Origin of the sequence: Deinococcus aetherius, from assembly GCF_025997855.1 — a bacterium.
Taxonomy (GTDB): domain Bacteria; phylum Deinococcota; class Deinococci; order Deinococcales; family Deinococcaceae; genus Deinococcus; species Deinococcus aetherius.
In genome coordinates this window covers 1,616,226-1,726,671 of sequence record NZ_AP026560.1, presented here as the reverse complement: position 1 = coordinate 1,726,671, position 110,446 = coordinate 1,616,226, and the positions used below count along the sequence as shown (strand labels likewise).

Genomic DNA, 110,446 nt, shown 5'->3' with positions numbered 1-110,446 from the left:
CGCCGCCGCGCGGGTCCCCGCAAGCGGCTCAAGCCTCACCCCTCAACGCCCACGCACCTCCCGCACCCCCTCCGGCGAGGCGACGAAGGCCAATTCCGCCATCCCCAGGAAAAAGCCCGTCTCCACCACACCCAGTGTCCCCTTGACCTGCCGCTCCAGCGTGGCGGGGTCGAAAGCTTGCGGGAGCGCCGCGTCGAAGATGTAGTTGCCGTTGTCGGTCACAAAAGGCTGGGCCCCGGGTTGCCGCAGCCGCCCGCCCAGCCCCAGGGCCCGCAGCCGCTCGATGGTCGAGAGGAAGCCGAAGCGCGCGATCTCGACGGGCAGGGGCGCCTTCTCCCCCAGCCGCGAGACGACCTTGGTGTGGTCGGCAATGATGACCAGCCGCCGCGCCTGCACCTCGGTCAGCTTCTCACGCAGCAGGGCGCCGCCCAGCCCCTTGATCAGGTTGAGGCCCGGGTCGATCTCGTCCGCCCCGTCGATGGCGAGGTCGAGGGGCCGGGGGTCGAGGGGCTCGACCGGGATGCCGAGGTCGCGGGCCAGCGCCTCCGAGGCGTCGCTCGTCGCCACGCCCACGACGCCCCGCACCTCTCCCGCCGCGAGCCGCCGCCCGAGTTCGAGGATCGCGTACTTCGCGGTGCTGCCCGTGCCCAGGCCCACCCGCATCCCGCTCTCGACGAGCAGGGCGGCGGGGACGGCGGCCTGCTCCTTCAGCGCCTCCAGATCAGGCATCGCGCCCCTGCCGGTCGGCGTCGATGGCGGCGGCAACCGCGTCGGCGTGGCCCTCGACCTGCACGGCGGGCCAGACCTGCACCACGCGCCCGTCCGGGCCGATCAGGAAGGTGGCCCGCCGCACGCCCTCGGTCACCTTCCCGAAGCTGTTTTTCGGGCCGTAGGCGCCCACCAGCTTCAGAAAGGCGGCGTCCTCGTCGGTCAGCAGGGGGAAGGGCAGGCCGTACTTCTCCCCGAAGGCGCGGTGGCTCCCCGCGTCGTCGCGGCTCACGCCCAGGATGACGGCCCCGTGGGCTTTGAGCAGGGCGCTGTCGCGGAAGTCGCACGCCTCCTTCGTGCAGCCTGGAGTGTCGTCCTTGGGATAGGCGTAGAGCACCACGTAACGGCCCGCGTAGTCGCCGAGGCGGTGGGTGCGCCCGTCGGCGTCGGGCAGGACGAAGCTGGGGAAGAGCTCGCCGGGGGTGAGGGGGGGAGCAGCCTGGGTCATATCCAGAGGGTAGCGGAAGGTCGGGCCGGGCCGTTCAGGTTGAGCTTGCCGTGTGAAGTCTCGTTTACGTTTCTTAGCCCCCAGCGCGTATTCTGAGCGCGTGAAGCTCGCCCCCTACATCGACCACACGCTTCTCAAGGCGACCGCCACACCCGCCGACATCCGCCTCCTGTGCGCCGAGGCGCGCGAGCATGGGTTCTACGCCGTGTGCGTGAACCCGGTCTACGTCCCCCTCGCCGCCGCCGAGCTGGAGGGCTCCGGCGTGAAGGTGGCGACCGTGTGCGGTTTTCCCCTGGGCGCGACCCTCAGCGAACAGAAGGCGGTGGAGGCGCGGCTCAGCGTGGAGGCGGGCGCGGACGAGGTGGACATGGTGATCCACATCGGCGCGGCGCTGGAAGGCGACTGGGACGCGGTGGAGGCCGACGTGCGGGCGGTGCGGCGGGCGATTCCCGACTCGGTGCTCAAGGTCATCATCGAGACCTGCTACCTCGACGACGAGCAGAAGCGCGCGGCGACCGAGGCGGCGGTCCTGGGCGGGGCCGACCTCGTGAAGACCTCGACGGGCTTCGGGACGGGGGGCGCGACCGTGGAGGACGTGCGGCTGATGGCCGAGGTGATCGCGGGGCGGGCGGGCATCAAGGCGGCGGGCGGCGTCCGCACCCCCGAGGACGCGCGCTTGATGATCGAGGCGGGCGCGACCCGGCTGGGCACCTCGGGCGGCGTGGCCCTGGTGGCAGGCGAGCGGACGGGGGCGGGGTACTAGCGTGACACCCGACGTGATCCTCGCCTCGGGCAGCCCCCGGCGGCGCGAACTCCTCTCGAACCTCGGCGTGCCGTTCCGGGTCGTCGTGAGCGGCGCGGACGAGAGCAGCCCAGAGACGGACCCGGCGCGGCTGGCGGGGGACCTCGCGGCCCTCAAGGCGGCCTCCGTCGCGCGGGAGTATCCCGGCTCGGTGATCATCGCCGCCGACACCGTCGTCGCGGCAGACGGCGCCCTGCTCGGAAAGCCTGTGGACGAGGCGGAGAACCGGGCCTTCCTCCGTCACCTCTCGGGCCGCACCCATCAGGTCTACACCGGAGTTACGGTCGTTTCCCCCAGCGGAACGGCGGGCGGGGTCGAGCGCACGGACGTGACCTTCCGCGAACTCACCGACGCCGAAATCAATCACTACGCCCGCACCGGGGAGGGGCTCGACAAGGCGGGCGGGTACGGCATCCAGGGACTCGGGATGGCGCTCGTGGCCCGGATCGAGGGGGACTACTCGAACGTGGTGGGCTTTCCGCTGGGGCTGGTGATCCGCCTCCTGCGCGGGGTGGGCGTGACGGTGTGGGGGGAGGCCGCAGGGGTGAGAGAGGTGCGCGGGGCGCTGTGAGGGGATTCAGGGAACTGCTGCTGCTGTACGCGGCGCTCCTGCTCGTGAGCATGGTCGCCACCCGCTTCCAGGTCGTCGCGCCCACGGCGCTGAGTGCGGCGACGGCGCCGATCACCCGGGTCGTGCTCGCCGTCACCGACAACGTGCGCCGCGCCTACACGAACGTGGTGCAGGAACGGAACCTGGCGGGCGAGGTCCAGTCGCTCCGGCGCCAGAACGACGCCCTCACCCAGCGCAACGAACTCCTCGCCCGCGAGGTGGCCCGGCTGCGGCAGGTCGTGCAGATTCGCTCGACTCTGGCGCCCAACGCAGTCGGCCTCGCGCAGGTCGTGGCGGTGGACCCCAGCCCGCTGCTCGCCCGCCTGACCCTCAACCGGGGCAGCGGGGACGGGGTGCGGGTGCGGATGCCCGTGATCGTCCCCGCCGGGCTCGTCGGGCAGGTCGTCGGCGTGAGCGGGAACCGGGCGACGGTGATCGGCCTCGTGGACCCCGAGAGCAGCGTCGGCGTGACGCTGGAGGGAAGCCGGGGCGGGCGGGGCCTCGCCGTGGGATTGCCGCCCGACCGCCTGCGCGCCCAGTTCTCGCGCAGCGTGCCCGTGAAGCCGGGGGACGTGCTCGTCACGAGCAGCCTGGGCGGCGTGTACCCGGTGGGCATCCGGGTGGGCACCGTCGAGCGGGTGCTGCCCCTGGGGCCCAACGACGTGAACCGCACGGTGATCGTCAGGCCCGCCGTGGATGTGGGCGCGGTCGAGGACGTGACCCTGCTGGAGGGGCTGTGACCCGCGCCCGTCTGCCCTCCGTCTCCGTCGGCCGCCCGGGCCGCCCGGTGCTGTACGTCCTCTACGCGCTCCTCCTGGTCGTCGTGCAGGGCGCCCTCTCCCGGCTGCTGGGCGGTTCGCCCGTGCCGCCCCCCAACCTCTTCCTGCTGACGGGCGTGGCGCTGGTGTGGCGGCTGCGTCCCCAGGCGGCGCTCCTGGCCGCCTACGGGGTGGGGCTCGCCCAGGACGTGCTCGGCGGGGGAGCCCTCGGCCTGCACGCGGCGGGGGTGGCGGGCGGGGTGCTCCTCGTGCTGGCGGTCCGGCGCCTCGTCGCGGGCTCGGGGGCGATTCAGGCGGCGGTGACGGTGCTCGCCGCCACGGTGGGGCAGTGGCTCGCCTTCCTGATCCTGACCTACTGGCTGCGGTCCAATCTCGTGACGGTGGAAACCCTGATTCGCACGGTGCCCCTCGCCTTCCTGACGACCTTGATCGCCTATCCCCTGTGGGAGCGCGTGGTGAGCTGGGGGCTGGGACCGCGCGCGGGGTCACAGCGGGGGCTCGGATGAGCCGCGCCGGGAACGCCCTCGACCGCCGCTCGCGGCTGCGGCGCCGGGCGGGGGGACGCCGCCGGACGGGCGAGCCCTCGGCCGCCGGGGCTCTGCCCGTCCGGCTGATGGCGCTGGGCTTCAGCCTGGGGCTGGCGGTGCTCGGCGGGCGGCTCTTCCAGCTTCAGGTCTTGCAGCACGACCAGTACGCGGTCCAGTCGGCGAGCAACTTCCAGCGCGACGAGGTGGTGCGGGCCCTGCGCGGCGAGATTCGCACGCGGGACGGGGTGCTCCTCGCCACCAACCGCCTCGCGGTCGATCTGGTGTACACGGGGCGCCGCCACCCGGAGGATTCGAAGGAGGCTATTCCCGCCTGGGACCGGATTCAGGCCATCGCCGGAGTCAAGCCGGGCGACCTCGTGAACGGTCAGCCGCGCGAGCCCGACCCGGAAAAGGAAACCGAGACGGTCCTCGCCCGCAACATCCCGCAGGACCGACTCGCCGCCCTGTACGAGTACACGGTCCTCGTGCCCAGCCTGGAACTGCGCGAGCGGGTGGAACGCGTCTACCCCGAGGGCAAGATGGCCGCGCACCTCCTGGGGTACGTGCTGGAGGCGAACAAACGCCAGGTCGAGGAGGAGGGCTACACGGTCGGGGACATGGTGGGCGTCTCCGGGCTGGAGTACAGCCAGCAGCGGGTGCTGGCGGGCGTGAACGGCCTGCGCCGCCGCGAGGTGACGGCGAACGGGCGGCCCCTCACCGAGCGGGTGATCGACCCCGGGCGCCAGGGGCAGGACGTGACCCTCACCATCGACAGCACCCTCCAGCAGGCCGCCGAATCCGTGCTGCGCGAGGGGCTGGCCGACGTGAACCGGGGCCGCTCGCTGCACGGGGGCCGCCCCGACCCCTACGCGCGGGGGGCCGTCATCGCCATCGACCCCCGCACGAACGAGGTGCTGGCGATGGCGAGCAGCCCCACCTTCGACCCCAACTGGTTCTCGCGGGTGCCCGGCCCCGACCCGGCGGCCAAACGCTGGGCGGTGGACCCGGGCCGCAAGGACGCGGCGCTCGATGCCGTGACGAGCAACCGGGTGGTCCAGGCGTACAACCCCGGGAGCGTGTTCAAGCTCGCCTCGACCATCGCCTTCGTCGAGAAGTGGGGCAACTTCACCACGAACTGCGCCCCGGTGTACTACTTCGGGCGGGCGGCCTTCCGCAACTGGGCCTCGTACAGCCTGGGGCCGGTGGACGGGCGCAAGGCCATCGCTTTCTCGTGCAACCCGTGGTTTTACACCTCGGCGGTGAAGGCGGGCCCGACCGCGTACTCCCGGCAGCTCAAGGCCCGCGCCACCGAACTCGGCTTCCGCTCGCCCACCGGCCTCGAACTCGTGGGCGAGAAGCTGGGCGACGTGCCCGACCGGGACGACTACACCACGACCGAGCACCCCTGGTACGAGGGCTCGGGCCTGAACATGAGCATCGGCCAGGGGGACGTGCTCGTCACGCCCGCCCAGCTCATCTCGGTGATGTCCACGATCATCAACGACGGGATGAAGCGTCCGCTCACGGTCCTCAAGGCCGTGGGAGACGAGCCGGTGCCCCGCAAGCCCGCCGTCAGCGTGGTGAGAGGCGGCAACACCGAAATTTTCAAATTCGTCAAGGAGGGCATGTCCTGGGTGACGAGCATCCGCACCGGCACCGCCCGCCACGAGGTCGGCCCGCTGCTCTTCCCCGTCCGCACGGGCGGCAAGACGGGCACGGCGGAAAACGGCCTGTCCCGGCGCTACAACTACGCCTACACCCACGCCTGGTACGAGGGCTACGGGCCGCTGAATAACCCCAACTTCGCCGTCGTCACCTTCTTCCAGAACGGGGGAGAGGGGTCGGGCCCGGCCCTCAAGGCCGCCAAGAAGATGTTCGCCGCGCGCTGGTGCATCAAGCTCGACGAGCGGGGGAGCGCGCTGCCGTTGAGCGCCCAGCAGCCGTGCACGGGCGAGCTGGACCAGATGCACAAGGTCTACAAGATTCGGGCCCAGCGGGAGGCGGCGCAGAAGGCGAAGGCGGCACAGGAGGAGGAATAGGGCGGTTGGGGGCGCTGGGGGGCGGTTGCGTTTATTCCCCCCTCCCAACCTCCCCCACAAGGGGGGAGGAGTTAAAAACATAGGGCCGTGTGAGGAATAGCTCGCCTCTACGCTGAGAAAACGCCCTCTGCCGTGACCCGGAAGAGGCGAGCTTCCCTGTCTTTAACAACGCACAGATGCCGCCGGGGTCTTCTTATTGCCCCTCCCCCCTTGTGGGGGAGGTTGGGAGGGGGGCAAACCGGCCACTCCCCACCCCACCCACGGGGGACAACAACCCTCCTTCTCCTACTCCACCCGCGTCTCCAGCGTGATCTCGCTGTTCAGGGTCGCCGCCACCGAGCAGTATTTCTCGTGGCTGAGGTGCGCGGCTTTGCTGAGCGCGTCCTCGGTCAGGCCCTCGCCGCTGGCGACGTGGCGCACGGTGATGCGGGTGTACCGCTTCGGCGCCGTCTCGGCGCGCTCGCCCTCGACCTCGATGCGGTAGGCGGTCAGGGGCGTGCGGCGCTTTTTCATGATCTCGACGATGTCGTAGGCGGTGCAGGTCGCCAGTGCCCCGAGCAGCGCCTCCATCGGGGAGACGCCCACCTTGACGGGGCTGTTGTCGATCAGAAGCTGGTGCCCGCTCTCGCTGACGCCGACGTAGCGTTGCTCGCCGAGCCAGGTGACGTGCATGGTCTTTTTCAGGGAGTCGGCCATGCGGACAGGCTAGCGCGAGTGCGGAAGGTGCGCGGCCCGCCCCCTCACGCTCCCAGGTCGTCCGCCCCCACCGCCTGGAAGTCGCCCAGGTCGTCCTCGTCCTCGTCCTCGTCGGGAAGGGGCAGGTTGACGCGGAAGGTGGCGCCGCCGCCCGGCGTGTCGAGCACGTCGATGGTGCCGCCGTGGGCGTGGGTGACCTGCTGGGCGATGGTGAGGCCCAGCCCCGCCGAGCCCGCCTCCTTGCCCCGGTAGAACTTGTCGAAGATGCGCGGCTTGATGTGGTCGGGAATGCCGGGCCCGTGGTCCACCACGCAGATCTGGACGTGGTCCCCCCGGCGGTCCGCCTCGATGTGGACGAGCCCCGGGCTGCCGCAGACCCGGATCGCGTTGCTGACGAGGTTCACGAAGACCTGGGTGAGCCGCCCCGGGTCGCCCACGATCTCCGCGTCGGGCGCCGTGGCCTTGACCCCGTAGTCGCGCCCGACCTGACGGACGATGTTGCCCACGTTGATGAAGTGCATCTCGATCCCCTGCACCAGTTCGCCGCGCGAGAGTTGCAGCAGGTCGTTGACCAATCGGGTCATGTTCTCGGCGACCCGCTGGGCGTCACTCAGGGTCTGAGAGCCGCCCGCCTCGCGCTCGGCGCGGCGCAGGTAGCCCAGCAGCGCGGTGAGGGGCGTGCGCAGCTCGTGGCTCGTCTCGGCGAGGAAGGTCTTCTGGAGGTTGAGCGCCTCCTCCAGTTGCCGGGCCTGGGTTTCCAGGCGCTGGCGCTGGCCCTCGGCTATACGGCGCAGCCGCTCGACCTCCTCCAGGCGGGCTTGCAGCGAGAGGTTGAGTTCGCGAACCTCCTGCTCGGCGCGCTCCCGGCGCTCGCGGGCGTCGGCTTCGGCGATGGCGCGCTTGACACTGGGGGCCAGCCGCTCCAGCCGCTGCTTGAGGATGTAGTCGGTGACCCCCTGGCGCAGGGTGTCCACCGCGACCTCCTCGCCCATCGCGCCCGTCACGATGATGAAGGGCAGGTGGGGGTCGAAGGCGTACGCGGCGTGGAAGGCGCTCAGGCCGTCGTAGCTCGGCAGGGCGTAGTCGCTGAGCACCAGGTGCGGGCGGTGAGTCCTGAGCGCCGCCAGGAAGCCCGGCTCGTCCTCGACCCGCTCGACCTCCACGGGCCAGGGGAGGTCGCCCTCCAGGTGCAGGATCACGAGTTCATGGTCGAGTTCGTTGTCCTCCAGGTGGAGGAGTCTGAGCGGCTGGCCGGGAACGGGCAGCGAGCGGTCGGTGGCGGAACCGGTCATGGCGCGCGGTCCAGTTCGGGGGCCGGGGCGGGGGCCTCCAGCGGCAGGGTGACGTGGAAGGCTGCGCCCTCGCCGGGCATCCCTTCGGCGTGGACCCGGCCCCCGTGGCGGGTGACGATGCGGCGGACGTTGGCGAGGCCGATCCCGGTCCCCTCGAACTCCTCGGCGCGGTGCAGGCGTTGGAACACGCCGAACAGTTTATCCGTGTAGCGGGGATCGAAGCCCACCCCGTTGTCCCGCACCGTGAGGGTGAGTTCCTGGCCCTGCACCTCGCTCAAAACCTCGATCTCCGCCCGCTCGCGGGTCCGGGTGTACTTCAGCGCGTTGCCGAGCAGGTTGGAGAACACCTGCGCGAGCAGCCCCGCGTCCCCCTGCACGGTGGGCAGCGGCGCGAAGCGGGTGACGATCTCGCGGCCCGAGCGGTCGGGCTCCAGCCCCGCCCACACCTCGGCGAGGAGGGCGTTCAGGTCCACCGGCCCCCGGCGCAGCTCCTGACGCCCCATCCGCGAGAAGGCGAGCAGGTCGTCGATGAGTCGGCTCATGCGGGCCGCCGCGTCGGTGATCACGCCGAGGTACCGCTCCCCCTTGGGCGAGAGGCCGTCTCCCACCTCCTTGCGCAGCAGGTCGCCGAAGCCCACGATGTGCCGCAGCGGGGTGCGCAGGTCGTGCGAGACGGAGTACGAAAAGGCCTCCAGTTCGCGGTTGGCCTCCTGCAACTCCATCGTGCGCTGCCGCACCCGTTCCTCCAGCGACAGGTTGAGGGCCTCCAGGTCGGCGCGGGCGGCCTCCGCCTGGGCGCGCAGCGCGTCGTTGTCGAGGGCGGTGGCAAATCTCTTGGCGAGTTCGAGGGCGAGGTCGTGGTCGCGCTCGGTGGGCTCCTGCCGGAAGGTCAGCCCCAGCACCCCGCGCACCGAGCCGTCGCGCCCGGTCAGGGGGTAGAGGCCCGCCCCGCTCGCCCCGACCTCGTGCAACAGGGCGTGAGACCGCAGCAGGCGCTCCTCGCCCTCGCGCGCCACGTCCGCCACCAGGCCGCCCAAGGCGTCTTGCACCTCCGCCGCCGACCAGCTTTGCCCCACCCGCGAGGTGGCGAGCGGCCGGGCCCCCGGCGGCGCCCCCCACAGGGCCGCGCTCTCCGCGAGTTGCAGGGTGATGCGGTCGAGCGCGGCGCGGTAGTGCTCGCTCCGGGCCGCCAGCGGGTCCTCCGCCCGCGCCGAGAGGCGCTCGGACACGTCGGCGAGGAGCCGGGCGGCGGCCTCGGCGTGAACCTGATCGTCCACGTCGGTACTTGTGCCCACCCACTCGATGACCGTTCCCCCCGCGTCGCGAACCGGCAGGCCGCGCGTGACGAAGGTGCGGTAGCGGCCCCCGTGCCCCAGCAGGCGGTGCTCGGCCTCGAAGGGGCGCCCGGCCCGCACCGCCGCCGCCCAGCGCGCCCTGTACTCGGCGCGGTCCCCCGGGTGCAGCAGGGTGAGGAAGCTGTCCCCGGCCCGCTCGGGCCCCACGTACTCGGCCCAGCGGCGGTTGAAGTAGGTGGGCTGGCCCCCCGGGTCGGTGAGCCACACGATCTGCGGCAACCCCTCCAGGACGCCCCGCGAGCGTTCCTCGTTGCGCTGGGCGAGCCGCTCGGCAGTCACGCGGTCGTGGATGTCGGTGGCCGAGGCCACCCACTCGGTCACCTCGCCCCGCCCGCCCTGCACCGGGGAGACCCGCAGCACGAACCAGCGGGAGGCGCCGGGGAGTTCGAGCCGCACCTCCGCCTGGGCGCGTGTCTCGCCCGCCTCGGCCTCCTCCCACAGGCGGGCGTAGGCGGGCCGGTCCCCCGGGTGGACGCGCGAGCGCACCGGGTCGCCCCCCAGCCGCTCGCGGTGCTGGGCGTTCACGTACGTCGTCTCGCCCCGGGGGTCACTCACCCACAGGATGTGGGGAATCGCGTCGAGCACGCCCCGGTAGCGCCGCTCCCCGGCCTGGAGGGCCCGCTCGGCCTCCACCCGCTCGGTCACGTCGCGCACGACCTCCAGCAGGCCCAGCACCTCGCCCCCGGGCCCGACGACCTCGCTGCGCCCGGTCTCGCCGGAAAAGACGCTGCCGTCCGACCTCCGGTAGGGGGTGGTGATCCCCTGGAAGGTCTTTCTCTCTTCCAGCCGGGGGTCGAGGTGCAGCCGGGCGAGGGGCTGCCCGGCGAGGTCGCCCGGCCCGTACCCGAACTGCCGCGCGAGCGCCGGGTTGACGAGCCGGATGTTTCCCCCGGGGTCCGTGAAGGCCGCCGCGTCCTGCATCGCCTGGAAGATCGCCTCGAACTCGGCGCGCGATCTCTCCAGCCGCGCCTGCGACTGGGCGAGGCGGCGGCTCGCCACCTCGGCCCGCTCGCGGGCGTGGACCTGCGCCTGGGTGAGGAGGAAGGCCAGCCCCGCCACGAGCAGCCCCGCCACGAGCACCCCCACCGGCGCGCCCGCCGCCACGTCCCGCCCGAAGCTGAAGGGGGCGGCGAAGCGCAGTTCCCACGTCGCGCCCGCCTCCTCCAGCCGCGAGACGTCCCGGAAGCCCACCGGACTCGCCAGGGGAAGGGGCATGCCGCGCAGGGGCTCGCCGTTCAGCAGCGGGCGCACGCTCAGGCCCCCCGCCCTGTCGGCGGGGATCAGCCCTTGCAAGAACTCGTCGGTGCGCACCGCGAGGTACACGAAGCCGCGCAGGTCGCCGCCCCGCTCCACCGGCAGCAGCAGCAGCAGCCCGGGCAGGGGACGCCCCGCCTCGTCCGTCTGCACGAGTTCGAGGGGGCGGGTGACCTGCACCGCGCCCCGCTCGCGCGCCCGCAAGATGGCCTCGCGCCGCCGGGGCTCAGTCATCATGTCGAAGCCCAGCGCCCGGCGGTTCATCGCGTTCAGGGGGGAGATCAGCGTGATGGGGCTCGCCACGGCCCCGCTCTGGCCCACCGTCCAGCGGACGAAGCCCACCGCCTGCACCCCCGGGTAACGGCCCCCCAGCCCCAGGCTCCCCACGTACGCTGCGAAGTCGGCCTGGCCGGGTCCCTCCGGGCCTTCCACCCGCCAGAAGGACCGTGTGGCGCGCAGCAGGTTCTCGTAGTCGCTCAGGCGGTCGCGCAACCCGAAGGTGTAGGCCCCCGCCTCCCGCTCGAAGCGCGCCTGCTGCTGGTCGAGCACGAAACGGTTGAGCAGCGCCGACGCCGCCACCGTGAGCAGCAGCACGAGCACGAGCACCGCGAGCGGAATGCTGCGGTGGCGCGGCAGCTCCCGCCCGGCCCGAAGCAACCGCGTCAACGGGCGACCTCCAGCGCCTCCAGAAACACCCCCGTCGGCACGTCCACGCCCGTCCAGGCGAGGAAGGCGAGCCGCGCCTGGTGGGCCAGCATGGAAAGGCCATTTTCCGCGCGCACCCCGGCGGCGCGGGCCTCCCGCATCAGGCGGGTCTCGCGCGGCCTGTACACCATGTCGTAGACGAGGGCCCCCGGCGCGAGGGCCGTGAAGTCGAAGCCGGGCAGCGGCGTCTCGTCGGGGGCGTCCAGGCCCGCGCTGGAGGCGTTGACGATCAGGCGGACCTCGGGCCAGGGAAGCTCGTGGGGGTCGGCGGCCCGCGCCTTGGCCTCCCCGAAACCGGGCATCCTCGCAAGTTCCTCGGCCCGTTCTCGGGTCCGGTTCACGATGTAGACGTTCCGCTCCAGCCCGAGCAGGGTATAGACGGCGGCCCGGGCCGCACCTCCGGCTCCCAGCACGACCACAGGGTCATTCGTGGGGTGAGTCTCGTTTCTGCCGAACACGACTCCCAGTTCCCCCAACGCGGCGCTCAAGCCCGGCGCGTCCGTGTTCTCCCCGGTCAGGTGACCCTGCCGGTTCACCACCGTATTGACCGCCCCAATCGCCCGCGCCGCTTCCGAGAGGTCGTCGAGGTGCGCCAGGGCCGCCTCCTTGTGCGGCAGGCTCAGGTTGGCGCCCAGGACGCCGGGCTCGCGCAAGCGGGCCACCGCCTCTCCCAGTTCCCCGGCGGACACGCGCAGCGCCGTGTACTCCCCCCGCAAGCCCGCGTGCCGGAAGGCGGCGCGGTGCATGGCGGGGGATAAGGAATGCGCCGCCGGGTCGGCGTACAGGAAGGCGCGGGGGACGTCGGGGGAACTCACGCCCGCCAGTCTAGCGCCCGGCTTCCGGGCCGGACCACGCCGTGGGGGGAACGGGGGAACTTTGAGCCTTCGCTTAGGTCGCGGGCGGATTGTGGGTCGCCACACGTCACCCCCAGGCCCTGCGCCGGACAATGCGGGCGTCCGAAATGATCCCACGTTCCCCGACTCCCCCCGACCAAGACGCTGGGGGGAGAGTGCGCTTTGCCGCACGCGAATGAACAGGAGCCACGTTGACCGACCGCACCCCAGGCCAGCCCACCCCCGCCCAAGGCGGCGCCCCGGCCGAGAACGCCGGAAGCGCGTCCGCGACCCTGCAACTCGCTAACCAGCGTGAGGCCTTCGCGCTGCTCGGCGCGGGCGACGCGAACCTGCGCCGGATGCGTGAACTCACTCCCGCCAAGATCATCGCGCGGGGGGAGACCGTCACCATCACCGGGGAACAGACCGATGTGCAGGCCGCCGAGCGCATGGTGCGCGACGCCCTCGACGTCGTGAGATCGGGCGGCGAACTCACCCCCGAGAGCCTGCTCCGCTCCGCACGGCTGAGCAGCGAGGGCCGCAGCCTCGCCCAGGAGACGCAGGTGTCCGGCCTGAACCTGCCGCGCGGTCTCAAGCCCAAGACGCCCGGCCAGAAGGTCTACGTCGACAAGATCGAGCGCAGCGACATCACCTTCGGCGTCGGCCCCGCCGGAACGGGCAAGACCTACCTCGCCGTGGCGATGGCCGTCCAGGCGCTCAAGGGCAAGAAGGTCAAGCGCATCATCCTGACCCGCCCGGCGGTCGAGGCGGGCGAGCGTCTGGGCTTCTTGCCCGGCGACCTCCAGGCCAAGATCGACCCCTACCTGCGCCCCCTCTACGACGCCCTGTACGACATGCTCGACCAGGAAAAGTTCGAGTCGTACCTGACGAGCGGAGTGATCGAGGTGGCGCCGCTGGCCTTTATGAGGGGCCGAACTCTTAACGACGCCTTCATCATCCTCGACGAGGCACAGAACACCACCGGCGAGCAGATGAAGATGTTCCTCACCCGCATGGGCTTTTCCTCCAAGGTCGTGGTGACGGGTGACGTGACCCAGATCGACCTGCCGCGACACGTCACGAGCGGGCTGGCGGTCGCCAAGCGGGTCCTGGGCAACATCGAGGGCATCGCCTGGCACGAGTTCACCGACGTGGACGTGGTGCGTCACCCCCTGGTGGGCAAGATCATCAAGGCCTACGAGAAGGTGGAGGAGGCCGAGCAGGACAAGCGGGCGGCCCGCCGGGGCGAACTCGCCAGCGTGCCCGAGGAGATCATCGACGCGCGGGAGTGAGGGCGCGGTGGCCTTCTGGCACAACCGGGGAAAGGCGGGCACGCCGAGGGCGTGCCCGCCTCCCTTTTTGAAGCTCGCCGTGTTCTCCTCCCCTCACCTCGCCTTCCAGCGCGTCAGGCCCAAGAACCCGCCCCCCAGCACCAGGCCCCACACCGCGCTTCCCACGCCCAGGAAACTCACGCCGCTGGCAGTTACGGCCAGGGTGAGGAAGGCGGCCTCCCGCTCGCCCTCCGTGCCCAGGGCGGCGGCCGTGCTGCTCAGCGTGGTCGAGACGAGGGCGAGCCCGGCGAGCGCCGCGACCACCGGGGCGGGGACGGCCCCCACCGCACCCACCACCCAGCCCGCGAACACGCCCAGCAACAGGTAGAAGAAGGCGGCACTCAGCCCCGCGACCCAGCGCCGCCCCGGGTCGGGGTGCGCCTCCTCGCCCGCCGCAATGGCCGCCGTGATCGCCGCGAGGTTGGTCGTGTGCGCTCCGAAGGGGGCCGACAGCACGCTCGCCACCCCCGACCACGTGATCAGGGGCGAGGTCGGCACCCGTCCGAAGCCGCACGCCCGCAGCACCGCCACCCCCGGCAATTGCTGGGAGGCGAGCGTGAGGACCGTCATCGGCAGGGCGAGGGTGAGGACGCCGCGCAGGCTGAACTCGGGTGTGGTCCAGACCAGCGTGCCGAGGCCGCCCCCCGTGACCGGCCCCACGGCCCCCGAGGCGAACGACAGCCCCGCCCCGGCCAGCAGCGCCGCCGGAACCGCCCAGCGCGCGAACCATACCCGGCCCAGCAGGAAGACGGCGATCATTCCCCCCACCGGCAGGGGCGCGGCGGGAAGCGCCCGGAAGGCCCCCAGCACGAAGGGCAGCAGCACACCCGCCAGCAGCGCGTTCGCCAGCGCGGGCGGGATGCGGCGGGTCACGCTCTCGAAGGCGCCCGTCACCCCCAGCCCGGTCATGATCAGGGCGCTCAGGACATAGGCGCCGAGCACCTCGGGGTAGCTCAGGCCCCGGGCGGCGGCGAGCGAGGCGACGAGGGCCAGCCCCGGCGTCGTCCAGGCCATCTTGACGGGCGCGCGGTGGCGCCAGGTCAGCACCGCGCCCGTCACGCTGATCGCCAGGTAGCAGGCGAGCACCCAGCTCACCGTCTGCCCGTGGGTCAGCCCGAAGTCACGCGCCGCCCCCACCAGCAGGCCGATGCTGCTCGCCGCCCCGACCACCACGGCCACGAAGCCCGCCGTGACCGCCGACCCCGAGCCGTCGCGCCGCAGGTCCGCCAGCGCCGTCAAAGCGGTGACCGCTCCGCCCGTCCGCCCACCCACACGTCCGCCGCGCCGTCCGGGGCGGACGTGAACTGCGCCGTCAGCCGCGAGGGCGCCCCCGGCATCCGCTGTGCCCCCCGGATCATGTTCGTCGTCGTGGGCAGGCGGCCCAGGACCCCCAGCACCCCGACCAGGCAGGCGAACATGTTGCTGCTCGCCGCGTCCTCCAGAAAGCCCCTCGGCGGCCCGAACGCCCGGAAGCTCGCGTCCGCCCGGTTCGGCCCGCCCATCGTGAAGAGCACCAGGCCGGTCGTGTCCGTCGCCCGGTTGAGGGCCGAGATGGCATTTACGTCCGGCATGAAGCCTTCGAGCGCCGCCATGTCCGCGACCTCCACGACCAGATTCGGGCGGCCCGCCGAGGCGACCCAGGCGGTTCTCCCGGTCACGCCGAAGGGGGAGAGGTCCGCCTCCACCTCCCGCACCGTCACGTCCCCCTGCCGCAGCAACCACTCGCCGCCGCACAGTTGCGCTGGAAAGACCTCGCCGCCCATCGTCACGTCCACCACATCGAGCAGAGTCCCCTGGGATTGCAGGAAGGCGAGGGCCGCGAGTGCCCCTGAGTCCGAACTGCCCTTCTCCCTGGTCGGGGTAAAGACCCGCAGCGCCACGCCCGACACGTCCGCCGACTCGATGAAGACGGAGAGGGGGGCACCGGACTGGGCGGCCCGCGTTTGGAGGTCGCCGGAGGTCGTGGGGAAGACGGCAACCGTTTTGCCCCCCTCGGAACCGGGCGGGGAGAGGACGCGGTAAAGGGCGGAGATCTCGGTCGAGGTCATCTCCGGGCTATTTCAGCACGTCACTGGAGGGGGGAGCCGTCCTTGCCCTGAAGTCCTCTATGTCCCTCCGCACAGGTTCAGACGGCTCGGCTTCCAGAAGCGCCCAACCCGTAACGGCCTGGGTGCTGAGAAGCAGGTCGGGTGAACCGCTTCAGAACTCGGCTGTCTGATGGAGCATGACTCTCAGATCACCCGGCTCGAACTCCCGCAGAGGGGTGACCGGAAGGCGTTCGCAGCGGCTGATCAACCCTGAACGGAAGCTCGAAGGCTTCAACGGGAGAAGGTGATGGAGTTGGGCGAGGGACTGTTCCCTGTCAATTTCCGGGTCATCGTTTTCCAGCCTAAGCACTCACCCACTCCCTGAGCACCTGCTCCAGATGCGCGTCGTCCAGTTCTCCATGCTCGGCCAGCGACTTGATGTGGTCGGTGACCTGCCGCAGCGCCTCGTCGCCGTAGTGCAGGCCCAGTTCGCGCGCCTTGTGGAGAATCGCGTGCTTGCCCGTCACCTTGCTCGCGGCCTGGATGCGGCGGCCCACGCCGAAGACGCCGGGCGGGATGGCCTCGTACGCGCCGGGGTTGAGGTAGATCGCCTTGAGGTGCATCCCCGCCTTGTGGTTGTAGGCGAATTCGCCCGTCAGGTAGTTGTTCCAGGGGATCGGCAACCCCACCATCCGGGCGATCATGCGGTCGAGTTCGGGCAGCAGGTCGAGGTTGTATTTGTCGATCAGCCCCTGCGGGTCGAAGGTGAACATCCGTGCCAGGAAGCCCCCCAGCGGCGTGATGCCGTTGCGCTCGCCGATCCCCAGGATGGTCGTGTCGATGTGCGTGGCCCCCGCCTCGATGGCCTCGTAGGCGTTCGACACCGCGCAGCCCGTGTCGTTGTGCCCGTGAAACTCGATGCCGCACTCCGCGTGGATGACCTTGCGCACCTCGCGCACGAGCGTGTACACCTGCCGGGGCGTGGCGACCCCCACCGTATCCGCCAGCCCGACCCGGTGCACCCCCAGATCGGAGACGGCCCGGTACACGGCCATCAGGTCGGCCTCCTGGGAGCGGAAGGTGTCCTCCGCGCTGAAGCGAATCTGGAGGTCCGGGTGGTTGGTCTTGATCCACCCGATGACCTCCGAGGCCGTGTCGATGATCTGCCCGATGCTCTTGCCGTGGCTGAATTCCCGCAGGAAGGAACTCGTGCCGAAGAGCAGGTCAAGCCCGTCCACCCCGAGGTCCACCGCCCGCCGCACGTCCTCCATGTGACAGCGCACGTGCGTCAGAATCTTCGACCTCAGCCCCAGCCCGGTCAGCACGCGGATGTCTTGGGCCGTCCGCGCGCTCACCATCGGTGTCGTGACCTCCAGAAATTCCGCCCCGAAGGCGTCGAGCGCCCGCGCGATCTCGATCTTGTCGCCCTGCCCAAAATTCCCGCGCGCGAACTGCTCGCCCTCCCGCAGCGTGGAGTCGATGATGGCCCAGGACCGGGCGGGGATGGGGGGAGCCGGGGAGTCTGTCGTCATAGGAGGCCTCTCGTCCGGGCATTCTGCCCTGGGACCTGATGAGTGTCAACAAAAGACGGCCTTCTGATTATCGTTTGAAAAGAAACTGCTCCTCCTTGTCCAACCGGAGCGGTACGGTCCTGGCAGCCTGACGAGCGTCCGCGAGTGAGCGGTGGAGGTCCCCCGGCGGCAGGAGGAGGCGCTGGCGACGCTGCGCAACGAGACCGGTCGTGCGAGGGGTCGTTCCACGTCATCGAAGCCTCCCATCAGGAGTTCGGGCGGGACACCCGGGACTCGGGCGGGAGGCTGAACCTGCTCGTGGAGTGGAATGACATCGGCGAGAAGCATGGAGACGGAGGCCCGGCGTTTCTGAACCCTTGCTTCACGCCGCCCACGCTCTCGGCGGCGTAGGGTGCGCGGTATGACGATGCACAAGCGTTCGCTGGGCCGCACGGGCCTGCAAGTCACGGAGATCGGGTACGGCGCGTGGGGGATCAGCGGCGTGCAGTGGATCGGCGCGCAGGACGACGAGAGCCTGGGCGCCCTGCGCCGTTACCTCGACCTGGGGGGCAACTTCATCGACACGGCGCTCGCCTACGGGGAGGGGCACAGCGAGAAACTGGTGGGCCAGGTCGCCCGCGAGCGGGAGGGCGTGATCGTCGCCACCAAGATTCCCCCGAAAAACCGCCAGTGGCCCGCCCGCCCGCAGACCACCGCCGACGAGGCGTTTCCCGGCGACTACGTGATCGAATGCACCGAGCGCAGCCTGTCGAACCTCGGCATGGACGGGGTGGACGTGCAGCAGTTCCACGTCTGGAACGACTCGTGGCTGGGGCAGGGCGACTGGCAGGACGCGGTGGCCCAGCTCAAGCGCGACGGCAAGATCAAGCATTTCGGCATCTCCATCAACGACCACCAGCCGGAAAACGCCATCCGCGCCGTCGAGGAGGGCGTGGCCGAGACCGTGCAGGTGATTTACAACGTCTTCGACCAGTCGCCGCAGGACCGCCTGCTCGACGCCTGCCGGGCGAATGGGGTGGGCGTGATCGTCCGCGTCGCGCTCGACGAGGGCGGCCTGACGGGGACGATCACGCCCGGCACCACCTTCCCGGAGGACGACTGGCGCAACAACTACTTCGGCGGTGACCGCAAGGTCGAGTTGCAGTCTCACCTGCGCGCCATCGAGGAGGACCTGGGGATCACGGCGAATCAGCTTCCCGAGACGGCGTTGCGCTTCGTGCTGAGCCACCCCGCCGTCAGCACGGTCATCGTGGGGATGCGGAGCGTGCGCAACGTGGAGCGCAACGCCGCCCTCGCCGACGGGCGCGGCCTGCCCGCCGAGCAGGTGGCGCGGCTGTACGGGCACCGCTGGGACCGCAACTGGTACAACCCGGCGGATTGATCGGTCGTGAGGGGTGGGGGGCCGCGAGCACCCGTCGCTCAACCCTCACCGCTCCAGCGGCAACTCCACTGGCTGCCCGCCCTCCCGCGACGACTGCTGCATCGCCAGCACGATCTCCTGGTCGAGCCGCGCCTGCTCCCCGCCGTAGGTCGGCTCGCCCCCGGTGTGCACCGCGTCCACCAGGCTCATCAGGCAGCTCGCCACCGCGATCTCGTCGTCGTGCCATTGGGGGTTGTGGCCCTTGCGGGCGCTGGCGAAGGGGTTGTCCCAGACGACGGTGGGGTGCCCTGGGTCCCCGGTGTGGGCGACGATGGAGCGCAGGGCGCCGCCGTCGTTGCGTTCCAGGCGGCGCTCCAGCGTGATGAACTGCGGCGCCTCGCCGTCGGGGGTGAGGAGGGTCAGGCGCTCGTCCTGGCTGTGGGCCATGCCCACCGTCACGCCCATGCCCTTTTCGGCGAGGAAGCGGCTGCTCCGCCACCAGCGCAGGGGCGAGTCGTAGCCCACGCTCGTCCAGTGGAAGACGCCCAGCCGCCCGTCCTCGAACTCGACGAGGGCGTGTTCCTGTGTCTCCGTGCGCTCGCCGCGCGTGTCCGCCAGGAAGGACCAGTGGGGAGTAAGGCGGTAGTCCCGCACCATCCCGACCACGCGCACGGGCCGGGCGCCGAAGCCCAGGTAACTGCGCATCACGCTGACCCCGTGGTAGCCGTGCCCCGCGAAGTCGCTGAAGGAGGAGTAGACCCGCCCGAACACCCCGGACTCGATCAGCCGCAGCTTGATCTGCTCGGGCGGGCGGCGGTGGAACTGCTCGGCCACCTCGACCTTGAGGCCCCGGCTCCTCGCCGCCCCGATGATCGCGTCCGCCTCCCGCAGGTCGTGCGCGATAGGGGTCTCCAGCAGGACGTGCAGACCATGCTCCACGGCCATCAGCCCCACCTCCCCGTTCGCCGCGTAGGCGACGGAGACGATGCCGACCTGCGCCCCCGTCTCCCGGATCAGGCGGCCGAGGTCGGTGAAATGGGGCACGCCCAGGCTTTCGCCCAACCGCCGCGCCGACTCCTCGCCCCGCCCCCACACGCCGACGAGGGTGACGTGCTCGGGCAGCGCCTGCACGATGGGCCCGTACAGGTAGTCGGAGCGGGCGGCGGTGCCCACGATGGCGACGCGCAGGGGTTCAGGCATAACCCAGGAGATACACCCTGGGCGGCGCGGAGGGGCTGGCCTTCCCTTCAGGTTTCGCTGCCCGTCGCCTCGTCCCCTGTGGCTGGCCCTGTGGCTGGCCCTGTGGCTGGACGGCGCGACTGAGCCTTGGGTCTCCGGCAGCGACACGCGCGGGGTATTGCTGGGCGACGCGGTGGGCGCCTTCGCGGTCGGCCTGCCACTGGCGTGGGGACTGGCCTTCGGGCTGGGCCTCGGGGTGTGGGGCGTGCTCCTCGCGCGGGTGGCGGAGGAGGTCGTCAAGGTGCTCATCTTCGCGTGGCGCGCGAGGAAGCTGGCCTGGCCGCGCGTCATCGCCGAGCAGGCGGGGCTGACGGCTGCGGCGGCCTCGGACTGAGAGGGGACGACGACGGGGTTCAGGTCGAGCCCAAGAGTCGCCGGAACTCCGCCCACGCCCGCTCCACGAACTCCCCGCCCAGTGAAATGTGGAAGTCGACCGTCGTGGGCAACGTCACCGCCCCGACGCGGGTGGACGACGTGAAGCGCCCGTGCAGGGCAAGGTCGGCCGTCCCGCCCACCGCGAAGAACTCCAGCACGTGTGGGCTCATGAACCGGAGGCTCGCGCGGCCCGAGCGGGCGTGGGCCAGGGCCCCGAACTCGGCCAGGAACGCGGCGACCGCCTCCCGCCCGACCCAGAGGTGGTCCTCCCGGAAGTGAAAGTTCGTGCCCGTCACCCGGAGCGCCAGGGCGAGGTCCCCCTGCCCCGGTCCCTCTGGAAGAAGCTCGACGACCCGGAGTTCCAGTTCGGCCGGGGAGAGTCCGGGCAGGCGCAAGGATCGGCTCAGGGCCTGCGCTGCATCAGAGCCGTCCGTTTGCACCGCGCCACCACCTCGCCCCGCTGGTTGATCGCCCGGTGCTCGACGGTCACGATCCCGGCGTCCGGGCGGCTACGGCTCTCCCGGGCGTCCAGCACCTCCGACTCCGCGCGCAGGGTGTCGCCGTGGAAGACGGGCTTCGGGAACACCACGTCACTCAGCCCCAGGTTGGCGACCAGGGTTCCCAGGGTCAGCTCGTGGACGCTCAGGCCGACGAGCAGGCTCAGGGTGAGCAGGCTGTTCACCAGCGGGCGCCCGAACTCGGTGGCGGCGGCGTACTCGTGGTCGAGGTGCAGCGGCTGCGGGTTCATGGTGAGGGTGGTGAAGAAGACGTTGTCGGCCTCCGTCACCGTCCGCGTGACCCGGTGCCTGATCACGGTGCCGACCAGAAGCTCCTCGAAGTAGCGGCCCTGGGGGCGGTTCAGGTCGTCGTTCATGTCTGCTCCCCCCGCGCGTGCAGGATCGCCCGCGCCCGCGCGAGCATGGGCTCGTCCACCATCTGCCCCTCGAAGGAGAAGGCGCCGCGCCCCGACTGCGCGGCCTCGTGCGCGGCGGCCAGGAGGCGGCGGGCCCGCCCGGCCTCGGCGTCGGTGGGGCCGAAATACTCGTGCGCCAGGGGAACCTGCGCCGGGTGGATGCACAGCTTCCCCGCGTAGCCCAGCGCCCGGCCCTGTGCGGCGTCCTCACGGAAGGTGGCCTCGTCCCCCAGCCGCGTGACCACGATGTCGAGGGCCGGGACTCCCGCGAGCCGGGCGGCGAGGGCCACCCGCGAGCGGGCGTACAGCACTTCCAGGTTGGGAACGGGCACATTGCCCGGTGTCCGCTGCCCCCCCAGGTCGGTCACGTAGTCCTCCGCCCCGAAGTACGCCCACCGGACGGGCGGCACCAGAATCTCCCGCGCGTTCCACACCCCCGCGCCCGTCTCCAGCCCCGCCATGACGGGCAGGCTCAGGCCCCGCCCGGCCAGCGCCTCCGCCACCAGCCGCACGTCCGCCGCCGATTCCAGCTTGGGCAGGACGACGCCCGCCAGCTCGGGGGTGAGCACGCCGAGGTCGTCCTCGAAGAAGGGCGAGTGCGGCGCGTTCACCCGCACGAACACCGCGAGGTGGGGATGAGCGGCGATCAGGTCGCGCGCCGCGTCCCGCGTGACCGTCCGGGCCGCCGCCTTCGCCTCCGGGCCACTGGGCACGGCGTCCTCCAGGTCGAGGACGACGGCGTCCGGGCCGCTGCGGGGCAGCTTGGCGATCAGGTCGGCGCGGTTGCCCGGCGCGAAGAGCACGCTGCGGGGGCGCGGGGTGGGGGAGGGGGTCATACGGCTCCCTCCCCGGCTCGGGCGGTGGGTTGTGGGCTTGACACGCCGCTCAGCATAGTCGCCCACCGGGGCGTGGGCGTCGGTCCTCAGACGGACAACTCGTACCGGACGACGTGAAAGCCCCTGACATGCTGCTCGTCCACTGCCCGGAAGCCCGCCGCCTCGTACAGGGCGCGAAGTTTGGGGCGGCCAGCGGCGGTGTCGAGGCGCAGGAAGGGGGCCCCGGCGACCCGCGTCTCGCGCCGGGCTTCCTCCAGCAGAAGGGAGGCGAGCCTCCGGCCCTGCGCGTCCGGGTGGACGCCGAGCTTGTGCAGGTAGCGGGCCTCCCCGGGTGCCGCCTCCGGCCAGAAGAGCGGGTCCTCGGGGATCAGGGCGAAGGCGCCCACGGGCCTGTCCCCCAGCCACGCGACCCGCCAGCTTTCGGCCGGGTAGTGCCTCTCCAGCCGCTCCGGGGTCAGGCTGGGCACCGGCCAGAGCGGCCTTCCCAGGGCGGCGAGGTTGGCGGCGGTTGCCGTCAGCACGCGGGAGGCGGCCCTTATATCCCCGGATGTGAAGGTTAGTTCGGTCATGGCCGCCCGCGCGTCCTGATCTGACGGTACGGATGACAGTCGGCGATGAGGTCGTTGAAAGAGGACCCTGGCGAGGAGGCGCCCCGCAGACCGTCGAAGACGGCCTTCTCCACCCCGCTGTCCTCGTACCGCTTGCCGCTCTGGAACAGGATCGTCAGGGTCTGGGTGGCCTCATCATAGCCGACGTGGCTCATCATGCTGGAGTCGACGGGATACAGGGTCACGCCCATACCCGCAGCATAGCCGGGCGGTTTAACCCCCCAGCGCCGGGGCGGGCTCGATGCCGGTCGCGTACAGGTCGCCGCCGCGCGCCTCCAGCCGCACCCGTGGCAGCGGGCCGTTCGCCTTGCCGAAGACGGCCTCCCCGGCCTTCAGCGGGTCGAACACGCTGTAGTGGCAGGGGCAGCCCAGTTGCGGGTGTCTATCCTCCAGGGGTGGGCGGTAGTTGTACGCGAAGGCGAGAACCTCCAGGTCGCGCACGAGGTTCACCGCGCAGCCCAGGTGGGTGCAGACCCGGGAGTACGCCGCGTAGTGCGTCCCGTCCACGCTCAGGCCGCCGGGCACGGGCTCGGGCACCCGCAGCAGGGTGCAGGGGTGCCCGGCGTAGGTGAAGTTCACCTGGGCCCACTCGCCCTCCAGTTGGGCGCGGGAGGCGACGCGCACCGCCTCCCCCGGCTGAAAGTCCGGCTCGCCCACCCGCTCCTTCCCGAAGGTCACCCGTGAGGCGTACCAGCCCATGTACCCGAACGCACCCAGCGTGCCCGCCACCGGCACCAGCCACCAGCGTTCGAGCAGGTCGCGCCGGGTGAGTTTTTTGGGGCCGGGCTTCACTGGCCTTCTTTCTGCCACCGCTCCAGCACGTCGAGCAGGGCGTTCAGCTCGTCGGGCTTCAGGTTCGGGTAGGCGGGCATGGCGCCCTTGCCGTTCACGATCACGCCCCGCAACGCCTCGCGCGACAGGGTGGAAGCCCGCAGGTTGGGGCCCAGGCCGCCCTGACCGTTCGGGCCGTGGCAGCTCGCGCAGTTGGCCGCGTAGACCCCCAGCCCGGGGTCGGTTTCGTTCTGCCGGGCGCGGATGGCGGTGATCAGCTCGTCGGCGTCGCGCCCCCTGGGGTCGAGGGTCCGGTAGCGTTCGAGCGCCGTCAGCGCGCCCTGGTCCTGCCCGAAGCGGGCGAGCGCGAAGCCCAGGAGGAGTTGCGACTCGGGCTCGTTGGGGGCGAGCCCCGCCGCCGCCTGAATCAGGCGGAAGGCCTGCCGCGCCTCCTCGGGCGAGGGTTGTTGCGCCCCCTGCCCCTGCGCGTCGGGCCGGGTGAGGAGCAGGATGCCCAGCCGCCGCAGGGCCTCGGGCTGCCGGGGGTCGAGCTTCAGGGCGTTGCCGTAGGCGATCACCGCCTGCGCGTACCGCGCCGAGTCGAAGGCGGCCCGGCCCCAGGCGAGGTACGCGCCCTTGTCCCCGGTCGCCTCCGCCTTCCTGCGCAGCCCCGGCAGCGCGAGCACGTCGCGCACGTCCTGCGCCTCGCCCGCCCCGAGGGAGGCGAGCTGCCAGCGCGGCACGAGGGTCACCGCCCCGGCAGCGGTCACGAGCGCGGCCAGGGCGAGTCCCGTCAGCGCGAGCGTGCGGGTCCGTCCGCCCCGTTCCCGGGGGGGCGGGGCGGGCGGCAGGGCGTCGAGGGAGCGCAGGGTCAGCGCCGCGCGGCGCTCAAAGTCGGGGCGCCGCGCCTCGTCGGGCAGGTTCGACAGTTCCGCGTACAGCCGGTCACGCTCGGCGGTCAGCCGGGCACGCTCCGGGGCGTCCGGGTCGGCGGGCACACTGCCCCGCAGCGGCTGCACGACGAGCCACAGCGCCGCCAGGACGACGAGGACGAAGAGGGTGAGCCCGAAGATCACGCCCCACCTCCCGCCTGGTCGTCGCGCCGGGTCTCGCGCCGCACCTGGGCGAGGAAGGGGTCGAAGGGCTCCTCGGTCACTGCTTCCGGGGCAGACACGGCGGCGTTCCGCTTCCGCAGAAAGCCCCACAGCACCGCGCCACCTCCCGCCAGCGCGAGCAGGGGAGCGCCCCACAGCAAGAGGTTGCTCCCCTCCTTGGGCGGGTCGAGGAGCACGAAGTTCCCGTACCGCGCCGCGAAGTAGCCGTAAATCTCCCGGTCGCTGCGCCCCGCCGCCACCTGCTCGCGCACGTCGCGCAGCATCTCGCGGCTGATGTCGTTCGTGCTCTCCGTGATCGGCACCCCGGTGCAGATCGGGCAGCGCAGGTTCGACCCGACGTAACGCGCCCGCGCCTCCTGATCCGGCGTCAGGGCGAGCGAGACGGACAGCAGCAGACCCAGGACGAGGGCGAGAAGCCCCCGCACCACTGACCACTGACCACTGACCACTGACCGCGTCACAGCCCCTCCACCCCGATCTTCGCCAGCCCAGCGTTCAGCCGCTCGTGGGTGAGCCCCCCCGACGCCTTGTCGCGGATCACGCCTTCACGGTCGATGAAGAACGTCTCGGGGATGCCCGACACGCCGTAGTTGATGCCCGTCTTGATGCCGGGGTCGCGCAGGGAGGGGTAGGCCAGGGCGTACTCCCGGATGAAGTCCCGCGCGTTCCCCTCGTTCGTCTCCTGGAACAGCACCCCGACGACCGCCAGCCCCTGCCCCGCCGACTGCCGCCCGCTGAGTTCCCGGAAAAGGGGCGCCTCCTCCCGGCACGGCCCACACCACGACGCCCAGAAGTTCAGGACGACCGGGCGGCCCTTCAGGGAGGCGAGGCTGACCTGGGTGCCGTCCAGGCTCTCCAGGGTGAAGGCGGGGGCGGGTTTATTGATCAAGGGCCCGCCGTCCGGGGTGTTGCGCGCCGGACTCAGCAGCGCCGCGCCGAGCACCCCGACGAGGCCAGCGGCGAGCACGGGCGGCAGCAGCCGCCGCCACAGGGGAGCGGGCGCCTGAGTGGTCGAATTTGTCTTCGTGGACAGTTCAGTCACAAGTACCATCCCGTTCCTTTGAGAGCGTGGGTGGTCAAAAGGCTGAGCGCACCGACGCATTAGGTTCCTTTTACTCCTCCCCCTTGAGGGGGGAGGTTGGGAGGGGGTGAGCGGGCCGGGCAACCAAGGAAACGCAGCCTTCAACTCCCCGCCTCAGTCCGTCGCCGGGGCCGCCCGCGTCACCGGCACCCGCACCGCCACGCGCCGGGGCGTCACGAGCGTCAACCCGGCCCCCAGCACCACGACCAGCGTGCCCCACCAGATCCACGACACGAGCGGGCTCTCGATCAGCCGTACGCTCGCCCACTTCCCCTGAGCGTCGAAGGCCGTCACCACGAGGTACGTGTCGCCCAGCAGCCCGTACCGCACGGCGGGCGCGGCAAAGGCGGAGTCGCCGCCCTGCACGTAGGTGTTCAGCCGCGCCTCGAAGGGCTGCCCGTCGATCAGCACCCGGGCGACCTGCGAGCGTCCGTAGGGTTTGGTGTCCACCCGCGTCCCCTGGAGCGCCAGCGTCTCGTGCAGCAGCGTGGTCGGTGCCGCGCCGACATTCAGCGTGGCCTGCGCGTCCTGCCGGTACGCCCCCGAGAAGGCGATCCCGAGCGCGATGACGACGAGCCCGACGTGGGCGAGGTAGGCGCCGTACCGCCGGGGCTGCTCGCGCACCAGGCCCGCGAAGTTGCCGCCCCGTTGCCGCAGGGCGCGGGCCGTCAGCAGGCCCAGCCCGACGAGGTTGTACGCCCCGAGCGCGACGGTTCCCAGCACACCCGGGCTCCGCACCCCCAGCACGAAGGCGATGACCGCCGCCCCGATTCCTGCCAGCAGCAGGGGACGCAACGCCCGCCACAGGCCCTGCCCCTCGGCCCGCCGCCAGGGGAGGAGCGGCCCCACGCCCATCAGGAGCAGCAGGCCCAACCCCAGCGGAATGGCGAAGGCGTTGTAGAAGGTGGGCCCCACCGAGGCGTCCCGCCGCCCCTGCACCGCCTCGACGAAGGTGGGGAAGAGGGTGCCGACGAGGACCATCACCGCGAAGACCAGGAAGAGCCAGTTCCCCGCCAGGAACGCCCCCTCACGGCTGAGCGGAGCGGGAGCCTCCCCCTCGTCCCGCAGGTGGGGAGCACGCCACGCCGCCAGCCCGATCCCCGCGACGAGCAGGAAGGCGAGAAAGCCCAGGAACACCGGTCCCACCGGCCCGCCCGCGAAGGCGTGGACGCTCTGCACAATGCCGGAGCGGTTGAGGAAGGTCCCCAGCACCGTGCTCGCGTACGCCAGCACGATCAGCCAGACGTTCCACGACCGCATCAGCCCGCGCCGCTCCTGAATCTGGACGCTGTGCAAGAAGGCTGTGGCGAGCAGCCAGGGGATGAACGACGCGTTCTCCACCGGGTCCCACGCCCAGTAGCCGCCCCACCCCAGCGTCTCGTAGCTCCACCAGCCGCCCGCGACGATGGCGGCGGTCAGGAAGGCCCAGGCGGTCAGCGTCCAGCGCCGGGTGGTCACGACCCAGTGGTCGGAGAGCCGCCCGGTCACGAGCGCGGCGACCGCGTACGCGAAGGGCACGGACAGGCCGACAAAACCCAGGTACAGCAGCACCGGGTGGACGGCCATCATCCAGTGGTTTTGCAGGGCGGGGTTGGGTCCGCGCCCGTCGGCGACCATCTGCGAGACCGGCGTGAAGGGGCTGGCGACCGTGGCGCACACGCCCACGAAGAAGAGCAGATTGACGAACATCGCGCCGAGGGCCCAGGGCCGCAGGGCGTCGCGCCGCAGGGTCAGGCTCAGCACGAAGGCGAAGCCCGCGAGCAGCCACGCCCACAGCAGGATCGAGCCCTCCAGCGCCCCCCACAGGCTCGTCACCTTCACCCAGGTCGGCGAGGCCCGCATCGAGTGCTCGGCCACGTACCGCACCGAGAAGTTGTCCCCCAGCAGGGCCGCCATCAGGGTCAGCGTGGCGAGACTCACGAGCGCGAAGACCGCCCACACCGCCCGCCTCGCCGCCTCGGTCGCCCGGGCATCAGACTTGATGCCCCCGACAACGGCGAGCCAGGTGCCGCCCAGGGTGAAGGCCAGGGCCGCGAGCAGGGCCAGTTGCCCCAGCGCCCCGAGCGCACTCGATTGAAAGGAAATCAGGTTCAGCATGGGGCGCGAGTCCTCACTCGCTCTGCCTCAGCAGGTCCTTGAGTTCGGCCTGCGTCTGCGGGACGTGGTACTCCTCGGAGTGCTTCACGATGAGTTCGGAGGCGTGGAAGGTGTTGCCCTGGAACTCGCCGCGCACGACGACCCCCTGGTTCTCCTTGAAGAGGTCGCTCACCGCCCCCCGGTACTGCACCGGGAAGCTCGCGCCGCCGTCCGTCACGTTGAACTTCAGGTCGAGGGTCTGCGGGTTGTACTGCACCGTCTTCACCAGCCCGCCGATGCGCAGGGGGCGCCCCTCGAACTCGGCGCGCTGCTGGAGGTACTCGGTCGGCGTGACGAAGTATTCGAGGCTCCTGCCCAGGTTCCCGAAGGCGATGAAGGCCGTCAGCCCGGCCAGGGCGAGCACGCCCAGGACGGTGGGCAGCGGGCTCCGCCTGCGCCGCCGCGCCTGCGGCAGGGGGGAGGGCAGGGTCACCGCGACTCCTCCTCCCGGTTCGCCCGCAGCCTCAGCCACATCCACCCGAGGTAGGCCGCGAGGAGCAGCAGGGTCACCACGTAAACCACGATCACGTAGGCGGCGTACTTATCCACGGACGGCCTCCCCGACATTCAGGTCCGCCATCAGCTCGCGCTCCTCGCGCGCCTCCTCGCGGGCGGCGAGGATGGCCCGCACCCGCAGCAGGTAGAAGTACAGGAGGGTAAAGGCGACGGTCGCCGCGAGCAGCACCCAGCCGTACACGGGCGCGGCGTCGAAGCGAATCTTGCCCAGCAGCTTGAGGGTCTGCGTCTGGTGCACGCCCCGCCACCACTCCACCGCCATGTAGTTGATCGGCACGTACAGGGTCCCCACCAGCCCCACGACCGCCGCCACCCGCGCCCGGCGCTCCGGGTCGTCGATCAGGCTGCGGATCAGGAGGTAGCCGCCGTACACCACGAGGCTCAGCGCCGTCGTCGTGAGCCGCGCGTCCCACACCCAGTACACACCCCAGGTCGGCTTGGCCCACAGCATCCCGCCCACGATGGTCGCCACGGTGAACAGCACGCCGATCTCGGCGCTGCTCAGGGCCAGGCGGTCGAAACGGCGCTGGCGGGTGATCAGGTACAGCAGCCCGAAGAGGCCGGTCCCGCCGTAGGCGAGGTAACTCAGCCACGCGGTCGGCACGTGCACGAACATCAGGCGGACGAGCGAGCCCTGGTTGATGTCCTGGGGCGCGCTCAGCCCGAGCGCCACCGCCGCCCCCAGGGCGAGGAGGGTCGCGGCGCCCAGCCCCGTCGTGACTTGGTCTTGTCTCATGTCGAACCCCATTCTGAACCGCGCCCGTGAGGGTCACCGTGACCCGGGGGCGGCCTGCTTTCGTGGGCACAGAATCGCGTCCTGGCGCGGACGGGGCAAGTGCGAGTGTCCCCCTGCCGAGGTGGGGAGGGGGTCGCCTCTGCGGATGAGGTACGGTGAACCTGCCCTACCGTCGTCCACTCCCGGACCCGTCGAGCTGCCAAGCGGAGGTTCCCCCATGAATTCCGGCCGCGCCCTGACCCTGACCGCCGCCCTGGCGTTGACCGCCTGCGCCCCATCAGCCTCCACGCCCGCCGCGTCCCTTCCCGACCCCTCCACCTCCCGCCCTGGGGGCGCGCCCGTGTCCGTCCCCGACATCGGGGAGGTCGGGCGCTGGATGATCACGGGGGACCTCATGCCCGCCACCTGGCTCGGGGAGAAGGTCGGCGGGCGCACCCTGCGCGAGCCGGTCAACGTCCTCCTGATCGACCGCGCGGCCCGTTCGCCGCAGGAGGCCACCACCCGCCTCCTCGCCGCCATGATCGCCGCCGGGTACGGGCCCAGGGGCGGGCACAGCACCGGGTATTTCGGGGAGGTGGGCGGGAAGCTCTACCCCATGCTGCCCACCGGGCCGGGCGAGGCGTTCAGCGACGCCCCCTTTTTCGTGCCCAACAACCACGGGCGCATCTTCGGGCCGATTCCCGTGATGAACGGGTACGCCTTCACCGGCGCCTTCAGCCTGGAGGGTGTCCGCCTGCTGCCCCGCCCCGGCCACTCCTACCGCTCCTTCGGGGTCGCCCGCGAGGACCTGGCGGACAAGCTCAGTGCCCGCACCGTGTTCAAGCGGGCCGGGTACGTGGACCTGGGCTCGCGGATCGACACGCCGACCGAGACGACCGGGGACCACGACGGGCGGGCGGTGCTGCTGGTGGCGGGGGATTCCTGACCGCTCAGGTGTAGAGCAGGCAACCCCGCTCCTCCAGCCGCCGGAACGCGGGGGGCAGGGAGGACAGACAGTTCCAGCGCAGGTCCAGCCTCTCCAGCCCCGGGAGGAAGGCCAGCCCCTCCGGCACCGCCGTCAGCCCGTTCGCCCGCAGGTCGAGGAAGCGCAGGCCCTCCAGTTCGGCCAGGGAAGAGGGCAGGCTCGTCAGGTTGTTGAACCGGAGGTCCAGCTCGGCAAGTGCGCCAAGTTTTCCGATCTCGTCGGGCAGTGCCGTGAGCGCGTTGCCCTGTAACATCAGCTTGCCCAGCCGGGCGCAGCCTCCCAACTCGGGCGGCAGGCTGGTCAGGCGGTTGTTCATGGCGTGCAGTTCCCGCAACCCGGTCAGTTCTCCCAGCGAGGCGGGCAGGGACGTGAGGGCATTGTTGTAAGCGCGGAACTCGGCGAGGCTCCCCAACTCGCCCAGCCACTCCGGCAGAGCCGTCAGGGCGTTGTCCGTGACGTTGAGGTAGACCAGCGAGCCCAGGCGCCCCAGAGAGTCCGGCAGCCCGGTCAGCCGATTATTGCTCAGGTACACAAACCGCAACCCGCGCAACTCGGCGAACACGTCGGGCAGCGAACTTAATTCGTTGTGGCCGAGGTCGAGCATCTGCAACTCGGTCAGCCTGCCCAGCCCGGCGGAGAGTTCGGTCAGCCGGTTCGCCGAGAGGTTCAGGGTGGTGAGCCGCGTCAGGTCCCAGACCCACTCGGGCACCGCCGTCAGCCCGTTGTCGTACACGCTCAGGACCCGGGCGCCCTTGCAGCGCCACAGGCTCTCGGGCAGGGCGTGGAGGTGGCAGCCGTTCAGGTTGAGGTGATCGGGCCGGGCGGAGGGGTCGTTTCCGAGGAGGGCGAGCAACTCGTGGCCGCGTGCCCCGGTCGTGTGCTGGTGGTTCAGGCCGTCCGTGCCGACTTTCTCCCCGTTTGCGAGCATGGGTCACACTGTACCGGGCGCCTACCCCTCCACGGCGAACCCGAACAGCAATGTCGCCAGGATGACCGTCCCCAGGTCGAAGGCCGCGAGGAACACCACCCAGGTCGTGACCTCCGGCGTCCACCCGCCCGTCAGCAGCAGCGTGGTCGCCTTGACGCTGGCGATCACCACGGGCACCAGGATGGGGAAGGCGAGTGCGGGGAGCAGCGCCTCGCGCGCCCGCAGGTTCACCGTGATCGAGCCGTAAAAGGTCGTCCCCGCCGCGAAGCCGACGACTCCCAGGGCGGTGAGGAGCGCGAGGGCCCCCCACGGCACCGCCCGCCCCGCGCCCGCCGCCCCGAAGAGGATCAGGCCCGCCGGGAGGGTGAACGCCGCGACGAGAAAGAGGGGACCCAGCACCCCCAGCAGCTTGCCCACGTACAGCGCCCCGTGCGCTCCAGGGTAGAGGAGAAGCTGTTCCAGCGCCCCCGCCTCCTGCTCCTGCGCGAAGGCCCGCTGCGCCCCCACTGCCGCCGCGAGCGCGAGGGCCGTCCACACCGCCCCCGCCGCGACGCCCGCCGTCTGCGGGGGCGTGCGCGCCGTCCCGTCCCCCCCGAGTGCCAGCCCCAGCACGAGGAGCACCAGCCCCGCGAAGAAGGCCGTGGCGAGCAGCGTGTCCCGCGTGCGCCCGGCGACCCGCAGGTCCTTGGCGGCGAGGGTGAGGGCCGGGCGGACGGTGGAGGCTGGACTGTGGAGCGTGGTCGGATCGCTCTGCTTCTCCACGCCCCACGCCCTACGTTCCACGGTCCTCCACCTTCCCGCCGACCAGCCGCACCGCCCGGGGCGCCACCCGCCGCGCGAGGTGAGGTTCGTGCGCGGCGATCACCAGCGTCACGCCCTGCGCCGCGAGGTCGCCGAGCAACTCCAGGGTGAGTTCCCGCCCCCCCTCGTCGAGGTTGGCGAAGGGCTCGTCGACCAGCGTGACGGGCCGCGCGAGGAGGTGAGCGCGGGCCAGGGCGAGCCGCTTGCGCATCCCCGCTGACAGGAACCGGACGCGGCGGGTGGCGGCCCGCGTAAGCCCCACCCGCCGCAGCGCCCCCGCCGCGTCCCCGGACTGCCCGTGCATCTGCAACGCGAAGTCCAGATTCTCCTCGCCCGTCAGGTCGGGGTACAGCCCGCCGTCCACCGGCATCAGGTGAACGCACTCGCGCACCGCCCGCCCGTCCCGCAGGTCGAAGCCCAGCACCCGCCCCTCCCCTCGGGTGGGCCGCAGCCCCGAGGCGAGGACCCGCAGGAGCGTCGTCTTGCCCGCCCCGTTCTCGCCGAGCAGGGTGAGCCCATCACCGACAGGGACATCGAGGTTCACGCCGCGCAGGATGACCTCGCGGCCAAGACGCAGCCAGAGGTCGCGGAGCTGGAGGGCATGGCGGTGAGTGGGGAGTGGTGAGTGGTCAGTGGTTGGGTGGCCCGTCTTCTCCCACTCACCCCTGATCACTTCCCACTCACCCCCTACACCCTCAGCCACGCAGGCATCACCTCGTAGAAGAAGCTCGCCAGCCGCGTGAACTGCCCCGTCAGCATCAGCACCCCGACGAGGACGAGGACCGCACCGCCCACCCGCTCGAAGATGCCCGCGTACCGGTTCAGCCGCCGCAGGTTCAGCCGGTTCCACAGCAGCGCGGCGATGAGGAAGGGCACGGCGAGCCCCAGCGTGTACGCGGCGAGGAGGCCCACCCCCGTCCCCAGGCTGGCGCTGCTCGCGGCGAGGCCCAGGATGCTCCCCAGCGCCGGGCCCAGGCACGGGCTCCACCCGAAGGCGAAGGCGGCCCCCAGCGCGACCGGCCCGTACCCTCCGGCGTTGCCGAGCGCCCGCGTGTCCCGCATCAGAACCGGCAGCCGGATCACGCCCAGCATCACCAGCCCGAAGAAGACGATCAGGACGGCGGCCAAGCGCCCGAGCAGGACCTTGTGCGGAGCGAGCAGTGCCCCCAGGCTGCTCGCCGTCGCCCCCAGCGCGATAAAGACGAGCCCGAAGCCCAGGACGAAGCCCAGCGCCCGCCCCAGCGGTGCCCGCGCCCCGCCCAGCACACCGAGGTAACTCGGCACGAGCGGAAGCACGCACGGGCTCAGGAACGAGATCAACCCCGCGAGAAAGGCCACCGTGACGGACGGGGCACCGGGAGAGGCAAACATGGGGCGAGTCTAGCCCGGGAGGAGGGGGAGGGCTGTCCCCAGGGAAGAGGGCCCGTCCTGGTCTTTGCCTCTCCCCCTGGAACGCTTGATGTGCCATAGGAAGTTAGCCGGGGGTTTTTTGCTCCTCCCCCCTTGCGGGGGAGGCTGGGACTTGTAAAACTCCCCAGAAGAGGGGGTGAATGCAAACGCCATGTGGCGCGCGTCGGAGAGACAAGGCCGGGCGTCTTGCTGAACTCCAGGCTGGTCAGACGCCCCCTCTGCAAGCAGCTTTGCAAGTCACCCCGGCCCTCTCCTGCCGAGCTGTACCAATCCGCTGCGCGGCTCTGCCAGTCACCCGCAAGGGGAGAAAAACGTCAGCGCCCCGCTGTCCCCACCAGCCCCAGATTCCCCCCGAAATTCCCCTCCCAGGCGTTCAGCACCCGCCCCTCTCGCACAAGCAGCACGGTCGGGTAGGCCCCCACCCGCAGCGCGCGGGCGAAGGCGGTCGCCTCCGGGCCTCGCCACACGTTGACGCCCTTCGGCGCCGGAGCGGGCACGTCCTCGGCGTTCACGGCGCGCACGGGCAGCCCGGCGCCTAGCACCGCCCCCCACAGGTCGCCCAGGTCACCGCAGTCGTGCGAGTACACGACGACGACCTCGCGCTCGCCGGAGGTCCAGGGGTGGGAGGGCAGGAGTTCTCCGAGCCGCACCCGCGCCCCCGCGTCCGGGGTGCCGAGGGCCAGCAGCAGCGTGAGGAGGGGAGCGTGTCTCATGGGCCGCATGATGCCGCCCGGTGCCTTGCCGCCGCGTGACAGGGATGTGAGAAGGAGCGTCCTGGGGCAGCGGAAAAGGAGGCTCCGGTTTGAATCCTGGGAGCCTCCTCTCGGACTGGTCCTCAGGGAGCCGCCGTATCGTCCGGCTCGGTGGCCTTGGGGCTGGGCGTGGTCTGCTGGGCGCGCACCACCTTCAGGGCCTCGGGGTCGGGTTTCTCGTCGCGCAGGGGCTGGGGGTTGGGGTCGGGGGCGTAGGCGGGCAACTCCTCGACGTACACCCGGCGCTGCTCGATGCGGTCGGGGGGCGTGAACTCGGTGGCGAGACGGCCCGTCGTGCGGTCCACGTTGATGACGGTCGTGCGTGGGTCTTCTGTCGGCTGCCACGTCGCCTCGCGGTAGACCGTGGGCGGCGGGGCGTCGCGCTCGATGGCGGTGGTCGAGGTGTTGTACTGGGGATCGATCTGGGCGATCTTCACGCCGGGCAGGTAGCCGGAGTCGGGCGCCTCCGCGTACGTGATGCCGGGCGGCTCCAGGAAGGCGGTCGGGGTCTTGCCCGCGTGGGCGATCTCCATCATCCGCCGCCAGATCGGGGCGTTCACGTAGCCGGAGTAGTAGTAGGTGGGCATCTCGCCGCCCTGCTGCTTGCCGACCCACACCGCGCCCGTGTAGAGCGGCGTGGTCCCCACGAACCAGAAGTCCTTGGGGCCGTTCGAGGTGCCCGTCTTGCCCGCCACCGGCCACTCGCCGAACTTCGCCCGGGTGGCGAGGCCGCCCTGCCGCTCGTTCAGGTCGTTCACCACGCCCCGGATCATGTCGAGCCCCAGGAAGGCGACCTGCGGCGTCCAGACCCGCTTGGCGCGCGTGGTGTCGTTCGCGGCGTCGTACAGCACCTCGCCCCGCGCGGTCGTCACCCGGGTGATGTAGCGCGGCGCGCGGTACAGCCCCCCGTTCACGAAGGTCGAGTAAGCGGCGGCCATCTTGACGGGCGTCGTCTCCACCGCCCCCAGCGCCGCCGCCAGCCCGGTGCCGTCGTTCGGCGGGATGCCCAGCTCCCGGATCTTCCCGAAAAAGGTCTGGAGCCCGATGCGGTCGGCCAGCCGCACGGTGACGAGGTTGAGCGAGCGGTCGAGCGCCTCCCGGATCGTCATGTTGCGGAAGGTCGTGTGGCCCTCGAAGTTCTGGGGCTTGTACACGCCGTCCTTGCAGCCGATGGCGCAAGGGAAGGTGATCGGCTTGTCCTCCTCGCGGTGCGTCTGGTCGAGCCCGGTCGAGAGCGCCGTGGTGTAGAGCAGCGGCTTGATCGTCGAGCCGATCTGCCGCTGGCCCTGCGCCGCGTTGTTCCAGTCGGGAAGCGGCTGCCCCGGCACGATCTTCTGCCCGATCATGCCCAGCACCTCGCCTGTGTAGGGGTCGAGGATGGTGGCGCCGAGCGTCGCGCCGGGTGGAAAGCCCCGGTACGCCAGCGACGACGCCTCGCGGCTGGCCGTCTCCACCGCGTTCTGGAGCTTGGGGTCGAGGGTCGTGTACACCCGCAGGCCGCCCGCGCCGTATACCTTGTCGCGCCCGAAGCGGCGGACGAGTTCCTGTTCGACCTGACTCACGAAATGCTGTGCGCGGGTGCTCGTCACCGCCTTGAGTTCCTTGGCCGAGCGGTCCACCAGCTTGGCGCCCTTGAGGTTCCCCTCCGCGTCGTAGGCGACCTTCCAGCCGCGCGGCTGGAGCTTCTCGCGCCACGCCGCGTCCGCCTGCGCCCGGGTGATCCACTTGTCCTCCACCATGCGGTTGAGCAGCACCTTCATCAGGGGCCGCACCGCCGCGTAGTCGAAGTAACGGTTGGGGGTGGGCACCAGGATGGTGAGGTAGGCGCTTTCCGCGAGCGAGAGCTGCTTGGGCGTCTTGCGGAAGTACGCCTGCGCCGCCGAGTAGATGCCGTACAGTTCGACCGGGCCGCCGTCGCCCCAGTAGATCGCGTTGAGGTAGTTCTGAAGGATCTCCTCCTTGGTGAAGGCGCGCTCGACCTGCACCGAGAGCATCCACTCCTTCACCTTGCGGTCGGGGGTGCGCGCCTGCTTGTACTCGTCGAAGAGCAGGGTGTTCTTGATGAGCTGGTTCGTCAGCGTCGAGCCGCCCTGCACGTCCTCGCCCTGCGCGGCCCGCTGGAACTGCCGCCCGATGCCGTAGGGGTCCAGGCCGTAGTGCTCGAAAAATCTCCGGTCCTCGTTGGCGATCAACGACGCCGTCATGTAGGGGCTGATCTCGTCGAGGCGGACGAGGGTGCGGCTGACCGCCTGCTCGCCGATCTTGGGGACCAGGGTGCCCAGCGGCGTGCCGTCGCGGGCGAAGACGCGCGTCTCGGCCCCGAAGGTGAAGGTGTCGAGCGTCCGGTAGTCGGGCAGCTCGCGCGCCCACTTCGTCGCGTAGGTGGCACCGACCCCCGCCGCCGCGACGCCCCCCGCCAGCAGCAGGGAGGTGGTGAGTTTGAGGAATCTCAGGAACACGTCACTTCTCCTGGGGCGCGCCCGTTTCTCGGGGACGGCGGGCCTCGATCAGGTGCGTCAGCCGCCCGCGCAGGTTCTTGCCGCTCAGCGGCTTGTACACGAGGTCGTCCGCGCCGACGAGCTTGGCCTGATCGCGGGTGTGGTCGTCGTCGAGGGCCGTCATCAGCAGCACGGGCGTTCCCCGCAGCCGCTTGACGCGCTTGACGCGCGAGCAGATCTCGAAGCCGTCCATCAGGGGCATCTCGATGTCGAGCAGCAGCGCGTCGGGCGTGTGGTTTTGCAGGTACTCCAGCGCCGCCCGCCCGTCCGCCACCGCCGTGATGGTGTGTCCGTCCGCCGACAAGATCACCTCCAGCATGGTCCGGATGGCCGCGTCGTCGTCCGCGACGAGGATGGTATACGCCATACCCTCCATGATAGGGCAGCGGGGGGTGAGGGCGTCTGTGCCTCGGTGCAGGAACGGCAAGACAGGCAAAGACCCCCACGCGGGGTGGGGGTCGGGGACAGAATGGGTGGCGGGCGACGGCTTACGGGGAGGAAAAGGACACGAAAGTGCCGCCTCTCCGGGCTGCCCCCTGCTCGGAGGAGACCCCCGTGTTATCGGTGGCGATGGCCAGGATGCCGTAAAGGCCGCTGGCCGGTGTATTTTGCCACACGACGGTGTAGGGCGCGCTCGTGGCCTCGCCGATCTTCTGAACCGGGGTGCCGCCGCCACCGTAGGGATAGGCGAAGAACTCGACCCGCGCGACGCCTTCCGGGTCCGAAGCGTTCGCCGTGAGCGTGAGAGGCTGACCGCCAACATTGGAGACGGGAGGCGTGGGGTTGAAGGCCACCGTCGGCAGCGTGTCCCCCGCCTGCGATCTGCGGTAAATCTCGATGGCCGAGAAGTTGGCCGTGGCGGTGCCTGCGCTTGCCACGTTCAACACCCCGTCACTCACCGTGAGGTTGAACGGCCCCACCCGCTTCCACTGCCCCGCCTCACCGGGGGCGAAGCGGCCGACCTCCTGGCCCTCCATCCGGATGCCGTAGGCGGTCGCGTCCTCGGCCCGTACCCACAGGTAGACGCTGTAGGGAGCGTTGGGAACCGGCACGTTCACCTCCAGCCCCCCGTGACGCGACAGCGCGCTGCGGACCAGGGCCTCGCGGTCGGCGTCAGCGGCAGGCTGGAGCGGCACGCTCGTGGGCAGGACCGTGGGCGTGCCGTTCGTCGTGATCCCCGCCCGGTTGCCCGCCGAGAAGTTCGGCCCGAGGAACAGTGGCTCGTAGCTCTGCGTCTGCACGCCCTCGCCGCCGAAGTTGATCGCGCGCAACACCGGGTTCAAGGAGCTGCCCGAGTAGAAACTCGCCGAGCGTTCCTCTGACGTGGCGGCCGCTCCCCGGTCGTCCACGGCCCGCGCCGTGAAGGTGCCCTGGAAGGTGGTGTCGATGTCGTTGTTACGCGGGTACGCGAAGGTATAGGGCGCGGTGGTGTCCTCGCCGATCTTGCTCACCCCGAAGTAGAACTCGACCCTGGCGATCTTGCCGTCCGGGTCCGAGGCGTCGGCCTTCAGGATGATGTTGTTGTCGTCGACGAAGTAGCTTTGGGGAAGCGTGGAGGGGAGCAAGACCCCGTTTTCGAGGGTCCCCAGGGTCACCGTGGGCGCCTGGTTGACTGGGGACGGCGTGCTTTGCACAGGCTCGATCACGAGGTAGTCGACGATGGCGTTGCGGTCCTTGCCCCGTCCCTCGTACAGGTCGTTGATGAACGACAGGTTGAACACCTGCCCCGGCTTCAGGTCGAAGTCCCCGAACTTGCGGGTCACGTACGTCGCCGAGTCCAGCGTCGCCACCGCCAGCCGTCTTTGCGCGGCGTCGTTGAGGTCCACGGTGGGCCAGCCCTGGAAGTTCTCACCCCGCCCGCGCACCGAGACGCTGTACCGCCCGGCCTTGACGCTGCCGGGAACCACGAAGCGCACGTTGTCGTTGGTGCCCAGGAGGATGACCGCCCTGCCGCCGCTGGCGTTGGGATCGTTGATGATCCGGCCGCCGTTGCGGGGGTCGGCAACGGTCTGTGGGGTTGTGTACGCCTGGATGCTGCCTTCCTCGGCTTCCAGGGGCAGGGTGTTCGTCACGGCGGGCACCCCGGCCTGCTGGCTGCACCCCATCAACACCACGCTCAGCAGCAGCAGCCCCGCGCCCGTTCCCAGCTTTCGTCTCTGCGAGCGTGAAGAGCTTCCCGTCACGCCCTTTCTTGTTTCGGTCATCCTCTTCCCCTTTTCGTTCCCATAAGACCAACGGGAGCAGCCGATGGTGACGTCCACTCATCACTTCCGGAACTGCCCTCACCCTACACTAACCGTAGAAAAGCTCACAACCCCTTCTCCCCCAGTCAGGGTTATGTCATACCCCCGGGAGCTTCAGGAACGGTAGAGGGCCCGGCCGGGGGAGGCCATCCCGGAAGGCGAAACCCCCACGCGAGGTGGGGGCGGGGCAGGCTGCGAAGCCTCCTACGGGGCCTGGATAATGACTTTCGTCTCCGTCGTCGAGGAGAGTCCAGCACTGTCGGTGGCCCGCGCGATCAGGGAGTAGTACCCGGCGGGGGCGTTCTGCCACGCCAGGCTGAAGGGGGCGGTTCTGTCCTCCCCGAGCTTCAGGGCGCGGCTCGACGGGGACGGCCCCTTGGCGTAGAACTCGACCTTCTCGACGGTGCCGCTCGCGGAGGAGGCCTCTACGGTCAGCGGCAGGGCGGTCCCGGGGTAGGGGGCGTACTCGGGCACGGGGTTGAAGGCGACGCTCGGCGGGGTCTCGCCGGGCTGCCTGACCCGCCAGACCTCGATGGCCGAGAAGCTGGCGGTCGCGGTGCCGGTGCTCGCCACGTTCAGCACGCCGTCACCCACCGTGACCGGGAAGGGACCGAGCTTGCTCCAGACGCCCGCCTCCCGGGGGTCGAAGCGGGAGACGCTGCGGCCCTCCATCTGGATGTCGTAGGGGTCCGCGCCCTCCGAACGCACCCACAGGTACACCTCGTAGGCGGCGTTCGGCACGGGCACGCCCACCTCCAGCCCGCCGGGACGCGAGACGGCGCCGCGCATGAGTTCTTCCCGCTCCGGGCTCAGGATGGGAGGAACGGGGGCGACGTTGATGCTCTGGACGGTGCCGTTGGTGGTCCAGCCCCCCGCGTCCCCGGCGTCGAAGAACACCCCGTTCAGGCAGAAGGAGCAGTGGAACTTGCTGACCGCCGTCGCCGGTCCCCCGAAGTTGACCGCGCGCAGGGGGAGCGGGCTGGCCGGGTCGTAACCCCGCGAACGGGTGACGATCCCGACGGGCGCCGAGGTCGTCACGGCCCCCCGGTCGTCCGTCACCCGCGCCGAGTAGGTGACCGGGGTGGGGCCCGCGAGGGGCTGGTCGCGCTCCTGGCTGTGGACCAGACGGTAGGGCGCGCTGGTGTCCTCGCCGATCTTCACGTCGCCCGCGAAGAACTCGACCCGGGCCACCGTGCCGTCCGGGTCCGAGGCGTCGGCCTCCAGCAGGACGTTGTGCTCGTCCTCGAAGGTCGAGCCGTCCGCCCCGGTCAGGTTCCCGTTGTCGAGCGGTCGCAGGGTCACCGTGGGCGGCCGGTTGGCGGGCGTCGTCCCCACGGGCTCGATGACGAGGTAATCGACGACGGCGTTGCGGTCCTGGCCGGGCCCCCCGTACAGGTCGTTGATGAACGACAGGTTGAGCACCTCTCCGGGCGTCAGGTCGAACTCCCCGAAGGAGCGGGTCACGTAGGTCGCCGAGTCGAGCGTCGCCACTGCCATGCGCTGCTGCCCCGTGTCGTTCAGGTCCACGATGGGCCAGCCCTCGTGCGCCTCTCCCCGCCCGCGCACCGAAACGGTGTAGCGCCCCGCCTGAAGGGAGGACGGCACGGCGAACTCGACGTTGTCGTTGGTGCCCAGCAAAACGACGGCCTGGCCGCCGCTCGCGTCGGGGTCGTTGATGATCCGTCCGCCCGCACGCGGATCGGCGACGGTCTGGGGGGTCAGGCTGGCGGTAATGGCCCCCGCCTCCGCCTCAAGCTGCAATCCCGGGTGAGCGGCGACCCCGGCGGGGGGCACCGACCCCGTCCGGCTACATCCCATCAACCCCAGACTCAGCAGCAGCAGCAGCCCGGCCCCCCGCCCGCGCGTCGTCCCGCTCTCCGCTCTCCATCCCTTTCCCTCGACCATCTTTCTCCCTCCGGCAGCCACGGGTCGCGCTCATCCGGGCACCGCCTTCGCGTGCCCAGGGCGACCGTGATGGGTCTACCGTACCACGCGGCGGCCCGGGGGCTCTCATCCTCCTCGCCCGTTCCACATCTTTGTCCTGATAGACCTCGTGGCGGGGAGCCGGGCGCCGCAGGGGAAGTGGAGACGGCGGAGGGGACCTAGCTCGCCGCCGGGGTCGCCTCCATCCTCTCCCGCGCCTCCTGCGCGAGCTGACGGCGCAGCACCTTGCCCACGGCCGTCTTGGGGAGGTCGGCGCGGAACTCGACCGTGCGCGGCACCTTGTAGGGGCTGAGGTGGGCCCGGCAGTGCGCGGTGATCTCCGCCGCCGTGGCCGTCATCCCGGGCCTGAGGGCCAGGGCGGCGTGGACGCTCTCACCCCGGTAGGCGTCGGGCAGGCCCACGGCGGCGGCCTCCAGCACGGCGGGGTGGGTCATCAGCACCTCCTCGACCTCGCGGGGGTAGACGTTGTACCCGCCCGCGATGATCAGGTCCTTCTTGCGGTCCACGACCCGGAAGTACCCGTCCTCGTCCATCACGGCGAGGTCGCCCGTGAGCAGCCAGGTTCGCCCGTGCGCCTCCCGCAGGGCCTTCGCCGTCTCGCCCTCGCAGTTCCAGTACCCCTTCATCACGTTCGGCCCGGCCACCCACAGCTCGCCCACCTCGCCGCTCACGACGGGCTCGCCGTCCTCGCCCACCACCAGGGCGTCCACGCCGGGCATGGGAAGGCCGATGCTCCCCTCGCGCTGGTCGCCGAAGATCGGGTTGGTGTGGGTGATGGGCGACGCCTCGGTCAGGCCGTAGCCCTCGACCAGATTCGCCCCGCCCGTCAGCGCCCGAAATCTCCGCGCGGTTTCGAGCAGCAGGGGCGCGCTGCCGCTGATGCACGCGCGGATGGTCGTCAGGTCGTGCTTCGGCGTGTCGGGGTGGTTGTTGATCGCGTTGTAGAGGGTGGGCACCCCGGGAAAGAGGGTCGCTTTGCTCGCGCTGATCTGCGAGAGGACCATCCGCACGTCGCGCGGGTTGGGCACCAGGGCAATCGTCGCGCCGATCAACACGCTGAGGTTCATCGCGACCGTCATCCCGTACACGTGGAAGAAGGGAATGGCCGCCAGCGTGACCTCCTGCCCCTCGCGCAGGTCGGTCATCCAGGCACGGGCCTGCTCGGCGTTCGCCACGAGGTTGCCGTGGGTGAGCATCGCCCCTTTGGGCACGCCCGTCGTGCCGCCCGTGTACTGGAGCAGGGCCACGTCGTCGGGCCAGATCGTGACCACCTGCGGGGAGGGCGCCTGCGACCGCACGAGCGAGCCGAAGTGGAAGACGGACCCGCCCGCCCGCACGTCCACCCAGGTCCCCTCACGCCGCGCTTTGAGGGGGTAGAGCACGTTCTTGGGAAAGGGCAGCGCGTCCTGGATGCCGGTGACGATCACGCGCTTCACCGGCACGCGGGCGGCGATCTGCTGGTAACGCGGGTAGAAGGCGTCGAGCAGGATCAGCGTCTCGCTGCCGCTGTCGAGAAGCTGGTGCTCCAGTTCGGAGGCGACGTACAGCGGGCTGGTGTTCACCACCGTCGCGCCCGCGAGGAGCGCCCCGTAGAAGCTCACCACGAACTGCGGGCAGTTGGGGAGCATCACGCTGACCCGCTCGCCGGGCCGCACCCCGAGGTTCTGAAGGGCCACCGCGAACCGCCGCGCGTCCTGCCACAGCCGCCGGTAGGTGGTCGCCCTGCCCAGGAAGGTCAGCGCCTCCCGGTCGGCGTACGCCTCCGCGCTGCGGCGCAGCAGGTCGGGGAGAACTCCACCACTCGGGGTGAAGTCGCGTGGGACGCCGGGTTCGTAGTGGGCCAGCCAGGGTCTTTCCATGCGGTTCGGCACGCTCCTTGGGACCACGCTCCGGCCGTCCGGGCGTGTGAAAAGGGTTGAAAGTTGGACTCGGTATAAGCATAAAAGCGCGGCTTTTGCACTCCCCCAGCGGGTGTTTGCGGGGGAGGGCCGGTACACAAATTCCTCCAACCCGTCCGTGAACCCACGGAGGGACGGGCCGGGCTCGTGCAAGATGGCCCTATGACAGCCCCCCGCCCGGATGCCTCCCCCCACCGCCCCTACCTCGAAGAAGCCCTGCGGCTGGCGCGTGAGGCGCAGGAGGCGGGCAGCGCCCCGGTCGGCGCCGTGCTCGTCAATGCCCAGGGTGAGATCGTCGCGCGGGGCCGCAACCGGGTGGGCGAGGCCCAGACGCCCGAGCACATCGGGGCGGCGAGCGTGGCGCACGCCGAGATGGACGTGTTCTTCGCGGTGGGCAAGGTGCAAGGCGCGGGGGAGCTGACCCTCTACACCAGCTTGGAGCCCTGCTTAATGTGCGGCGGGGCGAGTGCGCTGCTCGGGGTGGGGCGGGTGGTCTGGGCGACGAGCGACCCGTGGGGCGGCTCGGGCCGCATCATCGCCTGGAGTAGCCACCCCGCCATGCAGGAGACCGAGGTTCTCCCCGCCCCCGACCCCGAGCTGGAGCGCGAGGGCGCCCGCCTCTTCGCCCCCGAGGCGAGGCGCGCCTTTCCCGAGGAGGGCTGGGCCCTGTGGCGGGAGCGTTACCCGGAAGAAACGGCGGGCCTGGAATGACCGTGCTTGTCGTGGGGAGCGTGAACGCCGACCTGACGGTGCGGGCGGAGCGGATTCCGGCCCCCGGCGAGACCGTTCTGGGCGGGGACGCCACGGTGTCTCCGGGTGGCAAGGGCGCGAATCAGGCGGTGGCCGCCGCCCTGGCGGGAGCGCGGGTGGCCCTCTGCGGCGCGGTCGGGGGGGACGCTTTTCGGGAGGCGGCCCTGCGCGGCCTGACCCGGGCGGGCGTGGGGCTCGACCACCTCCACACCCTCGATGCCCCCACCGGCCTCGCCCTGATCACCGTCTCGCCGGAGGGCGAGAACGCGATCACGGTGGCGAGCGGGGCGAACGCGCACGTCATGTCCGCGCACCTGCCGGAGGGCTGGGAGGGCTTCACCCACCTGCTCCTCCAGGGCGAGCTGCCTCCCGAGGTCACCTGCGAGGCCGCCCGCCGCGCCCACGCCGCCGGTCTGACCGTGGTGCTCAACGCCGCGCCCGCCCGCGAGCCCGACCCCGACCTCCTCGCCCACACGGATCACCTGATCGTGAACGAGCACGAACTGGCGGCGTTGGCGGGTGGAGGAGGGGATGTGGAGGAAGCCGCCCGCTCCCTCCTCGAACTCGGCCCGCAGGCCGTCACGGTCACGCTCGGGGCGGAGGGGAGTCTGACCGTCACCCCGGAGGCCCCCCACCGCCTCCCTGCCTATCCGGTTCCTCCCGTGGACACGACGGGTGCGGGCGATACCTTCTGCGGGGTGCTCGTCGCGTGGCTCTCGTCCGGTCGGCCCCTCCCCGAGGCGCTTTCCGCCGCCACCGTCGCCGCCGCCCTCGCCTGCACCCGCCCGGGGGCGCAGGACGCGATGCCGGACCTCGCCGAGATCAGGGCCGCCCTCGCCCGCCCGCGCTAGCCTGCCCCCATGCGTTACCGCACCTTCGCCGAGCCCGACTACGACGCCCTGGCGGCCCTCGACCTCGCCGCGCAGCGTCACGCCGACCCCGGCTTCGACGCCCTGCCTGACCGCGAGCGCGAGGGAAGGCTCAGCACCAGGCTCCCCGCCCTGAAGTTCTACGAGCGCAGCGAACACTCCTTTGTCGCGCAGGACGACGCGGGCGGCCTCGCGGGTGCCATCCTCGCCCAGCACGTGTGGCAAGGGGACCGGCCCATCGTGCTCGTGCGGACGGTGCTCCTCGCCCCGGACGCCCCAGCGGAGACGGCGGCGGGCCTCCTGCACGCGACGGTCAAGAGCGCGTACGACACCGCCGTCTACGAGGTGCATTTCCCGATCACGCCCGCGCTGGAGGTCGCCGCCGGGGAGGAGGAGGCGCACGTCACCGGGCGTTACGCGGTGTGTCACCTGGGCACCCGCGCGGGAACGGCCCCCGGCGAGCGGCTGGGCCCGGGTGGTCCGGGCGTGGGGAAGTCGGCGGCGGCGGGGGCGGAGGGGGGCGCATAATGGGTGGCATGACGAGTCCTGCTACCCGCGTGCTGCTCGGCGTTCGCGGCATGAACCGCGAGGCCGGGGAGCGCGTCGCCGCTCACCTGCTCGCTTTACCCGGCGTGAGCCGCGCCACCCCCGACGACGGCCAGATCGAAGTCCACTACGACCCCAGTCAGCACACCGTCATGGACCTCGTGCGCGCCGTGCGTACCCAGGGCTTCCTGGCGGGGATGCTCTAGCCCCCGTGGCCCTCGGTTACGTCGGCGTCCTGACCGTCCGGGTCGAGATGCCGTGGGTCTCCAACCTCAAGGAGAAGCGGGCCCTGGTCCGCCCCGTCGTCGAGCGCCTCAAGGCCCGCTACCCCCTGACTGTCGCCCGCCTCGACGGCCTGAACGCCCACGACTGGGAGGTCATCGGCGTCGCCACGCTGAGCAACGACTACGGCTGGGTAGAAGAAACCCTGCGCATGGCCGCCGACTTCATCGCCAAGGAGGGCGAGTACCGGGTGGTGGAGGAGAGCACCGACATCCGCGTGCTGGGGGAGGACGACGGGGACGAGGGGGAAGAGGAAGATTGAGCATCTGGAGTTGTTCGGGGGCGTGTCGGCGGCAGAGCCGGGCGCCCCTGGCCGTTGCTGTGGGTTTCGTTGGAGAGGTGGGAGAAAGTTGCTCGGCCGCTTCGTTCCCCCCGCTGCTTCGCAGCTTTGTAAGTCCCCCACAAGCGGGGAGGAGCTGAAAATACGTTGTCCGGCAAGGCACACGGAAAAGAGCGCCGACTCACAGCCGACGCTCCCCACTTTCCTGTCTTCCGTCCCTGTCAGTCTCCCTGCTTCGCCAGTTGGCTTTTGAGGGTGTCGAAGGCCTCGGGGCGCTCCAGCACGCGCCAGTTGAGGACGCTGGGGCCGCTGAAGCCTGTCACCTGACCCGACGAGCAGTCGTAGTTGGCGTTTGTCTTGCGCATGATCGGCCACACCACGGCCGCCGCCCGCCCGGCGAGGTCGCGCAGGGGCACCGGGCCGAAGAGGCGCGAGTCCTCGCTGCCGCCCGCCGTGCGGTTGTCGCCCATGACGAAGTAGTGCCCGGCGGGCACGGTGATCTCGGGCTGGTCCTGAAGGAGGCCCGCCCCGCTGGAGGTCGCGTTGTTCGCCAGGTCGCTCTGGGTGTCCCAGCAGCCCTGGTTGCGCCAGTAGTCGGTCGTCCAGCTCTGGTCGAGCTTGACGCCGTTGATGAACACCTCGCCGCCCGAGACGCGCACCCGGTCGCCGGGCAGGCCGATCAACCGCTTGATCAGGAAGGGGCGGTAGGTCCACAGCCCGAAGGCGCTGCGGTTGAGGTTGGGGATCTCGGCGGCGGCCTCGCGGGGGGGCTTGAAGATCAGGATGTCACCGCGCTGGAAGTTACCGACGCCCGCCTTGTGCAGCCAGGTCTCGTACTTGGGCACGAACACGCGCTCGTGGTCGCGCAGGTTCGGCATCATGCTCACGCCGTCCACGCCGACGAGGGTCGCCAGAAATTGGGTGATCACCACCGCGAACACGATGGGCTCCAAGACTTCTTTCCAGAGTTTCCTGAGCGGGCCGGACGCGGCCCCGGTTAGTCTCGTCATGCTGCTCCCTTGGGTTGTCCCGGCGCAGCATAGCGGACGCTGACCCCCGCCCGCACGGCGAAAGGTCCCCTCTGGTCAGGAGGCCAGAGCCCGCAGCCGGGGCAACTCGGCCCGCGCGGCCTCCTCCCCCGCCTGGATTGCCTGCGTGCCCCGGTGGAAGCTCTGGAGGTCCACCCCCACCACGGCGGGCCGCAGCAGCACGTCCGGGCGGTAAAGGCTCAGCCGCGCGTCGGTCAATTGCGCCTGCATGATGTCGGCGGCCCGCCGCAGTGCCTGAACGGGCCCCAGGTGCGCCTCCGCCTCCCGCCGCCACAGACGGCGCCGCGCGGGCAGTTCGAGGGGACCGGATGCGGTCACGTCCACCGCCACCACCCGGTGAACCCCTAAAAAGAGCGCGGCGTCCACCGGCACCTGATTGAGGACGCCCCCGTCGGCGAGCAGCATGTCCCCCTGGGGCACCGGGTCGATGGCGCCGGGGTAGGCGGTCGTCGCCCGCAGTGCCGGGAAGAGCCTGCCGCTCGACAGGTACACCTGCCGCCCGGTGAGCACGTCGGTCGCCGTCACCGCCAGCGGGGTGCGCAGTTCCTCGAAGGTGGGGGGAAGGTTCGCCCCCAGCCACGCCTCGAAGGCCACCGCGTTCAGCAGGCCCCGCCCCAGCCGCCAGTCGAGGAGCCGCCGCCACGACACCGCACCCGACACCCGCGTCAGGTCCTCGGCCGAGAAGCCCGCCGCGATAAAGGCCGCGACGAGCCCGCCGATGCTCGTGCCCGCCAGCACCCTCGGGCGCAGTCCTTCTTCCTCCAGCACCCGCCAGACCCCGATATGGGCGAGGCCCCGCGCGCCCCCGCCCCCCAGCACCAACCCGAAGTCCGACATGGGGCGATTCTAGGGGCGGCGGAAACGGGGTTGCGATTCATTCTGGCCTCTGGCTAAAGGTTTCTCGCCCCCGGCGTGAAGGCGGGATTCACGGGGCACACGCTGACCTTTGTTTGAATTGGCGGCACTGGCCGTTCCAAGCGGCGAGAGGGGAGAAATCATGTTCTATTACGACGGCAAGTTGCAGTACCCCGTTCGCGTCGAGACGCCCGACCCACGCTTCGCCCGCGCCCTGCAACAGGCGATTGGCGGCGTGGAGGGCGAAATGCGGGTGTGCCTCCAGTACCTCTTCCAGGCGTTCGGCGCACGCGGCCCCAAGAAGTACCGTGACATGCTGCTCGCCACCGGCACCGAGGAGATCGCCCACATCGAGATGCTGGCGACCGCCGTGGCGATGAACCTGGAGGGGGCTTCCAGCACCATGCAGGAGGCCGCCGCCAAGGCCAACCCCCTCGTGGAGGCCGTGATGGGCGGCGGGGACCCCCGCCAGTACCTCTCGGCGGGCATGGCGGCGCTAGCCTCCGACGCCAACGGCGTGCCCTTCGACGGCTCGCATGTGTACGCCAGCGGCAACCTCGCCGCCGACATGTACTCCAACGTGACCGCCGAGGCGACGGGCCGCGCCCTGGCCTGCCGCCTCTTCGAGCTGACCGACGACCCCGGCATGAAGGACATGCTGCGCTTCCTGATCGCCCGGGACACCATGCACCAGCAGCAGTGGCTCGCCGTGATCGAGGAATTGGGCGGTCATCAGGGCACCCTGCCCATCCCCAACTCCTTCCCGGTGAAGGAGGAACTGCGCGACGTGAGCTACGATTACGTCTTCACCGGGATCGAGGGCGTGCAGCCCCCGCAGGGCCGCTGGACCCAGGGTCCCTCGCTCGACGGCATGGGCGAGTTCCGTCTCGTCGCCGCCCAGCCGATGGGCCAGGAGCCCATGCTCGCGCCCCCCATGCCCCAGGCCTACGCCGAGACCCAGCAGATGACGGGCGCGGGAATGTCTGGGACGAAGGACGAGTCGCTGAGCTGAACCCGGGCTTTGCGCCCCGAGGAAGCGTCCCCCACCGGGGCGCTTTCCGTTTGCCGCCGATCTCACCTCCACGGCCGCCCCAGATAGGTTAACGTTGGGTGAAATGCCGCTGGCGGGTCAGATGGTGGGGGAGGGGGTCAGGCTCGTGCGCCCCCTCGGTCGCGGGTCGCACAGCGTCGTTTATTTCGCGGTGGGGCCACAGGGGCAGGCGTGCGCGGTCAAAATCTTCGAGGCCGCCTACACTCAGCATGCCGTACGGGAGTACCGCCACGCGAGCGGACTCGACCACCCGCGCCTCGTCCGGGTGCTGGCTGCCACGCAGGTGGAAGACCGTCCCGCCCTCGTCATGACGCTCGCGCGCGGCGTCACCCTCTTCGAGCGTTACCTCCGGCGGCCCGCCCTGACCTGTGATCGCCGCACCTTTTTGCTCACCCTCGCCCACGTGCTCGGGGCGCTCGACCACCTGCACACGCGCGGGCTCGTCCACCGCGACCTCAAGCCCGAGAACGTGCTCGTGGAGCAAGGTGGCGGCGCGACCGTGGTGGACCTCGACCTGTCGGGCCCGGTGCGCGAGGTCTTTCCCGTCCCCACCCGCGTGGGCACCGCCGCCTTCCAGAGCCCGGAGGCGGCGCGCGGCGAGCCCCTCGGCCCCGAGAGCGACCTTTATGGCGTCGGCGTGCTGCTGGGCTGGGGATTGACGGGGGAACTGCCCGAGCCCGGCGCTCCCGTCCTGTTCGGCCCCGACCCCCTCGCCCCCCTCTACGCCGCCCTCACCGACCCCGACCGCGCCCGCCGCCCGGCCAGCGCCCACGCGGTGCGGGAGACGCTGCTGGGGCTGTCGGGGTTGCCGTATTGAGGGGTCGCTCGTGGTGTCTTTCTCCCTCGTGGGCGACTGGCAAAGTTGCGGAGCGGAGGGGGTGTGACCCGCCCAGTCGCTTGCGGGATGCCTGGCCCTCCCGCAGCGCTCCGGGTCGTGCCTGTTCACCCCCTCCCAACCTCCCCCCTCAAGGGGGAGGGGGAAAAAGCTCAGGGTAGGCCTGCGAATCTTGCTCAAGCCCACCCTTGCGCTCCGGGCGCCGCCCCTACCCCAGAATCCGCGCCTCGTTCGGCCTCAGCGCGGCGCCGCTCGCCGGGGTATCGTTCCGGCTGCTCAGGAGCGTTGTCCCCCACGCGGTCTCGCCCAGGTCGCGCTCCTCGCCGCCGAAGTTGAGCAGGACGGTCAGGCGCTCATCCCCCAGCGTCCGCTCGAAGGCGAACACGTCGGCAAAGCCGGTCTCCAGCGAGCGGTAGTCGCCGCCGATCAGGGCGGAGTGCTCGCGGCGCAACCAGGTCAGGGCCCGGAAGTAGTTCAGGTCGCTCGTGGGGTCGTCCTCCTGCGCCCGTACGTTCACCGTCTCGAAGTCGGCGGCGAGGGGGAGCCAGGGGGTCGCGTCCGCCGGGGCGAACCCCGCATTTGGGGAGGTGTCCCACTGCATCGGGGTGCGTTCGGGGTCGCGGCTGGCGCTCGGCACGTCGGGCTGCTGGAGGCCCGCCGGGTCCACCATCTTGCCTACGGGGATGGGCACGTTCTCCATGCCGATCTCGTCACCGTAGTAGGCGGTCGGCGTGCCGCGCAGGGTCAGGAGCAGCGTCTGAGCCACCCGGTACTGCGCCGCCCCCACCCGCGTCTTGAAGCGGTGCTGGTCGTGGTTGCCGAGGACCCAGTTCGGCCACGAGGCGGCCGCCCGGCACGCCGCGTCGTACATGTCGGCGAAGGCGCGCACCTGCGCGGCGTCCCACGGCATCAGGATCAGGTGGAAGTTGAAGGGCAGATGGACCATCGGCGCGTCCCGCGTGCCCGCGAAGGGAAGCAGGCGGTCCACCGGAAGGTAGATCTCTCCCACCATCATCCGGTCGTGCCCCGGCGCCGAGAATTCGTCGAGGACCTGCCGCAACTCACGGATGTACGCGTGAGTTTCGGGCTGGTCCTGGGTGTAGATGTGCAGGAGGCTATTGTGCTCGGGCTGCCCGGGCCGCCACTCGGGGTTCTCCGGCTCGTCCAGAAAGCGCTCGTCCTCCGCCAGCAGCCAGATCACGTCCACCCGGAAGCCGTCCACTCCCCGCTGCATCCAGAAACGCAGCACGTCCGCCATCGCCGCGCGCACCTTGGGGTTGCGCCAGTTGAGGTCGGGCTGACTGGGCAGGAACTGGTGGAGGTAATACTGCCCGCTGGCCTCGTCGAGCGTCCATGCGCCGCCCCCGAAAAAGGACTTCCAGTTGTTCGGGGGGCCGCCGTCCGGGGCCGCGTCGCGCCACACGTACCAGTCGCGCTTCGGGCTCCCGCGCCCGGTCAACGCCTCCCGGAACCACGGATGGTCGGACGAGGTGTGGTTGGGCACGAAGTCGAGCATCACCTTCAACCCCAGTCGCCCCGCCTCCGCCACCAGCGCGTCGAAATCCTCCAGCGTGCCGAAGAGGGGGTCGATGCCTACGTAGTCGGCCACGTCGTACCCGAAGTCGCGCATGGGGCTCGTGAAGATGGGGGAAAGCCACACCGCCTCCACCCCCAGCGAGGCCACGTACCCCAGCCTTGAGGTGATCCCGCGCAGGTCGCCCACGCCATCGCCCGAGGCGTCCTGAAAGGAGCGCGGATAAATCTGGTAGATGATTCCGCTCTGCCACCACTGGAGATCGCCGGTAAGAGGGTGCGTCACCCGCCGAGCGTAGCAGGAAGGGCGGCGGGCTGAATCGATTCAGATTTCTCCCGTTGAGTTCGGACACCGCTCACGGGGAGAGCCCATCAGTTCGCGGGCGTGTCGCTCCCCAGGCGCACGGTCACGTCCGCGCCGGGAACGCCCTCCGCGTCGGAGAGTTGCCCGTGGCCCACGTCGCGCAGGACGGCGGAGGCGGCCTTGCCGGTGACGGTGGTGGGCACGTCGGCGCGCGGGCCGTCGGAAATCCGCACGTCCTGGTAGCCCAGCTCCTCCAGCCGGGCCTTGAGGCGGCGGGCGGAGCCGCCGGGCGCCCCGACGTTCACGACCGCCACGGTGAGGAAGCGGGGGTCGTTCGGGTCGCGGAAGTGCTCGCGGACGATAGCCTCCAGGGCCGCGCGGTCGGGAAGCCAGGTCCCGCCCCCGCCGAAGGAGCCGGGAACGGTGTGCATGTTGACCTTCAGCCCCGCCAGCGCCGAGCCGAGGACGGCGCCGACCTCCTCCCGCGTCAGGTTGGACTTCGTGTTCGCGTTCAGCGCGGCGACCATGCCGGGTAGGCGCCACCAGTTGACCGGACTTTTCACCTGACCCACCATCGCCGACAGGTAGGTCTGCTGCCGCGCCACCCGCCCGATGTCGCCCAGGCCGTCCTTGCGAAAGCGCAGGAAGCCCTCGGCCTGCCCGCCGCTGAGATGCTGGCGCCCCGGTTGCAGGTCGATGTGGAGCTTTCCCGCATTGTCGTCGTACTTCATGCGCTGCGGCACATCGAGGGTCACTCCGCCCGCCGCGTCGGTAAGCGAGCGCACGGCGTGGAGCGAGAGCAGGGCGTACCCGTCCACCCGCACGCCCGTCAGGCGCTGCACGGCGTCCACCAGCATCTCGGGCCCCCCGTGGACGTTCGAGCCGTTGATCTTGCCCCAGCCCCAGCCGGGAATGTTCATCCAGGTGTCGCGTGGGATGGAGAGCAGGTTCGCCGTGCCGTCCGGCCGGAACTGCGCGAGGACGATGGTATCGGTCAGGCCGCTGTAGTCCTCGGGGGCCGCCGGGTAGGGCCACACCGGGCTGGGCGGGTAGTTCGGTGTGACGCCCGCCAGCAGCAGCGTGACCGGGCCGTCCGCCTTGCGGGGCAAGGCCCCGTAGCGGGCCAGGGCCGGGGCGGCGGGGGAGAGCAGGGCGACCAGCCCGGCGAGGAGAAGCAGGAGGAGGAGAACGGCACGGCGGCGCACGGGGCGAGTGTAGCGGTCGGGGGATGAGGGAACAATCAACTTTGGTTCTACGTCAGTCCCACCCCGTGAGCGTCTAACCCCGCGCGGTCAGGTCGTCCAGCAGGGCGCGGGCTTTCGGCTCGTGCTCGACGTGCCAGTGGTCCAGGAAGCCCACCAGCAGGCGCTGACCAAGGCCCTCGTCGCCCAGCCATTCAAATCCTCCCACGGCGAGTAGGTCTTGCTCGGGCAGCGCGGCCACACCTGCCGCCAACTGGTCCCACGTCTCGGCGGCGTCGCGTGTCACGTCCTTCCAGGCACGGTCCCGGTTGGTGAGTTGCGTCCAGGCGTTGATCACCTGCACCTCCTCACGGGAAGGAGGGGGGGAAGGCCGCTCTCCACGCCGAATCAGGGCGACGTTCGCCACCTCCCACCGCCACCACGTCGTGAGGTGGGCCACCAGATCGAGGAAGGTCCAGTCTCGCCCCATTGCGCCCGGTGCAAGGGCGTGGCGTGGACCGATGGCCTCCACGGTGTCCTGCCACAGTTGCCGCTCGAACGCGATCCGCGCAAGCAGTTCAGCCCGGCTGTGGGGAGTGTGCATACCGGAACTCTACAGGCGTGCAGGTCCCGTACCCCCCCGGTAACGCAGCCCTCCTCGCTTCCCGGGGTAGGCTTGTCCGGCATCCACAACCCCGGCCCCTTTCCCCGAGGAGGTTTCCCCATGACCCAGCCCACCCTGCCCGAACAGTTCCGCGCCCTGCGTGCCGTGAAGGACGACGCGGGCTTCCGCGCCGAGTTCCAGAGCCTCACGCCCGAAGACCTCCCCGCCGGGGATACGGTCGTGCGGGTGACCCACTCCAGCCTGAACTACAAAGACGGCCTCGCCGTGGCGGGCAAACCGGGCGTCCTGCGGTCGTACCCGATGACGCCCGGCATCGACCTCGCCGGAACCGTGGTCAGTGACGAGACGGGCACCTACCAGCCGGGCGACGCCGTGGTGCTCACGGGCTGGGGCATCGGCGAGCGGCAGGACGGCGGTTATGCCGAGTACGCGCGGGTGCGCGCGGCGTGGCTCGTGCCCCTGCCGCCCGGCACCACCCCCGAGTGGGCCATGAGCGTCGGCACGGCGGGCTTCACCGCGATGCTGGCGGTGTTGAGCCTCGGAGAACACGGGGTCGCGCCCGGGAGCGGCGAGGTCCTCGTCACGGGCGCGGCGGGCGGCGTCGGGAGCACGGCGGTCGCCCTCCTGACGGCGGCGGGCCACACGGTCACGGCGAGCACCGGGCGGCGGGAGGAGGAGGCTTACCTGCGCTCCCTCGGTGCCGCGAACGTGATCGGGCGCGAGGAGTTGCCCGCCCTGGGGCGCCCCCTCGAAAAGGAACGCTGGGCGGGCGTGGTGGACAGCGTGGGCGGGGACACGCTCGCCGGGGCGATTGCCAGCACCCGGGCCCACGGTTCGGTCGCGGCCTGCGGGTTGGCGGGCGGAAGTGCCCTTCCCACCACCGTCTTTCCCTTCATCCTGCGGGGGGTGAACCTTCTCGGGATCGACTCGGTGAATTGCCCGCAGGAGCGCCGTCAGGCCGCCTGGACCCGACTCGCCCGCGACCTGCCCGCCGACAGGCTCGCCGAGGTGACCCAGGTCAGGCCCCTGAGCGACGTGCCCGCCCTCGCGGGGGAGATTCTGGCGGGCCGGGTGCGGGGGCGCACGGTCGTGGACGTGCAGTGCTGAACCCAGGGAGTCCGGTTCGGGCCTGACGGGGGAGGTGGGTTGAACCCACCCGCTTCCCCCCGTCGGGGCCTCGATCCCGATTATGCCGGTGACGTAACCGCGCTATCCTGTCTCCCGATGACCGCTGCCCCCGCCTCCTCGAACAGCACGGCCACCGACCAGCGCGCCCTCACCGTCCTGAAAAGCGTCTGGGGTTACGACGCCTTCCGGGGCGTGCAGGCCGACATCGTGCGCACGGTGTCGGAAGGGGGCAACGCGCTCGTCCTGATGCCGACGGGTGGCGGCAAGAGCCTGTGCTATCAGGTGCCCTCGCTGCTCCGTCCCGGCGTGGGGATCGTCGTCTCGCCGCTGATCGCGCTGATGAAGGATCAGGTGGACGCGCTGCGGCAGGTGGGCGTGCGGGCGGCCTTCCTCAACTCCACCCTTCAGGCGGAGGGGGTGCGGGAGGTGGAGGCGGCTCTGGTCGCCGGGGACCTCGACCTGCTGTACGTCGCGCCCGAGCGGCTGCTGCTCGACCGCACCCTCGACCTGCTGGCCCGCTCCCCCGTCGCCCTCTTCGCCATCGACGAGGCCCACTGCGTCTCCCAGTGGGGGCACGACTTCCGGCCCGAGTACGGGCAACTCGGCGTGCTGCCGCAGCGTTTCCCCCACCTCCCGCGCGTGGCCCTCACCGCCACCGCCGACGAGCGCACCCGGGAGGACATCCTGCGGGTGCTCGGTCTGCACGGGGCGCCGCAGTTCGTCTCCTCCTTCGACCGCCCGAATATCCAGTACCGGGTGGCGAACAAGGAGGGGCCCAAGACCCAGCTTCTCGACTTCATCCAGGCCGAACATACAGGCGACGCGGGCATAGTGTACTGCCTCTCGCGCAAGTCGGTGGAGGAGACCGCCAAGTGGCTCCAGGCGCAGGGGGTGGACGCGCTGCCGTACCACGCGGGCCTCTCGCCGCGCGAGCGCAATCTGGCCCAGGACCGCTTTCTCAACGAGGAGGGGATGGTCGTCGTCGCCACGGTCGCCTTCGGGATGGGCATCGACAAGCCCAACGTGCGCTTCGTGGCCCACCTCGACCTGCCCAAGAGCATGGAGGGCTACTACCAGGAGACGGGCCGCGCCGGGCGCGACGGCCTGCCGAGCACCGCCTGGATGGTCTACGGCCTGACCGACGTGGTGAACGTCAAGCGGATGCTCGACCAGAGCCTCGCGCCCCCCGAGGTCAAGCGGGTGGAGGCCGCCAAGCTCGACGCCCTGCTGACCTACTGCGAGGCCGCGACCTGCCGCCGCCAGGTGCTCCTCTCGTACTTCGGGGAGACGCTGGAGGCTCCGTGCGGAAATTGTGACGTGTGCCTTCAGCCCCCCCGCGTCCGCGACGCCACCCGCGAGGCGCAGATGGCCCTCTCGGCGGCGGTGCGGACCGGGAACCGCTTCGGCGCGGCGCACCTCACCGACGTGCTGCTGGGCCGCGAAACCGACAAGGTGCGCGCGATGGGCCACCACGCCCTCCCCACCTTCGGGGTCGGGCGTGAGCATGACGAGAAGACGTGGCGCGGCCTGTTGCGGCAACTCGTCAGCCTCGGCTACCTCACGGCGGGCGAGCACCACGGCCTGAGCAGCACGCCCAAGGCCCGCGCGCTCCTGCGGGGCGAGGCGACCCTGATGCTCCGGGAGGAAACCCTTGTCCCCAAGCCCGCCCGCCGTGAGCGCGACCGCTCCGCCCGTAAGGGAGGCGCCCCGGTGGACGCCCAGGACCGCCCCCTCTTCGAGGCCCTGCGGCAGTGGCGGCTGACGAAGGCGCGAGAGCAGGGCGTTCCCCCTTACGTGATCTTCGCCGACTCGACCCTGAAGACCATCGCCGAACTGCGCCCGGGCAGCCTCAACACCCTGGGCAGCGTGAGCGGCGTGGGCGCCCGCAAGCTGGAGGCCTACGGGGCGGAGGTGCTGGAGGTGGTGCGGGGGCAGGTGGGGAGCCGTCAGCCGTCAGTGGTCAGCCGTCAGCCCACCAGTGCCGAGCGGGGGACGGCGGACAATGTCGCGGTGCTAGGTCTCCTGCGGGGAGGTGGTCAGGTCAGCCCCTCGCCCAGGACGGCGACCCCAGAGCGGGAAGTCCGGCCCACCGCGCTCTTCTCTCCGGGCGTCACAGACGAGCCCCACGCGGCCACCCGGCCCCAGCCCGAACCCCGCCCCGCTCCTCTCCCGGCCCCCACTCCACAAGCCACGAGCGACACGCCACCCGCTCCCCCCAACCCCGAGGTCGCTGGGACCCTGCGTGAACTGCGCCGCGAACTCTCCCGCGAGACGGGGCACAGCGCCTTTGTGATCTTCCCGAACGCGACCCTGGAGGCCCTGGCCGTGAGACAGCCCCGCACCCTCGCCGAGTTGCGCGGGGTGCCCGGCCTGGGCGAAAAGCGCATCGAGGCGTACGGCGAGCGCATCGTGGACGCGGTGCTCACGGCGCTGGACGGGTAGGGGCTCGGGGAAGCGTCGGGAAAGGAGTGGTACACCCTCGCTGGAGCTGCGGGAGATGTTCAATCTCACCGTCGATACCGCACACACCTTCTACGTCGGCCAGGACGGCTGGTTGGTCCATAATCAAAACAACCCCAAGCCGCCTTACACAAAGTTTCAAACGGTAAATGCATCTGACGTCAACTAGAAGAATTTAGGACATGGGTTCGCAGGTCATGGCAACGACTTGGGGTTCCAAAATGGCCGACAAGGAGTAAACGGCTACAAATCCTTAGCGCAATCGGTAATTTCTAACCCAGATGAAGTGCGTGTTGGCTCATATGGTAATTGGGGTAAGGATGTGCAATTGTACCGTCAAGGAGATTTTGTTGCAGTCATTACTAAAGATGGTAAGTTTATTACTATGGCTCAATCCGACCATATTCCATCTTTCGCCCGCAAAGCTACTGCCTTCCTTAAGTTGGGGTGCCTCGGCTTATGACATTGCAAAACGTTGACGCCTTGCTTGGGAGGACTGTTACTGGAATCTATATGATTCGCTTCTTATTACCTGACGGGGAGCCAATCTATACAGATGATCCAATTATAGTGGATACACAAACCGCCTCGTTATGCTTTCGTGCAAAAGCGGAATGCTTGATTGTGGAAGATAAATGGATAGATCCATTCTCATCTAGATATGTTATGGGGAATCCTGTGTATCCAAGTAATATCGTTCAGATGAGAAATGAGATTGGAGGGAACTACATAATAGATGTCAGTAAGGATATAAAATTTAGCGTATACCAGGGTAAGTCAATTTGCAGTTATAGGTACATCAAGAACCCTTTTAATCAAGTTGTCGGAGTAGTGCTTTACCTTGACCAACTACCACTAACGTTCGTGGTGATGGGCGAGGAATGTATGATTAATCCAGCTCGCCTCCCGGAAGGCTTTCAGGTTGTTGAATCCAATATTTGACACGCCTTCTACTCAGCCGTGCTCCAATAACGAAAGGTAGCCTGACCTCCTCGCTCTGATCCGTTCAGACAAGCCGCTCCGATTGTCGGAGCGGCCCCTTTCTTCTGTTGCGGTGCTACCGAGGTGCTACCCCGCCGATTTCTGCTCAGCCCGCCCTACTGTGCTGGATCAGTTCCGCCAGGCAGGGCGCGGCCTCCCGGCGCTGCTCGTCATACAGGTGCGTGTACACCTGCATGGTGAACCCCACGTTCGTGTGCCCCAACCGATCCGCGATGACCTTCGGTGCTACTCCCCGAAAAGCCAGGAGACTGGCGTGGGTATGGCGGAGGTCGTGTATCCAGATACGGGGCACCTCGGCGGCTCTAGCGAGGGCGTGAAGGGTGCAGGGCAGGTCGGCGGAGTCAATCGCAGACAACAGGAAACTATACAACCAGCACAGGCGCACCAAAAATGGTACACTCTGGCGGTGTGACACTCTCGCCCGAACCCGAGACGCCCCAGCCCATCCTTGAGGTTCGGTTCTTCCGCACCACCGTGGGCAATGAGCCCGTTCGGGAATGGCTGAAGTCCTTGACTCGGGAAGACCGCAAGAGCATTGGGGAGGATATCAAGACGGCTCAGTTCGGCTGGCCCATCGGAATGCCCCTGATCCGCAAGTTGGAAAAGGGACTTTGGGAAGTCCGTACCACGCTGGAAGACGGGATCGCTCGCATCATCTTCACGGTCGTTGGCAACCGCATGATCCTGCTTCACGGTTTCGTCAAGAAATCCCAGAAGACCCCGAAGAATGATCTTGAAACCGCTCGGAAGCGTCTAGGCCAGGTGGAGGCGAATGGAAATGAGGAATGAGCCTGTGAATAAGCACATGGGGAGCAGCTTCGATGACTTCCTGGCGGAAGAGGGCCTGCTGGCTGACGTTGAAGTTGTGGCACTGAAGCGCGTTATTGCGTTTCAACTTGAACAGGAGATGAAGCGCAGCGGCTTGACGAAAACCGAACTGGCTTCCCGCATGGAGACCAGCCGCTCGGCGGTAGATCGTCTGCTGGACCCGGAAAATCATGCCGTGACCCTGCGGACCCTGGAACGCGCGGCGGGTGTGCTGGGCAAGCGGCTGAGGCTCGAATTGGTTTGATCCCCAGCACGGTGCTATAGCGGCGCTACACGTTCACGAAGGGAGGTGTTTTTAGCTACTCAAGCCCGAGGCGCTAATTCTTTAAATAACGTCTGGGGCGGTGTTTGTAAGAACCCATCCTGCCTCTTGACAGATGTTCAAGCTCACCGTTGGCAAGGCCTGACGCCCGCTGAACGCCTCCTCAGTGTGAGGACGCCTCCGGCTGCGGCTGGGGTGCGCCCTCACCCGCCTTTCTGACCCCGCCCCTCGGCAGCGTCAGGCTCAGCACCAGCCCGGCCGCCACCAACCCCAGCGCGAGGAGGTACGCCCGCCCCAGCCCCTCGGCCAGCGCCACGCCCCCGGCCTCGATGGCGGCGGGGCCGATCAACAGGGCCATGACCGCCACCCCAAGCGCGCCGCCCATCTGCCGGGCGAAGAGCACGCCGCTCGTCACCGCCCCCAGCTCGCCCCGGGTGGCCCGCTCCTGAGCGGAAAGGAGCAGACTGAGCATGGCGAAGCCCATCCCCATCCCCACCACGAAGCCCAGGGCGGACGTGACCCACAGCGGCGAGTGGACCGCGAAAGTCAGGGCCGCGAACATCACCGTGAGCACCGCGAAGCCCAGTTGCGAGAGGCGGGCGAGGGGCACCCGGGTCAGCAGCCGCGCGCTCCAGATCGAACTCAGCGTCCAGCCCACGAGCATGGGCGTCAGGATCGCCCCCGCCCCGGTCGCCCCGCCCCCGCCGACGCCCTGCGCGTAGAGCGGCAGGTAGGCGATGACCCCGAAGTACGCCCCGCCGCCCAGCAGGTTCCCCGCGAAGGCCACGCGCGGCACCCGCTCGCGCAGCGACCGCATCGGGAGCAGGGGATCGGGGTGACGGCGCTCCATCCACACGGCGGCGGCGAGGACGAGCAGACCGAGCCCGACCATCCCCCACAGCCGCCCCTCCAGCCCCCAGACGGTCAGTCCGCTCCCCGACGTGAACAGCACGGCGCCGGTCCAGTCGAGCCGGGCGGGGCGCGGGTTGCCCGTCTCCCGCAGGTGCCGCCACGCGATCAGCAGGGCGGCGAGCCCGAAGGGCAGCGAGGCGTAGAAGGTCCAGCGCCACGAGAGGGCGTCCGTCAGCCACCCGCCGAGGAGCGGCCCGACGAGCCCGGAGACCCCCCACACGCCGCTGATGAAGGCCTGCACGCGCCCGCGCTCGGCAAGCGAGTACGTCTCCCCGATGATGGTGAGCGTGAGGGGCAGCACCGCCCCCGCCCCCAGGCCCTGAAGGGCCCGCGCCGCGACGAGCCACTGCATGTTCTGCGCGAGGCCGCACAGGGCGCTGCCCAGCAAGAACATCACCACGCCCGCCAGGTACAGCCGCCTGCGCCCCACCACGTCGGACGCGCGGCCCCACAGCGGGCTGCTCACCGTGCTCGTCAGCAGATACACCGCGAAGGGCAGGGCGTAGAGCCGCTGGCCGCCGAGGTCGGCTATCACGCTCGGCATCGCCGCCGCCACCACGCTCGCCTCCAGCGCCGCGAGAAAGACGCCCATGACGAGGCCGGTCGTGGCGAGCCGCCGCGCCTGCTGCTGGGCGGGGGACAGGGCAGGGGGAGTCGGGGCAGTCATGGGGGGCAGGCTAGCGCGCGGCACCGGGGCACTCGTGTCGCGAGCCTTAAGCTGCCCGTCGGGAACCACCGTCCGTTCGCCGGGCCGGGATGGTCCCCCGTGGGGCCTGCTCCTTTCCGCCTCCGGAGCGCGTGCTAGCCTGCTTTCTTATGAGCCGCGTCGCCCTCAAATCCGCCCGCGAGATCGAAGCCATGCGCCGCGCGGGGGCGCTCGTGGCCGAGACCTTCCGTCTGCTCGACCCTTACGTCAAACCCGGCGCCACCCTCGCCGACCTCGACCGCATCGCGGAAGAGCACATCCGCCGGGCTGGCGCCGTCCCCGCCTACCTGGGCTACGGCCCGCGCGACAACCCCTTCCCCGCCACCATCTGCGCCTCGGTCAACGAGGTGATCTGCCACGGTATCCCCGGTGACCGGGCACTCAAGGAGGGCGACATCGTCGGCGTGGACATCGGCGTGCTGCTCGACGGCGTGTACGGCGACGCCTGCTACACGTACACGGTGGGCAGGGTCTCGCCCGAGGTGCAGGGGCTGGTGGACACCACCCGCCAGTGCCTCGCGGCGGGGCTGGAGGTTGTGAGGCCCGGCAACCGCACGGGCGACATCGGGCACGCCGTCCAGTCCCTCGCCGAGTCGCGCGGCTACGGCGTGGTCAAGGAGTACACCGGCCACGGCATCGGCAAGCGGCTGCACGAGGAACCGACCATCTACCACTGGGGCGCCCGTTACACCGGCCTCAAGTTCCAGCCGGGCATGGTCTTCACCATCGAGCCCATGATCAACCTCGGCACGCCGGACACGAGGTTGATGCCCGACGGCTGGACGGTCATCACCGCCGACAAGCTGCCCAGCGCCCAGTTCGAGCACACGGTCGTCGTGACCCCCAGGGGGCACGAAATTCTGACGCTGTGATACAGTTCCCGTCCAATCCGTTATCGAATCGGGAAAGCGCCGATTCGACAACTCCTTTCCCGGCAACCGTTTTGTTCCTCCTCGCTCTGCTCGGGTTGAACAGTTTTTGTAACTGTTCAACCGGAATCCGTATGAGTGGAGGGAGCGAGGTGGGCGGTATGGTGGGGGCGTGCAGGAAAGTCTCAACCTTTTCCTCTCGGTCCTCAGCGCCCTTTGTCTGATCGTCGCCGCCCTGTCCGGCATCCAGGCCCTTCGCAGACGGCCCGGAGCGGGACGGCGGGCCGGGCTCGCGCTCGCGGCGTATTTCGTGACCGGCGCCCTCGCCTACCTCACGTCCCCTCCCCAGGATCAGGTGCGGCTCAAGACCCGGCAGCCGCAGACCACGCCGGACCAGCCCGGGCGGTAGGCGGGCAGGGTCGTCTCGGCAGGACTCCCCAGAGGGATACCCCCTTCCCCTACAATCCCCTTTGTATGTTCATGCAGAGGGCACGGCCATAACCGGCGTCGTTTTCAAGGGCAAGCGCACGCGCGAACTCCCGCAGGGCGCCGCCGTCAGCGTTGTGGACGTGTTCAAGAGCTTTCGTACCGCGTCGGGCAGCGAGACGCACGTGTTGGAGAGCATTGATCTGGATATTCGTCGCGGTGAGTTCTTCAGCCTGCTCGGCCCCTCGGGTTGCGGCAAGACCACGCTGCTGCGAATTCTGGCGGGCTTCGAGGAGGCCGACGCGGGAGCCGTCCTGATCGGCGGGCGGGACATGACGGGCGTGCCGCCGCACCGTAGACCGGTCAACACCGTCTTTCAGAGTTATGCGCTCTTCCCGCATCTGACCGTCTTCGACAACGTGGCCTTCGGGTTGCGGCAAAAGCGCGTGCCCCCCGCCCAGGTCCGTGAGAGGGTGGTCCGCGCACTGGAGACGGTTCGCATCGCCGAATATTCCACCCGCCGCCCCGACCAGCTTTCCGGCGGCCAGCGGCAGCGGGTGGCCCTTGCCCGCGCCACCGTGAACGAGCCGGAGGTCCTTCTGCTGGACGAGCCGCTCTCGGCCCTGGACCGGGGGCTCCGCAAGGAACTCCAGGTCGAACTCTCCAACCTCCAGGAGACGCTGGGCATCACCTTCGTCTTCGTCACCCATGACCAGGAGGAGGCGCTGGTCATGAGTGACCGCATCGCCGTCATGAACCGGGGCTGCATCGAGCAACTGGGCCGCGCCGAGGAGCTGTACGAGCGCCCCCGCACCGCCTTCGTGGCGAACTTCCTGGGACAGAGCAACCTGATTCCCGGCACGGTGCGCGAGACGGGCCCGAACGGCGCGGTCGTCCAGACGCCCCACGGCCCCCTGCGGACGCATTATGGCGCCGGGCTCCCCGTCGGGCGCGAGGTCACCCTCAGCATTCGTCCCGAGAAGCTGCGGATGGAGCGCGACGATGAAACCCAGGGCAACGAGGTCCGCGCCCGCGTGGACGACATCGTGTACACCGGGGCCGAGAACCAGTACCTGCTGGAGGCGAACGGCCAGCGCCTCGTCGCCTTCCAGCTCAACGCCGACATCGGCGCGGACGAGGACTTCGACTATGAGGAGGAGGTCGCGCTGTACCTGCCGCCGGAGAATCTGGTGATCCTGGAGGAAGGGTGAGGAGAAGGGCTCAGGGGCGAGTGATGAGTGATGAGGCACAGAGGCGACTCCCCATTCCCCACCGCTCCTCACCGATGACTGGAGTGCAGCGATGCTGACCCTCCGCCGCTTCCTCGCCACCCTCGGGCCGGGCACGCTCTGGCTCGTCGCCTTCCTCGCCCTGCCGCTGCTCGTCATGCTGGGGTACTCGCTCCTGACCCGCACGGATCTCGCGCAGGTGGGGCCGCCGTGGACGCTGGAGAACTGGGGCCGGGTCTTCGGATACGACGCTCTCTTTCAGGAGTGGGTGACGGACAACCTGCGGGTGCTCGGGCGCAGCGTGTGGATCGCGGCGGCGAGTACCTTGCTCTGCGTTCTGATGGGCTATCCCCTCGCCTTCTACATCGCCCGGCAAGGCGCACGGCGCAAGAATCTGCTCCTGCTGCTGCTCATCATCCCCTTCTGGACGAACTTCCTGATCCGGGTCTACGCCTGGATTCTGATTCTGCGTCCCTTCGGCCTCGTCCCCAGCACGGCGGCGACGTTCCTGGGCATGGTGTACGCCTTCTTGCCCTTCTTCGTGCTGCCCGTGTACGCCAGCGCCGAGAAGGTGGACTGGCGGCTGCTGGAGGCGGCGCAGGACCTCGGAGCAAGCCCGGTGCGCGCCTTCCTCGCCGCCGTGTTCCCGCAGACGCTCCCCGGCCTCGTCGCGGGTCTGCTGCTGACCTTCATCCCCGCGCTCGGCACCTTTGTCGTGAGTGACATTCTCGGCGGGGCGAAGACGGCGCTGATCGGCAACCTCGTGCAGAACCAGTTCGGGCAGGCGGGCGACTGGCCCTACGGCTCGGCGCTGAGCTTCCTGCTGATGGGCGTGGTGCTCCTGGGGCTGTGGCTCTACGCGCGGACGGCGGGGCAAAAGGGGCTGGAGGAGTTGGTATGACTCGGCGGGCGGACCTGCCAGGCTCCGAGGGAGAGAGCAGGGGGCGGCGGGCGGGCGGCGTGTCGGCCCCGGTGCCGCGCAGGCGCACCCACCCCCTCCTCTCCGCCTGGGCCTGGGCCGTCTTCGCCTTTCTCTACCTGCCCATCCTCGTCCTGATCGTCTTTTCCTTCAACAACTCCCGCTTCGGGGCGACGTGGGAGGGCTTCACCCTGCGGTGGTACGGGGTGCTCGCCGCCCGTTCGGACGTGCGGGAGGCGCTGGGCCACACGCTGACGGTCGCCCTGAGCAGCACGCTCGTCAGCACGGTCCTGGGCACGCTCGTCGGCCTGGGGCTGTGGCGCTACTCCTTCCGCTTCCGCACAGGGCTGACCTTCCTGCTGGTGCTGCCCATCGTCATTCCCGACGTGGTCATGGGCGTCAGCCTGCTGATGTTCTACGCCCTCGTCCGGGGCGGCCTCGAACTCACGGGCTGGACCTTCGACAATGGCTTCTGGACGGTGATGCTCGCGCACGTGACCTTCCAGATCAGTTACGTCGCGCTGACCGTCCGCTCGCGCCTCGCCGGGTACGGCCCGGAGCTGGAGGAGGCGGCGCGCGACCTGGGGGCGAACGGGGTGCAATCCTTCCTGCGGGTGATCCTGCCCCTCGCGTTGCCGGGGGTGCTCGCCGGGGCGCTCCTCGCCTTCACCCTCAGCCTGGACGACTTCGTGGTCACGTACTTCACGAGCGGCTCGGGCTTCCGCACTCTGCCCGTGTTGATCTACACGTCGGTGCGGCGCGGCGTGACGCCCGATATCAACGCGCTGAGCACCCTGCTCGTGCTGTTCACGGTCGTCGCCATCTTGATCGGGAACGCGCTGCTCAGGCCACGCGGGGGGCGGGCGTGAAAAGGGCGCTCTTCCTCACCGCCGCCCTCCTGTCCCTGAACGCCTGTTACCGGGTGGAGCCGGAGGACGCGGGCGCCACCATCCCTCCGCCCACGGCACGCAACGACGGGCGCACCCTGCGCATCTTCATGTGGTCGGACTACATCGACCCCGAGGTGGTGAAGGACTTCGAGAAACGCGAGGGCGTGCGCGTCGTCATCGACACCTTCGAGAGCAACGAGAACATGCTCGCCAAGTTGCAGGGGGGCGGGGCCGCCTACGACCTCGCCACGCCGAGCAATTACGTGGTGCAGACGATGGTGCGGGCCGGACTGCTCCAGCCCATGCGGAAGGAACTGCTGGGAAACTTCGGCAACATCGCCGCCGGGTTCCTGAACCCCAACTTCGATCCCGGCAACACGTACACCGTGCCGTACCAGTACGCCGCGACGGGGCTCGCTTACAACGCCAAGCGTTACACGCCGCCGCAGGAGAGCTGGAACCTGATCTTCGGCCCCACCGACACCGTGCGCTTCGCCCTCCTCGACGACCCGCGCGAGGTGATCGGGGCGGCCCTCAAGTACCTGGGCTACTCGGTGAACACGGGCAGGGTCGAGGAACTGCGCGCCGCCCGCGACCTGCTGCGCCGCACGGTCGCCAAACGCGGCTTCGAGTCCTTCAGCGGCGGACCCGAGATTCGCAACAAGCTGCTCGCGGGGAGCATCGACCTGGGCCAGATTTACGTGGGTGACCTCCTGCAAGGCACCGCCGAGGACCCCAACCTCAAGGTCTTCCTCCCGCGCGAGGGCACGACGATCAGCACCGACACCCTCGTCCTGCTGCGGAGCAGCCCCAGCCCGGCGCTCGCTCGCCGCTTCGTGGACTTCGTGCTCGACCCCGAGGTCAGCGCCGCCATCAGCAACTACACCTTCTACGGCAACCCGAACCGGGAGGCGCAGCCCCTCCTCGACCCCTTCCTGCGGTCGCAGAAGGCGTTCAACCCGAGCCAGGAGGAATTGACCTCGGGGCGAGTGGAGTTCATCAACGAACTGCCGCGCGGCACGACGACCCGGCTCTACGACCGCATCTGGACGGACCTCAAGACGCGGTAGTCAGGCTCCCCCGACCGCGTGCCCCGCCGCCCGCAGCGCCGAGACGGCATCGCTGAGCCGCCCGGCCTTCACCAGCACGTAATCGGTGTCGAAGGTGGACAGGGCGAAGATACCCACGCCCGCGTCGCGCAGGGGGTTCAGCACCGCCGCCAGAATGCCCGTGAGGTGGAACGGAAAGGGGCCGTGGAGCCGTAGGGCCGCCCAGCCGCCCTCCACCCGCAGGCCGTCCGGCAGTGGGTCGGGCACGTTCCGGGTTGCCGTCACCACGCTGACCTCGCCCGGCGCTCCCACCACCGCCCACAGGTCCCCATCCGTAGCCCAGCCGGGGAGGGGAGACCCCGGCGGAAGTTGCGCCACCGTGAACTCGCCGTCCAGGACCGAGAGCGTCAAATGTGCGGATCGCGTCATGGGCCCATCTTGCCTGCCCCCGACGGGGGAAGCGCGACAAATGACGGGTTGGAAATTGAAGGCCGGGCAAAATGAGATTAGATTTAGAAGCATTAACACTCGAACCGTGGAGGCAGCCTATCTCGTGGAAACCCTGCGCGTGTCCGGGAAATCCCGGCCGAATGCGGTCGCCGGGGCGGTCGCGGCCCTGCTGCGCACCCAGGGCCGGGTGGAACTCCAGGCCATCGGCCCCGCCGCCGTGAACCAGGCGGTCAAGGCGCTGGCCATCGCCCGAGGGTATCTCGTGGGCGACGGCCTCGACCTCACCGTGCAGCCCGCCTTCGTCAAGCTCGATATGGCCGAGGAGGAGCGGACCGCCGTCAACTTGATCGTCGTCGCGCTCCACCTGCAACCGCCCGCTGGCTGAGTGACGGGGCCTTCCTCAACCACCTTGACGTTTGCCTCATAAAACTTGAGTGAGGGGCGCTAAGATGTGGACTAGGAGGAAGACCAGCCATGATCTTCGGCCCGTACACGTTCCTGATCCTCATCATCTTCGTCGCCTCGCTGCTGATCCAGGGGTACCTGAGCCGCACCTACGGGCAGTGGGGGCGCGTGCGCAACACTCACAACCTGACGGGCGCGCAGGTGGCCCGCCTGATGCTCGACGAGAACGGCCTGTCGCACATTCCCGTCAACGTGGTGCCCGGCAACCTGTCGGACCACTACGACCCCATGCGCAAGACCGTGAACCTCTCCGAGGCCAACTACCACGTCCCCAGCGTCTCGGCCCTGGCAGTCGCCGCCCACGAGGTCGGCCACGCGATCCAGGACAAGGTGCGGATGCCCGCCCTGGTGCTGCGCGGTCAGCTCGCCGTGCCGCTGAACCTGGGCATGAACCTCGCGCCGCTGCTGCTCCTCGCGGGCGTGTTCCTGCAACTCAGCGGCCTGCTGTGGCTCGGCGTGATCCTCTTCGCGGGTGCTTTGCTGTTCCACCTCATCACCCTGCCCGTCGAGTTCGACGCCAGCCGCCGGGCGCTCGCCTACCTGAATGGGCGTGGCATCGTCGCGGGGCGCGAGAGCCAGGGAGCGCGGGCCGTCCTGACCGCCGCCGCCCTGACCTACGTCGCGGGCTTCGCGATGGCGCTGGCGCAGCTTCTGAACGTGCTGGGCATCGCGCGTAGCCAGAGCGACTGAGAGTCTTCGGCCGTCAGCGATCAGCCTTCAGCGAGAAAAGACGCTCCGGTCTGGACCCGGGGCGTCTCTTCTTTTGGCTGACGGCTGCCCGCCGAAAGCTGACCGCTCCTACACGCTGAAACCGAACATCCGCATCTGGCGCTTGCCGTCCTCGGTCATCTTGTCCGGGCCCCACGGCGGCGTCCAGACGAACTCGACGTTGACCTCGCTCACCCCGTCGAGGCGGCCGACGGCCATCTCGGCGTCCGCGCGGATGAGGTCCTGCACCGGGCAGCCCACGCTGGTGAGGGTCATGGTGATGTCCACGACGCCGCCCTCGCCGATGTCCACCCCGTAGATCAGCCCGAGGTCCACGACGTTGACGGGAATCTCGGGGTCCTTGACGACCTTGAGGGCTTCGAGCACCTGCGCCTCGCTCGGCAATCCCTCCGGGGTCGCGTCCTTCGCCCTGACGTTGGCGTCCGTGATGTTCGCGTCGTCCATCAGCCCTTCCCTCCTTCGGTGGGCAGACCGCTCTCCGCCCAGGCCAGCGTGCCGCCCGCGAGGTTCACGACGTTCTCGTAGCCGTGGTCGAGCAGGTACTGCCCCGCGCGGGCACTGCGGGCCCCGCTGCGGCAGATCATCACGATTTCGCGGTCCTTCGGCAGTTCCCCGTAGCGGGCCTCGAACTCGCTCAGCGGCAGCAGCCGCGCCCCCTCGGCGTGCACCTCCTCGTACTCGTGCCCCTCGCGCACGTCCACGAGGAGCGCGCCCTCCCGCACCATTCTCTGCCCCTCTTCGGGCGTGACTTCCCTCATGGGGCCAGCATAGCCCAGGGCCCTCTCCCCAATGGTGCAGTCGCAATGGTGCGGGCGGAGGCGGGCTACACTCCCCCCATGCCTCTCCCTGGCGGCGTCACCGTCATCGACCTGCGGCCCGAGGACCTGCGGCGGCGTGAGCCCCTGGAACGGCTGACGAGGCTGCCGGTGCGTGCCGTCTCCCTCGACGCCATCGAGGACGGCACCCACGGGCTGAGCCGCGACCTCGGGCCCCTCGTCGTGATCTGCGAGCGGGGGGCGCGTTCTGGGCTGGCCGCCCGCTATCTCCAGGCGGACGGGCTGGAGGTGAGCGCCTACCCCGGCGGCGTTCCGGCCCTGGCGCGCGAGGGTGAAGAAAAGGCCTGAGCGGCACGGACGGCCCCGCCTCTACCCTGAGCCGTGGACGTTTCTCCCGAACAGTTCGAGCGGATGGCGAAGGCCACCCTGGTCGCCTACGCCACCCGACTCGGCCCCAGCCTCGACCTCACGATGGAGACGGAGCCAGGGCAGGTCCGGTTCCTGCTGCGGCGGCAGACCACTCCCTCGGCGGAGACTTACGGGGCCGCCGCCGTCGTCGCCAAGCCCGCCGTGGACGCCGACGGGGTCGAGCCCTTTCAGCGGGTGCTCGACCACCTGCTCGATCTGAACGAGAAAGACGCGCTGCCGCAGGCGCCGGACGGCGGCAGGTCGCCCACGGTCTGCGAGTACCGGGCCGGGGAGGACTTCCGGGTCCTGTCTTAACCGTCCTGGGGCCAGGGGAACGCGGTAACTCCCCGGGAATGCCCCGTTCCTACGCTCGCCCCATGTCAGGCGATGAGGACGCTTCCAGGAACACCATCCTCGTGACCACCGACACCAGCGCGCTCGGCGACCACGCCCTCGCGCACGCTCAGGCCCTCGCCGCCGGGCTGGGAGCGGAGCCGTGCGTGCTGTTCGTGCAGCCCGACCCCCTGCCCGCCGTCGCGGACGGGTTCGCCTACCTCCCCGTCACGAGCGAGGAGGACCTGCTGGAAGAACGGCGACAGGTCGAGGCCAGGCTCGCCGCCCGCGTGCCGGGAGCGCGGGTACACGTCGAGCGGGCCGCCAGTCGTCCGGTCCAGAGCGCGATCCTGGGGGTGGCGCGGGACGAGGGTGCCCGGTTGATCGTGATGAGCACCCACGGTCGCAGTGGCCTGAGCCGCGCCCCGCTCGGCAGCGTGGCGGAGGGGGTGGCCAACCACTCGCCCGTGCCCGTGCTGCTCGTGCGAGCCCACCACCGCGTGACCTCCTGGCCCAAGCGGGCCGCCTGAGCCCCGTTCCCTGCCTCACGCTCCCACCTGTGACGAGCGGCTAAACTGGCGCGTTATGCCCGATGCTGCCCGGCGCCGTGCGCGCGTGAAACCGGAAGTCATGAGTCCCGTCGGTGGCTGGTCCCAATTGCGCGCCGCCGTGGAGGCCGGGGCCGATGCCCTTTTCTTCGGCGCCCGGGCCTTCCACGCGCGGGCGAAGGTCGGCTTCACCAACGAGGAACTGCCCGACATCATGCGGGCGCTGCACGAGCGCGGGGTGCTGGGCTTCGTCACCTTCAACGTCCTCGTCTTCGACCGCGAGCTGCGCGAGGCCGAACGGCAGCTCATCCACCTCGCCGAGAGCGGGGTGGACGCGATCATCGTGCAGGACCTGGGGGTCGCGCGGCTAGCGCATCAAATCTGCCCCGATCTCCCCATCCACGGCTCCACGCAGATGAGCATCACCTCCGCCGAGGGGGCTGAACTCGCCCGCCGCTTCGGGGCGAGCCGGGTCGTTCTCGGGCGCGAACTGAGCCTGCGGGACATCGGGCGCATCGCCTCTCAGACCGACCTCGAACTCGAAACCTTCGTCCACGGCGCCCTGTGCGTCAGCTACTCCGGGCAGTGCTTCTCCTCGGAGGCGTGGGGCGGGCGGAGCGCAAACCGGGGCCAGTGCGCCCAGGCGTGCCGCCTCCCCTACGAGATGCTGGTGGACGGGGTGAAGCGCGATCTCGGCGACGCCCGCTACCTGCTCTCGCCCGGCGACCTCTACGCCCTCCATCAGGTGCCCGACCTCATCCAGGCTGGCGTGAACTGCCTGAAGATCGAGGGCCGCTACAAGGACGCCGACTTCGTGGCCCTGACGACGGCCGCCTACCGCAAGGCCGTGGACGAGGCGTGGGCGGGCCTGCCCCTCAGCGTGACTCCCCAGGAGGAGCGCGACCTGGAGCAGGTGTACTCGCGCGGCCTGGGCCCCCACTTCCTGAGCGGGACGAACCACCAGGCCGTCGTGCGGGGCCGGGCGCCCAGGCACCGGGGCGTGCGGGTGGGCACGGTGCGGGGCGTGACCGAACGCGGCGTCCTCGTCGAGCTGTCCGGGGAGGTCAGGCCGGGGGACGGCCTCGTCTTCGACCCCGCGAACTGGCGCACGCCCCAGGGACGCGAGGAGGGCGGCTTCCTGTACGGCCTGTGGCAGCGCGGGCGTCAGGTCGAGACGGTGCGCCCCGGGGAGACCGCCGAACTCCGCTTCGGGCGCGGCGCGGTGGACCCGGCGCGGGTGCGACCCGGTGACCCCGTGTGGCGGACGCACGACCCCTCCCTCTCCGCGCGGGTGAAACCCCTCCTCGAAGCGCAGGACCCCGTGTACACCCGCCCCGTGACCGCCCACTTCCGGGGCCACGTCGGGGAGGTCCCCGCCCTCACGCTGACCGACGAGCGGGGCCACGGCGTCACGGCGACCCTGGAGGTCCCCCTCCAGCCCGCCCGCAACCGCGCTCTGGATGAGGGGGCCCTCGCCGAGCAACTGGGCAAGCTGGGCGGCACGGGCTACCACCTCGCGGGCCTGACCGCCGACCTCGCCGGGCCCGGGTTCCTCCCCGTCTCGCAACTCAACGCGCTGCGGCGGGAGGCGGTGGAGCAATTCACCGCCCTGCGCGGGCAGGCTCCCGAGCGGGACATCCAGGCGCGGCTGGACGAGGCGTTGCGCGAGACCGGAGCCCCACGCCCCACCGCCCACACCCCACAACCCCGCCTCCACGTCCTCGTCCGCACCCCCGAGCAACTGGACGCCGCGTTGGAGGAACGGCCAGACTCCGTCACCCTCGACTACCTGGAGCTGTACGGTCTGAAACCCAGCGTCGAGCGGGTGAAAGAGGCGGGCATCCCCGTCCGCGTCGCCAGCCCGCGCATCCTCAAGCCGACCGAGCAGAACCTCCAGAAGTTCCTGCTGTCGCTGAATGCGGAGTTGCTGGTGCGGTCGGGCGGGCTGCTCGAAGGCTTGCAGGGCACGCCCGACCTGCCCCCGCTCACGGGTGACTTCAGCCTCAACGCGGCGAACGTCCTCACCACCCGCGCGCTGCTCGACCTGGGGCTGGGGCGCGTGACGCCCACGCACGACCTCAACGCCGCGCAGATCACCGACCTCGCGCGGCTGGTCGGCCCGGAGCGGCTGGAGGTCATCGCCTACCAGCATCTCCCCGTCTTCCACACCGAGCACTGCGTGTTCTGCCGTTTCCTGTCGAGCGGGACGGACTACACCAACTGCGGCCACCCCTGCGAGTCACACCGGGTCGCCCTGCGCGACGAGCGGGGGTTCGCGCACCCCGTCATGGCCGACGTGGGCTGTCGCAACACCGTCTTCGAGGGCCGTCCCCAGGTGGCGGGCGCCCACCTCACCGACTGGCTGGCCTCGGGCCTGCGCGACTTCCGCCTCGAATTCGTCCACGAGTCGCCCCAGCAGGTGCGCGAGGTGATCCGCCTGCACCGCGCCTTCCTGGCGGGGGAACTGGGCGGGACCGCCCTGGAGACCCGCCTGCGCGCCCTCTCCGACCAGGGGACGACCGAGGGGAGCCTGTTCGTGCCGGAGGGCTTCGACCGCCTGCCCGCCCTGCCCGTGCTCTAGGGTCGGGCCGGACTTAGGCGACGCTTCATGAAGCCCCGCCTGCCAAGATGTTCACTTCCTCCCGAAGAACGGGCCCCGTACGATGACCCATGCGCGCGGCGGAACCCGTGAAAATTGAGCGGCACGACGTGGAGGGAAGGCAACACCACACCAACACGGGGGTGCGCCCGGTCCACACCTACCGTGAGCACGCGCATGGGCTTTTCGTCGCCCGGGACTTCGTGGCCCACCCGCGCATTCGTCATTGGCAGGCGCACCTCCTCCCGGAGATCGGCGTGCAGGTCTGCCGCTACGACTTCCACGGCCCCCGCGAACACGACTACTACATCGACATCGCCACCGTGACCCGCGCGGGCGACCTCTGGACCGTCCGCGATCACTACCTCGACGTCATCGTCCACGACGGCATGGCCGCCGAGATCGTGGACACCGACGAACTCCTCGCCGCCCACGAGGCGGGCCACATCGGCGCGGACGAGTTGTGCCGGGCCGTCTCCATCGCCCACCGGGTCGCCTCCGGCCTCGTGCGCGCCCGCTACAGCGTGCCCGAGTGGCTGGCGGGGCAGGGGGTGCGGGTGGAGTGGCTGGCCATGCCCGAGACGGTGGCCGTCTGAGGGGACACTCCCGTTAGCCTGGGCCATGCGAGGTCCCGCCGCCCAGTCCCGACTCGAAGCCGCCCTGCCCGCCGCGTTGAGTCGGGTCACCGCCACCCCCGGCGTCCACGCGGTGCTGTGGTGCGGCTCGGCGTCGCAGGGGGAGGCGGACGCCCACAGCGACCTCGACTTCCACGCGCTCGTGACCGGGGATCAACGCTGGCGGGGCAGCTTCGTGGTGGACGGGGTGCCCGTCGAGGTCTTCCACAATCCGCCCCGGAAGATTCGGGCGATGTTCGCGCAGGGAGAGGCGGCCACCGTCGCCATGTTCGCGGAGGGACGCGTGCTCGTGCCGCACCCCGACCTGGACGCCCTCGTCGCCGAGGCTCGCGCGCTGTACGCGGCGGGTCCGGCCCCACGTCCCCCCACGCCCGCCGAGCGGCACATGCTGGTGGACGAGGTGGTTGAGGCGCAGGCTTCCGTGAGCGAGCCCATCCACGCCTACCTCGTGGCGAACGCCGCCGGGAGGCTGGTTCGGGCCCTCTACGCGGCGCGGGGTTGGTGGGAGGTGGGGCCCCGACACTGGCTGCGCGACCTGGCGGCGCGTGAGGCCGGGGCCGCCCGTCAGCTTCGCGTCGCGCTGAACGGGGCGCGTCCTGAGGAGCGGCAGGCGGCCCTGGAAACCCTGGCCCTGGGTGTCCTCGGCAGCCTGGAGTACGGGGAGAGCGCCACCGAGCCCCAGGCCGTCCCCTGACCCCTACGGAATCGGCACCTCCGCCTGGGTTCCCGGCGGCAGTTCGAGCAGGCGCCGCAGCGGCGTCTCCCCGTGCTTGAGCAGGAAGGTCAGGAAGTTCATCTCCCGCTCCTGCGGGGTGCCCAGCGGCAGGAGGTGGCGCTTGAGGCGCGTAAGTTGCCGCGTCCGGTCGTCCTCCTGGCGGGCGAGGGCCCGGAGGGCGAGCGTCTGGAGGTGACGAATCCGGCCGGTCGTCCGCAGGTGGGTGCGTTCGGCGGCCCGGGCGAGGGTGGGGTCAAGCGCCCCGAGTTCCTCCGTCAGGGCGCGCAACTCGGCGTCCAGGGTGGCGAGGCGCTCCTGGGAGGCTGCCCCCGCCCCCCGTTCACGCGCGAGCGCCCGGCCCAGCACCCCCTCCGGGTCGGCCTGCACCTCGGCGGCGGTCGCGTTCAGGCGGGCGAGGAGCCGCGCCACGTTGGGCTCCAGCCACGTCACGCTCAAGCGGGGCCACAGCAGCGGTTGCCTCAGCCCGTGGAGTTCGTACACCCCGGCAAGCTGCGCCCCGTACGCGATTTCCCCCGGCCCCACCACGAAGGCGAGCGTGGGCAGCAGCGCGTCCTGCACGACCGGGCGCAGCCCCGCCGCCGGCGTGAGACACGAGGGGTCGGCGTCGAGGAGGGCCAGAAGCTCCTCCCGCGTGTACGTCCCGGTCTCGGTGGAGAACCGCTTCCCGTCGAAGCGCAGCAGCCGCCGCTGCCCGTCCCCCTCCTCCAGAAAGAGGTTCGTCGCCCCCGCCGGGCGGCGCAGTTGCGGCTCGAACCCCGCCTCCAGCAGCCGCTCCGCCGCGTCCTCGATCAGGGCGGGGCCACCCAGCGGACGCTCCAGTTCACGGTCGAGCGTCGGGGCCATCAGCGTCGCCAGGGCCGGGTGCAGCGGATCGAGCACGAGCAGCCCGGCGGGGGCGAGCAGCCCGTGGATCAGGCGCGCGAACACGTCCGCGTAGCTCCCCCCGCCCGCGACGGCCCGCTCCACCCTCGAACGCACCGCCGCCCGGTACTCGGGAGCCGTGTCGAAGGCGTCGAGCAGGCCGAGGACCTGTGCCGTCCACTCCTCCCGCCACCCCACGCGGCCCACCGGCACGCCCTGCGGCACGTCCAGCGTCAGGCGGCGCAACTCCTCGCCGTGGTCGAGGAGGGTGGTCGAGGCCACCTCCGCCGCGTCGTGGTCCTGGCTGGCGACCCAGTAGACGGCGACGACGGGCGCGTCCTCCCGGTCGAGCTGCCGGGCGAGGAGCGCGGCGTCCGCCCCCTTGTGGACGCTGTACGCCGGGCCCGTGAGAAGCCCCGCCTGCTGCCCGGTCACGACCACGCGGGAGGCGGGGTGCGCGAGCCGCGTGAGCGTGGCCTCCACGCGGGCGTCCAGCGTGCCCAGGTCGCGGTGGTAGGCGCGCAGGGCGTCCGCGAGGGCCACGCGGTCCACGCCCCGCCGCCCCTCCCGCGCCGCCCCCTCCAGGTCGCCCGGTCGCAGCCGGAAAAAGCCGGGCAGATCGCCCGCCCGGTACGCCGCCGCGATACTCCTCGTCACCTTCACAGCCCCACCGTCTTCCGCATCGGGCCCAGCCTAGAACGTTTGCGCGCCGGGGTGGCGTGCCGACCTCACGGACAACCTTTCGGGAGAGTCGCCAGGGGCCAGTCGCCAGTCGCCAGGACACCGCTAGGAGGTCCGTCAGCCTTGAGCAGGGCAGAGGTAACAGAGCTGAAAACCGGCAGGCTTTTCTCTTAACTGGGTTCAGGTTGTCTACGACAGAGGCAAGCAAATCAGATGTGCTTACGACCTGGCGTTTTCGCTCTTTTGACCCTCTCCACTCTTGGGAGAGGGCGTTGCGAAGCAACGGGTGAGGGGGCGTGTGACCAGCCCAGCCGCTCCCCCAGGGCCAAGGAACGCCTCGCCCTCCGTGGAGAGAAAAGCCTGCAAAACCGGGCTTTTCCTGGCCGCTGGAAGCTGGCGACTCCCCTACCTCAGCGGCTCCCGCGAGGCGTTGATCAGCCCCGCCCGGTCGGTGAGGATGATGCGGCGGTACCCCAGGTCGAGCAGGCCCCGCGCCCGGAAGTCGCCGAGGAGCTTGGTGATGGTCTCCCGCGTGCTGCCGACGACGTGGGCGAGGTCCTGGTGCGAGACCCGCTCGCGCAGGGCCAGCACCCCGCCCTCCGGCCAGGTGCCCTCCCGCTCGGCGAGGGCGAGGAGGGCGAGGGCGAGCCGCTGCGAGACCTCCATGAAGACGAGGCCGGAGAGCCTTTCTTGCACCCCGCGCGTCTGCCGGGTGATCTGCTCGGTGAGGGCCACCCCGACCGCCGGGTGTGCCCGGGTGAGGCGGGTCAACGTCTCGCGGCCCAGCATCAGCGACTCGGTATCGTCCATGGCCTCGGCGTACATGCCGTACCGCTCGCCCGGGAGCAGCGCCGACGCCCCCAGCAGCGATCCGGAACCGTGGACGTCGAGCGTGACCTCGCGCGCCGCCGACCCCAGGCGGTACAGCCGCACGCTCCCGCGCGTGAGCACATGCAGCGTCTCCGCCGGGTCCTCGGGATGAAAGAGCAGCCCCCCCCGCGCCCAGCGGCCCACGCGCGCCGCCGCCATCACCTGCGCGAGCGTCTCCTGGGGCAACGCTCCGAATGCACCGGACATCATGAGTTTCAGTGTGCCACACCGGATTCCGCAGGAGGACAGCCCGGCCCCCGGCCCCGGCACCCCCCATGTTACAATTCGCGCCACGCATGACCCGACCCCAGCCCACCGCCCAGTCCCACCCGGCGGGGCCGTCCTCCCCGGCGGAGCGCCTGACCCTCTTCGATCTCCCGCTGGACGTGATCGACCTGGAGGGAACGCTCGCCCGCCTCGGTGGGTGGATGTTCCGCGCCCCGCGCGCCCCGCATACCGTCGTCACGCTCAACCCGGAGTACATCGTGCAGACCCGGAACCGCCCCGACCTCGTGGCGGCGGTGCAGGAGGCCGACCTCGTCACGGCGGACGGCATCGGCATCGTGTGGGCGGCGCGGCAACTGCACGGGCGGGAGGTCCCCCGCGCCCCCGGCTACGACATCGTCAAGGGGCTGATGGCGCGGCACGGCGCGGAACTGCGCGTCTTCTTCCTGGGGGCCCGGCCCGGCGTCGCCGAGCAGGCCGCGCAGAACGCCGCGCGGGACTACGGCATCGGGGTCGCGGGCGTCCACCACGGCTACTTCGACCTCCCCGAGGACCGCCGGGTCGCGGAACTCGTCGGCGCGTCGGGCGCGCACCTCGTCCTCACCGGGATGGGGGGCGGGCGGCAGGAGACTTTCAACCAATACTGGCGGCAGGTGCTGGGCGCCCCCGTCATCATCGGCTGCGGCGGCGTCATCGACGTGTTCGCCGGGACCGCCGACCTCGCCCCCACCTGGACGCGCAAGCTCGGCGTCGAATTCCTCTGGCGGGTGGGCCTCGACCGCAAACGCTGGAACCGCGCCCCCCGTCTCGCCCAGTTCGTGCGGATGGTGCGGGCGGAGAGAAAACGGCGGTAGGGGGGAGGCGTGCCCCTCGCCGCCCTCTACGACATCCACGGCAACCTCCCCGCCCTGGATGCCGTTCTGGCCGCCCTGGAGCGGTTGGAGGTTGAGCGCATCCTCATCGGTGGGGACGTGACGTACGGGCCCTTTGTGCGCGAGACGCTTGACCGCCTGCTCGCCCTCGGGGACCGTGCCGTCTGGATTCGCGGCAACGCGGACCGTGAGCTGGTCGAGTTCTTGGACACCGGCACCACCCGCGCCCCCCTTCCCGACGATCAGCGGCGGGCGCTCGCGTGGGAGGCCGGGCAGATTGGCCGGACCCACCGCGACTTCCTCGCCGCCCTGCCCCACCGCCGCACCCTGGAGGTCGAGGGGCTGGGGCGGGTGCTGTTCTGCCACGGCTCCCCCCGGAGCGACGAGGAGATCATCACCCGCCTGACCTCCGGGGAGAGGCTGGGGCGTGTCCTCGCCGGGGTGGAGGAGCGGGTCGTGGTGTGCGGGCATACCCACGTCCCCTTCGACCGCGCGGTGGGCGGCGTGCGGGTGGTGAACGCGGGCAGCGTGGGGATGGGGTACGGGCCGCCCGGGGCCTCGTGGGCTTTGATCGGCCCGGGGGTGGAGCTGCGGCACACCGAGTATGACCGGGAGCACGCGGCCACCCGGTTCCGTCAGAGCGGTCACCCCCTGAGCGAGACCTTCGCGGAGGACGTGGAGCGGCCCGCCTCGGCCCAGGAGGCGAGCACGTTTTTCGAGGAACTGGCGTTGCGGCGGGAGCGGGACGACGCCCGTCCCTAACCCACCTCCCCCAGCGCCCCGTCCAGCGCCTCCAGCATTTCAATCACCTCGCCGTCCGTGACGGTCAGGGGTGGGCCGAGGAGGAGGTGGTCGCCGCGCGTGCCGTCCACCGCGCCGCTTCCCGGGTAGGTGATCAGGCCGCGCCGCAGGGCCGCCGCCGCCACCCGCGCCGCGATTCCAGGCGTCTCGAACGCCCGCCCGGTCGCCGGGTCGCCGAGCACCAGCCCCAGGAGCAGGCCGTGGCCGCGCGCCTCCAGCACGCCCGGATGCTTCGCCTGCAACTCCCGCAGCCCCGCCAGCAGCCGCTCGCCCCGCACCCGCGCGCACTCGACCAGCCCCTCCCGCTCCACGATGTGCAGCACACTCAACCCCGCCGCCACGCTGACCGGGTGCCCCGCGTACGTGAAGCCGTGCTTGAAAGCCCCCGATCCGTTCATCACCGTGTCGTACACCTCCCCGCTCGCGGCGAGCCCGGCCAGGGGAGCGTACCCGGCGGCGAGCCCCTTGCCCAGCACGACGATGTCCGGTGTGACCTCCCCGCCCAGCCGCACCGCCAGAGGAGTGCCGCAGCGGCCCATCCCGCTCATCACCTCGTCGGCGATGAAGAGGACGCCGTACTCGCGGCAGATTTCGGCGACGCGCGCGTGATACCCGGGATTCGGGGCCAGCGCCGCGTCCGACGCTCCCACCACCGGCTCGGCGATGAAGGCCGCGACCGTTTCCGGCCCCGCCTCCTCCAGCACCGCCCGCAGCCGTTCGGCGTCGTCCTCGCCGCCCAGGGTGGGGTCGGGTCGGGGCATCTTGGGCCATGCCGCCTCGTTCATCAGGGGGGCGTAGAGGGCCCGCCGCGCGCCCATCCCACTCGCCGCGAGCGCCCCCAGCGAGGCGCCGTGGTAGCTCGGCACCCGCGTCACCACCCTGTAGCGCCCCGGCTCGCCGCGTTCGACGTGGTACTGCCGCGCCAGCTTGATCGCGCTCTCGTTGGCCTCCGACCCGCCCGACACCGCCCAGAAGCGGTAATCCGGCAATCCCAGGAAGCGCACGAGCCGTGCCGCGTACTCCTCCAGCACGGGTGAGGTGAACTGCGACCCGTGGACGAAGGGCAATTCCCGCGCCTGCCGCGCCATCGCCTCCCCGACCTCGGCCCGTCCGTGCCCCACGTTCGCCACGAGTGCCCCCGAGGAGCCGTCGAGGTAACGCCGCCCCCCGGCGTCGAAGAGGTAGACGCCCTCGCCGCGCACGGCGGTGGGGGAGGGCTGGCGGGAGCGGTAGAAGACGTTGCTGGGGTGGGTCATGGGGCCTTTCGGGAAGCGGTCAGCCTTCAGCTATCAGCGGTCAGGGAAAAGAAGGGCGGCAGGGCCAGCCACTCGGGCAGGGGTGGCGAGCCCTCCACCTCCAGTGTCCGGAGAATCAGGCGGCAAGCGGCGCGGTGCGGGCCGAGGTCGGGGAAGGGGAGGTGTTCGGCGTATCCGGCCTGGAAGTGCTGAGCACCCTCGGGTGTGAGCAGGAGTTCCCACAGGCACAGGTCGAGTTCGGGCGGGGCGAGGGCCGAGGCCTCCACGTCCACGAGCGCGAAGGGCTGCCCTTCCCGCCACACGAACTGCGTGCCCGCCCAGCCGAGGAGCATGGGCACGGCATGGGTGGGGGAGGGGACAGCGGTGAAGGCAGCCTCGACCTCCGGCCAGTGGGGAGCCCATGCTTCGGGGTCGAAGTGCGAGGCGACCTCGCGCACCACGTCCAGGGCGCGCGGGTAGAAGTCGGCCAGGGGGAAGCGGGTCCGGCCCGTCACGTCTCCGAAGGCATTCGAGGCGTGCCCGTGAATCCTCGCCACCCGCCGCCCGAGTTCCGCCGCGTCCGCCTCCCGCAATTCACGGGGCGGCTCGCCCACCACGAACTCGACGACGAGGGCCGGACTGCCCCGGAATTCGGCCAATCCCAGCACTTCGGGGACCGCCCACGCTCCAACGGCCCGCCAGCGGTCGTAGGTGACCGAGACCGCCCCCAGGTCGCGCGGGTCGGCGCCGAAGAGTCGCGTGAGCCCCAGCATGAACGGGCTCACATCGGGCGAGGTCCACCACGGACGGCGAACGATCACCGGGCCCCCCGGCATCTCCACCCGCCAGACATGCGAGGCCCGGCTGGAGTCCCCGGCGTTGAGTTCCGTGACCCCGAGCGCCCGGGTCAGGTCCCCGGCTGACGGCTGAGAGCTGACGGCTGACCGCTCCCCTACCACGTGTCCCCCCCGCCCGGCGGCGGCCACAGCCCCAACCCCTGCCGCAGGATCACGACCTGCCCGAGGTGATACACACCATGCCCCGCGAAGTTGGCGAGCATCGCGGCCCAGGGCTGGCCGTCACGCGTGACCCCCGCCGTGAAGGCCGGGTCGCGCGCCAGCGCCCGCAGCCGCTCCTGACCCGCGAGGAGCCGGGCACGCAGTTCCTCCCACGGCCCCGGCTTGGGCCAGCCACCCGCCGCGTGCTGGGGCCAGGCCGGGGAGCCTCCCCCCGCCGCGTCCAGCAGGAAGTCCTGCCAGAAGGCCACATGCGCGACGACCTGCGCCACCGAATGCGGCAACCCCTCCGGCACCCGCCCCGCGTCCTCCGCCCCCAGGCCCTCCAAGGCCCGCTCCCACGAGACGTTCGCCGGACCGCCAGAGAACAGGTTCCCGACAGCCTTGCCAAAGGCCGACGGCTGAGGGCTGACCGCTGACGGCTCCCCTACCACGTGTCCCCGCCCCCCGGAGGCGGCCACGCCCCGAGTGCCTGCCGCACCGTCACCACCTGCCCGAAGTGGTGCGCCGTGTGCAGCGCGAAGTCCGCCAGCAACTCCCCGATGGTCTCCTCGTGGTTGACCGGGTTGGCGAGGTCGGGCCGGGCGGTGTGCGTGTCCACCCGGGCGAGCAACTCGTAGAACTCGCCCCGCACCCGCGCCCAGTCGCCCTCGGTCACGGCGGGCCAGGTCTCGGAGGCGTGCTTCGGGTACGGCATCGCCCGCCCCTCCTCGATCACGTCGAGCATCCAGCGGTTCCACCAGTTCACGTGCGCCACGAGTTCGGCGACGCTGTGCGGCAGGCCCTCGGGTCGGCGGGTGGCCGTCGCCGCGTCCAGACCGCTGAGGCTCGCCTCCACCCCCACGAAGGCCTGCCCGCCTCGGAACAGCTTGGGCAGCAGTCGGGCGAAGGCGAGCTGGGCGCGCTCGTTGCGGTCGGTGGGGGGATCGGTCGTCATGGGAGTCAGTTTCGCAGAGCGCGCCCGGGAGCGGGTTACCCTGGCCTTGAGATGAGTCCCGAAATCAGGACGGCGAGCGAACTCGGCCTCGCGCTCCGCACGCTGGACGACGTGCCAGAGGTGGTGGGCGCGGCCTATGACCTGGACGGGCTGATCCTGACGGAGGCCGATCTGTCCCCGGAGTTCTTCCGCCTGCGGAGTGGACTGGCGGGCGAGGCGTTCCAGAAGTTCACGAACTACGGCATTCGCGTCGCGCTGGTGGTGCCCGACTTCACGGCGCACGGGGAGCGGTTCGCCGAACTCGCCTATGAGCACAGGGCCCACCGCTGGATTCGCTTCGTCCGCACCGAGGAGGAGGCCCGGGCGTGGTTGTACTCCTCCTACGAGGCCTGAGTTAATACTTCTGCGCCACCGTCTTCGTCTGCACGAACCAGAAGAGGTAATCGGGCCCGCCCACCTTTGCGTTCGTGCCACTCATGTTGTAGCCGCCGAAGGCGTGGGTGCCGGAGAGCGCCCCCGTGCATTTGCGGTTGATGTAGAGGTTCCCGACCTGGATCAGGCGCCGGGCCTCGTTGATCTTGCCGGGGTCGCGGCTGTAGAAGGCGGCGGTCAGCCCGTACTCCGAGTCGTTGGCGAGGTCGATGGCGTGCCGCCAGTCGCGGGCCCGGGTGAAGGTCAGCACCGGCCCGAAAATCTCCTCCTGAAAGAGGGGGTCCTTCGGGTCCACGTCCGCGAAGATGGTGGGCTGGACGTACCCGCCCTCGCGCTCCCCCACGTCCGCCCGCTCGCCGCCCAGAACGAGGCGGGCGGTCTGCTTCCCGTTCTCGATGTACCCCATGATCCGCCGCGCGCTCCCCTCGTGGATGACGGGGCCCAGGGGGGCGTTCTCCTCGGGCGAGCCCACCTTCAACTCGCGGGCGAGCGTCACAACCTTGTCGAGCAGCGCGTCGTACACGCCCTCCTCCGCGATGACCCGGCTGCACGCGGAGCACTTCTGCCCGGCGTACCCGAAGGCGGCCTGCACGATGCCCGTCGCGGCGGCGTCGAGGTCCGCGTCCGCACAGACCACGGTCGGGTCCTTGCCGCCCATCTCGGCCATGACGCGCTTGAGCCACCGCTGGCCGGGCTGCACCCGCGCCGCCCGCTCCATAATCCGGCAGCCGATCTCCTTGGAGCCCGTGAAGGCGATCATCCGCACGTCCTTGTGGTCCACGAGCGGATCGCCCAGCACCTCGTCCGTCCCGGTGACGAACTGGATGACGTTCCGGGGCAGCCCCGCCTCGAACATCAATTCCACGAGGAGGAGACTGCTCAGCGGCGTCTCGGAGGCCGGTTTCCAGACCACCGTATTGCCCGCCGCGATGGCTCCCAGCGCCATCCCCAGCGGGATCGCCGCCGGGAAGTTCCACGGGCTGATCACCGCGACGACGCCGACGGGCTCGTAGACGGTGGTGACGTGCTCGTCGGGCATGGGGTAGACCGGCTTGCCCTGCGCCCACTTCAGCGTCTCGCGGGCGAAGACCTCGAAGTGGTCCACGCACTCGGCGACCTCGCCGTCGGCCTCCGCCCAGTTCTTGCCGTTCTCCAACCCCATCACGGCGTTGAACTCCATCCGCCGGGCGCGCAGCAGTTCGCCCGCCCGCTTGAAGATCGTCGCCCGTTGCATGGGGTCGGAAAAGCGCCACGTCTCGAAGGCCTCTTTCGCGGAGGCCACTGCCTGCTCCAACTGTTCGGGCGTCGCCTTGGGGAAGCGCCACACCACCTCGCGCGTGTCGGCGGGGTTGCGGACCTCGAACGTCTCCCCGCCCTCCACCCGCTCGCCCCCCAGGTACATCGGGAAGGTGCGGCCCACGTACTCCTCGCGGACCTTCCGGTACGCCTCCCGTTGCGCCCGCGCCACGTCCTCGCGCCCGAACGGGAAGTACGGTTCATGCTCGAAGGGGAGAAAGCCCTCCATCAACGTGCTCGTCATCGGTCCTGCCTCCTTATGGTCGAGGTGAGGCTAACACGTGGCGCAACGAGGGGTAAAGCCGCTGTCGGACGGCAAAAAAAGCTCTATCGGCAACGATTCGCGGGTATTCGCCCAGCCTCCTTACCTTCCAAATGAAAAGCGCCCCTGGACCGAGGGGAAGCTCTGCTCCGCCCTCATCTTGTGGCCCGTGCCCAGTTCTCCGCGTGGAAGCCTATAAACTACCGGTTAGTAGGTAAAGGAGGTGATGGGGCAGCCCGGGAGGTTGCCTGAGCCGTTCACGTTGTCGGCTCCCGCGCGAGAACCGCTAGGTTGGGCTCATGCCGCGTCCGCGCAGGGAAGACGCCCGAGACACCCGCGAACTGGCCCTCCGGGCGACCAGCGCGCTTCTGCACGAGTACGGCTATCTCGGGGTTTCGATGGACGCCGTCGCCGACCGGGTGGGGGTTCGCAAGGCCAGCCTGTACCACCACTTCCCGGACGGCAAGGAGCAGATGGTCCTCGAACTCGCCGAGCGGGCCATCGAACGTGACGCCGCCGAGTTCGCCCGGGCCATCCGGGACCACACGACCGCCCGCGCCCGTCTGACGGTCATCGCCACGTACGTGCTCTCCGGGCCGGTGCAGACGGGGCGTATGGTGCGCGACGCCCTGCGCTTCATGGCCCAGGAGCACCAGGACCGCGTCTTCGACCACTTCTCGCGCCAGCACCACCTCCGTATTCGCGGCGTGATGGAAGACGGCGTGGCCTCGGGCGAACTGCGGCCCCACGATACCGGGCGCAGCGCCTGGGCCTTCCTCGACCTGATCTCCGAGATGGGCTCGGGAGGGGAGACGCCACGAAACGCCGACCTGGCCGCCTGGATTGCCAATCTCCTGATCGACGGCCTCGGCGCCTGATCGCCCTTTCAAAAACCTACCAAACGACCGTTCAACAAGTCTCTCGTTCTCCCGGAGGTTCATGGTGACGACTTCGACCCGCCCCCCGTCCCGACCCACTCCCCGTTTCCGCTGGTGGCACGCCCTCGGCATCTTTACCGCCGCGAACGTTGTGAGCATTCTCCCCGCCGGGGTGAGCGGTGACGAGGTGTTCTACAACAACTTCCGGCGTCCGGCCGTCGCCCCGCCCGACTGGCTGTTCGCGCCCATGTGGCTCTTTCTCAACGTCACGTCGCTGATGGCCCTCGCGCGGGTCGCCAACGACCCGGAGCAGACCGGGGACCACCGCAGGGTCTACGTGCTGGAGGGAAGCGGCTGGGTGCTGTTCGCCGCCTTCAACACCCTGTACTTCGGGTTGAAAAGCCCGGTGCTCGGCGCGGTGGACACGGCGGCGGGCCTCGCCGTGGGGGCGGGGAGCCTCGTGTACAGCCTGAAGGTGGACCGCCGGGCGGGCCTGCTGATCCTGCCGCGTGTCCTGTGGCTGCTGCTCGCCACGTACGTCTCGGCCTCCGTGGCCCGGCACAACCGGGACGAGTTTCTCGGCCGGGGCAAGAGCTAACCCTGCCCGCGGGCCCACAGCGCCGCCCCGATCAGCCCTGCGTCCGCCCCCAACTCCGCGTGGACGACCTCGGGCCGGTAACGGGCGGGGAAGTGGGTGAGCGTCTCCCGCACCCGCGCCAGATACCCGGGGCGCAGGCCGACGCTGCCGCCGAGGGCCACCCGCGTCACGCCCAGCAGCGCGGCCAAGTCGGCGATCTTCCAGGCGACGAGGGCGGCGGAGTGGAGGTAGACGGTCTCCGCCACGGCGTCCCCGGCCTCGGCGGCGTCGCACAGGGCGCGGGCGTCGGGGTGGCCGAGCGCCCGTGCCCGCTCCCCCAGCGCCGTGCCGCTCGTCTCGAACTCCAGCGGGCCGAGGGGACCCAGCGCCGGAACCTCCACCCCGGGCGACCATGCGGCGGGCACGCTCACGAAGCCCAGTTCCGCGTCCAGCCCGTTGGCGGCGAGGTGCAGCCGTCCGCCCAGCACGAGACCCGCCCCCACCCCCGTGCTCACGGTGATGAACATGAACTCGCCCGCCCCCCGCCCCGCCCCGGCCGCGAACTCGCCCCAGGCGGCGGCACGGGCGTCGTTGAGCGCCGCGCACGGCAGGTTCAAACCGCCGCCCAGCCGCTCGGCGAGAGGAATGTCCGTCCAGCCGGGAAAGGTGTGGGTGGCGGTGGCGGTCACGCGGCCCCCGGCGACGGCCCCCGCGCAGGCCACCCCGAGGGCCGAGGCGTGCCCGGCGAGGGGCGCGGCGAGGTCCAGGGCGGCGGCGATCACGGCGTCCGGGGAGGCGGGTTTCGGCGTGCGCGTCTCCCGCCGTTCGGTGACGCGCCCGTCCCCAATCAGCGCGGCGCGGACGGACGTGCCCCCGATGTCGAGGGCGAGGAGAGCTGTGGGGTGGAGACGGGTGTCCGGTTGGGCGTTGGGAGAGGTCACGGCCCCATTCTGTCTAATAGCGCCACCGAATTCGCCCGCCGGGCTCCACCACGAAGTGAACACCGAGTCCGGGAGTGACGTACGCGTTGGCGTGGAACTCGTCACGCAGCCCGTCGAAAGTCAGCGAGGCCCCGCCATCGTTCCTGATCGTGAGGGGCACCCGCCAACTCCGCCCGGGCCGCAACTCCTCCAGCCCGGCACATTCGTGAATGCACAGCCGCAGGTGGCGCAGTGTCTCCCCGCTGTGGTTGACCACCCGTACGTCCGTGATCGGCCAGAAGACCCCATAGGCCCACGCCCCCAGCCCCAACAGGCTCAGCCCGAAGGCGGCGGAGGGAAGCAGGCGGCGGACGTTCATCCCTCCAGGTTGCCCGCTTTCGCCTCCACGGACATCCCCCTTTCGGCGGACTCCCGCACCATCAGCGGAAAGACGCCCGTGAACAGTCGGGGCCAGGCGAGATGGGCCTCCCCGACCTTCAAGCCCAGCCCCGTCCCCGCGAAGTGCCGCTCCCACAGCGCCCGGATGCGTGGTGTGATGATCTCCCGCAGGTGCGCTTCCGCCGCGTCTCTCTGCTCTCCCAGGTCGAAGGGACTGGGGTTGTCCAGCCGGGCACGGACTTCCGAGCGGGTGAACGCCTGATACAGCGCGTCGTCCACCATCCTGGCAAAGAGCACCTCCGCGTGTGCGGCCCGGTCCCGCACCAGGGGCGCGAGCTTGCCGAAGGCGACCGCGCTCCCCAGCGTGTTCCCTGCCGTGTTCCAGGCGCCGTAGCCCGCCAGCCGGGCGAGGGGAAGGCTCTGCATCAGCGTCCACAGCCGCCGCTCCGCCCCGTTGGGGTAGGCGATGTCCGCGAGGCTCACCGCCCGGCCTGCCGAAAGATCATCCCGCAGGTCGTCCACGAAGGCGGGGAGGTGGCGGTGCGGCGTGTCCACACTGGCGAAGTCGGGTTGAAAGCTCGCCTGCCTCGTGCCCGGCGTGTTCACCGCGAGAATGAAGTCGGCCTCCCCGGGGCTGTCTGCCGGAACGCACCCCGCCGCCCGCAGGTGTGCCCGCACGAGTTCCCCCGCCGGGCGGTCCTCGTAGATCAGCTCCGCGCCCGCGCCCAGGGTGCCGCTGTAACGCACCCAGGCCCGCCTCCGCTCCGGTGCGAGCGCCCGCGCGATCAGGGCACACGGCACCTCGTCCGCACCGGGGTACACGTCCAGCCTCTCCCAGACGCCGAGTTCGTCCGCTCTAGCCTCCAGCATCCGGCGGTCGAAGGCGGCGAGGCCGTAGGGGGTGGTGTCGTCCAGCGTCAGGCACAGGTGAGTCAGGGTGCCCCCGGCGAGCAGGTCGAGCGCGGCGAGGTGCAGGGCCCGGTTGCGCTCGCGGGTGCCCACCCAGTCGGCGAGCACGTCTGCCGGAAGGGCCGCGTGCGCCTCCTCCAGCGCCGCCCGCTCCCCTGCGCCATGCCGCGCGTGGCGGTCGAACGCAGTGGAGTACGCCCGCAACTCGCGTCCCCACTCGCCGTAGTAGGGTTTTTCCTCGTGCGGGTCGTTGTCGTGCGCTACCCGCACGATCACCCCGAAGGCGTAGAGGCGCAGGTTCGGGTTGAGCCGCCTCGCCTCCCGCAACGCCCCCAGCCGCTCCAGCACGAGGTCCAGCGGGTCCGACACCCGCCGCGCCGGAATCATCCCGCCCAGGCACAGCGTCTCCAGGCAGACGATCAGGGCGTCGGCGTGCGGTGCCTCGTCCAGCAGCCATTCGCGCAGCCGGTCCGTGTCTCCCGGCGTGAAGAAGTGCGGCAGGGCGTCCGGGGGCGGAACACGGACCTCGGCGCCCGTCATGCGGGCCAGCCCCACGGGAAGGTCGAGCGTCGGAGGGCGGGTGTCGGGGGGAATCAGCAGCAGGCGGGGGGAGGCGCGCATCCCCTTCACCCTAAAGCAGCAATCCGGCGAGAGGACGAAACGAAGCCGCCCGACGCGCAGGGAGTTCAGGAGACCCCCCGCGAAAGTGGGGGAGGAGGGGGCAGGAGGCCCCTTCTTCCGGCGCGTCGGGCAGTCCTCCACCCCCAGCCTCAGGCCGGGTGCAGCCCCGCGAACTCCAGCCCCGTCGTCTCCTCCCAGCCGTGGGCGACGTTGAGGCTCTGGATGGCGTGCCCCGCCGTGCCCTTGACGAGGTTGTCGATGGCGCTCATCAGGACCACGCGGCCCGAGTCCACGTCCATCTCGAAGCCCAGGTCGCAGTAGTTCGTGCCGTCGAGGAGCATGGGGTCCGGGTAGCGGTGAATCCCCTTGGCGACCTTCACGATGCGGATGAAGGGCTCGCCGCCGTACACCTCGCGGTAGGCGCTCCACACGTCCCGGTCGGAATAGCCGTCGGGAATCCACGCCTGGATGGTCGAGAGGATGCCCCGCACCCTCGGCGTGCTGATCGCGGTGAGGTGGATGGGGAAGTTCCCGGGAAGCTCCTGCTGCACCTCGGCCGCATGGCGGTGCCCGACCGGCTTGTACACCCGCAGGCTCCCCGCCCGCTCGGGGTGGTGGCTGGCCTCCGTGGCACTCGCCCCCGCCGCGCTCGACCCGACGAGCCCCGTGGCGATGATGTCCCTGGGCAGCAGCACCCCCAGCTTGAGCAGCGGATACAGCGCCAGGATGACCCCCGTGGCGAAGCACCCCGCGCAGGCGATGCGGGTCGCGCCGCGCAATTCCTCGCGGTGCAATTCCGGGTTGCCGTACACCCACTCGCCCAGGCGATCCGGCGTCGGGTGGTCCTCCCCGTAGGTCGCCCGGTACACCTCCGGGTCCTTGAGGCGGAAGTCGGCGGAGAGGTCCACGATCACCCGCCCCTTGCCCTCGAACTCCCCAATCCGCTTCGCCGCGCTCCCGTGTGGCAGGGCGAGCACGATGATGTCGGCCTCCTCCAGCTCGGCGGCCTTGCGGAACTTCAGCCCTGTGCGGCCCCGCAGGTTGGGGTGGACGAGGGCCACCGGCTGCCCCGCACTGCGCTCGCTCGTCACCTGCGTGACGTTGAGATGCGGGTGCCCCAGCGCCAGCCGCAGGAACTCCCCGCCCGCGTACCCGCTGCCCCCGACGATGGCGACGCTGCGCCGCTCTGAATTGGGCCGTTCTTGACCAGTCATCCGGCCCAGTTCAGCACACAGGCGGGATAAGAGTGTTCATCGCCTTACGTGTTGAAGGTGAGAAGGCATCACCGCTTGCCATACACCAAGTCAAGGACTGCGAGGAGGTCGCCGTTCACGGCCTCTCCCGCCTCGGCCCGACTCCGCACCTCATCCGGTGTCAGCCACTCGCCGCCGCTGAAGTCGTCGGGGTTGAGCTTCGGCTGGCCCTCGAACGGCACCTCGTACACGCGAGTAAAACAGCGCAGGTGGTGGTCGTGGGGGCTGAACGCTCCGGCTCCCTGCCAGCCGGTAACCGCCACGTCGAGGTTCAGCTCCTCCCGAGCCTCGCGGATAAAGGCCTGGTTGCAGGACTCTCCCGCCATCACCAATCCGCCCACGCTGAAGTCGAGCGCACCGGGCCAACGGGTCTTGTAGGTGGCCCGGCGTGGGATGAACAGCTCGCCCGCCGCGTTGCGGAGGAAGGCCACCACGCCCCACTTGTGCTTGACACCTTCCGACGCCGAACGCCACAGCACGCCCCTCACCTCCCCCGCGTCGTCCAGCAGGTCGAGGAGTTCGTCTTCCCCGGGTTCCAGCGTGTGCCTCAGAAGGGTGCTGTGATAGCGGACCCGCAGGTCGGGCCGCGCCGCCTGCAACATGTGCCAGAGGGTGTGTCCCTCGCGCTCGAAGCCGTGCCACTCGTCCTCCCCGCCTCGCAGGAAGGCCGCACGCATGGGCAGGGGAGAGGCTGGATCATTGCGGTTCAGCGTCGAGTCGAACGCATCTGCCCAGGCCAGAAGCCGCGCGGTGAGGTTGGCGGGCAGGTTCAGTTCGGCGGGGTCCAGGTCGCCCTCGCCATCCGGGCGCCACAGCGGGAAGCACTCGTAGTCTGCCAACAGGCGCAGGGTGTCACTCATCGGCCTGATCGTCGCATGGGTGGGTGTGGCATCCGCGCGCATATGCCCGTCTCCTCCCGGACGCTTGACACGCGCAGGCCCGGCCGGATAACTGAATTTGGACATCGACCCTTTCCAGGAGGTCTACCTCATGCCCGACCCCTCCACCCTCGCCCTCTTCGTCGTCGCGGCGCTGGCACTTCTGCTCGTGCCCGGGCCGTCCGTCCTCTACATCGTCGCGCGCAGCCTGCACCAGGGGAGGCGGGCGGGGCTGGTCTCCGCGCTCGGCGTGCAGACGGGCGGGCTCGTCCACGTCCTCGCGGCGGCGGTCGGGCTCTCGGCGCTCGTGCTGTCGTCCGCCCTGCTGTTCAGCCTCGTGAAGTATCTGGGAGCCGTGTACCTCGTGTTCCTCGGCGTGCGGACCCTGCTCGGCCCCGAGGAGACTCACGCGGTCCAGATGCCCACCCCCAAACACCTCAGTCAGGTCTTCTGGCAGGGCGCCCTCGTCAACGCGCTCAATCCCAAGACCGCCCTCTTCTTCCTGGCCTTCCTCCCGCAATTCATCCGCCCCGAGCGCGGCCCGGTGGCCGTCCAGACGCTGATCCTGGGTGCCCTGTTCCTGCTGCTGGCGACCCTCAGCGACGGCATGTATGCCCTGCTGGCGGGGACGGTCGGGAAGCGGCTGCAAGGCAACCGGGTCTTCGCTCGGCGGCAGAAGTACGTGACGGGGGGCGTCTATATCGCGCTGGGAATAGGCACGGCGACCGTCGGACACAAGTAGGCGCCGGGTGCGAGGAACACTCCCACACCCGGCGCCGCTCCAGTTTGGACCGCCCCCTACTTCCCCCCGCCGATCAGCGTCAGCCCGATCAGCGTCGGGTTCGCCCCCTTGCCCTCGCTGACCAGGGTCACGCTCTGGATGGCGACGTTCGGCTTGGGGTTGGCCCACTCCAGCACAGGCACGTTCACGTCCAGGCCGTCGCGCGTCTTGCCCGCCCACCCCGGCGCGGCGATCATGCTCGTCGGCACCGTGTCCGTCCAGGCACGGATGTTGCGCCCGTACTCCAGCGGCACGTTCAGCGTGCTGCCGTCCGCGTAGCGCACCTCGTACCGCCCGATCACGTCGCGTGGGGTGGGACTGGGCCAGCCCGTCGTGTGCAGGAAGGCGAGGGCGTCCGCCTTGCGCCCCAGTTCGACCGTCGCCCGCTCGGGGAGCCCCTTCGCCGCCGCCCGGTTCCCCCGCAGCATCACGGCCCCGCGCACGTCGAAGCGGTAGGACCCCAGCCGCACGTTCCCGCTCGGGAGGTTGCGCAGGTCGGTGTCCGGTCCCTTGAGAATCCAGCCCTGCTCATCGTCGTCGGTCAGCTTGCGGGTGACGAGCGGTGTGAGGTTGACCAGGGCACCCGCCGTGTTCCGGTAGGCGCCCGGCATGTACAGGTCCCGGAACACCGCGTCCGCCCCCGTCACCTTCCCCGCCGGATTCCAGAAGCTCGCCCCCGCCCGCACGAAGGCCACCCCCTGCTCCGCCTGCCCGTCCCAGATGCTCGGGTTGCCGAAATACCCCGACCAACGTGTCTGGATCATGCCTGCGGCCCCGACCTGTGCGGCGGCCCGGCTCAGGCCCTCCGCGTTGCCCGGCTCGTGCCAGGAGGCGCCGAGTACGGGAAAGCCCGCCGACTTGATCCGCGCGAGCATCGGGAACTCGTTGCCCGGCGCGTAGGCCCAGTACGCGACCTGAATATCTTTGGGCAGCCGCGCGGGCAACGAGTCGATCACGCTGTCGGCGAAGGCCGCGTCGTGCCAGATCATCGTGCCCACGTTCTGAGCCTTCAGGAAGTCGTGGAGCTTCACCGTGTCGTCCACGAACAGCCGCTCGAAGCCTGCCGCCTTGCCGTTCGGACGGGCCGGGAAACGGTCGCGGTTGCGCACCTCGTCGTGGCCGATGTGGATGACCCTGGGCTGGAAGACCTGCACGGCCTCGCGCAACACGGGGAAGATCACCCGGTCGTACGTCTGCGGGTTGAGCGTGTCGTACGCGAAGGGGTTCTGCGAGTCCGGGTCCTGCACGAGGTCGAGATTCTTCCCGCCCTGGAACAGCCACTGCGTGTGCCCCAGCGTCTCGATCAGGGGGATGACCTCCAGCCCGTGCTCGCGGGCGAGTTTCGCCACCCGTGCCGCCTCCGCCTTGGTGGCGCCGCCGGGATGGGCCCAGCCGCCCGACCGGGCCACGTCCCACTGGACGTAGTTGCTCATCACGAGAACGGCGTTGTACTTGAGCCCAGCGAGCATGGGGATCAGGCGGTCGTTCACGGCCCCGCCCGAGCCGTCGAGGTACAGCATCGCCACCCGCTGCCCCAGGGCGGGCGAGTCCTGCACCCGCGCGAACCGCACCCCGTCGGGCGTGAGCAGTTGCCGGAGCGTCTGAGCGCCGTAATACGCCCCTTCGGCATCGGCCCCCACCACATAGGCCCCCGTCCCGTCCACCCACAGCGCGTACCCCTCCGCCGCCTCGGTGTCCAGGCCCGCCGCCCGCGCCTTCGCCGCCAGCCCCGCGTCCGCCCGCGTGCCAATGACGATGCTGCGGCTGCCTCCATCGGGGAGACTCGCCCCCAGCCTTGTCTTCCACTCGCCCCGCAGGTCGCGCACGGCCCAGCCCAGCTCGGGCGCGTTCCCCACCACCCGCACGCCGAGGCCGGAGAGGGGGAGCACTCCAGTCGGAAACTCCGCCTTCCTGGGTTGGGGCACGAGGGTTGGGCTGGGTTGGACGGCCCGCGCGTCGGGGACGGGGGTGACGGGGAGGGGGGCGGCGAGGGCGGGGGAGAGGAGGAGGGCGGTCAACAGGAAAAGGCTGGCTGGGCGCACTTGTTTACCTCGTGGGAAAGGAGGGCAGGCGGGGCCTGCCACCCCCCTCCCCGGCCCTCCCCCACAAGGGGGGAGGGAGAAAAAAGGCCAAAAGGGGCGGCACGCAGCCCGGTCCTCCCAGGCTCGCGCGCCGCCCCTCATCACTTCGTTTGCCCTTACAGGCTCGCGTTCCACGCCTTCACGATGTCGTCGAGGGCCTGCTTGGCGCCCTTCTGGCCGGTCATGGCGGCTTCCACGTTGTCCTTGAAGACCTTGTTGAGCTTGCTGGCGTCGGGGTACACGAGCGTCAGGTCCTTGGCCTTTTTCAGCTCGGTGCTGGCGACGAGCTTGCCCTGGTCGATGGCGCCCGCGCCGCCCTGCTTGAAGAAGCGGTCCGTGCTCGCCTTCACGGTGCTCGGGAAGGTCGTCTTCGTGACCTTGGAGAACTGGAGCTGGTTCACGTCGTTCGTCAGGAAGAGGGCGAGTTTCTGCGCCAGCGCCTTGTCACGCGCGCCCTTGGGCACGGAAAAGCCCATCAGCGGCGTGTGGATGACGTTCCCGGCAATGTTGATGGGGTAGGGCGCGACCTTCGTCACGTCGTAGACGTTCTTGTTGTCGTTCGCCACGCGCAGGATGAACTGCGGCCCGGTGATCAGCATGCCCAGCTTGCCGCTCGAATACAGCTCAGTCGCCGCAGTGAAGCCCCGGCGCATGGTGTCCTCGGGGATGTAGCCCTTCTTGTACAGGTCCACGTACGTCTGGAGAAGCTGGACGTGCTGCGGCGAGTTGAACACCGCCTTGCCGCCCGACTTGTCGAAGACCGGCAGCCCCGCCTCCTGGAAGAGGTACAGCAGGTTGAGGTTGTTGATGTTGGGCACGAAGCCGTACATGCCCGTCTTGTCCTTGATCTGACGCGCGGCGGCGATCAGGGTCTGGATGGTGCGGGGCGGGTTGTTGGGGTCCAGGCCCGCCTTGCGGAAGATGTCCACGTTGTACGCCACGACCTTCGGCGCCCAGTACCACGGCAGGCCCATCACCTTGCCGTCGTACGTGAAAGTGTTCAGCGGGCTGGGGAAGTACAGCTTCTTCTGGGCGTCCGTCAGGGTCAGCGGCTCCAGCGCGCCCTGGTCCACCATCTTCACCACCATGTCCGAGGACAGGTTCACGGCGGCGGGCGGGCGGCCCGAGGCGATGGCGGCGAGGAGCTTTTGCTCGATGGCCGAGGCGGGCACGTCCACCCACTTCAGGTCCACATTCGGGTTTTCCTTCTCGAACTGGGCGACGAGGCGGTTCATCTCGTCGTTGAAGAGGGGCGCGAGCGCAATCGTCCAGAACTCCATCTGCGTCTTCTGCGCGCTGGCGCTGCCGAGGGCGAAGAGGGCGGCGGTCACGAGGAACTTCTTCATGGGCACTCCTTGAGAGCAGGTTGAGGGCGTGCCCCAGACTGTAGCGTGAGGTTCCTGAACGCGTCTGAGAGGAAAGGGGCGGGGTCTCATGTGGGGCGGGGGATGGGATGCCCTGCTACGGTGACGGGGTGCGAACAAGCCTGCTCAGCCTCGCCGGGTTGGAGTTGTCGATCCATGACGAGGAGGAGTTGCGCGGGCATCTGACGCCCATGTGCGAGGGCCGCTCCGCCTAAGTCTGGTTGGGTGACCCGGAGAACGGCCCTCTGCTCCTGCTCGGCAACGGGCGAGAGGCGTGCCTGATGCATCTTCCCGACGTGGACGGGGACCACCCGGGCTGGACGACGCGGGCGACTGAGGCTGAGGACCTGGAAGAGACGGTTTCCGGGTTTGTCCTGAGCAACGGGCAGGTGGACGGGTTTCCCTCGTCGTGGGTGGTCCCGCTTCATGAAGGGGTAGACGCCTTCCTCCATTTCTACCGGCGTGGCGAGCGTGCCCCGTGGTTGATCTGGCGTGACGATTCCAGCCTGTAGCGCGGCGAAAGGCCTACTCACCCCCGATTCCGCCCAGCACCAGGCCCACGATCTGCTCGGCGAGGCGAGGCCGGGGCAAAAGCTCCTGCAACTCGGCGAACTCTGCCACGAGCCCCAGCAGGGCCCAGGCCGCGAACTCGGGGTCGTGGGGGGGCAACTCGCCTCGCCGGGCGCCGCCCTCCAGCACGCCCAGCACCTGCCCGTACACCCGGGTCTGAAAGGCCCGCGCCATGTCCTCGGCGTGAGCCCGAGGCAGAAAACGGCCGCTGTCGCGCAGGACCCGCGCCGGGCTGCCGCTGCTTTCCAGCCCCCAGCGGGCCACCGCCTCCAGCTGGGCCCGCGCTCCCCGCGCCGCCAGGATCGCCGACGAGAGCGCGTCCCCGTGCCGCTCCAGGCTGCGGTGCCCGACCGCCAGGATCAGGGCGTCTTTCCCCTCGGGAAAGTGGTGGTAGAGCGTGCCCTTCGTGAGGCCCGCCGCCCGCGCCACGTCGTCCATCGACATGCCCGCGTAGCCCCGCGCCGTCAGCAGCGCCTCGGCCCGGTCGAGGATCTGCGCCCGGGTGTCGCCCCCGCCCTCCGTGCCCGAACGCCGGGGGCGGCCCACCGGATTTTTTGCGCGCCCTCCCGAATCCACCGCTTGCCCTCCTTCCCATCCACAGTGTACCGTAGATCAATCAATCGACCGGTCGATTGATTTATGGGGCACCGGGCCCCACTCACCCTCAAGGAGGACGGTATGACCCTCGTGAACCGTTGGCGTTCCCTGACCCTGCCCCACGCGATGCTGGCCGCTGGCCGCAACCTGGGAGGGACCCTGCTCCGCACGCTGAGAGGGGCGGTCACCGCAGTGGGCCGGGCCGTGAGTCACCTCGCGGGCCCGCTGGGAAGCGAGGTGGCGAGCGGGGTGCCGGAGCCCGTGGTCTCCGCGCCGGGCCAGGGACCGGGGAGACTCCTGCGCGCCGCCGCCCTCGCCGTGCCCTTTCTCAGCATTGTTCTGGGAGTCCTGAGCAGCGCGCGGGGCTGGTTCGGGCCGAGTATCGAGGAATTGTCGGACCGCCAGAACACGGGCATCCTGATCCTGCCGGTGAACGGTGCGTTCAGCATCTGGGGCCCGATCTACTCGGGGCTGCTGGGCCTGGCCGCCGCGCAGGCCTTCGGGGCGGGCCGGGACAACCCCCGTTACACCCGGGCCCGAGTGCCCCTGATCGTCAACATGGTCTTCAACTTCGTCTGGTTCGTCGTCACCCAGCGCGAGGAGCGCCTCTTGTCGGTCGCTGTCCTCCTGGGGCAGTTTCTCACCGCTCTGTGGCTGTACCACGCGCTGGAGATTCCCCGGGTGCGGGTCGCGGGGCTGGAGCGCGTGCTGCGCGTCTCCGCCAGCCTCTACGCCGGGTGGCTCACCGTGGCGAGCGTCATCACCATCGCCGGGGCACTGGAGTTCGTGGGCTTCAGCGGCCTGGGGCTGAGCGCGCCCGCCTGGGCGGTCATCATGCTGCTCGCGTGCGCGGGCATCGGCCTGCTGGGGCGCTTCGCGTGGCGCGACCCGGTGTACGGGGCCGTGTTCGTGTGGGCCTTTTCCGGCGTGGCGATCAAGCCGGGACAGCCGCAGAGCGTGGCCCTCACCGCGTGGCTGCTCGCCGGGGTGGTGCTGGCCTCGCTGCTGCCTCCGGTGGCGAGGCGCCTGGCTCCCGGCCTCGACCGTGAAGGGTGACGCCCTTCCCACCCTGAACCCCGGCCGCCTCGTCCTGACCCCCATCCTCGTCTTCTTCGGCGATGTTCTGATCGACGGCAACGCTACCCACCCGTTCAACCCCCACCCGTTCGACCCACAGTGGCCGCCGCACGCCCGGTCTCACCTCGTCATGGGGTTCGTCGCCTTTGCCGCCCTGGGAGCGCTGGGGCTGTGGTTCCTGTGGCGCCCCGGGCAGGAGGCCCTGTTATACCTGCGGCTCGCCGCGCTCATCCCCATGGCGCTCGTCGACTCGCTGTACGTCGCCGCCCTCGTGCCGACCACGGTCCTGCTGTACGAACCGGGCCTGCCCGTGCTGCGCGTCCTGGGGGTGGGGCTGCCTCCCAACCTGCTCGCGGGAACCCTCACGCCCCCCGCACCGCCTCGGCGAACCAGCGCGTCACGTGATCCGGGCGGGTGATCGCGCTCCCCACCACGGCCGCGTGCGCCCCGCGCCGCAGCGCCTCCGCCGCCAGCTCGGGTGTGTTCAACCGGCCCTCGGCGATGAAGGGCAGCCCCTCGGCCCGCAGGGCGTCCATCAGGGCGAAGTCGGGGCCAGCCTGCTTCGGGCTGTGCGGCGTGTACCCGCTCATCGTCGTGCCCACGATGTCCGCGCCCGCCGTGTAGGCCGCCTGCGCTTCCTCCAGCGTGCTGATGTCCGCCATTGCCATCGCCCCCGCCGCGTGCGTCGCCCGGACGAGTTCGGCCACCGTGAAGGGCCTGGGCAGGTCCGTCCCGTCGAAGGCCACCACGTCCGCGCCCGCCTGGGCCACCTCGCGCACCTCGTCCGGCGTGGCGGTGATGTAAACCTCCGTGTTCGGGTGGCTGTTCTTCGTCAGGCCGATGATGGGGACGTTCCGGCCCTCCGCCTCCAGCCGAGCCCGCACCCCCCGGATGTCCTCGCCGCCGCGCAGCCGCAGGCCCGAGGCGCCGCCCGCCAGGGCCGCCCGGCTCAGCGCCACGATGATGCTGACCTCCCGCAGCGGGCTCCCCTCGTCTGCCTGCACGCTCACGATGAGTTGGCCCCGCAGTGTCTTCAGAAGAGGGGCTGCCAGGATGGGATGCATGGGCGTCAGGATACGCACCCGGCCCCGCCCTCGCTTAGGCTGTGGCGCGTGACCTCTCTCCAACCCGGCTCGCTGGTGATGGTGGACATCCCCGGCCCCACCCTCGACGCGGACACGGCGGCCCACCTGCGGCGGCACGACATCCGCAGCGTGTGCCTCTTCGGCAAGAACGTTCAGGACCCGGGGCAATTGCGGCGACTCTGCGCCGACCTGCGCGACCTGCTCGGCGAGGACGCTCTGATCGCCCTCGACCACGAGGGGGGCGCCATCCTGCGCCCGACCTTCTGGCCCTTCGCCCCCTCCGCGATGAGCCTCGGCGCGGCGGACGACGCGCAGCTCACCGAGGACGTAAGCGCCGCCCTCGCCCGTCAACTGCGCTCGGTGGGTGTGAACTGGAACTTCGCCCCCGTCCTCGACGTGAACGTGGACCCGGCCAACCCCGTGATCGGCGAGCGGGCGTACGGCGCAGACCCCCTGCTCGTCGCCCGGCATGGGGCGGCGGCGCTGCGAGGCCATGCGCGTGAGCGGGTCGCGGGCTGCGTCAAGCACTTCCCCGGCCACGGCGACACCCACCTCGACAGCCACCTCGCGCTGCCCCGGGTCAGCAAGACCCGCGCCGAGCTGGACGCCGTCGAGTTCGTCCCCTTCCGCGCCTGCCTGACGAGCGCCCCCGCCGTCATGACCGCCCACATCGTCTACGACGCGCTCGACCCCGACTCTCCCGCCACCCTCTCCCGCGCCGTCCTCACCGACCTGCTCAGGCGCGAGTGGGGCTACCCGGGCGTCACCGTTACCGACAGCATGGGGATGCAGGCCATCGACGCGAACTACGGGCGCGGGGAGGCGGCGGTCATGGCCCTCCGGGCCGGGGCCGACCTCGTGATGGCCCTGGGCCGCCGCGAGGCGCAGGAGGCGACTCTGGCGGCCATCGGGGACGCGCTGACGGGCACTCTGGACCGGGGAGAGGTGGAGGCCGGCCTGGAGCGGCTGCGCTCGCTCGCAGCCGCCCACCCCGCCGGGGCGGACCCGGCCCTCGACCTCCAGACGGACGCGCCCCTCTTCGCCCAGGCCTGGGCGCGCGGCCTGAGCGTGTACCACACCCCCGTCGCCCCCCCGCCCGGCGCCCGCGTCCGCCTCGTCGCCCAGCGCAAGGTGACGCGCGAGAACGTCAGCGAGGCGAGCGTGGACGCCCACACCCTCGCCCACGACCTCGGGGCCGTGTACGACGTGGACCTCCTCGCCTACGACGACCCCGCCGAACTCGACTGGGCGGCGATTCGTGCTCTCGGCCTCCCCGTGATCCTCGCCACGGCGGCCCGTCACCGTCAGCCCGCCCTGACCCGCGCCCGGCCCGACCTCCACCTCGCCCTCTACAACCCCTACGCCGTCCTCGACGTGCCCGCCCCCGCCGCGTTGACCTACGGCTTTCGTCCGGAGGCCCGCGCCGCGCTGGTCGCCTGGCTGCGCGGGGAGGCGGGGACACCGGGTCGGCTGCCCTTCACCTCTTGACCACCCGGGCCCCGTCCGCCCGGGAGCGGTGGGCGTGGACCCGGTGCGTGACCTGCACCCCACCCGCCACCCGCCGAAGGGCGGAACACCGCCTCTTTACCCCTGACGTTCAGGAGGGGTGGAGAAAGGAGTGGCCCTGTTCGAGATCGTCCAGGAGCCCCGGATGGGTCGGCTGCCAGCCCAGCAACTCACGGGTCAGCGTGCTGGAGGCCGGGGTGTCGGCGGCGAGGAAGCGGGCCAGCCAGCCGAAGTGCTCGGCGGCCTGTTCGGCGGGAATGGAGACCACCGGCAACCCCAGGTGCCGCCCGATGACGGAGGCGATCTCGCGGACTGGCACCCCCTCGTCGGCGACCCCGTGCAGGACCGAGCCCGCAGGCGCCCCCTCCACCGCGAGGCGGAAGAGGCGCGCGGCGTCGAGGCGGTGCACCGCAGGCCAGCGGTTCTCCCCGTCGCCGATATAGCCGGAGACGCCCTTCCGGCGGGCCACGCCGATCAGGGTGGGGATGAAGGCCCGGTCTCCCTCACCGTGGACGGTCGGCGCGAGCCGGATCACGGACGAGCGCACGCCCCGGGGGGCGAGGGAGAGGGCGGCCTGGGCGGAGGCGACCCGGGGGTAGGCCACCGGGTCGGGCGCGTCCCGTTCGGTGATGACCCGTCCCAGGGCGAACCCGGACAGCCCGGAGGCGATGACCAGAGGCCGGTCCGAGCCCTCCAGGGCGGCACCGAGGGTCTCGATGGCCCGCCGGTCGGTCTGTGCTGCGGCCACGGGTTGCGAGAAGTCGTGGTTGTAGGCGAGGTGAATCACGCCGTCGGCCCCGGCCATCCCGGCCTGGAGGCTGTCCGGGTCGTCGAGGTCGCCGCGTTGCACCTCCGCTCCGGTGGCGGCGAGGGCCGCCGCAGACGCGTCCGAGCGGGCCAGCCCGACCACCCCATGACCCGAGCCGATCAGCTCGGAAACGACGGCAGAACCGATAAACCCCGACGCGCCCGTAACGAATACCCTCATAGCTACCCCTCCAGTGAATCGGTCACCCCGCCCCACACGCACCGTTTGCGGCGGGACGCCCGATGTCAGTCACTGACAGAGCGAGTGTACACGATATGTCAGCCACTGTCATCAGGTAGAATCAATGGATGGGTCGGTGGGAGCCGAATACGCGCGGCCGACTGGAGCAGGCGGCGTTGGAGCTGTACATCGAGCGGGGGTTCGAGCAGACCACGGTGGCGGAGATCGCCGAACGGGCCGGCCTCACGGAGCGGACGTTTTTCCGGCACTTCGCCGACAAGCGGGAGGTGCTGTTCGGAGACGCCGGCGCGTGGCACGAACGGGTCGTGAACGCCGTCGTCGGCGCGCCGCCGTCCGCAGCGCCGATGGAAGCGGTGGCGGCCGGACTCCAGGCGGCCGGGGCCATCTTCCAGGAGAACGTCGAACGCTCCCGGCGGCGCCAGTCGGTGATCGACGCGAATGCGGAGCTGCAAGCCCGCGAGCTGAGCAAACTGGCCGCCCTCGCCTCGGCCATCCGGGACGCCCTGCACCGGCGCGGGGTCGCGGCCCCCACGGCAGGTCTGGCCGCCGAGGCCGGGATCGTGGTGTTCAGGGTCGCGTTCGAACGGTGGATCAACCAGACCCGTCCCCAGGACTGGTCGCCCCTTGTCCGCGAGTCGCTGGGCGAACTTCAGGCGGTCGTCGCCAGCGAGGAGGTGCGGTAGAGGCGTGCCATTCTCACGCGGCGTGTGAACCCGGGTTCACGGACCGTGAACGCGTGCTGTCAGCTTTCCCCGAGGGCGACCCCGACTGGACCGGTAGGGCCCCCGCGTGTGGGCGCTGTACATAGGCGGCGCACCTGTCCAGCTACCGCTCCCAGACCCACGCCCCCGGCGCCGCCGCCACCCCCAGCGCCCGTGGCCCGGTGTGGACGTTGAGCACCGGGTTCACGCCCGCGAAGCCCGACCACACCACGGGATGCCGCCGCTCGATCACCTCCAGCAGCACGTCGGCGTCCTCGCGCACGCTGCCGTAGAGCAGGCCGAGACGGAGAGGAGTGCCCTCGCCGTGGCGCCGGGTGACCTGGTCCGCGACCGCCTCGATGGCCCCCTTGTAGCTGCGGGCGCGGCCCACGTTCGTGTAGGCGCCCGTCTCCCGCTCCACCGTGATCACCGGCTTGAGGTTCAGGAGCCCGCCCAGCGTGGCCTGCACCCGCCCGATTCGCCCGCCCCGCCGCAGGTATTCCAGCGTCTCGATGGTGAAGTACAGCTCGGTTTCCTCGTATGTCCGCCGCACCCAGTCCAGCGCCGTCTCCAGCGTCTCCCCGCGCTCGCTCGCGGTGGCGGCGGCGTGGACCTGGAAGGCCTGCGCGGCGCTGAGGGTGCGCGTGTCGTGGATGGTCACCGGCGTCTCCGGCACGACCGCCCGCGCCTGCTCGGCGGCGTTGCGGCTGCCCGAGAGCCCCGAGCTGATCGTGAGGGCCAGGACGGGGAGGACCGTGCCGCCCTCCCGCTCGCCCGCTGCCCGGTACGCCGCCGCCCAGTCCTGCGGGGTGGGCTGGCTGCTCGTGGGATGGACAGGATTGGTCTGCAGTTCGCGGAACAGGTCCTCCCGGCTGATCTCCCGGGTGCGGTAGCTCTTGGAGCCGAAGTTGACGCTGAAGGGCGCGACGGGCACGTCGTTTCTCAGCCCCGCGAAAGCGTCCAGCCCGCCGTCCGTGGCGACGCCGAACAGCGGGCTCACTTGATCTCCGTGGCGTTCATGCGCTCGATCAGCCGCAGGGCGGCGGTGTGGTCCTCGTCCGCGCCGATGACGGTGGCGGCGGCGCGCATCAGGGCCTCGACCTGCATCAGCACCGGGGCGCTCGCCCTCGCTTCCCGCACCACGTCGGCGGCGATCCCCGCGTCCTTGGCGAGCAGCCCCAGCCCGAAGGTCGCGGGAAACTCGCGGGTGAGCACCCGGGCCGGGATCAGGTTCTGGGAGGCGTTGCTGCGCCCGCTGCTCGCGTTGATGACCTCCAGCGCGGCCCCCAGATTCACCCCCGAGCGGGCGAGCGCGGCCAGCCCCTCGCCCGTCGCCCAGAGCGTCACCGCCAGCAGCGCGTTGTTCACCGCCTTCACCGCGAAGCCCGATCCCACGTCTCCCACATGAACGACCTTGCCCGCGAAGGCGAAGCTGTCCCGCACCCGCCCCAGCGCCGCCGCGTCCCCACCCACCATCACCGTCAGCGTCCCCGCCTGCGCCCCCGAGGTGCCGCCGCTCACGGGCGCGTCGAGAAAGGCCACGCCGCGCTCCACCAGCCGGGCCGCCTGCCGCCGCGCCGCCTCCGGGTGCCCGCTCGTGCAGTCCACCCAGGTCGCGCCCTCCTTCAGCCCGTCCGCCACCCCGTCCAGCACCTCGTCCACCTCGGCGCTCGTGGGCAGGCAGGTGAAGATCACGTCGGCCTCGGCAAGTCCCGGGAGGTCCACCACCTCGCCCCCGAACTCGGCGGCGTGCCGCTCGGCCTTCTCCCGGGTGCGGTTCCACACGAGGGCCCGCCCACCCTGACGTTGCATCTGCCGGACGACGTGCGCGGCCATAGGCCCGCCCATCGCGCCCAGGCCGAGGAATGCGGCAATTCTGGTCATGACGCCTCCCAGGCTAAGGGTCAGGCCTTCCCTCCGGGCGGAAGCTGAACCGAGTCCAGAAAAGCGGGGCGGCGTATCCTGCCCCCCGTGTTCGCGGCCCTCCTCAACGTCGTGCTGCCCGTCGTGCTCGTCGCGGGGGTAGGTGCCCTGCTCGCCCGGCGCTTTCCGCTCAGCCAGGACACCCTCGGCAAGGTCAGCCTCAACGCTCTGACGCCCGCCCTGGCTCTGAGCAGCCTGCTGAGCACGACGGTGACCCCCCGGGCCGGGCTGCACCTCGCCCTGGCGTATTTCGCCCTGGCGCTGACCGGCGTCCTCGTCGCCTTCCTCGCCGCCCGACGCGTGCCGGGCCCCACCCGCCGCGCCGTCATGGCGAGCGTCGCCATAGGCAACAACGGCAACTTCGGGCTGCCCATCGCGCTTTTCGCCCTGGGGCAGCCGGGACTCGACCAGGCGGTCGTGATCTTCCTCTGTTCGGTCGTGCTGACCTTCACGCTCGGGCCGCTGCTGTACGGCTCGTCGGGAGGCGCACGGGCGGGCCTGGCCGCCGTTCTCCGTCTCCCCGTCGTGTGGTGCATCGCCGCCGCGCTGCTCGTCCGGGCCTTCGATGTCCCGCTGCCACTCGGCCTGCGCCGGGGCATCGACCTTCTCGGTCAGGCCGCCCTGCCGATGGTGCTGCTCTCGCTCGGCATCCAGCTCGGGCAGGCGGCGCGGGTGGCGCTCACCCGGCCCGTCCTCACCGCCACGCTGCTGCGGGTGCTCGCCATGCCCGCCCTCGCCCTCGCGCTGGGGCTGCTGCTCGGCCTGCGCGGGCTGAACCTCCAGGGTCTCGTGCTCGCGTCGGCCATGCCCACCGCCGTCAACGCCTTCCTCCTGGCCCGCGAGTACGGGGCCGACGCGGACACGGTGGCGAGTGCCGTCGCGCTGAGCACCCTCGCCAGCCTGGGGACGGCGGCGTTGGTGGTGACGCTGCTGCCGGGAATCGGGCGGCTGGGGTGAGTTGTCTTGAATTACAAGAAGCGGACTTTCCCTTATCCGTAGTACGTGCTGAAGTCGGCTCGCATGTTGGCATAATTGTCCCGAGTGGGAGCGGTATAACAGGCGCATGTCCATCGGTGCCGCCTACCTCGATCACTACCAGCGTTACCTGCGGGACTCCAACGCACAAATTAGCTTTGAAGTTGAGGGAAAAACGGTTAAAGTGTTGGACTTTGCTCATGCCATGAAAGATGCGCATATTATGGCGTCCTTAGGTTTGTCGCACTTCAGGCAGGAGCTTGGAGAAGTATGTGAGGTCGTCGTTCCCGTCTCAGAAGGGGATGACATAGTGATGGGGGCCGTAGCGGCTTCTCTATCATTCCTGTTGCATCTGAAAACGGGTATTGAGAGGGTGAGTTACTTGCGGCATCTTCACCGTTCTATGCCCGCGTTCTACAAGCGTTACAGGAAGACCGCAATTGCGTTCGTAGAGCCTTATCCTTTCCCAGAGGGCTTCGCTCGCGTCGAGCTAGATACCGCGAATAGGGATTGACTCGGAGCGCCAAGTGTGATTAGGCGGGGAGGTCAAAGAACTTGAGGTTGTGGGCGAGGACGAGGAGGGCGACCTTGAGCCGCAAGCTCGCCATCGTCTTGACCTGCCCCCACCGCAAGCCGGAACCCACCAGCACCGAGAACGCCGACTCGATGATCTTGCGGGCAGCCGCATATTCGTCTTTCCAACGAGGGTCAGGACGCTTGGCATTGCTTTTGGGTGGCGTCAGGTACGTGCCGGACTGATAGCCTTTGTCCCCAATCTGCTTCGGCCCACCGAAGGTGGGCCAGTCGCGGTTCATCACGCACCCGACGGTGAAGTCATGCTCGTTGGCGGGCCGGAGCACGTACTGGGCGATTTTGCCATTCAGGGTCGTCCAGGCATGCAGCTTGAACCCATACACCGGGCCGGAGGTACTGAAGCCGTGTCGTGCCCCCTTGAACTTGCAACGGGGAGCGCGCTTGAAGGTGCAGACTGGGAGGGGTTCGGAGTCCACGGCCACGAAGTCCAGTGCCTGGACTTCGACACTCGCGCCCTCGATCACAGGGGTCAAGCGTTCCAGCCGGGTACGGGCCTGGACCTCCGAAGGGTAATGGGGACAGTGGTTGAGTTTGAGCATCCTCCACCAGCCCCTGAAGTAGGGTGCTTTGTGAATCCGCTGCAATAGGGCCACCGCCACCAATTCGGCGTCACTGATCTTCTCGTGGGGGTGGACCAGCTTGGATGGCATCTGGGGGGTCAGCCAGACCGTCAGGCGTCGCAGGGCGTCGGGAATGGGGAGTAGACTGAGGTCGGGACGGCACATGAGCACCGTCCCTTTGCCATTTCTCCCCCCACCCTGTCAACCCCTATTCGCGGTTAGATGTCTTGGGACAGCAGGGGAAGCTCTGGATGGGCTTTTTCTTGACAGATGTCGAAGTAGGTTTCGCGGAGAGAGAAGGCTTTGATGCGCTTATGTCCGTGTTGGAAGAGCAGGGCGTTGATGTCATCGAGTTAACGCGACCCTCGGTTGTGTAGTTACCCCGTGAATAGCGACCAAGCCCTTAACCTTTCGGGCCCACATCCGGCAACGCCCATCCCCCAGGTCCTCCCTCCGCCTGAAACCGCTCCCGCAGGAACCGCCCCTGAGTCATCAGCCGGTCGGCGGCGGCGTGGTCGTGCCGCAGCGCCTCGCGCACCCCGTCCTCGATCAGGGCGAGCTGTTCGGTGAGCAGCGTGTCGGCGGGCTGGCCCTGCTCGGCGAGGCGTTCCCGCGCCCCGTCGGTGAGGCCCAGGTATGCCCGAACCGTGTCGGGGAGGTACGCCCGACGCGTCTCGGCGAGCAGGTACGCCGTGCGGGCGTCGGGCGTGCCGGGCGCGGCCTGCGCGTCCGCCACCGCGCACAGGATGGCCCACGTCCGCGTCCGCTGCGGCTCGGGAAGCCGGAGGAGAAGCGACTCCACGGGCTCGGGAGCGGGTAAGGCTCGCGCGGCAGCGGGAAGGGCTTCCCCCCGCCCCGGCGGTAACCTCGCCGCCCGCCGCCCGGCCCTCGTCGTGTTGTCCACATACGTAATGAGGGCGATGCCGCCGAAGATCACCAGCAGCAGCAACACCGCCGTCACGCGCCCACCTCCGCCTTGCCCATGCCCTTACTATGCGTGACCTCAGTCCCCCGGTTTGGTCGCTCCCACCCCTTGCCCCTGAAGGGTTTTGAGGTCCAGCAGGAAGTTCCCGTCGGAGGGCAGCATCACTGTGTTGATGCCGGGCGAGAGCTTCTCGGCCACCGTCAGTTGGATGAGCTGCGGGTTCTCGCGCAGGGCCCGCCCGCGCAGGGAGAGTGCTTGCGCCTCGCCGCGCGCCCGGGCGACCGACGCCTTTGCCGCCCCCTCTGCCTCCACCACCGCGCGCTGGGCGCTGATATTGGCCTGTTGCAATCGGTTGCGCTCCACCGCCACCTGCTGCTCGGCGGTCTGTTTTTGCTCGATGGCCTTGGCGACGCTCTCGGGAATCCGCAGCTCACGCAGCAGCACGGCGTCGAGGAGAATGTTGTTCCGCGCGAACTCCTGCTTGAGCGCCTCCGAGACCCTGACCTCGACTGCCTGGCGCTGGGTGCTGATCAGGTCCGCCGCGTTCACCTGCCCGATGGCGTCGCGCACCTTGGAGCGAATCTCGGGCGCGATCAGCACCCGCTCGTAGGCCGGGCCGAGTTTCTGGTGCAGCTCCGCCGCCCGCCCCGGGTTGATCGCGTACCTGACCGTCACGTCCGCCGTGATGTCCAGCCCCTCCTTGCTTCTGGCCCGGATTGCTCCCTCGTCCCCCTCGCCGCGCGCGTGCGAGAGCGTCACCTCCTGCGTGCGCGTCGAGTACAGGTTCACCCGGTCGACGAACGGCGTGACGAAATGCACCCCTTCCTGAAGGGGCGGGGACTTGACGCCCCCCAACGCGCTGAACACCACCCCCACGTTCCCGGCGGGCACCACCCGCAGCCCCTGCTCCACCACCAGACCTGCCAGCACCAGCCCCCCCACGATCAACCCCAGCCGCACCGGGAAGGCCCGCCGAGGAGCGCCCTCGCCGCCCTGCTCCTGTCTTTTGGTCATGCCCCACGGTACGTCCCGGACGCGCCGCCCGTTCCCTCACTCCCCCGACACGTACACCCAGCGGTCCCCCAGCCGCTCGAAGGTGCTCCGCTCCCGCAGGCGGTGGGTCCGTCCCCCCAACCGCAGGACCGCCGTGAAGCTCACCTCGTCCCCCTCGGCGCGGTGAACCGTCAACCCCAGGTAACGCGCCTCGTCGCCTTCCAGGTCGAGGTCGGGCGGGCACGTCCCCGGGTGCCACGTCTACCGCACGTAGGCCGTGTCGCGCAGGGCGTAGGCGGAGTACCGCGACCGCATCAGCTCCTCGGGGGTCGCCGCCTCCCGCTCTCCCCGGTGCAGGGGACCGCAGCACGCGCCGTAACTCCGCCCCGAGCCACACGGGCAGGGCTTGAGGCTGGGATAGGGGAGGGGCATGGGCAGGAGGAGAGCGGGCATACTGGGCCCCGATGACCGGCGAAGGCGTGATCACCTCCCTGCAAAACCCGCACGTCAAGCGGCTCGTCCGCCTGCGTGGACGACGTGAGCGCGAACGCGAGGGCGTCATCATGATCGAGGGCGCCCGTGAACTCTCCCGCGCGGCGGCGGCAGGCATCACCCCCCAGACCCTCTACCTCTGCCCGCCCCTCTTCAGCCCGGAGGCGCGGGAGGTGGCCCCGACCCTGCCCGGCCCCCCCGTCCACCTCTCCCGCGAGGCGTTCGAGAAGGTCAGCGGGCGCGAGAACCCGGACGGCCTGCTCGGCGTCGCCCCTGCTCCCGCCCCCTCTCTGCCCGACCCCTCCGGCGACGCCATCCTCGTCGTGCTGCACGGCCTGGAAAAGCCCGGCAACATGGGCGCGATCCTGCGAACGGCGGACGCGGCGGGGGTCTCCGGCGTGATCGTCCTCGGGCGCGGCGCCGACCCCTACGGCCCGAACGTCATCCGCGCGAGTCAGGGCAGCGTCTTCAGCCTGCCCGTCGTCGCCTTGGAGGAAGGGGACGCGCTGGAATGGCTCGTTGAACGTGGTTTTACGCGGGTCGCCTGCACCCCCGACGCCCCCCGGGTCTACTGGGACGCGCCGCTGACGGGCCGGGTCGCCCTCGTCCTGGGGGCCGAGCACGAGGGCCTGCCCCCCGAGTGGCGGGCCGCCGAACTCCCCGTCCGGGTGCCCATGCACGGCGCCGCCGACAGCCTGAACGTGGCGACCGCCGCCGCCCTCGTCCTGTACGAGTGCCTGCGGCAGCGCCGGGTGGCGGGGGGTCAGGCCCGGAAGCGGTGCTAGCCTCTGCGGCATGACCACAACCTTGCCGAGGCGGGCCGACGTGCCGCGCGAGCAGACCTGGGACATCGAGGCCCTGTTTCCTACCCCGCAGGATTGGGAGGCCGAGGCGGAGGCGCTGCCCGGGCTCATCGACGCCCTGAGCAGGTACGCCGGGCAGCTCGGGGGCGGCCCCGACGCCCTCGCCGCCTACCTCCGCGAGGAGGGCGAGGTCGAACTGCGCCTGACCCGCTTCCTCTCCTATGCGAGCATGGGCGCCAGCGTGGACGGCCGCGACGCCGTGGCCGCCGCCCGCCGTGACCGGGCCAACGGCATCACTGCGCGGTACGCCAGCGTGACCGCCTTCGCCCGCCCCGAACTCCTCGCCCTCGACGAGGCGACCGTGCGGGAGTGGCTGACCCGCCCCGACCTCGCCGACTACCGCATCCGCTTTGAGCGTCTCTGGCGCACCCGCGAGCATGTCCGCTCCGCCGAGGTGGAAGAACTCCTCGGCGCCGTCCAGGCCCCCTTCGCCTCGGAGCGCGGCATCCACCCCACCCTCGCCAACATGGACCTGCGTTTCGGCACCGCCGGGGATGAGCCCGTCACTCAGGGCAACGTGGACCGCCTCACCTCCGACCCTGACCGCGAGGTCCGCCGTCAGGCCTGGGAGAACTACGCCGACGCCCACCTCGCCGTCCGCCACGCTCAGGCGGCGATGTACGCCACCAACGTCCGCCAGAACGTCTTCCTCGCCCGCGCCCGCCGCTACGAAGGCGCGATCACGGCGACCCTTGCGCCAGACCGTATCCCGCCCGAGGTCGTCACCACCCTCCTGGACACCTACCGCGCCCACACACCCACCTGGCACCGCTACTGGAACGTACGCAAACGCTGGCTTGGCCTCCCCGAACTGCGCGAGTACGACGTGAAGGCCGCCCTCGTCCCCCCCCGCGAGGTGACCTACGAGCAGGCGGTGGAGTGGATCGCGCGGGGCATGGCCCCCCTCGGCGAGGAGTACGTGAATGATCTGCGCGCGGGGCTGACCGAGGGGCGCTGGGTGGACTACGCCGCCAACGACGGCAAACGTCAGGGCGCCTACTCCGCCGGAGCCGGGCGCGTCAAGCCGTACATCTTCATGACCTGGAACGGCACGTTGGGCAGCTACTCCACCCTCGCCCACGAGATCGGCCACTCCATGCACTCGCTGCTCTCCCAGCGCGAGCACCCCTTCAGCGTGCCCCGCTACACCCTCTTCCACGCCGAGGTGGCGAGCAACTTCAATCAGGCGATGGTCCGTCAGTCCCTCTTGCAACAGGCGCGCGAGGCGGGTGACACCGACTTCGAGGTGGCAATCATCGAGGAGGCCCTCTCCAACTTCCACCGCTACTTCTTCATCATGCCCACCCTGGCTGCCTTCGAGCTGGAGTGCTACCGCCGCATCGAGGCGGGCGGCACGCTGAGCGCCCCCGACCTCATCGACCTCACCGCCGACCTGCTCTCGCAGGGCTACGGCGACGGCGTCAAGGTGGACCGCGAGCGCAGCGGCATCCTCTGGGCACAGTTCTCCACCCACCTCTACGCCAACTTCTACGCCTACCAGTACGCCACCGGCATCAGCGCCGCCCACCAGCTTCTCGCCGGGTTCGCTGTTGATCCCGAGGGCGCCCGCGAGCGTTACCTCGCCTTCCTGCGCTCCGGCGGCAGCCTCGACCCCATCGACGCCCTGCGTGAGGCCGGGGTGGACATGCTCTCACCCGAACCCGTGGAGGCGACCTTCCGCACGCTGGCCGGGTATGTGGAGCGGCTGGAGGAGTTGGCGGGGAAGTAGTGCTTAAATTAATACAAGCAGGCTGACTCTTCCTTGGGGGCAGGCGACTCATTAGCCTGCTCCCTCAGTCTCTCCGCTCAATCCTGCCGCTCCTGCCGCCGCCGCACCTCGAAGCCGAGTTCGACTGGAGCAACCTCGAGACGGCTGTCCTCCTCAGCATGAAGTTCACCGAGTTGTACGGTCATGTCGTCGTTCTCGTGGCGGTCAAGGTACTCTCCAAGCACACAGGCGTAGAGCTCGCCCTTCGAGAGGAAACGCCGCCATGCGTACCGCTCACCACGCTCGTACGGGGTGTCCGAGACAGAAATTGCCGTCTTCACAACACAGGCATAACAACAATTTGTTTGGGAATTTGCTCTCTAGCCATATTCTAGTGATTTTTATCACCAAAACGGGTAAACCAAAGGGGGCAAGTCTCCCCGCCCCCTTTCTTCACCCTGCTTACGCCTGGGGCTGCTGGAGCTGCGGCCCGGGGACGTAACCCTCCAGTGACGCGTAGTCGTCCTGAAAGTGCATCAGCACGCCGCCGAAGAGGGTGTCGAAGGTCTCCTGGGGCATCTCGGCGAGGGTGGGGTAGAAGCCCACGTACTCCAGCCAGACATTGCCGTCGGCGTCGATGGAGCGGGAAAAGGCCCGCTCGCGGTTGCGGTCGTTGAGCATCATCGCCACGTCGAGGCGGCGGTCGGCGTACTGCTTCTGGGTCACGCAGGTGATCTCCAGGCGGCTGGTGTTGTTGGGGCCGTCGTTCACGGAGACGAGCACCGCTGCGTCGCCCATCTCGAAGCGCCAGCCCATGCGGATGAAGCGCTGCCCGTTGTTCTCTTCCATGTCGAGCTGGACTTCCTTGTCGCGCAGGTACTTCGCGAGCGTGTCCAGCGTCAGAAGCGCCGTTTCCATCGTCATCGAAACCAATCCTCCTCTAAGGGGTGAAGCCCGGGGCCGATTCTAACACCCTCTCCCGGGAGCGGGGTCAGCCTGGGTGACGGAGCCTACACCCGCTCTTTAGGGGTACGGCTCAGCACCTCGGAGCCGCCTTCCGTCACCAGCACGAGGTCCTCGATCCGCACCCCGCCCACCCCCGGCAGGTACGCGCCCGGCTCGACCGTCACCACCATGCCCGGTTCCAGCACGTCCTCGCTGCCATTCCTGAGCCCCGGCCCCTCGTGGATGTTCAGCCCGACCCCGTGCCCCAGCGAGTGTGCGAACGCCTCGCCCAGCCCGTGCCGCTCCAGAATCTCGCGGGCCAGCGCGTCGAGGTCCGCTGCCCGCGCACCCGGACGCACGGCGGCGACGGCGGCCTCCTCCGCCTCCAGCACGGCGTTATACACGCGGCGCATCTCCTCGCCCGGCGTTCCCGCCGCCACCGTGCGCGTCATGTCCGAGTGGTAGCCCCTGAGGCGCGCCCCGAAGTCCACCGTCACGAGTTCACCGTCCCCGATGACCCGCTCCGACGCCACCCCGTGCGGCATCGCCCCGCGCGGCCCGCTCGCCACGATCACGTCGAAGCCGACCTCTGCCCCCGCCCGCCGCAGCCCCAGTTCGAGTTCCAGCGCCACGTCAAGTTCGCGCACCCCCGCCCGGATCATGGGCCGGACCTCCCCGAACACACGGTCGGCGAGGTCCTGGGCGTCGCGGATCGCCTGCACCTCCCCCGGCGTCTTGACCAGGCGCAGGGCCTCCACCAGACCCCGGGTCGGCACCAGCGTCGCGTCCCAGTGTGCCCGCAACTCCTCGAACCCCGCCACCGTCAGATACTCGGCCTCGAAGCCTACCCGCAGGTCCCTGACCGGGGAAGCGGCGTGCTCGTACGTCTCGGGCGGGCGGGCGATCACCGGCGGCAGCCGTGACTCCTCCCGCGCCTGCACGGTGTAACGCGCGTCGGTGTAGAGCGTCGCCCCCTCCGCCGTAACGAGCACCTTCCCGTCCGCTGGGCTCGAAAAGCCCGTCAGGGCGCGCACGTTCGCCGGGCCGCTCACCCACATTGCGTCCACGCCCGCGCGGCTCATGGCCGCCCTCAATCCCTCCAGTTGGCTCATTGCCGGGCAACGTAACACACG

118 protein-coding genes and 1 pseudogene (1 of these 119 running past the window's edge) are annotated in these 110,446 nt (G+C 70.3%); 49 read left to right on the top strand and 70 right to left on the bottom strand.

The features are described from left to right. The 3 genes in view from DAETH_RS08640 to DAETH_RS08630 are tightly spaced (at most 10 nt apart) and all read right to left on the bottom strand, a layout consistent with a single transcriptional unit that may run on beyond the window. Window positions 1-32: the 5' portion of a PIG-L deacetylase family protein gene (locus DAETH_RS08640; protein WP_319993709.1), read on the bottom strand. 937 nt of this gene lie to the left of the window's left edge; the window shows 32 of its 969 coding nt (coding positions 1-32); its start codon is at window positions 30-32; the stop codon falls past the left edge of the window. Window positions 33-42: 10 nt separating this feature from the next. Further along, window positions 43-729 carry a ribose 5-phosphate isomerase A gene (rpiA, locus tag DAETH_RS08635; protein ID WP_264774492.1) on the bottom strand — a complete coding sequence of 229 codons (687 nt, stop codon included), beginning with the start codon at window positions 727-729 and terminating at the stop codon, window positions 43-45. Continuing rightward, entirely contained in the window at window positions 722-1,216 is a 495-nt protein-coding gene (locus DAETH_RS08630; protein ID WP_264774491.1) for a peroxiredoxin, read from the bottom strand. Before DAETH_RS08630 ends, rpiA begins: the two co-directional genes overlap by 8 nt. Before the next feature lie 100 nt (window positions 1,217-1,316). Here DAETH_RS08630 and deoC point away from each other — a divergent pair, with 100 nt between their 5' ends. From deoC to DAETH_RS08605, 5 genes are read left to right on the top strand one after another with little or no spacing between them, the layout of a single operon-like run. Continuing rightward, the gene (deoC, locus tag DAETH_RS08625; protein WP_264774490.1) at window positions 1,317-1,979 is read left to right on the top strand and encodes a deoxyribose-phosphate aldolase; all 663 of its coding nucleotides are present in this window, start codon (window positions 1,317-1,319) and stop codon (window positions 1,977-1,979) included. Window position 1,980: 1 nt separating this feature from the next. Beyond that, window positions 1,981-2,589 carry a Maf family nucleotide pyrophosphatase gene (locus DAETH_RS08620; RefSeq protein ID WP_264774489.1) on the top strand — a complete coding sequence of 203 codons (609 nt, stop codon included), beginning with the start codon at window positions 1,981-1,983 and terminating at the stop codon, window positions 2,587-2,589. After that, complete coding sequence (gene mreC, locus DAETH_RS08615) at window positions 2,586-3,368, top strand: rod shape-determining protein MreC (RefSeq protein WP_264774488.1); 783 nt, start codon at window positions 2,586-2,588, stop codon at window positions 3,366-3,368. Before DAETH_RS08620 ends, mreC begins: the two co-directional genes overlap by 4 nt. Continuing rightward, window positions 3,365-3,913 carry a rod shape-determining protein MreD gene (locus DAETH_RS08610; protein WP_264774487.1) on the top strand — a complete coding sequence of 183 codons (549 nt, stop codon included), beginning with the start codon at window positions 3,365-3,367 and terminating at the stop codon, window positions 3,911-3,913. The genes mreC and DAETH_RS08610 overlap by 4 nt, the downstream gene beginning before the upstream one ends. After that, complete coding sequence (locus tag DAETH_RS08605) at window positions 3,910-5,973, top strand: peptidoglycan D,D-transpeptidase FtsI family protein (protein ID WP_264774486.1); 2,064 nt, start codon at window positions 3,910-3,912, stop codon at window positions 5,971-5,973. The genes DAETH_RS08610 and DAETH_RS08605 overlap by 4 nt, the downstream gene beginning before the upstream one ends. A gap of 285 nt (window positions 5,974-6,258) precedes the next feature. Here the strand turns inward: DAETH_RS08605 and DAETH_RS08600 are convergent, their stop codons facing one another. From DAETH_RS08600 to aroE, 4 genes are read right to left on the bottom strand one after another with little or no spacing between them, the layout of a single operon-like run. After that, window positions 6,259-6,657, bottom strand: a complete 399-nt coding sequence (locus tag DAETH_RS08600) for an OsmC family protein (RefSeq protein ID WP_264777417.1) — start codon at window positions 6,655-6,657, stop codon at window positions 6,259-6,261. Between the two features lie 56 nt (window positions 6,658-6,713). Continuing rightward, complete coding sequence (locus tag DAETH_RS08595; protein ID WP_264774485.1) at window positions 6,714-7,961, bottom strand: ATP-binding response regulator; 1,248 nt, start codon at window positions 7,959-7,961, stop codon at window positions 6,714-6,716. Next, on the bottom strand, window positions 7,958-11,236 hold the full coding sequence (locus tag DAETH_RS08590) for a PAS domain S-box protein (RefSeq protein WP_264774484.1): 3,279 nt from the start codon (window positions 11,234-11,236) through the stop codon (window positions 7,958-7,960). The genes DAETH_RS08595 and DAETH_RS08590 overlap by 4 nt, the downstream gene beginning before the upstream one ends. Continuing rightward, window positions 11,233-12,090, bottom strand: a complete 858-nt coding sequence (gene aroE / locus DAETH_RS08585; protein ID WP_264774483.1) for a shikimate dehydrogenase — start codon at window positions 12,088-12,090, stop codon at window positions 11,233-11,235. The genes DAETH_RS08590 and aroE overlap by 4 nt, the downstream gene beginning before the upstream one ends. A 230-nt stretch (window positions 12,091-12,320) precedes the next feature. Here aroE and DAETH_RS08580 point away from each other — a divergent pair, with 230 nt between their 5' ends. Continuing rightward, entirely contained in the window at window positions 12,321-13,400 is a 1,080-nt protein-coding gene (locus DAETH_RS08580; RefSeq protein ID WP_264774482.1) for a PhoH family protein, read from the top strand. Between the two features lie 93 nt (window positions 13,401-13,493). Here the strand turns inward: DAETH_RS08580 and DAETH_RS08575 are convergent, their stop codons facing one another. The 3 genes from DAETH_RS08575 to lysS form a co-directional block, all read right to left on the bottom strand. Further along, a complete protein-coding gene (locus DAETH_RS08575) occupies window positions 13,494-14,678 on the bottom strand; it encodes a benzoate/H(+) symporter BenE family transporter (RefSeq protein WP_264774481.1) in 1,185 nt (394 codons plus the stop codon). Next, window positions 14,675-15,487 (bottom strand): PhzF family phenazine biosynthesis protein, encoded by an 813-nt coding sequence (locus DAETH_RS08570; RefSeq protein WP_264774480.1) that lies wholly within the window; start codon window positions 15,485-15,487, stop codon window positions 14,675-14,677. The genes DAETH_RS08575 and DAETH_RS08570 overlap by 4 nt, the downstream gene beginning before the upstream one ends. 341 nt (window positions 15,488-15,828) lie before the next feature. Further along, complete coding sequence (lysS, locus tag DAETH_RS08565) at window positions 15,829-16,998, bottom strand: homocitrate synthase (RefSeq protein ID WP_264774479.1); 1,170 nt, start codon at window positions 16,996-16,998, stop codon at window positions 15,829-15,831. 406 nt (window positions 16,999-17,404) lie between these two features. Here lysS and DAETH_RS08560 point away from each other — a divergent pair, with 406 nt between their 5' ends. Next, window positions 17,405-18,379, top strand: a complete 975-nt coding sequence (locus DAETH_RS08560) for an aldo/keto reductase (protein WP_264777416.1) — start codon at window positions 17,405-17,407, stop codon at window positions 18,377-18,379. Between the two features lie 45 nt (window positions 18,380-18,424). Here the strand turns inward: DAETH_RS08560 and DAETH_RS08555 are convergent, their stop codons facing one another. Beyond that, complete coding sequence (locus tag DAETH_RS08555; protein ID WP_264774478.1) at window positions 18,425-19,558, bottom strand: Gfo/Idh/MocA family protein; 1,134 nt, start codon at window positions 19,556-19,558, stop codon at window positions 18,425-18,427. Window positions 19,559-19,715: 157 nt separating this feature from the next. On the opposite strand from DAETH_RS08555, the gene DAETH_RS08550 reads away from it, so the two are divergent. Beyond that, entirely contained in the window at window positions 19,716-19,931 is a 216-nt protein-coding gene (locus tag DAETH_RS08550) for a hypothetical protein (RefSeq protein ID WP_264774477.1), read from the top strand. A gap of 19 nt (window positions 19,932-19,950) precedes the next feature. Here DAETH_RS08550 and DAETH_RS08545 read toward each other — a convergent pair whose 3' ends face one another. The 13 genes from DAETH_RS08545 to ccsA form a co-directional block, all read right to left on the bottom strand. Continuing rightward, entirely contained in the window at window positions 19,951-20,367 is a 417-nt protein-coding gene (locus DAETH_RS08545; protein ID WP_264774476.1) for a hypothetical protein, read from the bottom strand. 8 nt (window positions 20,368-20,375) lie between these two features. Continuing rightward, complete coding sequence (locus DAETH_RS08540) at window positions 20,376-20,846, bottom strand: MaoC family dehydratase (protein ID WP_264774475.1); 471 nt, start codon at window positions 20,844-20,846, stop codon at window positions 20,376-20,378. Continuing rightward, window positions 20,843-21,721 carry an HpcH/HpaI aldolase/citrate lyase family protein gene (locus tag DAETH_RS08535; protein ID WP_264774474.1) on the bottom strand — a complete coding sequence of 293 codons (879 nt, stop codon included), beginning with the start codon at window positions 21,719-21,721 and terminating at the stop codon, window positions 20,843-20,845. Before DAETH_RS08535 ends, DAETH_RS08540 begins: the two co-directional genes overlap by 4 nt. 86 nt (window positions 21,722-21,807) lie before the next feature. After that, window positions 21,808-22,290 (bottom strand): GNAT family N-acetyltransferase, encoded by a 483-nt coding sequence (locus DAETH_RS08530; protein WP_264774473.1) that lies wholly within the window; start codon window positions 22,288-22,290, stop codon window positions 21,808-21,810. After that, window positions 22,287-22,520 carry a KTSC domain-containing protein gene (locus tag DAETH_RS08525; protein ID WP_264774472.1) on the bottom strand — a complete coding sequence of 78 codons (234 nt, stop codon included), beginning with the start codon at window positions 22,518-22,520 and terminating at the stop codon, window positions 22,287-22,289. Before DAETH_RS08525 ends, DAETH_RS08530 begins: the two co-directional genes overlap by 4 nt. Window positions 22,521-22,542: 22 nt before the next feature. Further along, the gene (locus tag DAETH_RS08520) at window positions 22,543-23,121 is read right to left on the bottom strand and encodes a Rieske 2Fe-2S domain-containing protein (RefSeq protein WP_264774471.1); all 579 of its coding nucleotides are present in this window, start codon (window positions 23,119-23,121) and stop codon (window positions 22,543-22,545) included. Next, entirely contained in the window at window positions 23,118-24,176 is a 1,059-nt protein-coding gene (locus tag DAETH_RS08515) for a c-type cytochrome (protein ID WP_264774470.1), read from the bottom strand. The genes DAETH_RS08520 and DAETH_RS08515 overlap by 4 nt, the downstream gene beginning before the upstream one ends. After that, complete coding sequence (locus DAETH_RS08510) at window positions 24,173-24,676, bottom strand: cytochrome c-type biogenesis protein (protein ID WP_319993708.1); 504 nt, start codon at window positions 24,674-24,676, stop codon at window positions 24,173-24,175. The genes DAETH_RS08515 and DAETH_RS08510 overlap by 4 nt, the downstream gene beginning before the upstream one ends. Continuing rightward, window positions 24,673-25,266 carry a TlpA family protein disulfide reductase gene (locus tag DAETH_RS08505; RefSeq protein WP_264774469.1) on the bottom strand — a complete coding sequence of 198 codons (594 nt, stop codon included), beginning with the start codon at window positions 25,264-25,266 and terminating at the stop codon, window positions 24,673-24,675. Before DAETH_RS08505 ends, DAETH_RS08510 begins: the two co-directional genes overlap by 4 nt. A 144-nt stretch (window positions 25,267-25,410) precedes the next feature. Next, window positions 25,411-27,393, bottom strand: coding sequence for a heme lyase CcmF/NrfE family subunit (locus tag DAETH_RS08500; RefSeq protein WP_264774468.1), 1,983 nt, complete (start codon window positions 27,391-27,393; stop codon window positions 25,411-25,413). Between the two features lie 13 nt (window positions 27,394-27,406). Next, window positions 27,407-27,865 carry a cytochrome c maturation protein CcmE gene (gene ccmE, locus DAETH_RS08495; RefSeq protein WP_264774467.1) on the bottom strand — a complete coding sequence of 153 codons (459 nt, stop codon included), beginning with the start codon at window positions 27,863-27,865 and terminating at the stop codon, window positions 27,407-27,409. Beyond that, a complete protein-coding gene (gene ccmD, locus DAETH_RS08490; protein WP_264774466.1) occupies window positions 27,862-27,981 on the bottom strand; it encodes a heme exporter protein CcmD in 120 nt (39 codons plus the stop codon). Before ccmD ends, ccmE begins: the two co-directional genes overlap by 4 nt. After that, window positions 27,974-28,684 carry a cytochrome c biogenesis protein CcsA gene (ccsA, locus tag DAETH_RS08485; RefSeq protein WP_264774465.1) on the bottom strand — a complete coding sequence of 237 codons (711 nt, stop codon included), beginning with the start codon at window positions 28,682-28,684 and terminating at the stop codon, window positions 27,974-27,976. Before ccsA ends, ccmD begins: the two co-directional genes overlap by 8 nt. A 217-nt stretch (window positions 28,685-28,901) precedes the next feature. Between ccsA and DAETH_RS08480 the strand changes: the two genes are divergently transcribed. Next, window positions 28,902-29,609 (top strand): hypothetical protein, encoded by a 708-nt coding sequence (locus DAETH_RS08480; protein ID WP_264774464.1) that lies wholly within the window; start codon window positions 28,902-28,904, stop codon window positions 29,607-29,609. Between the two features lie 4 nt (window positions 29,610-29,613). Here DAETH_RS08480 and DAETH_RS08475 read toward each other — a convergent pair whose 3' ends face one another. From DAETH_RS08475 to DAETH_RS08430, 10 genes are all read right to left on the bottom strand, one after another. Further along, window positions 29,614-30,576, bottom strand: a complete 963-nt coding sequence (locus DAETH_RS08475; protein WP_264774463.1) for a leucine-rich repeat domain-containing protein — start codon at window positions 30,574-30,576, stop codon at window positions 29,614-29,616. Between the two features lie 21 nt (window positions 30,577-30,597). Continuing rightward, complete coding sequence (locus DAETH_RS08470; protein WP_264774462.1) at window positions 30,598-31,359, bottom strand: heme exporter protein CcmB; 762 nt, start codon at window positions 31,357-31,359, stop codon at window positions 30,598-30,600. Next, window positions 31,349-31,930 (bottom strand): ABC transporter ATP-binding protein, encoded by a 582-nt coding sequence (locus DAETH_RS08465; protein WP_406585107.1) that lies wholly within the window; start codon window positions 31,928-31,930, stop codon window positions 31,349-31,351. The genes DAETH_RS08470 and DAETH_RS08465 overlap by 11 nt, the downstream gene beginning before the upstream one ends. A gap of 134 nt (window positions 31,931-32,064) precedes the next feature. Continuing rightward, on the bottom strand, window positions 32,065-32,748 hold the full coding sequence (locus tag DAETH_RS08460) for a cytochrome c biogenesis CcdA family protein (RefSeq protein ID WP_264774460.1): 684 nt from the start codon (window positions 32,746-32,748) through the stop codon (window positions 32,065-32,067). Between the two features lie 353 nt (window positions 32,749-33,101). Then, window positions 33,102-33,509, bottom strand: coding sequence for a penicillin-binding protein (locus tag DAETH_RS08455; RefSeq protein ID WP_264774459.1), 408 nt, complete (start codon window positions 33,507-33,509; stop codon window positions 33,102-33,104). Window positions 33,510-33,622: 113 nt separating this feature from the next. Continuing rightward, window positions 33,623-35,998, bottom strand: coding sequence for a transglycosylase domain-containing protein (locus tag DAETH_RS08450; protein WP_264774458.1), 2,376 nt, complete (start codon window positions 35,996-35,998; stop codon window positions 33,623-33,625). 1 nt (window position 35,999) lies between these two features. Continuing rightward, window positions 36,000-36,413 (bottom strand): response regulator, encoded by a 414-nt coding sequence (locus DAETH_RS08445; RefSeq protein WP_264774457.1) that lies wholly within the window; start codon window positions 36,411-36,413, stop codon window positions 36,000-36,002. A 112-nt stretch (window positions 36,414-36,525) separates the two neighbouring features. Then, window positions 36,526-38,241: an Ig-like domain-containing protein gene (locus DAETH_RS08440; RefSeq protein ID WP_264774456.1), complete on the bottom strand. Its 1,716-nt coding sequence runs from the start codon at window positions 38,239-38,241 to the stop codon at window positions 36,526-36,528. Between the two features lie 243 nt (window positions 38,242-38,484). Next, complete coding sequence (locus tag DAETH_RS08435; RefSeq protein ID WP_264774455.1) at window positions 38,485-40,074, bottom strand: Ig-like domain-containing protein; 1,590 nt, start codon at window positions 40,072-40,074, stop codon at window positions 38,485-38,487. A 308-nt stretch (window positions 40,075-40,382) separates the two neighbouring features. After that, a complete protein-coding gene (locus DAETH_RS08430) occupies window positions 40,383-42,083 on the bottom strand; it encodes a long-chain-fatty-acid--CoA ligase (RefSeq protein WP_264774454.1) in 1,701 nt (566 codons plus the stop codon). Window positions 42,084-42,284: 201 nt separating this feature from the next. On the opposite strand from DAETH_RS08430, the gene DAETH_RS08425 reads away from it, so the two are divergent. From DAETH_RS08425 to DAETH_RS08405, 5 genes are read left to right on the top strand one after another with little or no spacing between them, the layout of a single operon-like run. Further along, the gene (locus tag DAETH_RS08425) at window positions 42,285-42,833 is read left to right on the top strand and encodes a nucleoside deaminase (RefSeq protein WP_264774453.1); all 549 of its coding nucleotides are present in this window, start codon (window positions 42,285-42,287) and stop codon (window positions 42,831-42,833) included. Further along, window positions 42,830-43,723: a ribokinase gene (locus DAETH_RS08420; protein WP_264774452.1), complete on the top strand. Its 894-nt coding sequence runs from the start codon at window positions 42,830-42,832 to the stop codon at window positions 43,721-43,723. The genes DAETH_RS08425 and DAETH_RS08420 overlap by 4 nt, the downstream gene beginning before the upstream one ends. 9 nt (window positions 43,724-43,732) lie before the next feature. Beyond that, entirely contained in the window at window positions 43,733-44,269 is a 537-nt protein-coding gene (locus tag DAETH_RS08415) for a DUF1999 domain-containing protein (protein ID WP_264774451.1), read from the top strand. Continuing rightward, window positions 44,269-44,493 carry a heavy-metal-associated domain-containing protein gene (locus DAETH_RS08410; RefSeq protein ID WP_264774450.1) on the top strand — a complete coding sequence of 75 codons (225 nt, stop codon included), beginning with the start codon at window positions 44,269-44,271 and terminating at the stop codon, window positions 44,491-44,493. The genes DAETH_RS08415 and DAETH_RS08410 overlap by 1 nt, the downstream gene beginning before the upstream one ends. 5 nt (window positions 44,494-44,498) lie before the next feature. Next, window positions 44,499-44,831 carry a DUF503 domain-containing protein gene (locus DAETH_RS08405; RefSeq protein ID WP_264774449.1) on the top strand — a complete coding sequence of 111 codons (333 nt, stop codon included), beginning with the start codon at window positions 44,499-44,501 and terminating at the stop codon, window positions 44,829-44,831. A gap of 239 nt (window positions 44,832-45,070) precedes the next feature. Here the strand turns inward: DAETH_RS08405 and lepB are convergent, their stop codons facing one another. Continuing rightward, window positions 45,071-45,859 carry a signal peptidase I gene (lepB, locus tag DAETH_RS08400; RefSeq protein ID WP_264774448.1) on the bottom strand — a complete coding sequence of 263 codons (789 nt, stop codon included), beginning with the start codon at window positions 45,857-45,859 and terminating at the stop codon, window positions 45,071-45,073. A 75-nt stretch (window positions 45,860-45,934) separates the two neighbouring features. Continuing rightward, window positions 45,935-46,735, bottom strand: a complete 801-nt coding sequence (locus tag DAETH_RS08395) for a patatin-like phospholipase family protein (RefSeq protein WP_264774447.1) — start codon at window positions 46,733-46,735, stop codon at window positions 45,935-45,937. Between the two features lie 160 nt (window positions 46,736-46,895). Here DAETH_RS08395 and DAETH_RS08390 point away from each other — a divergent pair, with 160 nt between their 5' ends. Then, complete coding sequence (locus DAETH_RS08390; RefSeq protein WP_264774446.1) at window positions 46,896-47,765, top strand: manganese catalase family protein; 870 nt, start codon at window positions 46,896-46,898, stop codon at window positions 47,763-47,765. A 103-nt stretch (window positions 47,766-47,868) separates the two neighbouring features. Beyond that, a complete protein-coding gene (locus DAETH_RS08385) occupies window positions 47,869-48,621 on the top strand; it encodes a serine/threonine-protein kinase (protein WP_264774445.1) in 753 nt (250 codons plus the stop codon). 226 nt (window positions 48,622-48,847) lie between these two features. Here DAETH_RS08385 and DAETH_RS08380 read toward each other — a convergent pair whose 3' ends face one another. The 3 genes from DAETH_RS08380 to DAETH_RS08370 all read right to left on the bottom strand — a co-directional run bounded on the left by DAETH_RS08380 (window position 48,848) and on the right by DAETH_RS08370 (window position 52,261). After that, window positions 48,848-50,458, bottom strand: coding sequence for an alpha-amylase family glycosyl hydrolase (locus DAETH_RS08380; protein ID WP_264774444.1), 1,611 nt, complete (start codon window positions 50,456-50,458; stop codon window positions 48,848-48,850). A gap of 86 nt (window positions 50,459-50,544) precedes the next feature. Next, window positions 50,545-51,681, bottom strand: a complete 1,137-nt coding sequence (locus DAETH_RS08375; RefSeq protein ID WP_264774443.1) for an LCP family protein — start codon at window positions 51,679-51,681, stop codon at window positions 50,545-50,547. A 73-nt stretch (window positions 51,682-51,754) separates the two neighbouring features. Beyond that, complete coding sequence (locus tag DAETH_RS08370; protein WP_264774442.1) at window positions 51,755-52,261, bottom strand: ClbS/DfsB family four-helix bundle protein; 507 nt, start codon at window positions 52,259-52,261, stop codon at window positions 51,755-51,757. 120 nt (window positions 52,262-52,381) lie between these two features. On the opposite strand from DAETH_RS08370, the gene DAETH_RS08365 reads away from it, so the two are divergent. Both DAETH_RS08365 and recQ read left to right on the top strand, forming a co-directional pair. Next, window positions 52,382-53,389, top strand: coding sequence for an MDR family oxidoreductase (locus DAETH_RS08365; protein WP_264774441.1), 1,008 nt, complete (start codon window positions 52,382-52,384; stop codon window positions 53,387-53,389). Window positions 53,390-53,506: 117 nt separating this feature from the next. Beyond that, entirely contained in the window at window positions 53,507-55,852 is a 2,346-nt protein-coding gene (gene recQ, locus DAETH_RS08360) for a DNA helicase RecQ (protein ID WP_264774440.1), read from the top strand. 1,105 nt (window positions 55,853-56,957) lie between these two features. Here the strand turns inward: recQ and DAETH_RS08355 are convergent. Continuing rightward, complete coding sequence (locus DAETH_RS08355) at window positions 56,958-57,227, bottom strand: tyrosine-type recombinase/integrase (RefSeq protein ID WP_264774439.1); 270 nt, start codon at window positions 57,225-57,227, stop codon at window positions 56,958-56,960. Window positions 57,228-57,280: 53 nt separating this feature from the next. On the opposite strand from DAETH_RS08355, the gene DAETH_RS08350 reads away from it, so the two are divergent. Both DAETH_RS08350 and DAETH_RS08345 read left to right on the top strand, forming a co-directional pair. Next, entirely contained in the window at window positions 57,281-57,661 is a 381-nt protein-coding gene (locus tag DAETH_RS08350) for a type II toxin-antitoxin system RelE/ParE family toxin (protein WP_264774438.1), read from the top strand. Window positions 57,662-57,665: 4 nt separating this feature from the next. After that, window positions 57,666-57,944, top strand: a complete 279-nt coding sequence (locus DAETH_RS08345) for a helix-turn-helix domain-containing protein (protein ID WP_264774437.1) — start codon at window positions 57,666-57,668, stop codon at window positions 57,942-57,944. A 181-nt stretch (window positions 57,945-58,125) separates the two neighbouring features. On the opposite strand, the gene DAETH_RS08340 is transcribed toward DAETH_RS08345, so the two are convergent. Beyond that, window positions 58,126-59,541, bottom strand: coding sequence for an MDR family MFS transporter (locus DAETH_RS08340; protein ID WP_264774436.1), 1,416 nt, complete (start codon window positions 59,539-59,541; stop codon window positions 58,126-58,128). A 149-nt stretch (window positions 59,542-59,690) separates the two neighbouring features. Here DAETH_RS08340 and map point away from each other — a divergent pair, with 149 nt between their 5' ends. The 6 genes from map (at window position 59,691) to DAETH_RS08310 (ending at window position 64,983) form a co-directional block, all read left to right on the top strand. Continuing rightward, complete coding sequence (gene map / locus DAETH_RS08335) at window positions 59,691-60,452, top strand: type I methionyl aminopeptidase (protein ID WP_264774435.1); 762 nt, start codon at window positions 59,691-59,693, stop codon at window positions 60,450-60,452. A gap of 169 nt (window positions 60,453-60,621) precedes the next feature. Continuing rightward, entirely contained in the window at window positions 60,622-60,858 is a 237-nt protein-coding gene (locus DAETH_RS08330; protein WP_264774434.1) for a hypothetical protein, read from the top strand. A gap of 61 nt (window positions 60,859-60,919) precedes the next feature. Continuing rightward, the gene (locus tag DAETH_RS08325; RefSeq protein WP_264774433.1) at window positions 60,920-62,086 is read left to right on the top strand and encodes an ABC transporter ATP-binding protein; all 1,167 of its coding nucleotides are present in this window, start codon (window positions 60,920-60,922) and stop codon (window positions 62,084-62,086) included. Window positions 62,087-62,177: 91 nt separating this feature from the next. Then, window positions 62,178-63,005, top strand: coding sequence for an ABC transporter permease (locus DAETH_RS08320; protein ID WP_264774432.1), 828 nt, complete (start codon window positions 62,178-62,180; stop codon window positions 63,003-63,005). Then, the gene (locus DAETH_RS08315) at window positions 63,002-63,892 is read left to right on the top strand and encodes an ABC transporter permease (RefSeq protein ID WP_264774431.1); all 891 of its coding nucleotides are present in this window, start codon (window positions 63,002-63,004) and stop codon (window positions 63,890-63,892) included. The genes DAETH_RS08320 and DAETH_RS08315 overlap by 4 nt, the downstream gene beginning before the upstream one ends. Then, window positions 63,889-64,983, top strand: a complete 1,095-nt coding sequence (locus DAETH_RS08310) for a polyamine ABC transporter substrate-binding protein (RefSeq protein WP_264774430.1) — start codon at window positions 63,889-63,891, stop codon at window positions 64,981-64,983. Before DAETH_RS08315 ends, DAETH_RS08310 begins: the two co-directional genes overlap by 4 nt. Here DAETH_RS08310 and DAETH_RS08305 read toward each other — a convergent pair whose 3' ends face one another. After that, window positions 64,984-65,391: an ACT domain-containing protein gene (locus tag DAETH_RS08305; RefSeq protein WP_264774429.1), complete on the bottom strand. Its 408-nt coding sequence runs from the start codon at window positions 65,389-65,391 to the stop codon at window positions 64,984-64,986. Window positions 65,392-65,515: 124 nt separating this feature from the next. Here DAETH_RS08305 and DAETH_RS08300 point away from each other — a divergent pair, with 124 nt between their 5' ends. Both DAETH_RS08300 and DAETH_RS08295 read left to right on the top strand, forming a co-directional pair. Next, window positions 65,516-65,797, top strand: a complete 282-nt coding sequence (locus DAETH_RS08300) for a stage V sporulation protein S (RefSeq protein ID WP_264777414.1) — start codon at window positions 65,516-65,518, stop codon at window positions 65,795-65,797. An 89-nt stretch (window positions 65,798-65,886) separates the two neighbouring features. Continuing rightward, complete coding sequence (locus tag DAETH_RS08295) at window positions 65,887-66,567, top strand: zinc metallopeptidase (RefSeq protein WP_264774428.1); 681 nt, start codon at window positions 65,887-65,889, stop codon at window positions 66,565-66,567. Between the two features lie 108 nt (window positions 66,568-66,675). Here DAETH_RS08295 and DAETH_RS08290 read toward each other — a convergent pair whose 3' ends face one another. Both DAETH_RS08290 and DAETH_RS08285 read right to left on the bottom strand, forming a co-directional pair. Next, entirely contained in the window at window positions 66,676-67,050 is a 375-nt protein-coding gene (locus tag DAETH_RS08290) for a metal-sulfur cluster assembly factor (protein ID WP_264774427.1), read from the bottom strand. Continuing rightward, on the bottom strand, window positions 67,050-67,364 hold the full coding sequence (locus DAETH_RS08285) for a rhodanese-like domain-containing protein (RefSeq protein WP_264774426.1): 315 nt from the start codon (window positions 67,362-67,364) through the stop codon (window positions 67,050-67,052). Before DAETH_RS08285 ends, DAETH_RS08290 begins: the two co-directional genes overlap by 1 nt. A gap of 78 nt (window positions 67,365-67,442) precedes the next feature. Here DAETH_RS08285 and DAETH_RS08280 point away from each other — a divergent pair, with 78 nt between their 5' ends. From DAETH_RS08280 to DAETH_RS08255, 6 genes are all read left to right on the top strand, one after another. Then, complete coding sequence (locus DAETH_RS08280) at window positions 67,443-67,730, top strand: rhodanese-like domain-containing protein (RefSeq protein ID WP_264774425.1); 288 nt, start codon at window positions 67,443-67,445, stop codon at window positions 67,728-67,730. A gap of 33 nt (window positions 67,731-67,763) precedes the next feature. Beyond that, on the top strand, window positions 67,764-68,105 hold the full coding sequence (locus tag DAETH_RS08275; protein ID WP_264774424.1) for a hypothetical protein: 342 nt from the start codon (window positions 67,764-67,766) through the stop codon (window positions 68,103-68,105). Between the two features lie 62 nt (window positions 68,106-68,167). Then, the gene (locus DAETH_RS08270) at window positions 68,168-68,653 is read left to right on the top strand and encodes a universal stress protein (protein ID WP_264774423.1); all 486 of its coding nucleotides are present in this window, start codon (window positions 68,168-68,170) and stop codon (window positions 68,651-68,653) included. A 55-nt stretch (window positions 68,654-68,708) separates the two neighbouring features. Beyond that, complete coding sequence (locus DAETH_RS08265; RefSeq protein ID WP_425556387.1) at window positions 68,709-71,252, top strand: U32 family peptidase; 2,544 nt, start codon at window positions 68,709-68,711, stop codon at window positions 71,250-71,252. 89 nt (window positions 71,253-71,341) lie between these two features. Then, window positions 71,342-71,866, top strand: coding sequence for a DUF402 domain-containing protein (locus tag DAETH_RS08260; RefSeq protein ID WP_264774422.1), 525 nt, complete (start codon window positions 71,342-71,344; stop codon window positions 71,864-71,866). A 25-nt stretch (window positions 71,867-71,891) separates the two neighbouring features. Next, complete coding sequence (locus tag DAETH_RS08255; RefSeq protein WP_264774421.1) at window positions 71,892-72,599, top strand: hypothetical protein; 708 nt, start codon at window positions 71,892-71,894, stop codon at window positions 72,597-72,599. 3 nt (window positions 72,600-72,602) lie between these two features. Here the strand turns inward: DAETH_RS08255 and bshC are convergent, their stop codons facing one another. Both bshC and DAETH_RS08245 read right to left on the bottom strand, forming a co-directional pair. Continuing rightward, on the bottom strand, window positions 72,603-74,159 hold the full coding sequence (gene bshC / locus DAETH_RS08250) for a bacillithiol biosynthesis cysteine-adding enzyme BshC (protein ID WP_264774420.1): 1,557 nt from the start codon (window positions 74,157-74,159) through the stop codon (window positions 72,603-72,605). 429 nt (window positions 74,160-74,588) lie between these two features. Next, complete coding sequence (locus DAETH_RS08245) at window positions 74,589-75,263, bottom strand: Crp/Fnr family transcriptional regulator (RefSeq protein WP_264774419.1); 675 nt, start codon at window positions 75,261-75,263, stop codon at window positions 74,589-74,591. An 86-nt stretch (window positions 75,264-75,349) separates the two neighbouring features. Between DAETH_RS08245 and DAETH_RS08240 the strand changes: the two genes are divergently transcribed. Continuing rightward, window positions 75,350-76,132: a WecB/TagA/CpsF family glycosyltransferase gene (locus DAETH_RS08240; RefSeq protein WP_264774418.1), complete on the top strand. Its 783-nt coding sequence runs from the start codon at window positions 75,350-75,352 to the stop codon at window positions 76,130-76,132. A gap of 9 nt (window positions 76,133-76,141) precedes the next feature. Then, the gene (locus DAETH_RS08235; protein ID WP_264774417.1) at window positions 76,142-76,912 is read left to right on the top strand and encodes a metallophosphoesterase family protein; all 771 of its coding nucleotides are present in this window, start codon (window positions 76,142-76,144) and stop codon (window positions 76,910-76,912) included. On the opposite strand, the gene DAETH_RS08230 is transcribed toward DAETH_RS08235, so the two are convergent. The 4 genes from DAETH_RS08230 to DAETH_RS08215 form a co-directional block, all read right to left on the bottom strand. Then, window positions 76,909-78,207 (bottom strand): aminotransferase family protein, encoded by a 1,299-nt coding sequence (locus DAETH_RS08230; protein ID WP_264774416.1) that lies wholly within the window; start codon window positions 78,205-78,207, stop codon window positions 76,909-76,911. The genes DAETH_RS08235 and DAETH_RS08230 overlap by 4 nt on opposite strands. Window positions 78,208-78,233: 26 nt before the next feature. After that, window positions 78,234-79,172 carry a protein kinase family protein gene (locus DAETH_RS08225; protein WP_264774415.1) on the bottom strand — a complete coding sequence of 313 codons (939 nt, stop codon included), beginning with the start codon at window positions 79,170-79,172 and terminating at the stop codon, window positions 78,234-78,236. Further along, complete coding sequence (locus tag DAETH_RS08220; protein WP_264774414.1) at window positions 79,139-79,531, bottom strand: DinB family protein; 393 nt, start codon at window positions 79,529-79,531, stop codon at window positions 79,139-79,141. Before DAETH_RS08220 ends, DAETH_RS08225 begins: the two co-directional genes overlap by 34 nt. Window positions 79,532-79,629: 98 nt before the next feature. Further along, window positions 79,630-80,139 carry a DinB family protein gene (locus DAETH_RS08215; RefSeq protein ID WP_264774413.1) on the bottom strand — a complete coding sequence of 170 codons (510 nt, stop codon included), beginning with the start codon at window positions 80,137-80,139 and terminating at the stop codon, window positions 79,630-79,632. A 51-nt stretch (window positions 80,140-80,190) separates the two neighbouring features. Between DAETH_RS08215 and DAETH_RS08210 the strand changes: the two genes are divergently transcribed. Next, window positions 80,191-80,532: a DUF4180 domain-containing protein gene (locus tag DAETH_RS08210; RefSeq protein ID WP_264774412.1), complete on the top strand. Its 342-nt coding sequence runs from the start codon at window positions 80,191-80,193 to the stop codon at window positions 80,530-80,532. A gap of 1 nt (window position 80,533) precedes the next feature. On the opposite strand, the gene DAETH_RS08205 is transcribed toward DAETH_RS08210, so the two are convergent. Then, complete coding sequence (locus DAETH_RS08205; RefSeq protein ID WP_264774411.1) at window positions 80,534-82,111, bottom strand: L-glutamate gamma-semialdehyde dehydrogenase; 1,578 nt, start codon at window positions 82,109-82,111, stop codon at window positions 80,534-80,536. Window positions 82,112-82,428: 317 nt separating this feature from the next. Here DAETH_RS08205 and DAETH_RS08200 point away from each other — a divergent pair, with 317 nt between their 5' ends. Further along, on the top strand, window positions 82,429-83,007 hold the full coding sequence (locus DAETH_RS08200; protein ID WP_264774410.1) for a TetR/AcrR family transcriptional regulator: 579 nt from the start codon (window positions 82,429-82,431) through the stop codon (window positions 83,005-83,007). A 61-nt stretch (window positions 83,008-83,068) separates the two neighbouring features. Beyond that, window positions 83,069-83,605 (top strand): TspO/MBR family protein, encoded by a 537-nt coding sequence (locus tag DAETH_RS08195; protein ID WP_264774409.1) that lies wholly within the window; start codon window positions 83,069-83,071, stop codon window positions 83,603-83,605. On the opposite strand, the gene DAETH_RS08190 is transcribed toward DAETH_RS08195, so the two are convergent. From DAETH_RS08190 to DAETH_RS08170, 5 genes are all read right to left on the bottom strand, one after another. Further along, window positions 83,602-84,525, bottom strand: a complete 924-nt coding sequence (locus DAETH_RS08190) for an ROK family protein (protein WP_264774408.1) — start codon at window positions 84,523-84,525, stop codon at window positions 83,602-83,604. The genes DAETH_RS08195 and DAETH_RS08190 overlap by 4 nt on opposite strands. Window positions 84,526-84,538: 13 nt before the next feature. Next, a complete protein-coding gene (locus DAETH_RS08185) occupies window positions 84,539-84,883 on the bottom strand; it encodes a hypothetical protein (protein ID WP_264774407.1) in 345 nt (114 codons plus the stop codon). Further along, a complete protein-coding gene (locus tag DAETH_RS08180) occupies window positions 84,880-86,433 on the bottom strand; it encodes a DUF4127 family protein (RefSeq protein ID WP_264774406.1) in 1,554 nt (517 codons plus the stop codon). Before DAETH_RS08180 ends, DAETH_RS08185 begins: the two co-directional genes overlap by 4 nt. A gap of 149 nt (window positions 86,434-86,582) precedes the next feature. Continuing rightward, complete coding sequence (gene argC / locus DAETH_RS08175; RefSeq protein WP_264774405.1) at window positions 86,583-87,647, bottom strand: N-acetyl-gamma-glutamyl-phosphate reductase; 1,065 nt, start codon at window positions 87,645-87,647, stop codon at window positions 86,583-86,585. Window positions 87,648-87,715: 68 nt separating this feature from the next. Beyond that, window positions 87,716-88,588 (bottom strand): NUDIX hydrolase, encoded by an 873-nt coding sequence (locus DAETH_RS08170; protein ID WP_264774404.1) that lies wholly within the window; start codon window positions 88,586-88,588, stop codon window positions 87,716-87,718. An 88-nt stretch (window positions 88,589-88,676) separates the two neighbouring features. Here DAETH_RS08170 and DAETH_RS08165 point away from each other — a divergent pair, with 88 nt between their 5' ends. Then, window positions 88,677-89,306 carry a LysE family translocator gene (locus DAETH_RS08165; protein ID WP_264774403.1) on the top strand — a complete coding sequence of 210 codons (630 nt, stop codon included), beginning with the start codon at window positions 88,677-88,679 and terminating at the stop codon, window positions 89,304-89,306. Window positions 89,307-89,362: 56 nt separating this feature from the next. Here DAETH_RS08165 and DAETH_RS08160 read toward each other — a convergent pair whose 3' ends face one another. Both DAETH_RS08160 and DAETH_RS08155 read right to left on the bottom strand, forming a co-directional pair. After that, window positions 89,363-91,363 carry a beta-N-acetylhexosaminidase gene (locus DAETH_RS08160; RefSeq protein WP_264774402.1) on the bottom strand — a complete coding sequence of 667 codons (2,001 nt, stop codon included), beginning with the start codon at window positions 91,361-91,363 and terminating at the stop codon, window positions 89,363-89,365. A gap of 179 nt (window positions 91,364-91,542) precedes the next feature. Further along, on the bottom strand, window positions 91,543-92,772 hold the full coding sequence (locus DAETH_RS08155) for an ABC transporter substrate-binding protein (protein ID WP_264774401.1): 1,230 nt from the start codon (window positions 92,770-92,772) through the stop codon (window positions 91,543-91,545). A gap of 299 nt (window positions 92,773-93,071) precedes the next feature. On the opposite strand from DAETH_RS08155, the gene DAETH_RS08150 reads away from it, so the two are divergent. Then, window positions 93,072-93,302: a hypothetical protein gene (locus DAETH_RS08150; protein ID WP_264774400.1), complete on the top strand. Its 231-nt coding sequence runs from the start codon at window positions 93,072-93,074 to the stop codon at window positions 93,300-93,302. A 13-nt stretch (window positions 93,303-93,315) separates the two neighbouring features. Here DAETH_RS08150 and DAETH_RS08145 read toward each other — a convergent pair whose 3' ends face one another. Beyond that, complete coding sequence (locus tag DAETH_RS08145) at window positions 93,316-93,936, bottom strand: TetR/AcrR family transcriptional regulator (RefSeq protein WP_264774399.1); 621 nt, start codon at window positions 93,934-93,936, stop codon at window positions 93,316-93,318. Window positions 93,937-94,038: 102 nt separating this feature from the next. Between DAETH_RS08145 and DAETH_RS08140 the strand changes: the two genes are divergently transcribed. Further along, window positions 94,039-95,013: a hypothetical protein gene (locus DAETH_RS08140; RefSeq protein WP_264774398.1), complete on the top strand. Its 975-nt coding sequence runs from the start codon at window positions 94,039-94,041 to the stop codon at window positions 95,011-95,013. Further along, entirely contained in the window at window positions 95,003-95,452 is a 450-nt protein-coding gene (locus DAETH_RS08135) for a hypothetical protein (protein ID WP_264774397.1), read from the top strand. The genes DAETH_RS08140 and DAETH_RS08135 overlap by 11 nt, the downstream gene beginning before the upstream one ends. Here the strand turns inward: DAETH_RS08135 and DAETH_RS08130 are convergent. After that, entirely contained in the window at window positions 95,397-96,098 is a 702-nt protein-coding gene (locus DAETH_RS08130) for an N-acetylmannosamine-6-phosphate 2-epimerase (protein WP_264774396.1), read from the bottom strand. The genes DAETH_RS08135 and DAETH_RS08130 overlap by 56 nt on opposite strands. 48 nt (window positions 96,099-96,146) lie before the next feature. Between DAETH_RS08130 and DAETH_RS08125 the strand changes: the two genes are divergently transcribed. Continuing rightward, entirely contained in the window at window positions 96,147-97,607 is a 1,461-nt protein-coding gene (locus DAETH_RS08125; protein WP_319993706.1) for a glycoside hydrolase family 3 protein, read from the top strand. 109 nt (window positions 97,608-97,716) lie between these two features. On the opposite strand, the gene DAETH_RS08120 is transcribed toward DAETH_RS08125, so the two are convergent. After that, window positions 97,717-98,613, bottom strand: coding sequence for an SDR family oxidoreductase (locus tag DAETH_RS08120; protein ID WP_264774395.1), 897 nt, complete (start codon window positions 98,611-98,613; stop codon window positions 97,717-97,719). 128 nt (window positions 98,614-98,741) lie between these two features. Here DAETH_RS08120 and DAETH_RS08115 point away from each other — a divergent pair, with 128 nt between their 5' ends. Continuing rightward, the gene (locus DAETH_RS08115; RefSeq protein WP_264774394.1) at window positions 98,742-99,317 is read left to right on the top strand and encodes a TetR/AcrR family transcriptional regulator; all 576 of its coding nucleotides are present in this window, start codon (window positions 98,742-98,744) and stop codon (window positions 99,315-99,317) included. Between the two features lie 142 nt (window positions 99,318-99,459). On the opposite strand, the gene DAETH_RS08110 is transcribed toward DAETH_RS08115, so the two are convergent. Further along, on the bottom strand, window positions 99,460-100,335 hold the full coding sequence (locus DAETH_RS08110) for a DegV family protein (protein WP_264774393.1): 876 nt from the start codon (window positions 100,333-100,335) through the stop codon (window positions 99,460-99,462). After that, a complete protein-coding gene (locus DAETH_RS08105; RefSeq protein WP_264774392.1) occupies window positions 100,332-101,219 on the bottom strand; it encodes an NAD(P)-dependent oxidoreductase in 888 nt (295 codons plus the stop codon). The genes DAETH_RS08110 and DAETH_RS08105 overlap by 4 nt, the downstream gene beginning before the upstream one ends. 87 nt (window positions 101,220-101,306) lie before the next feature. Here DAETH_RS08105 and DAETH_RS08100 point away from each other — a divergent pair, with 87 nt between their 5' ends. Beyond that, on the top strand, window positions 101,307-102,215 hold the full coding sequence (locus DAETH_RS08100) for an AEC family transporter (protein ID WP_264774391.1): 909 nt from the start codon (window positions 101,307-101,309) through the stop codon (window positions 102,213-102,215). A 106-nt stretch (window positions 102,216-102,321) separates the two neighbouring features. After that, window positions 102,322-102,747, top strand: a complete 426-nt coding sequence (locus DAETH_RS08095; RefSeq protein ID WP_264774390.1) for a hypothetical protein — start codon at window positions 102,322-102,324, stop codon at window positions 102,745-102,747. Window positions 102,748-102,766: 19 nt separating this feature from the next. On the opposite strand, the gene DAETH_RS08090 is transcribed toward DAETH_RS08095, so the two are convergent. The 4 genes and pseudogenes from DAETH_RS08090 to DAETH_RS08075 form a co-directional block, all read right to left on the bottom strand. Further along, window positions 102,767-103,552 carry an IS982 family transposase gene (locus DAETH_RS08090; protein WP_264774389.1) on the bottom strand — a complete coding sequence of 262 codons (786 nt, stop codon included), beginning with the start codon at window positions 103,550-103,552 and terminating at the stop codon, window positions 102,767-102,769. Window positions 103,553-103,790: 238 nt separating this feature from the next. Next, window positions 103,791-104,348, bottom strand: coding sequence for a hypothetical protein (locus DAETH_RS08085; RefSeq protein WP_264774388.1), 558 nt, complete (start codon window positions 104,346-104,348; stop codon window positions 103,791-103,793). Window positions 104,349-104,390: 42 nt separating this feature from the next. Continuing rightward, the gene (locus DAETH_RS08080) at window positions 104,391-105,326 is read right to left on the bottom strand and encodes a prohibitin family protein (protein WP_264774387.1); all 936 of its coding nucleotides are present in this window, start codon (window positions 105,324-105,326) and stop codon (window positions 104,391-104,393) included. A 36-nt stretch (window positions 105,327-105,362) separates the two neighbouring features. Then, window positions 105,363-105,737 (bottom strand): annotated as a pseudogene (locus DAETH_RS08075) (YchJ family protein). Window positions 105,738-105,769: 32 nt separating this feature from the next. Between DAETH_RS08075 and DAETH_RS08070 the strand changes: the two are divergent. Further along, window positions 105,770-106,582 carry a TrmH family RNA methyltransferase gene (locus DAETH_RS08070; RefSeq protein ID WP_264774386.1) on the top strand — a complete coding sequence of 271 codons (813 nt, stop codon included), beginning with the start codon at window positions 105,770-105,772 and terminating at the stop codon, window positions 106,580-106,582. Between the two features lie 10 nt (window positions 106,583-106,592). Continuing rightward, a complete protein-coding gene (gene pepF / locus DAETH_RS08065; protein ID WP_264774385.1) occupies window positions 106,593-108,389 on the top strand; it encodes an oligoendopeptidase F in 1,797 nt (598 codons plus the stop codon). Between the two features lie 77 nt (window positions 108,390-108,466). Here pepF and DAETH_RS08060 read toward each other — a convergent pair whose 3' ends face one another. From DAETH_RS08060 to DAETH_RS08050, 3 genes are all read right to left on the bottom strand, one after another. Then, entirely contained in the window at window positions 108,467-108,709 is a 243-nt protein-coding gene (locus DAETH_RS08060; protein ID WP_264774384.1) for a ChpI protein, read from the bottom strand. A gap of 121 nt (window positions 108,710-108,830) precedes the next feature. Continuing rightward, window positions 108,831-109,292: a YbjN domain-containing protein gene (locus DAETH_RS08055; protein WP_264774383.1), complete on the bottom strand. Its 462-nt coding sequence runs from the start codon at window positions 109,290-109,292 to the stop codon at window positions 108,831-108,833. A gap of 86 nt (window positions 109,293-109,378) precedes the next feature. Then, window positions 109,379-110,425 carry a M24 family metallopeptidase gene (locus DAETH_RS08050; RefSeq protein ID WP_264774382.1) on the bottom strand — a complete coding sequence of 349 codons (1,047 nt, stop codon included), beginning with the start codon at window positions 110,423-110,425 and terminating at the stop codon, window positions 109,379-109,381. Window positions 110,426-110,446 lie beyond the last annotated feature (21 nt).

Coding starts and splice junctions, on each gene's coding strand:
- DAETH_RS08305 (WP_264774429.1), bottom strand. CDS start 65,391: ATGACGCGATCCGCACATTTGACGCTCTCGGTCCTGGACGGCGAGTTC.
- ccsA (WP_264774465.1), bottom strand. CDS start 28,684: ATGAGACAAGACCAAGTCACGACGGGGCTGGGCGCCGCGACCCTCCTC.
- DAETH_RS08105 (WP_264774392.1), bottom strand. CDS start 101,219: ATGACCAGAATTGCCGCATTCCTCGGCCTGGGCGCGATGGGCGGGCCT.
- DAETH_RS08320 (WP_264774432.1), top strand. CDS start 62,178: ATGCTGACCCTCCGCCGCTTCCTCGCCACCCTCGGGCCGGGCACGCTC.
- DAETH_RS08180 (WP_264774406.1), bottom strand. CDS start 86,433: ATGCGCGCCTCCCCCCGCCTGCTGCTGATTCCCCCCGACACCCGCCCT.
- DAETH_RS08365 (WP_264774441.1), top strand. CDS start 52,382: ATGACCCAGCCCACCCTGCCCGAACAGTTCCGCGCCCTGCGTGCCGTG.
- DAETH_RS08150 (WP_264774400.1), top strand. CDS start 93,072: ATGCATCTTCCCGACGTGGACGGGGACCACCCGGGCTGGACGACGCGG.
- DAETH_RS08420 (WP_264774452.1), top strand. CDS start 42,830: ATGACCGTGCTTGTCGTGGGGAGCGTGAACGCCGACCTGACGGTGCGG.
- DAETH_RS08205 (WP_264774411.1), bottom strand. CDS start 82,111: ATGACGAGCACGTTGATGGAGGGCTTTCTCCCCTTCGAGCATGAACCG.
- DAETH_RS08595 (WP_264774485.1), bottom strand. CDS start 7,961: ATGACCGGTTCCGCCACCGACCGCTCGCTGCCCGTTCCCGGCCAGCCG.
- DAETH_RS08560 (WP_264777416.1), top strand. CDS start 17,405: ATGCACAAGCGTTCGCTGGGCCGCACGGGCCTGCAAGTCACGGAGATC.
- DAETH_RS08090 (WP_264774389.1), bottom strand. CDS start 103,552: ATGTGCCGTCCCGACCTCAGTCTACTCCCCATTCCCGACGCCCTGCGA.
- DAETH_RS08185 (WP_264774407.1), bottom strand. CDS start 84,883: ATGAACGTCCGCCGCCTGCTTCCCTCCGCCGCCTTCGGGCTGAGCCTG.
- DAETH_RS08155 (WP_264774401.1), bottom strand. CDS start 92,772: ATGAAGAAGTTCCTCGTGACCGCCGCCCTCTTCGCCCTCGGCAGCGCC.
- DAETH_RS08530 (WP_264774473.1), bottom strand. CDS start 22,290: ATGACCGAACTAACCTTCACATCCGGGGATATAAGGGCCGCCTCCCGC.
- DAETH_RS08315 (WP_264774431.1), top strand. CDS start 63,002: ATGACTCGGCGGGCGGACCTGCCAGGCTCCGAGGGAGAGAGCAGGGGG.
- DAETH_RS08255 (WP_264774421.1), top strand. CDS start 71,892: ATGCGAGGTCCCGCCGCCCAGTCCCGACTCGAAGCCGCCCTGCCCGCC.
- DAETH_RS08230 (WP_264774416.1), bottom strand. CDS start 78,207: ATGACCCACCCCAGCAACGTCTTCTACCGCTCCCGCCAGCCCTCCCCC.
- DAETH_RS08480 (WP_264774464.1), top strand. CDS start 28,902: ATGAATTCCGGCCGCGCCCTGACCCTGACCGCCGCCCTGGCGTTGACC.
- DAETH_RS08055 (WP_264774383.1), bottom strand. CDS start 109,292: ATGACGATGGAAACGGCGCTTCTGACGCTGGACACGCTCGCGAAGTAC.
- lysS (WP_264774479.1), bottom strand. CDS start 16,998: ATGACGACAGACTCCCCGGCTCCCCCCATCCCCGCCCGGTCCTGGGCC.
- DAETH_RS08295 (WP_264774428.1), top strand. CDS start 65,887: ATGATCTTCGGCCCGTACACGTTCCTGATCCTCATCATCTTCGTCGCC.
- DAETH_RS08290 (WP_264774427.1), bottom strand. CDS start 67,050: ATGGACGACGCGAACATCACGGACGCCAACGTCAGGGCGAAGGACGCG.
- DAETH_RS08415 (WP_264774451.1), top strand. CDS start 43,733: ATGCGTTACCGCACCTTCGCCGAGCCCGACTACGACGCCCTGGCGGCC.
- DAETH_RS08285 (WP_264774426.1), bottom strand. CDS start 67,364: ATGAGGGAAGTCACGCCCGAAGAGGGGCAGAGAATGGTGCGGGAGGGC.
- DAETH_RS08445 (WP_264774457.1), bottom strand. CDS start 36,413: ATGGAGGGTATGGCGTATACCATCCTCGTCGCGGACGACGACGCGGCC.
- DAETH_RS08605 (WP_264774486.1), top strand. CDS start 3,910: ATGAGCCGCGCCGGGAACGCCCTCGACCGCCGCTCGCGGCTGCGGCGC.
- DAETH_RS08195 (WP_264774409.1), top strand. CDS start 83,069: ATGGTGACGACTTCGACCCGCCCCCCGTCCCGACCCACTCCCCGTTTC.
- DAETH_RS08120 (WP_264774395.1), bottom strand. CDS start 98,613: ATGAGGGTATTCGTTACGGGCGCGTCGGGGTTTATCGGTTCTGCCGTC.
- DAETH_RS08475 (WP_264774463.1), bottom strand. CDS start 30,576: ATGCTCGCAAACGGGGAGAAAGTCGGCACGGACGGCCTGAACCACCAG.
- map (WP_264774435.1), top strand. CDS start 59,691: ATGAGCCGCGTCGCCCTCAAATCCGCCCGCGAGATCGAAGCCATGCGC.
- DAETH_RS08215 (WP_264774413.1), bottom strand. CDS start 80,139: ATGACGACCGATCCCCCCACCGACCGCAACGAGCGCGCCCAGCTCGCC.
- DAETH_RS08170 (WP_264774404.1), bottom strand. CDS start 88,588: ATGCGCGCGGATGCCACACCCACCCATGCGACGATCAGGCCGATGAGT.
- DAETH_RS08340 (WP_264774436.1), bottom strand. CDS start 59,541: ATGACTGCCCCGACTCCCCCTGCCCTGTCCCCCGCCCAGCAGCAGGCG.
- DAETH_RS08570 (WP_264774480.1), bottom strand. CDS start 15,487: ATGACCTCGACCGAGATCTCCGCCCTTTACCGCGTCCTCTCCCCGCCC.
- argC (WP_264774405.1), bottom strand. CDS start 87,647: ATGACTGGTCAAGAACGGCCCAATTCAGAGCGGCGCAGCGTCGCCATC.
- DAETH_RS08535 (WP_264774474.1), bottom strand. CDS start 21,721: ATGACCCCCTCCCCCACCCCGCGCCCCCGCAGCGTGCTCTTCGCGCCG.
- recQ (WP_264774440.1), top strand. CDS start 53,507: ATGACCGCTGCCCCCGCCTCCTCGAACAGCACGGCCACCGACCAGCGC.
- DAETH_RS08165 (WP_264774403.1), top strand. CDS start 88,677: ATGCCCGACCCCTCCACCCTCGCCCTCTTCGTCGTCGCGGCGCTGGCA.
- DAETH_RS08265 (WP_425556387.1), top strand. CDS start 68,709: ATGCCCGATGCTGCCCGGCGCCGTGCGCGCGTGAAACCGGAAGTCATG.
- DAETH_RS08440 (WP_264774456.1), bottom strand. CDS start 38,241: ATGACCGAAACAAGAAAGGGCGTGACGGGAAGCTCTTCACGCTCGCAG.
- DAETH_RS08395 (WP_264774447.1), bottom strand. CDS start 46,735: ATGTCGGACTTCGGGTTGGTGCTGGGGGGCGGGGGCGCGCGGGGCCTC.
- DAETH_RS08115 (WP_264774394.1), top strand. CDS start 98,742: ATGGGTCGGTGGGAGCCGAATACGCGCGGCCGACTGGAGCAGGCGGCG.
- DAETH_RS08050 (WP_264774382.1), bottom strand. CDS start 110,425: ATGAGCCAACTGGAGGGATTGAGGGCGGCCATGAGCCGCGCGGGCGTG.
- DAETH_RS08430 (WP_264774454.1), bottom strand. CDS start 42,083: ATGGAAAGACCCTGGCTGGCCCACTACGAACCCGGCGTCCCACGCGAC.
- DAETH_RS08245 (WP_264774419.1), bottom strand. CDS start 75,263: ATGATGTCCGGTGCATTCGGAGCGTTGCCCCAGGAGACGCTCGCGCAG.
- DAETH_RS08270 (WP_264774423.1), top strand. CDS start 68,168: ATGTCAGGCGATGAGGACGCTTCCAGGAACACCATCCTCGTGACCACC.
- DAETH_RS08630 (WP_264774491.1), bottom strand. CDS start 1,216: ATGACCCAGGCTGCTCCCCCCCTCACCCCCGGCGAGCTCTTCCCCAGC.
- rpiA (WP_264774492.1), bottom strand. CDS start 729: ATGCCTGATCTGGAGGCGCTGAAGGAGCAGGCCGCCGTCCCCGCCGCC.
- DAETH_RS08505 (WP_264774469.1), bottom strand. CDS start 25,266: ATGGTACTTGTGACTGAACTGTCCACGAAGACAAATTCGACCACTCAG.
- DAETH_RS08140 (WP_264774398.1), top strand. CDS start 94,039: ATGACCCTCGTGAACCGTTGGCGTTCCCTGACCCTGCCCCACGCGATG.
- lepB (WP_264774448.1), bottom strand. CDS start 45,859: ATGACGAGACTAACCGGGGCCGCGTCCGGCCCGCTCAGGAAACTCTGG.
- DAETH_RS08070 (WP_264774386.1), top strand. CDS start 105,770: ATGACCGGCGAAGGCGTGATCACCTCCCTGCAAAACCCGCACGTCAAG.
- DAETH_RS08500 (WP_264774468.1), bottom strand. CDS start 27,393: ATGCTGAACCTGATTTCCTTTCAATCGAGTGCGCTCGGGGCGCTGGGG.
- DAETH_RS08525 (WP_264774472.1), bottom strand. CDS start 22,520: ATGGGCGTGACCCTGTATCCCGTCGACTCCAGCATGATGAGCCACGTC.
- DAETH_RS08260 (WP_264774422.1), top strand. CDS start 71,342: ATGCGCGCGGCGGAACCCGTGAAAATTGAGCGGCACGACGTGGAGGGA.
- DAETH_RS08385 (WP_264774445.1), top strand. CDS start 47,869: ATGCCGCTGGCGGGTCAGATGGTGGGGGAGGGGGTCAGGCTCGTGCGC.
- DAETH_RS08370 (WP_264774442.1), bottom strand. CDS start 52,261: ATGCACACTCCCCACAGCCGGGCTGAACTGCTTGCGCGGATCGCGTTC.
- DAETH_RS08210 (WP_264774412.1), top strand. CDS start 80,191: ATGAGTCCCGAAATCAGGACGGCGAGCGAACTCGGCCTCGCGCTCCGC.
- DAETH_RS08280 (WP_264774425.1), top strand. CDS start 67,443: ATGCCTCTCCCTGGCGGCGTCACCGTCATCGACCTGCGGCCCGAGGAC.
- DAETH_RS08410 (WP_264774450.1), top strand. CDS start 44,269: ATGGGTGGCATGACGAGTCCTGCTACCCGCGTGCTGCTCGGCGTTCGC.
- DAETH_RS08240 (WP_264774418.1), top strand. CDS start 75,350: ATGACCCGACCCCAGCCCACCGCCCAGTCCCACCCGGCGGGGCCGTCC.
- DAETH_RS08390 (WP_264774446.1), top strand. CDS start 46,896: ATGTTCTATTACGACGGCAAGTTGCAGTACCCCGTTCGCGTCGAGACG.
- DAETH_RS08095 (WP_264774390.1), top strand. CDS start 102,322: ATGTCCATCGGTGCCGCCTACCTCGATCACTACCAGCGTTACCTGCGG.
- DAETH_RS08425 (WP_264774453.1), top strand. CDS start 42,285: ATGACAGCCCCCCGCCCGGATGCCTCCCCCCACCGCCCCTACCTCGAA.
- DAETH_RS08130 (WP_264774396.1), bottom strand. CDS start 96,098: ATGCATCCCATCCTGGCAGCCCCTCTTCTGAAGACACTGCGGGGCCAA.
- DAETH_RS08540 (WP_264774475.1), bottom strand. CDS start 20,846: ATGAACGACGACCTGAACCGCCCCCAGGGCCGCTACTTCGAGGAGCTT.
- DAETH_RS08200 (WP_264774410.1), top strand. CDS start 82,429: ATGCCGCGTCCGCGCAGGGAAGACGCCCGAGACACCCGCGAACTGGCC.
- DAETH_RS08460 (WP_264774460.1), bottom strand. CDS start 32,748: ATGTTTGCCTCTCCCGGTGCCCCGTCCGTCACGGTGGCCTTTCTCGCG.
- DAETH_RS08555 (WP_264774478.1), bottom strand. CDS start 19,558: ATGCCTGAACCCCTGCGCGTCGCCATCGTGGGCACCGCCGCCCGCTCC.
- pepF (WP_264774385.1), top strand. CDS start 106,593: ATGACCACAACCTTGCCGAGGCGGGCCGACGTGCCGCGCGAGCAGACC.
- DAETH_RS08455 (WP_264774459.1), bottom strand. CDS start 33,509: ATGCGGCCCATGAGACACGCTCCCCTCCTCACGCTGCTGCTGGCCCTC.
- DAETH_RS08080 (WP_264774387.1), bottom strand. CDS start 105,326: ATGACCAAAAGACAGGAGCAGGGCGGCGAGGGCGCTCCTCGGCGGGCC.